The organism is Streptosporangium sp. NPDC023963 (assembly GCF_040639135.1).
GTDB lineage: Bacteria > Actinomycetota > Actinomycetes > Streptosporangiales > Streptosporangiaceae > Streptosporangium.
This window is the reverse complement of sequence record NZ_JBEZZK010000011.1, coordinates 81,443-196,785: the sequence shown is the minus strand read 5'-3', so window position 1 is coordinate 196,785 and position 115,343 is coordinate 81,443. Positions and strand designations below refer to the sequence as shown.

83 protein-coding genes and 1 pseudogene (1 of these 84 cut by a window edge) are annotated in these 115,343 nt (G+C 71.4%); 38 read left to right on the top strand and 46 right to left on the bottom strand.

The annotated features are described in order from the left end of the window. The 3 genes from AB0F88_RS29210 to AB0F88_RS29200 all read left to right on the top strand — a co-directional run. Positions 1-609, top strand: the 3' end of a protein-coding gene (locus AB0F88_RS29210) for an N-acetylmuramoyl-L-alanine amidase (RefSeq protein ID WP_362690939.1). Its footprint begins 921 nt before the window's first position; only the last 609 of its 1,530 coding nucleotides appear in the window; its start codon lies beyond the left edge, outside the window; the stop codon is at positions 607-609. A 613-nt stretch (positions 610-1,222) separates the two neighbouring features. Next, positions 1,223-9,589: a DNRLRE domain-containing protein gene (locus tag AB0F88_RS29205; RefSeq protein WP_362690936.1), complete on the top strand. Its 8,367-nt coding sequence runs from the start codon at positions 1,223-1,225 to the stop codon at positions 9,587-9,589. Next, on the top strand, positions 9,528-10,082 hold the full coding sequence (locus tag AB0F88_RS29200; protein ID WP_362690933.1) for an SMI1/KNR4 family protein: 555 nt from the start codon (positions 9,528-9,530) through the stop codon (positions 10,080-10,082). Before AB0F88_RS29205 ends, AB0F88_RS29200 begins: the two co-directional genes overlap by 62 nt. Before the next feature lie 257 nt (positions 10,083-10,339). On the opposite strand, the gene AB0F88_RS29195 is transcribed toward AB0F88_RS29200, so the two are convergent. The 5 genes from AB0F88_RS29195 to AB0F88_RS29175 form a co-directional block, all read right to left on the bottom strand. Continuing rightward, the gene (locus AB0F88_RS29195) at positions 10,340-10,825 is read right to left on the bottom strand and encodes a hypothetical protein (RefSeq protein WP_362690930.1); all 486 of its coding nucleotides are present in this window, start codon (positions 10,823-10,825) and stop codon (positions 10,340-10,342) included. A gap of 115 nt (positions 10,826-10,940) precedes the next feature. After that, a complete protein-coding gene (locus AB0F88_RS29190; RefSeq protein WP_362691208.1) occupies positions 10,941-11,558 on the bottom strand; it encodes a DUF2461 domain-containing protein in 618 nt (205 codons plus the stop codon). A 53-nt stretch (positions 11,559-11,611) separates the two neighbouring features. Continuing rightward, positions 11,612-12,805 (bottom strand): 3-deoxy-7-phosphoheptulonate synthase, encoded by a 1,194-nt coding sequence (locus tag AB0F88_RS29185; protein ID WP_362690927.1) that lies wholly within the window; start codon positions 12,803-12,805, stop codon positions 11,612-11,614. Continuing rightward, positions 12,802-14,676, bottom strand: a complete 1,875-nt coding sequence (locus AB0F88_RS29180; RefSeq protein ID WP_362690924.1) for an AMP-binding protein — start codon at positions 14,674-14,676, stop codon at positions 12,802-12,804. The genes AB0F88_RS29185 and AB0F88_RS29180 overlap by 4 nt, the downstream gene beginning before the upstream one ends. A 122-nt stretch (positions 14,677-14,798) precedes the next feature. After that, positions 14,799-15,443, bottom strand: coding sequence for a pyridoxal 5'-phosphate synthase (locus AB0F88_RS29175; RefSeq protein ID WP_362690921.1), 645 nt, complete (start codon positions 15,441-15,443; stop codon positions 14,799-14,801). A gap of 111 nt (positions 15,444-15,554) precedes the next feature. On the opposite strand from AB0F88_RS29175, the gene AB0F88_RS29170 reads away from it, so the two are divergent. Beyond that, the gene (locus tag AB0F88_RS29170) at positions 15,555-16,238 is read left to right on the top strand and encodes a methyltransferase domain-containing protein (protein ID WP_362690918.1); all 684 of its coding nucleotides are present in this window, start codon (positions 15,555-15,557) and stop codon (positions 16,236-16,238) included. A 108-nt stretch (positions 16,239-16,346) separates the two neighbouring features. On the opposite strand, the gene AB0F88_RS29165 is transcribed toward AB0F88_RS29170, so the two are convergent. The 9 genes from AB0F88_RS29165 to AB0F88_RS29125 form a co-directional block, all read right to left on the bottom strand. Continuing rightward, positions 16,347-17,102 carry an ABC transporter permease gene (locus tag AB0F88_RS29165; protein WP_362690915.1) on the bottom strand — a complete coding sequence of 252 codons (756 nt, stop codon included), beginning with the start codon at positions 17,100-17,102 and terminating at the stop codon, positions 16,347-16,349. Then, entirely contained in the window at positions 17,099-17,887 is a 789-nt protein-coding gene (locus AB0F88_RS29160; protein ID WP_362690912.1) for an ABC transporter permease, read from the bottom strand. The genes AB0F88_RS29165 and AB0F88_RS29160 overlap by 4 nt, the downstream gene beginning before the upstream one ends. Beyond that, positions 17,884-19,026 carry an ATP-binding cassette domain-containing protein gene (locus AB0F88_RS29155; protein ID WP_362690909.1) on the bottom strand — a complete coding sequence of 381 codons (1,143 nt, stop codon included), beginning with the start codon at positions 19,024-19,026 and terminating at the stop codon, positions 17,884-17,886. Before AB0F88_RS29155 ends, AB0F88_RS29160 begins: the two co-directional genes overlap by 4 nt. A 66-nt stretch (positions 19,027-19,092) precedes the next feature. Next, positions 19,093-19,491 (bottom strand): nuclear transport factor 2 family protein, encoded by a 399-nt coding sequence (locus tag AB0F88_RS29150; protein ID WP_362690906.1) that lies wholly within the window; start codon positions 19,489-19,491, stop codon positions 19,093-19,095. A 42-nt stretch (positions 19,492-19,533) separates the two neighbouring features. Beyond that, entirely contained in the window at positions 19,534-20,313 is a 780-nt protein-coding gene (locus AB0F88_RS29145; RefSeq protein WP_362690903.1) for an alpha/beta fold hydrolase, read from the bottom strand. Continuing rightward, the gene (locus AB0F88_RS29140; protein WP_362690900.1) at positions 20,310-21,437 is read right to left on the bottom strand and encodes a Gfo/Idh/MocA family oxidoreductase; all 1,128 of its coding nucleotides are present in this window, start codon (positions 21,435-21,437) and stop codon (positions 20,310-20,312) included. The genes AB0F88_RS29145 and AB0F88_RS29140 overlap by 4 nt, the downstream gene beginning before the upstream one ends. Then, positions 21,434-22,615: a saccharopine dehydrogenase NADP-binding domain-containing protein gene (locus AB0F88_RS29135; protein WP_362690897.1), complete on the bottom strand. Its 1,182-nt coding sequence runs from the start codon at positions 22,613-22,615 to the stop codon at positions 21,434-21,436. The genes AB0F88_RS29140 and AB0F88_RS29135 overlap by 4 nt, the downstream gene beginning before the upstream one ends. After that, the gene (locus tag AB0F88_RS29130) at positions 22,612-28,137 is read right to left on the bottom strand and encodes an amino acid adenylation domain-containing protein (protein WP_362690894.1); all 5,526 of its coding nucleotides are present in this window, start codon (positions 28,135-28,137) and stop codon (positions 22,612-22,614) included. Before AB0F88_RS29130 ends, AB0F88_RS29135 begins: the two co-directional genes overlap by 4 nt. Next, positions 28,134-35,267 carry an amino acid adenylation domain-containing protein gene (locus AB0F88_RS29125; RefSeq protein ID WP_362690891.1) on the bottom strand — a complete coding sequence of 2,378 codons (7,134 nt, stop codon included), beginning with the start codon at positions 35,265-35,267 and terminating at the stop codon, positions 28,134-28,136. The genes AB0F88_RS29130 and AB0F88_RS29125 overlap by 4 nt, the downstream gene beginning before the upstream one ends. 294 nt (positions 35,268-35,561) lie before the next feature. Here AB0F88_RS29125 and AB0F88_RS29120 point away from each other — a divergent pair, with 294 nt between their 5' ends. The 5 genes from AB0F88_RS29120 to AB0F88_RS29100 all read left to right on the top strand — a co-directional run bounded on the left by AB0F88_RS29120 (position 35,562) and on the right by AB0F88_RS29100 (position 40,876). After that, a complete protein-coding gene (locus AB0F88_RS29120) occupies positions 35,562-36,290 on the top strand; it encodes a Phenylacetic acid catabolic protein (RefSeq protein ID WP_362690888.1) in 729 nt (242 codons plus the stop codon). Then, a complete protein-coding gene (locus tag AB0F88_RS29115) occupies positions 36,269-36,907 on the top strand; it encodes a hypothetical protein (protein WP_362690885.1) in 639 nt (212 codons plus the stop codon). The genes AB0F88_RS29120 and AB0F88_RS29115 overlap by 22 nt, the downstream gene beginning before the upstream one ends. After that, positions 36,897-38,540, top strand: a complete 1,644-nt coding sequence (locus AB0F88_RS29110; RefSeq protein WP_362690882.1) for an AMP-binding protein — start codon at positions 36,897-36,899, stop codon at positions 38,538-38,540. Before AB0F88_RS29115 ends, AB0F88_RS29110 begins: the two co-directional genes overlap by 11 nt. A gap of 6 nt (positions 38,541-38,546) precedes the next feature. Then, positions 38,547-40,622 (top strand): aminodeoxychorismate synthase component I, encoded by a 2,076-nt coding sequence (gene pabB, locus AB0F88_RS29105; RefSeq protein ID WP_362690879.1) that lies wholly within the window; start codon positions 38,547-38,549, stop codon positions 40,620-40,622. A 128-nt stretch (positions 40,623-40,750) separates the two neighbouring features. Further along, on the top strand, positions 40,751-40,876 hold the full coding sequence (locus tag AB0F88_RS29100) for a hypothetical protein (RefSeq protein ID WP_362690876.1): 126 nt from the start codon (positions 40,751-40,753) through the stop codon (positions 40,874-40,876). 127 nt (positions 40,877-41,003) lie between these two features. On the opposite strand, the gene AB0F88_RS29095 is transcribed toward AB0F88_RS29100, so the two are convergent. Further along, positions 41,004-41,717 (bottom strand): response regulator transcription factor, encoded by a 714-nt coding sequence (locus tag AB0F88_RS29095; protein ID WP_362690873.1) that lies wholly within the window; start codon positions 41,715-41,717, stop codon positions 41,004-41,006. Between the two features lie 576 nt (positions 41,718-42,293). On the opposite strand from AB0F88_RS29095, the gene AB0F88_RS29090 reads away from it, so the two are divergent. Then, positions 42,294-43,238 carry an ornithine cyclodeaminase family protein gene (locus tag AB0F88_RS29090; protein WP_362690870.1) on the top strand — a complete coding sequence of 315 codons (945 nt, stop codon included), beginning with the start codon at positions 42,294-42,296 and terminating at the stop codon, positions 43,236-43,238. Positions 43,239-43,369: 131 nt separating this feature from the next. On the opposite strand, the gene AB0F88_RS29085 is transcribed toward AB0F88_RS29090, so the two are convergent. Together AB0F88_RS29085 and AB0F88_RS29080 are read right to left on the bottom strand one after the other, a co-directional pair. Further along, entirely contained in the window at positions 43,370-44,782 is a 1,413-nt protein-coding gene (locus AB0F88_RS29085; protein WP_362690867.1) for a hypothetical protein, read from the bottom strand. 241 nt (positions 44,783-45,023) lie between these two features. Further along, positions 45,024-46,400, bottom strand: a complete 1,377-nt coding sequence (locus tag AB0F88_RS29080) for a hypothetical protein (RefSeq protein ID WP_362690864.1) — start codon at positions 46,398-46,400, stop codon at positions 45,024-45,026. Positions 46,401-46,704: 304 nt separating this feature from the next. Here AB0F88_RS29080 and AB0F88_RS29075 point away from each other — a divergent pair, with 304 nt between their 5' ends. The 7 genes from AB0F88_RS29075 to AB0F88_RS29045 all read left to right on the top strand — a co-directional run bounded on the left by AB0F88_RS29075 (position 46,705) and on the right by AB0F88_RS29045 (position 56,204). Beyond that, on the top strand, positions 46,705-47,748 hold the full coding sequence (locus AB0F88_RS29075) for a polyprenyl synthetase family protein (RefSeq protein WP_362690861.1): 1,044 nt from the start codon (positions 46,705-46,707) through the stop codon (positions 47,746-47,748). A gap of 50 nt (positions 47,749-47,798) precedes the next feature. Then, positions 47,799-48,800 carry a 4-hydroxy-3-methylbut-2-enyl diphosphate reductase gene (locus AB0F88_RS29070; RefSeq protein ID WP_362690858.1) on the top strand — a complete coding sequence of 334 codons (1,002 nt, stop codon included), beginning with the start codon at positions 47,799-47,801 and terminating at the stop codon, positions 48,798-48,800. Continuing rightward, on the top strand, positions 48,797-50,953 hold the full coding sequence (dxs, locus tag AB0F88_RS29065) for a 1-deoxy-D-xylulose-5-phosphate synthase (RefSeq protein WP_362690855.1): 2,157 nt from the start codon (positions 48,797-48,799) through the stop codon (positions 50,951-50,953). Before AB0F88_RS29070 ends, dxs begins: the two co-directional genes overlap by 4 nt. Positions 50,954-50,973: 20 nt before the next feature. Next, positions 50,974-52,158, top strand: coding sequence for a flavodoxin-dependent (E)-4-hydroxy-3-methylbut-2-enyl-diphosphate synthase (gene ispG / locus AB0F88_RS29060; protein WP_362691205.1), 1,185 nt, complete (start codon positions 50,974-50,976; stop codon positions 52,156-52,158). Then, positions 52,155-53,771, top strand: coding sequence for a prenyltransferase/squalene oxidase repeat-containing protein (locus tag AB0F88_RS29055; protein ID WP_362690852.1), 1,617 nt, complete (start codon positions 52,155-52,157; stop codon positions 53,769-53,771). Before ispG ends, AB0F88_RS29055 begins: the two co-directional genes overlap by 4 nt. A gap of 133 nt (positions 53,772-53,904) precedes the next feature. Continuing rightward, on the top strand, positions 53,905-55,266 hold the full coding sequence (locus AB0F88_RS29050) for a cytochrome P450 (RefSeq protein ID WP_362690849.1): 1,362 nt from the start codon (positions 53,905-53,907) through the stop codon (positions 55,264-55,266). Then, positions 55,263-56,204: a UbiA family prenyltransferase gene (locus AB0F88_RS29045; protein ID WP_362690846.1), complete on the top strand. Its 942-nt coding sequence runs from the start codon at positions 55,263-55,265 to the stop codon at positions 56,202-56,204. The genes AB0F88_RS29050 and AB0F88_RS29045 overlap by 4 nt, the downstream gene beginning before the upstream one ends. 9 nt (positions 56,205-56,213) lie before the next feature. Here AB0F88_RS29045 and AB0F88_RS29040 read toward each other — a convergent pair whose 3' ends face one another. The 7 genes from AB0F88_RS29040 to AB0F88_RS29010 all read right to left on the bottom strand — a co-directional run bounded on the left by AB0F88_RS29040 (position 56,214) and on the right by AB0F88_RS29010 (position 65,159). Continuing rightward, positions 56,214-57,038: a carbohydrate ABC transporter permease gene (locus AB0F88_RS29040; protein WP_362690843.1), complete on the bottom strand. Its 825-nt coding sequence runs from the start codon at positions 57,036-57,038 to the stop codon at positions 56,214-56,216. Then, positions 57,035-58,009, bottom strand: a complete 975-nt coding sequence (locus AB0F88_RS29035) for a sugar ABC transporter permease (protein WP_362690840.1) — start codon at positions 58,007-58,009, stop codon at positions 57,035-57,037. The genes AB0F88_RS29040 and AB0F88_RS29035 overlap by 4 nt, the downstream gene beginning before the upstream one ends. Then, on the bottom strand, positions 58,006-59,412 hold the full coding sequence (locus AB0F88_RS29030) for an extracellular solute-binding protein (RefSeq protein WP_362690837.1): 1,407 nt from the start codon (positions 59,410-59,412) through the stop codon (positions 58,006-58,008). Before AB0F88_RS29030 ends, AB0F88_RS29035 begins: the two co-directional genes overlap by 4 nt. Before the next feature lie 274 nt (positions 59,413-59,686). Further along, positions 59,687-61,708 carry a substrate-binding domain-containing protein gene (locus AB0F88_RS29025; RefSeq protein WP_362690834.1) on the bottom strand — a complete coding sequence of 674 codons (2,022 nt, stop codon included), beginning with the start codon at positions 61,706-61,708 and terminating at the stop codon, positions 59,687-59,689. A 106-nt stretch (positions 61,709-61,814) separates the two neighbouring features. Continuing rightward, complete coding sequence (locus AB0F88_RS29020; RefSeq protein ID WP_362690831.1) at positions 61,815-63,080, bottom strand: enolase C-terminal domain-like protein; 1,266 nt, start codon at positions 63,078-63,080, stop codon at positions 61,815-61,817. 34 nt (positions 63,081-63,114) lie between these two features. Beyond that, entirely contained in the window at positions 63,115-63,990 is an 876-nt protein-coding gene (locus AB0F88_RS29015; RefSeq protein WP_362690828.1) for an NAD(P)-dependent oxidoreductase, read from the bottom strand. A 119-nt stretch (positions 63,991-64,109) separates the two neighbouring features. Further along, positions 64,110-65,159: an aldo/keto reductase gene (locus tag AB0F88_RS29010; RefSeq protein ID WP_362690825.1), complete on the bottom strand. Its 1,050-nt coding sequence runs from the start codon at positions 65,157-65,159 to the stop codon at positions 64,110-64,112. Positions 65,160-65,259: 100 nt separating this feature from the next. On the opposite strand from AB0F88_RS29010, the gene AB0F88_RS29005 reads away from it, so the two are divergent. Beyond that, positions 65,260-65,700 carry a MerR family transcriptional regulator gene (locus AB0F88_RS29005; protein WP_362690822.1) on the top strand — a complete coding sequence of 147 codons (441 nt, stop codon included), beginning with the start codon at positions 65,260-65,262 and terminating at the stop codon, positions 65,698-65,700. 430 nt (positions 65,701-66,130) lie between these two features. Here the strand turns inward: AB0F88_RS29005 and AB0F88_RS29000 are convergent, their stop codons facing one another. Continuing rightward, positions 66,131-66,943 carry a hypothetical protein gene (locus AB0F88_RS29000; protein WP_362690819.1) on the bottom strand — a complete coding sequence of 271 codons (813 nt, stop codon included), beginning with the start codon at positions 66,941-66,943 and terminating at the stop codon, positions 66,131-66,133. 185 nt (positions 66,944-67,128) lie between these two features. Next, the gene (locus tag AB0F88_RS28995) at positions 67,129-68,190 is read right to left on the bottom strand and encodes a hypothetical protein (protein WP_362690816.1); all 1,062 of its coding nucleotides are present in this window, start codon (positions 68,188-68,190) and stop codon (positions 67,129-67,131) included. A gap of 121 nt (positions 68,191-68,311) precedes the next feature. Between AB0F88_RS28995 and AB0F88_RS28990 the strand changes: the two genes are divergently transcribed. Beyond that, positions 68,312-68,755 (top strand): hypothetical protein, encoded by a 444-nt coding sequence (locus AB0F88_RS28990; RefSeq protein ID WP_362690813.1) that lies wholly within the window; start codon positions 68,312-68,314, stop codon positions 68,753-68,755. Positions 68,756-69,694: 939 nt separating this feature from the next. On the opposite strand, the gene AB0F88_RS28985 is transcribed toward AB0F88_RS28990, so the two are convergent. After that, complete coding sequence (locus AB0F88_RS28985) at positions 69,695-70,645, bottom strand: YafY family protein (RefSeq protein ID WP_362690810.1); 951 nt, start codon at positions 70,643-70,645, stop codon at positions 69,695-69,697. A 63-nt stretch (positions 70,646-70,708) separates the two neighbouring features. Here AB0F88_RS28985 and AB0F88_RS28980 point away from each other — a divergent pair, with 63 nt between their 5' ends. The 3 genes and pseudogenes from AB0F88_RS28980 (at position 70,709) to AB0F88_RS28970 (ending at position 73,709) form a co-directional block, all read left to right on the top strand. Next, complete coding sequence (locus AB0F88_RS28980; protein WP_362690807.1) at positions 70,709-71,863, top strand: epoxide hydrolase family protein; 1,155 nt, start codon at positions 70,709-70,711, stop codon at positions 71,861-71,863. Positions 71,864-72,047: 184 nt separating this feature from the next. Beyond that, a pseudogene (locus tag AB0F88_RS28975) lies at positions 72,048-72,235 on the top strand (hypothetical protein); the annotation flags it as partial. 235 nt (positions 72,236-72,470) lie between these two features. After that, entirely contained in the window at positions 72,471-73,709 is a 1,239-nt protein-coding gene (locus tag AB0F88_RS28970) for an alginate lyase family protein (RefSeq protein WP_362690804.1), read from the top strand. A gap of 154 nt (positions 73,710-73,863) precedes the next feature. On the opposite strand, the gene AB0F88_RS28965 is transcribed toward AB0F88_RS28970, so the two are convergent. Beyond that, positions 73,864-75,177 carry a hypothetical protein gene (locus AB0F88_RS28965; protein WP_362690801.1) on the bottom strand — a complete coding sequence of 438 codons (1,314 nt, stop codon included), beginning with the start codon at positions 75,175-75,177 and terminating at the stop codon, positions 73,864-73,866. Positions 75,178-75,626: 449 nt separating this feature from the next. On the opposite strand from AB0F88_RS28965, the gene AB0F88_RS28960 reads away from it, so the two are divergent. Further along, positions 75,627-76,595: an aldo/keto reductase gene (locus tag AB0F88_RS28960; RefSeq protein ID WP_362690798.1), complete on the top strand. Its 969-nt coding sequence runs from the start codon at positions 75,627-75,629 to the stop codon at positions 76,593-76,595. Positions 76,596-76,833: 238 nt separating this feature from the next. Here AB0F88_RS28960 and AB0F88_RS28955 read toward each other — a convergent pair whose 3' ends face one another. Beyond that, the gene (locus tag AB0F88_RS28955; RefSeq protein ID WP_362690795.1) at positions 76,834-77,493 is read right to left on the bottom strand and encodes an HAD family hydrolase; all 660 of its coding nucleotides are present in this window, start codon (positions 77,491-77,493) and stop codon (positions 76,834-76,836) included. A gap of 569 nt (positions 77,494-78,062) precedes the next feature. On the opposite strand from AB0F88_RS28955, the gene AB0F88_RS28950 reads away from it, so the two are divergent. Continuing rightward, positions 78,063-79,139, top strand: a complete 1,077-nt coding sequence (locus tag AB0F88_RS28950; RefSeq protein WP_362690792.1) for a methyltransferase domain-containing protein — start codon at positions 78,063-78,065, stop codon at positions 79,137-79,139. Between the two features lie 40 nt (positions 79,140-79,179). Here AB0F88_RS28950 and AB0F88_RS28945 read toward each other — a convergent pair whose 3' ends face one another. Continuing rightward, entirely contained in the window at positions 79,180-81,354 is a 2,175-nt protein-coding gene (locus AB0F88_RS28945) for a sigma-70 family RNA polymerase sigma factor (protein WP_362691202.1), read from the bottom strand. A 48-nt stretch (positions 81,355-81,402) separates the two neighbouring features. Beyond that, a complete protein-coding gene (locus AB0F88_RS28940) occupies positions 81,403-81,744 on the bottom strand; it encodes a YciI family protein (protein ID WP_362690789.1) in 342 nt (113 codons plus the stop codon). A 282-nt stretch (positions 81,745-82,026) separates the two neighbouring features. Here AB0F88_RS28940 and AB0F88_RS28935 point away from each other — a divergent pair, with 282 nt between their 5' ends. Continuing rightward, the gene (locus tag AB0F88_RS28935) at positions 82,027-82,716 is read left to right on the top strand and encodes a DUF998 domain-containing protein (RefSeq protein WP_362690786.1); all 690 of its coding nucleotides are present in this window, start codon (positions 82,027-82,029) and stop codon (positions 82,714-82,716) included. A 21-nt stretch (positions 82,717-82,737) separates the two neighbouring features. On the opposite strand, the gene AB0F88_RS28930 is transcribed toward AB0F88_RS28935, so the two are convergent. Next, on the bottom strand, positions 82,738-83,388 hold the full coding sequence (locus tag AB0F88_RS28930) for a DUF998 domain-containing protein (RefSeq protein WP_362690783.1): 651 nt from the start codon (positions 83,386-83,388) through the stop codon (positions 82,738-82,740). A 201-nt stretch (positions 83,389-83,589) separates the two neighbouring features. Between AB0F88_RS28930 and AB0F88_RS28925 the strand changes: the two genes are divergently transcribed. The 4 genes from AB0F88_RS28925 to AB0F88_RS28910 all read left to right on the top strand — a co-directional run bounded on the left by AB0F88_RS28925 (position 83,590) and on the right by AB0F88_RS28910 (position 88,776). Then, positions 83,590-84,885: an MFS transporter gene (locus AB0F88_RS28925; RefSeq protein WP_362690780.1), complete on the top strand. Its 1,296-nt coding sequence runs from the start codon at positions 83,590-83,592 to the stop codon at positions 84,883-84,885. Positions 84,886-85,485: 600 nt separating this feature from the next. After that, positions 85,486-86,301: an SAM-dependent methyltransferase gene (locus tag AB0F88_RS28920; protein WP_362690777.1), complete on the top strand. Its 816-nt coding sequence runs from the start codon at positions 85,486-85,488 to the stop codon at positions 86,299-86,301. A 478-nt stretch (positions 86,302-86,779) separates the two neighbouring features. Further along, on the top strand, positions 86,780-87,406 hold the full coding sequence (locus AB0F88_RS28915; RefSeq protein ID WP_362690774.1) for a gluconokinase: 627 nt from the start codon (positions 86,780-86,782) through the stop codon (positions 87,404-87,406). Next, entirely contained in the window at positions 87,403-88,776 is a 1,374-nt protein-coding gene (locus tag AB0F88_RS28910) for a gluconate:H+ symporter (RefSeq protein WP_362690771.1), read from the top strand. The genes AB0F88_RS28915 and AB0F88_RS28910 overlap by 4 nt, the downstream gene beginning before the upstream one ends. Positions 88,777-88,872: 96 nt before the next feature. Here AB0F88_RS28910 and AB0F88_RS28905 read toward each other — a convergent pair whose 3' ends face one another. From AB0F88_RS28905 to AB0F88_RS28885, 5 genes are all read right to left on the bottom strand, one after another. Then, positions 88,873-90,786: an FUSC family protein gene (locus AB0F88_RS28905; protein ID WP_362690768.1), complete on the bottom strand. Its 1,914-nt coding sequence runs from the start codon at positions 90,784-90,786 to the stop codon at positions 88,873-88,875. 10 nt (positions 90,787-90,796) lie between these two features. Beyond that, positions 90,797-91,591, bottom strand: coding sequence for an SDR family oxidoreductase (locus tag AB0F88_RS28900; protein WP_362690765.1), 795 nt, complete (start codon positions 91,589-91,591; stop codon positions 90,797-90,799). A gap of 184 nt (positions 91,592-91,775) precedes the next feature. Further along, on the bottom strand, positions 91,776-92,288 hold the full coding sequence (locus tag AB0F88_RS28895; RefSeq protein ID WP_362690762.1) for a DUF4396 domain-containing protein: 513 nt from the start codon (positions 92,286-92,288) through the stop codon (positions 91,776-91,778). A gap of 348 nt (positions 92,289-92,636) precedes the next feature. Continuing rightward, entirely contained in the window at positions 92,637-93,206 is a 570-nt protein-coding gene (locus AB0F88_RS28890) for a carboxymuconolactone decarboxylase family protein (protein WP_362690759.1), read from the bottom strand. Positions 93,207-93,343: 137 nt separating this feature from the next. Continuing rightward, on the bottom strand, positions 93,344-93,799 hold the full coding sequence (locus AB0F88_RS28885; RefSeq protein ID WP_362690756.1) for a helix-turn-helix domain-containing protein: 456 nt from the start codon (positions 93,797-93,799) through the stop codon (positions 93,344-93,346). A gap of 149 nt (positions 93,800-93,948) precedes the next feature. On the opposite strand from AB0F88_RS28885, the gene AB0F88_RS28880 reads away from it, so the two are divergent. Continuing rightward, on the top strand, positions 93,949-94,659 hold the full coding sequence (locus AB0F88_RS28880) for an SDR family oxidoreductase (protein ID WP_362690753.1): 711 nt from the start codon (positions 93,949-93,951) through the stop codon (positions 94,657-94,659). A gap of 94 nt (positions 94,660-94,753) precedes the next feature. Here the strand turns inward: AB0F88_RS28880 and AB0F88_RS28875 are convergent, their stop codons facing one another. From AB0F88_RS28875 to AB0F88_RS28840, 8 genes are all read right to left on the bottom strand, one after another. Continuing rightward, the gene (locus AB0F88_RS28875) at positions 94,754-95,344 is read right to left on the bottom strand and encodes a phosphoribosylanthranilate isomerase (RefSeq protein ID WP_362690750.1); all 591 of its coding nucleotides are present in this window, start codon (positions 95,342-95,344) and stop codon (positions 94,754-94,756) included. A gap of 67 nt (positions 95,345-95,411) precedes the next feature. After that, entirely contained in the window at positions 95,412-97,067 is a 1,656-nt protein-coding gene (locus tag AB0F88_RS28870; protein ID WP_362690747.1) for a penicillin-binding transpeptidase domain-containing protein, read from the bottom strand. Positions 97,068-97,253: 186 nt separating this feature from the next. Further along, positions 97,254-98,072: a PIG-L family deacetylase gene (locus AB0F88_RS28865; protein ID WP_362690744.1), complete on the bottom strand. Its 819-nt coding sequence runs from the start codon at positions 98,070-98,072 to the stop codon at positions 97,254-97,256. A 142-nt stretch (positions 98,073-98,214) separates the two neighbouring features. After that, positions 98,215-99,498, bottom strand: a complete 1,284-nt coding sequence (locus tag AB0F88_RS28860; protein ID WP_362690741.1) for a Gfo/Idh/MocA family oxidoreductase — start codon at positions 99,496-99,498, stop codon at positions 98,215-98,217. A gap of 102 nt (positions 99,499-99,600) precedes the next feature. After that, positions 99,601-100,866: an extracellular solute-binding protein gene (locus AB0F88_RS28855; RefSeq protein WP_362690738.1), complete on the bottom strand. Its 1,266-nt coding sequence runs from the start codon at positions 100,864-100,866 to the stop codon at positions 99,601-99,603. A 34-nt stretch (positions 100,867-100,900) separates the two neighbouring features. Then, on the bottom strand, positions 100,901-101,761 hold the full coding sequence (locus AB0F88_RS28850) for a carbohydrate ABC transporter permease (RefSeq protein WP_362690735.1): 861 nt from the start codon (positions 101,759-101,761) through the stop codon (positions 100,901-100,903). After that, entirely contained in the window at positions 101,745-102,686 is a 942-nt protein-coding gene (locus AB0F88_RS28845) for a sugar ABC transporter permease (protein WP_362690732.1), read from the bottom strand. Before AB0F88_RS28845 ends, AB0F88_RS28850 begins: the two co-directional genes overlap by 17 nt. Positions 102,687-103,222: 536 nt before the next feature. Next, on the bottom strand, positions 103,223-104,191 hold the full coding sequence (locus AB0F88_RS28840) for a LacI family DNA-binding transcriptional regulator (protein ID WP_362690729.1): 969 nt from the start codon (positions 104,189-104,191) through the stop codon (positions 103,223-103,225). A 147-nt stretch (positions 104,192-104,338) separates the two neighbouring features. Here AB0F88_RS28840 and AB0F88_RS28835 point away from each other — a divergent pair, with 147 nt between their 5' ends. From AB0F88_RS28835 to AB0F88_RS28800, 8 genes are all read left to right on the top strand, one after another. Beyond that, complete coding sequence (locus tag AB0F88_RS28835) at positions 104,339-105,226, top strand: NAD(P)-dependent oxidoreductase (protein ID WP_362690726.1); 888 nt, start codon at positions 104,339-104,341, stop codon at positions 105,224-105,226. Positions 105,227-105,252: 26 nt separating this feature from the next. Further along, the gene (locus tag AB0F88_RS28830; protein WP_362690724.1) at positions 105,253-106,119 is read left to right on the top strand and encodes a 5-dehydro-4-deoxyglucarate dehydratase; all 867 of its coding nucleotides are present in this window, start codon (positions 105,253-105,255) and stop codon (positions 106,117-106,119) included. Further along, a complete protein-coding gene (locus tag AB0F88_RS28825) occupies positions 106,116-107,159 on the top strand; it encodes a mandelate racemase/muconate lactonizing enzyme family protein (protein WP_362690722.1) in 1,044 nt (347 codons plus the stop codon). The genes AB0F88_RS28830 and AB0F88_RS28825 overlap by 4 nt, the downstream gene beginning before the upstream one ends. Further along, positions 107,156-109,057 (top strand): DUF6807 family protein, encoded by a 1,902-nt coding sequence (locus tag AB0F88_RS28820; RefSeq protein ID WP_362690719.1) that lies wholly within the window; start codon positions 107,156-107,158, stop codon positions 109,055-109,057. Before AB0F88_RS28825 ends, AB0F88_RS28820 begins: the two co-directional genes overlap by 4 nt. Positions 109,058-109,272: 215 nt before the next feature. Continuing rightward, the gene (locus AB0F88_RS28815; protein WP_362690716.1) at positions 109,273-109,497 is read left to right on the top strand and encodes a hypothetical protein; all 225 of its coding nucleotides are present in this window, start codon (positions 109,273-109,275) and stop codon (positions 109,495-109,497) included. Beyond that, complete coding sequence (locus AB0F88_RS28810) at positions 109,494-112,172, top strand: DUF6493 family protein (RefSeq protein WP_362690713.1); 2,679 nt, start codon at positions 109,494-109,496, stop codon at positions 112,170-112,172. The genes AB0F88_RS28815 and AB0F88_RS28810 overlap by 4 nt, the downstream gene beginning before the upstream one ends. 120 nt (positions 112,173-112,292) lie before the next feature. After that, a complete protein-coding gene (locus AB0F88_RS28805; RefSeq protein WP_362690710.1) occupies positions 112,293-112,901 on the top strand; it encodes a TetR/AcrR family transcriptional regulator in 609 nt (202 codons plus the stop codon). Beyond that, positions 112,898-113,824 carry an SDR family oxidoreductase gene (locus tag AB0F88_RS28800; RefSeq protein WP_362690707.1) on the top strand — a complete coding sequence of 309 codons (927 nt, stop codon included), beginning with the start codon at positions 112,898-112,900 and terminating at the stop codon, positions 113,822-113,824. Before AB0F88_RS28805 ends, AB0F88_RS28800 begins: the two co-directional genes overlap by 4 nt. Positions 113,825-113,884: 60 nt before the next feature. On the opposite strand, the gene AB0F88_RS28795 is transcribed toward AB0F88_RS28800, so the two are convergent. After that, a partial coding sequence (locus tag AB0F88_RS28795) for a WD40 repeat domain-containing protein (RefSeq protein ID WP_362690705.1) occupies positions 113,885-115,343 on the bottom strand: 1,459 nt, incomplete at its 5' end.

Here is a 115,343-nt window from a genome sequence, read left to right as displayed (position 1 = left end):
AACAAGGCCTCCTGGTTCACCGACGCGATGTACCGAGCCTCGGCGGCCCTGACCCGCGCCCTCTGCGACAAGTACGGCATCCCCAAGAACCGCTCGCACATCATCGGGCACAACCAGGTCCCCGGCGCCACGCACACCGACCCGGGCTCCCACTGGGACTGGGCCAAGTACATGCGCTACGTCACCGGGAACACCGCCCCCTGGTCGGCGACCGCCGACAACGCCACCTCCGGCGCGTTCACCGCGAGCGCGAACTGGACCGCCTCCACCGCCGCCGCCGGGCGCCACGGCCCCGACCACCGCCAGGCGAAGCCGGTGACCGCGAGCGATGTCGCCTGGTACCGGCTCGCCGTCCCCGCCGCGGCCACCTACCAGGTCGAGGTCTGGTACCCGGCCGCCCCCGGCCACAACAGCTCGGCCCCGTACATCGTCGCCACCTCCGCCGGGAGCAGGACGGTCTACGTCGACCAGCGCGCCGGCGGCGGCGCCTGGCGAAGTATCGGGACGTTCTCCCTGAAGGCCGGGACGTACAACGCCGTCGGCGTCAGCCGCTGGACCTCCGGCACGGGCCTCGTCATCGCCGACGCCGTCCGCCTCACCCGGCTCTGACGACCTCCACCCGGGACGCGGCACGCGCACCGAGCAAGGCGTTCCAGTTCGCCGGGGTGCTGGAGTGGGCAGTCGTCGGACGCCTTCGGCGAAGACGCCGCCCGCGTCCGGACCGGCACCGCGCCCCGGATCATGGCGAGCAGGCCCGCGATAGCGACGGGTTGTGCCGGGGATGGCGGCCGTCCGTAGAGAAGTCCGAGAGGTGACCGCAGGCTTCTCGCCAGGTTGGAACGCTCCAGGCTGTCGCCCGGACTGGCCTATATGCCCTAATTTGATCACGCTTGCGTCACAGAAAGCCGAGTTTGACCTGCACTCATTACCAACCGTCACATTTACGGGTTGTCAGAAAGTCCATTCACTGTGCGGGACCGGCGCAGGTGAAACCCGCTACCCGGTCACACGAACCCGCGCTCCCATCATCGGATGATCACGCTTTGGCGTATTGACCGCTTTCCTGCACTTATGTCTTGATTCAGAGGTTTTTGGTTTTTCCTTATTTCCCTGACCTCGTGAGTGGAGCCTCGTGCGCCTGTTTTCCCCCCACCGCCTCACCCCACCCGAAACCTCCGGGCCCGAGCCCTACCGACGGCGCAAACGGTTACGCCGACGACGTTTGATCGCTACCGCGGTCGCCGCCACCCTGCTGGCCTCCACCGCCCCGGCCGGCCCGGCACTGGCCCAGACCTCCGCGGTCTCGACCGAGCCGGGAATGCTGTCGCGGTTGACCTCCTGGGTCAGCGCCGGCCTCAGCGATCTGTTCGCCGAAACCCCGCACGGACAAATGCACGCCGGCACCGGTGCGGCCCCGTTGCCCGGCCGTTCCGGCACTTCGGCGTCGGGCAGGCCAAAGCCGCAGCCGCCGGGTAAGCGCGTCAAGGAGTTGATCGCCCAGCGCTCGGCGCGTGGCACGGTCTTCGAACTGGAGGACGGCCGGCTGCAGGCCGAGGTGTCCACGGTTCCCCAGCACTACCGTGACACCGACGGCAAATGGCAGAAGATCGACACTCGGATCGGTGCCGCCACCGACGACGGCTTCACCCACGGCAACGACACCAGCGGGTTTTCCTCCCGGTTCGGCGAGGCCACCGACAAGCTGGCCAAGATTCAGCTGGGCAAGCGGCAGCTGATGCTCGGCGTGGCCGGGCCCGCCAAGAAGCTCACCCCGAAGGTGGAAGGTTCCACGGTCCGCTACGGCGGCGTGTGGGACGGCACCGACCTGGTCTACAAGGTCACCCCCGAGGGGGTGAAGGAATACCTGGTGCTGTCCAAGCCGCCGGCCGCCGGTGCGTCGTTCGCCTTCACCGTCACAACCGGCGGGGTGCAAGCCGCGCAGAACCCCGACGGGTCGATCGCGTTCACCGCCGACGGCGCGGACGCGCCGACCTTCACCATCCCCGCCCCGTTCATGATCGACTCGACGGACGATCCGGCCTCGCCGTACGGCAAACGCCACAGCACGGCGGTGACGCAGACGCTGACCCAGCAGGGCGCCGAGGCGACCATCACGCTGACGCCGGACGCGGCCTGGCTGGCCGCCCCCGAGCGCACCTGGCCGGTGGTGATCGACCCCACGATCACGGTTCAGGCCAACGGGTTCGACGGCAGTGACACCTACGTCAACTCCGCGGCCAAGACCACCAACTACGACGGCTCGTGGAAGCTGCCGGTCGGCAAGATCTCCTCTACCGGGATCAACCGGGCGCTGCTGTACTTCAACATGCCCTCGGAGATCGAACTCGGTACCCGGGTCGATGACGCCCACCTGGAGACCTATTTCGACCAGGCGCTCGGCGAGCCGGGTCCGGTGACGGTGGCCGCGCACGAGATCACCAGCGAGTGGTCCGGTGGGGATGTCACCTGGAACACCCAGCCCACCATCGCCGCGACGGCGGCCGCGAGTGTGGTGCGTAACACCGGGGAGCTGTCGCGCCGGCATTCCTTCGACGTCACCGCGATGGTCAACGGCTGGTACTCCTCGTATGAGGCGCCGATGAACGGCATCATGCTCAAGGCCGCCGACGAGACCTCCACCGGGAAGATCGCCGGCCCGGTGTATGCGGCCGGCGAGGATCTCTACGGCGGCGACGGTATGACCGGGGAGACGGCCACCTTCCCCAAGCTGGTCGTCACCTACGGCAACCCGGGGGTGGTGCTGAAGCCGGTCACCACCGCGACCTCGGTGGGCGCGTCGCTGTCGTGGGCGCCGTATGCCGACCCCACCCCTGATGACGCCTCCGATGACCTGGCCGAGTACCGGCTGTATCGGTACTGCCCGTCGGGTTGTCAGCTCAGCGGCGGTCACAGCAGCGGCGGCGATGAGCTGGTGGCGGCGATCAACCCCACCGCCACCTCCTATGTCGACACCAGCAGCGGCGGCGATCCGGAGGCGGTCGCCGACCCGTCCTACACCCATGAGGCCACCTACTGGATCGAGGCGGTGCTGAAGAACGGCCAGGCCGTCGCCTCACCGGAGCAGACGGTGATCCTGCCCCGCCCGGGTCAGGTCTCCAAGATCCTCTACGCCGGCGCCGACGCCACCCTGGCCTCCGGCGAGCCGGCCGCCGCCCACGATCAGGTGAGCGGGCAAAAGTGGCTGCAGGTGGCCAACACCGCCACCACCCTGGCCACCACTCGCGCGGTGGTGCAGTTCGCCGACTACGCCACCGAGATTCCGGCTGATGCCCAGGTCACCGAGGCGACGTTGTCGCTGTGGGAGACCAACAGCACCGGCACCGGTGCGGCGTTCACCGCCCACAAACTCACCCGCGGCTTCGACGAGGCCGCCACCTGGGCCAAGGCCACTACCGCCACCTCCTGGAGCGCGGCGGGCGGCGACTTCGAGGCGGCCGCGCTCGCCACCGTGTCCGGGGTCAGCGCACAGCCGGGCTGGCGCAAATGGGCCGTCACCAATGCTGCCCAGGCGTGGAGTGCGACCCCGGCCGCCAACCACGGCCTGCTCGTCAAGGTCGCAGCCGAGGCCGGATCGGCCAAGCAGTCGGTACAGTTCCTGGCCTCTGAGGCCGACGAGCCGGTGCTGCGCCCCCGGCTGCGGGTCACGTATGTGGAGAAGACCTCCGGCTCGTCGGCGTTCTACGTGCCGGGCACCCCGGAGCGGATGGACGTCGGCGCCACCACCCAGATTCCGGTGGTCATCACCAACACCACCACCCAGACCTGGCCGGCGGCCTCCACGAAGGTGGGTTATTTCTGGAAGCTGCCCGACGGCACCGACATCTCCACCACCGCCAACCAGCTGAAGACCGCACTGCCGGCCACCCTGGCCCCGGGGCAGAGCGCCGTGGTCTACGCCGACGTCAAGGCGCCCACCCTGTCGGCCGAGGGCAACAAGGCCGAGGCCGTATCCCTGGTATGGGACGTCCAAGACACCCTCACCAACAACTGGAAGTCCGCCTCCCACCAGCTGCCGCAACTGCCGCAGCAGATCCGCCTCGACTCGCCCACCTCCGACCTGCTGGGGGCGGAGAAGTTCTACGCCTACACCGGTAAGAACACCGGCGCCGGCACCACCGCGCTGGTCAACCCTTACGCCGGCAACGTGGTGTGGGGCTACAACGCGTTTTCCAACCCCTCCCGCGGCATCTCCACCTTCGCCCGGATGACCTACAACAGCCTCGACACCAGTGCCTCGTCGATGGGTTACGGCTGGTCGTTGCAGGCCTCGACGTTGCAGCGGCTCGGCTCGCAGGTCTACTTCCACCCGCCGGGTCAGGACTGGCCCTCCCAGGTGCGCCTGACCGACGGCGACGGCACCACGCATGTGTGGACGCTGGACACCCACGGCCAGGATGTGGGCGACTGCGAGGTCGACACCTGCGACTACACCCACCCGCGCGGCATCCACCTGTATCTGCAGAAGACCGACCCCTCCTCGTTCGAGGATCGCGAGCTGGCGGCGCAGCGCACCTGGGTGTTCACCAAGCCTGATCGCACCCAGTTCTTCTACGACGAGGAGGGTTTTCAGTCGGCGATCGTCGACAAGAACGGCAACACCATGGCGTTCACCTACGAGCGCCGCAAGTCCAACAACAAGCCGACCAAGTTCCTGCAGCACATCACCGACGCCGCCGGGCGGCGTACCCTGAGCCTGACCTACTACGCCAAGGGCCAGGACTACACCTACATCAACGACGCCGGCGCCGAGGTGGAGGCCACCAAGCTGACCAACCCGCACATCATCGACACCGTGGAGTCGATGACCGACATCGCCGGGCGGAAGGTCGCCTTCACCTACAGCGACAAGGGCCTGATGGCCAAGATGGTCGACGGCGCCGGCGACCCCGAGGCCAAGACGTTCCGCTTCACCTACGACGCCACCCAGGGCAACAAGAACGTCAAGCTGGTGAAGGTCGAGGACCCGCGGGGCAACACCACCGCGTTGAAGTACTACGAGGCGCCGGTCGACCCCAAGGACAAATGGAAGGTCGAGACCCTCACCGACCGGCTCGGCGGGGTGACGACGTTCGACTACGTCGACCCCGACGGCCCGCAGGGCGGCGTGATCCACGCCACGGTCACCGACCCGCTGCAGCACGCCACGAAGTACGTGCTGGACGCCTACGGCCGGCCGGAATCGATCGTCAACGCCAAGAACGAGACCACCGCGCTGGCCTGGGACCCTGATCACAACGTGGTCAAGCTGACCGAGGCCAACGGCGCGTTCGCCACCTGGAAGTTCGATCAGAAGACCGGCTACCCGCTGGAGCTCAAGGACGCCGAGGCCAACCACAACAACACCGCCCCCACGGTGCTGGGCTATCAGAGCTTCCTGAACGGTTACGTCGCCGACCTGACCGACAAAACCAGCCCGGAGGGCCGTAAGTGGAGCTTCGGCTACGACGCCAAGGGCAACCTCAAGACGGTCACCGACCCGCTCGGCGTCGCCTCCCCGACAGCCGGGGACTACACCACCTCCTACGACTACGACCCGCTCGGCCAGCTGACCAAGAGCACCGACGCCAACGGCAACCCCACCACTTACGGCGACTACCACCCCTCCGGCTACCCGGAGAAGATCACTGACGCGTACGACAACGCCACGGTGACGTCATATGACGTACGCGGCAACGTGACCTCGGTGACCGACGCGCTGGGCAAGAAGACCACCCAGACCTACGACATCTTCACCCGGCCACTGGAGAGCAAGACTCCCAAGGACCAGGACGCCGGGAAGTTCATCACTACTCCGGCCCCGGTCTACGACCGCAACGACAACATCACCAAGGCGACCGCGCCCAACGGGGCGATCTCAACGGCGCTCTACGACAAGGCCGACCAGCTGCTGGAGTCGTTACTGCCGAAGGACGCCGCCGACGGGCCGGAACGCAAGGCGTCCTTCAGCTACGACCTGGCCGGCAACCTGAAGACGCAGACCGAGCCCAAGGGCAACCTCACCGCCGAGGCGGGCGACTTCACCACCACGTATGCCTACGACCCGATCTACCAGCTGACCGACGTGCTCAACGCCGCCCAGCACAAGATCACCTACGTTTACGACAACGTCGGCAACACGGTCAAGGTCATCGACCCGCGCAAGAACGCCACCGCCGACACGAACGACTACACCACCATCTCCACCTACGACCGCAACCACCGCCTCACCCACGTGAAGGACGCCGCCGGGCACGAGACCAGTAATGAAGTCGACCTGGACGGCCTGGTCAAGACCGCCACCGACGCCGAGGGCAACATCACCCTCATCACGCTGGACAAGCGCGGCGACATGGTCGAGACCAAGGTCCCGCACTCGGTCACGGACGGGACGATCAAGTACACGACCACGCAGTTCGTCTACGACCAGGTCGGCAACCGCACCAAGGTCATCACCCCGCGCGGGGTGGAGACCACCGACGATGCGGCCGACTTCATCGCCGAGACCACATACGACAAGCTCAACCGCCCGGCCGAGGAGATCTTCCCGTTCGACAAGGACGACCCGAAGTACAACACCCCCGACTCGGTGAAGTACGCCTACGACCAGGTGTCCCGGCTGAAGGAGATCTCCGCGCCGCCCTCGCACGGGCAGACCATCCGTAACATCACCACGATGACCTACTGGGACAACGGCTGGTCCAAGACCACCACCGACCCGTGGGACATCAAGACCACCTACGACTACAACACCCTCGGAGCGCAGACCAACCGCACCGTCACCAGCGCGGGCGGCTCCTCCCAGCGGGCGCTGGACTGGTCCTACTACCCCGACGGCAAGCTCAAGACCCACTCCGACGACGGCGCCCCGCTCGGCCTGGACGTGGTGCTCGACGACAACTCCGACACCGGTCAAGTCACCGTCACCGGCTCCTGGACCACCATCGGCACCAACAGCGTGGGCACCGGGCCGGCGGCCACGGTTGAGCCGGGCACCGGCTTCACCGGGTATGACTACGCCCTCGCCCCGGCCGGCACCGGCACCGGTTCCTTCACCTGGAACCTCACCACCCCCTCGGCCGGAAAGTACAAGGTCCACGTCAAGTACCCCACCGGGGCGACCGCGACGAACGCCAAGTACACGATCAAGCACGACGGCGGTCAGGCGACCGCCACCATCGACCAGACCGCTCGCGCGGGTGAGTGGGTCAGCCTGGGCGAGTTCACCTTCACCGAAGGCAACGCCCACTCGGTCACGCTGACCGATGAGGCCAACGGCATCGTCGCCGCGGACGCGGTCAAGCTGGTGCGTGACACCACCGGCACCACCGACACCGAAAAGAAGGACTTCGCCTACACCTACGACCCCAACACCAACCTGACGAGGATCGCCGACAACTCCCCCACCGCGAAAATCGACACCTGGGACATCGCCTACACCGGCCTCAACCAGATCGATCGGATCCTCGAAAAGGTCGGCGGCGCAGGTGGCACGGTCAAGAACACCACCACCTACGCCTACAACGAAAACAGCGCCGTCACCGAACGCACCCACGACAAGACGCTGGCCACCTACCGCTACGACGTCCGCGACCTGGTCGACCAGATCGTCAACAAGAAGTCGGCCACCGACACCGGTCCGAAGACCACCACCTACACCTATACGCCCAAGGCCGAACGCCTCACCGAGGCCAAGGCCAACGGCAACACCGTCACCTACGACTACTTCCTCGACAGCCTGCTGCGGCACAGCATCGAGAAGAAGCCGAACGCCACGGTGGTCTCCGAGCACACCATCGGTTATCAGGGCAACCTGCACCGCAACCGTGACCTGGCGAAAATCCAGAACGCCGACAACCCCGGCGCCTACCTGGAAAACGAGTTCACCCACACCTACGATCCGCGCGACCGAATCGCCAAGTCCGTCAAGACCCCCATCGGCGGCGGCGCCGCGACCAGCGACACCTACAGTCACGACGCCAACAGCAACGTCTACGACCAGACGGTCCAGGGCAAGCAGACCACCTTCACCTTCGACCGTAACCGGCTGATGACCTCCGCCACCGCCGGACAGACCTCGACCTTCAACTACGACCCCTACGGCCGGCTGCGCACCATCACCGGCGGCGGCAAAACCCAGGAGAAGTACACCTACGACGGCTTCGACCACGTCGTCAAACACGAAAAGCTCGGTGACGCCGGCAGCACCGTCACCACCTACACCTACGACCCGCTGGACCGCACCACCGCCAAAACCGAAAAGACCGGCACCGCGAACGCGAAGACCACCGCCTACTCCTACCTCGGCCTGTCGGCCGAAGTCCTGGACGAAGAGGTCGCCGGCAAACTCACCCGCTCCTTCCAATACAGCCCGTGGGGCGAGCGGCTGTCGCAGGTGAAGGTCAAGGCCGACGGCGGGGAGGAAAGCTCTTACTACGGCTACAACGCCCACACCGACGTCGAGACCCTCACCTCCGAAACCGGCGACACTCGCGCCACCTACGGCTACACCGCCTACGGCTCCAACGACGACAAACTCTTCACCGGCGTCGACAAGCCCGATCCGGTCGATCCCACCGCCAAGGAGGAGTACAACCCCTACCGCTTCAACGCCAAACGGTGGGACAACTCCACCGGCATGTACGACATGGGGTTCCGCGACTACAACCCCGGCCTCAACCGCTTCCTCAGCCTCGACTCCTACAACGGCGCCCTGGCCGACCTGTCCCTCGGCACCGACCCCTGGACCTCCAACCGCTACGCCTTCACCGGCGGCAACCCCATCACCAACATCGAAATCGACGGTCATTACAACGTCGCCAGTTCAGACGGCGGTGGCCTGCCCGCTGCCCCCACGTCACCGTCCCCCTCTCCTGGACCATCACCGTCACCTTCATCAGAAACTCCTGCCAAGTCACGTCCGGTTGCCGCTTCGACCCCCAAGCCGACTCCGGGCGTGGATCCAGCCGGGCACGGACTCATGTGCAAGCTCAGTCCTGGGTCTTGCAAAATGACCTGGCAGGAGGTTACGCATAATCTGTTTGGCCCGATGTCGCTCGTGCCGGTAATCGGGGCGCCTTTCGTGGTAGCGGATGCCGCGGTGAGTTCCTCCGAGGGCGACTATGCCCCAGCTGGCTGGGCGGCAGCTGGATTTTTGCCTTTTGGCCAACTGGCAAGACTTGCCGGTAGGGTAGTGGTGGGCGCCGAGGAAGTGGCGGCTGTGAGAACGGCGCTCGCGGCAAGTGGAAACACGATCAAGACAAAGAGAAACATCGCCGTTGCTGGATACGATATTGACGGAGAAATGGGCAACCTCGCCGCAGTGAGTGGGAAGAACTCGCCTCCTGGGACAGTCGGCCTTCCGGCCAACTCGCGTTTCAAGCCAAATTGCACTGGTGGCGTTGATTGCCATCATAGGCCAGCCGACTCCGAGTACAAGATCCTTGAGCATCTCGCCGAGAAGCTTACACCTTCCTCACGGGGAACTATTAACCTCTACAGCGAGTTGGAGGTATGTCCGTCCTGTAGCCATGTCATCGATCAATTCAAATCCATGTTCCCCGGAGTTAAGATTAATGTCACATACGGTTGACGAATCCGCTTCCTATCGGGAAATCGAGAGATTTGCCGATAGGCTAACGGAATTAGGGGTGTCCTGTCGGCATCAAATTCAGGGCTGCACAGACGAAGAGGTCGAAGGAGTCGTGCACCATGCAGGGGAATTGAAACTCCCCGCTCCTTACATCGGCTTCCTGAGGCGGATGGGCCGAGGAGCAGGTTCCCTATTTCGCGGAACATCCATCTACTACCCCGAACCCCTAGAAGTCAATGATTATGCTCGCAAATTCGCGGAAGAGGACGACCCCGGACTGAGCACCGAAGGCCGATTCTTCTTCGCCCATCATCAGGGGTACCAGTTATACTTCTTTGATTCCGAATCAGGGACAGTTTTCCTGCATACGGAAGGCGACAATGAGCCAGAGATACTTGCGAATGATTTCCTCGAATTCCTTTGGAAAGAAGTGCACCGTATAGAAAATTCATCATTCACTGGGTACGCCGCCCCAAAGTGTACTCAATGCTGAATCGGCCACTCTTTCTTTAAGCAGTACTTCCCATAGGTCGCGTAGGGCGTCAAAACCTCAGTCGCCCTACGCGACCTTTCGATGTCCGTCAAAGTGATCCAATTACTTTCACGCCAGGTAGCCGTTTTCGAAACAGGTGAGAACGAGTGCGGCTTTGACGGTGTTTCCGGTGGTGCCATTCACTGCTATTAGATCTCAAGCATTTCTCTACATTTCTCGGCCTCTATCTAAAGCCTGCAGACTTCGAAGAGAACCGTTCAGCGCTGCCATTCGTAAGCATCTGGCGACATCTTCAGCACCTCGCTCGGCCAATTCCGTACCCAGGGCCGAAGTGGCAATCCCCTGAAAGCGTGGAGACCGAGCAGCTGAAGGCCGTCTGCGGGATGGCTGCGGTAGTGGTCGATGGCGGCGGCGATGTTGGTCCAGCCGATCAGGCGGGCCAGGCCGATGGCCAGGTTGCGCAGGCTCGCCATGACCCGTGGGGCGGTGCCGGTCCGGACGCGTAGGGCGTCTTCGCGACAGGTGACGTCGCGGATGTGGTGCAGGGCCTCGATACTCCAGTGGCCGCGGATCAGCGCGGCGAGGTGAGCGTGGGTGATACGGCCGGGCGGCAGGCTGGTGATCGCGTAGATCGTGACGATGGTGGTCTTACCGGTGCGGTGGTCGGTACGGCGGCGTTTGACGTGGATGGCCTGGGCGGCGTGGGGGAAGGGCAGGCCAGGCCGGACGGTGCAGAGCTTCATGCGGCGGATCTCGCGGCGGCCGTGGCCGCGGGTATCGGTGCGGAAGTCCTCCCCCGCGAGAGAGGCGTGCTCCGGTCCCCCGGCCCCGGGACACCCCGCGGCCGGGGGTGACCGGTCAGCCGGTCGCCACGTGTTCCAGCAGCCAGTCGGCGAGGGGGCGGACCTTGCGCCAGCCGTCGCGTACCTCGGTGAGCGCCTTGCGGCCCTGGACCCTGGACTTCGCGACGGCCCGCTCGGCCCCCAGCGACTTGTGACGGATCAGCTCGATGCGCGGGTGGTCCGCGGAGTAGCCGCGCGGCTGGGTCTTGACGCGCTCGCCGACGAGCTCGAACCCGTCCCGCACCAGACGGTCGGTGATCTTGACGAGTTCCTTGCCCGGCCCGTCGGCGTCCACCGCGGACCGGTAGCGGGCGGTGTCGGCGGAGTCGAAGGAGTGGAAGCCCGCCCCCAGGAGCAGCCCGTCGGCCTGGAGCTGGAGGTAGTAGCCGACGGTGCCGCCCACGCCGACCGTCACCCCCTGGTAGGTCTTGTACGGCGACTTGTCATCGGTGAACCTGGTGTCGCGCTGCGGCCGGAACAGCTTGGCCTGCCCGAACTCGTCCTCCAGCTCCTCGAGCAGGGCGAGCAGCGGCTCGCGGACCTCGCTCTCGTAGGTCTCCTTGTTCCTGTGCCAGTGTTCGCGGGTGTTGTCGGCGGCGAGTTCCTCGTAGAAGGCGAACGCCTTCCTGCCGATCCCCTGGAAGCCGGTGATGTCGTCTCTCCTCTCCTGCGCTCACGCTCGTACGCTCACAGCATGCCCGCGAATCGCTCGACGACCTCGCAGGCCTGCTCGGCGTTCAACCTCGGGTCGCAGGCCGTCCGGTAGCGCGACAGGGGCGGCGGCGCCGAGAACGGGCGCGGGGCGGACACGCACTCCGTCACGTCCTGCGGCGTCATCTCCAGGTGCAACCCTCCGGGATGCTCGCGCAGGGAGCGCAGGATCCGGACGAACGCGGTGGTCTCCTCCAGGATCGCCTCCATCGGCCGGGTCTTGACCCCCGTGCCCATCCGCATCGTGTTGCCGTGCATGGGGTCGCACACCCACACCACGGGCGTGCCCCGCCTGGCGACCTCGCCCACCAGCTCGGGAAGCAGGCGCCGGATCCGCGCGCTGCCCATGCGCACGATGAAGGTGAGGTGGCCGGGGATCGCGCCGGGGTTGAGCAGGGTGCTGAGGTGGACCGCCTCGGCCGGGCCGATCGACGGGCCGATCTTGACGCCGACGGGGTTGGCGACCGAGGAGGCGAAGGCGACGTGCGGGCCGTCGACGGAGCGGGTCCTGTCGCCGATCCAGACCGAGTGCGCCGAGGAGGCGTAGCGGCCCGTGGCGCCGTCCCTGGCCAGGGGGTACTCGTAGTCCAGGAGCAGCGCCTCGTGCGAGACGTGTACCCGTTCGGCGGCCTCGCGCCCCTCCCAGGAGGCCCGTACGGCGGCCAGCACGCGCCCGGCGCAGTCGTAGGCCCGCAGCAGGCGGGTGGGGTCGGCGAACCGGGCGCCGGGCTCGGCCGCCGGGCCGTTGACCGCGTCGCCCCGGTAGGTGGGGATGACCCCGCCGCCGGGGGCGCTCTCCCACGACTCGGAGCGCGGCTTGCCGTACTGCCCGGCCATCCGGCCTATCGCCACGACGCCGGCGCCCGAGCCGGCGCGCAGGCGGCCGGAGAGGGAGTGGAGCTGGTCGACCTTCCTGCCCGTCTCCTCGGCGTTGGCCTCGCGGAAACGCTCGGCGCAGTCGCCGCCCTGGAGCACGAACGCCTCACCCCGCGCGACCCGCTCCAGCGACTCCGCCAGCGTCGCGCACTCTTCCTCGGTGACCAGCGGCGGCCGGGAGCGCAGCTCTCGCCTGACCTCCTCAAGGGCCTCCGGGTCGCTCCACTCCGGCTGCTGGGCGGCGGCTCCGGTGGCCCTGGTGGTCGTCGTGGTCGTCGTGGTCGTCGTCTTCACGATCCGTCACCGTCCTTGAGCCGGGCGCGGAGCTCGGCCTTGTCGACCTTCCCCACCGGGGTCAGCGGCAGGGCCGCGACCACCTCGATCCTGTCGGGCACCTTGTAGGCGGCGACCCCGCGTTCGTGCAGGAAGGCCGCGATGGACGGCAGGTCGAGGGCGGCGCCGGTGCCGGCGTTCGTGGCGGGGTCTGTGCCGGCGTTCGTGGCGGAGCCGGAGCCGGCGTTCGTGCCGGAGCCGGAGCCGGCGTTCGTGCCGGAGCCGGAGCCGGCGTTCGTGCCGGAGCCGGAGCCGGCGTTCGTGGCGGTGGCGACGAGGTAGGCGCACGAGCGCTCCCCCATGAACTCGTCCGGCATGGCGACCACCGCCGCGGCGCGGACGCCCGGGTGGGCCAGCAGGTGGTCCTCCACCTCGTCGGCGGGCACCTTGTCGCCACCCCGGTTGATCACGTCCTTGACCCGGCCGGAGATGACGAGATGGCCCGACGGGGTGAGGCGGGCCAGGTCGCCGCTGCGGAAGAAGCCGTCCGGGGTGAAGGCCGCGGCGTTGTGGTCGGCGGCCCGGTAGTAGCCGCGGATGGTGTAGGGACCGCGGGCGAGGAGCTCGCCGACCTCGCCGGGGGCCACCTCCTCGCCGTCCTCACCGACGATACGCACCTCGTCTGCCGGGGAGATCGGCTTGCCCTGCGTGGTCTCCAGCAGCTCGTCCGGGTCGTCGCCGCGGCTCTGGCTGAGCAGTCCCTCCGCCATGCCGAAGGACTGCTGGACCCGGCCCAGTTCCTTGCCCACCCGGCGGGCGAGGTCCGGGGAGACCGCCGCTCCGCCGACCTGGACCAGGCGGAGGCTGGACAGGTCCTGGGGCGACCAGCCGGCCGCCTCCACCCACAGCAGCGCGAGGGAGGGCACGAGGCCGGTGACGGTCACCCGCTCCCGCTCGATCAGGGGGAACGCCTCGTCGGGGCTGGGTGCCGGGGAGAGCACGACCGTGCCGCCCGCCTGCAACGTGCCCAGCACGCCGGGGCAGCCGAGCGCGTAGTTGTGCGCCACCGGCAGGGCCGCGAGGTAGACCGAGGTCTCGTCGAGACCGGCGTTCTCCGCACTGACCCTGATGTTGTACGCGTAGTCGTCGTGCGTGCGCGGGATGAGCTTGGAACGGCCGGTGGTGCCGCCCGACAGCAGGAACAGCGCGACGTCACCCGGCTCGGGCCCTCGCGGCGGGGAGTCGCCGGGTTCGGGGTCTGCTCCGGTGCCCGCCCGGGGGACGGTTTCGAGGTCCGCTCCGGGACCGGTTCCCGTGCCCGTCCCGAGACCGGCTCCCGTGCCCGCCCCGGGAGTGGTTTCGGGGACGGCCTCGGGGCCTGCTTCGAGGTCGGCGAGAGCGGTTAACTCCTGCGGGTCGCCGACGACGAGCACATGCGCGAGCGACGGCGCCTCCGCCCGCACCTGGCGGGCGAGCTCACGGTGGTCGAACCGCTGGAAGACGTCGGGGATCACGTACGCGACGGCGCCGGTGGCCTCGGCGAGGTGCCCGATCTCGCTGCCGCGGTGGGGCGGCAGCGCCAGCACCGGCGGCGCGCCGAGACGGAACAGCGCGAAGCACAAGACCACCAGCTCCGGAACGTTCGGCAGCTGCACCAGCACGCGGTCACCGCGACCGATGCCGAGGCGGCTCAGGCCCGCCGCCAGCCGGTCGGCCCGCTCGTCGAGCTCGCGGTAGGTCCAGCGGTCCTCCCCCGCCACCAGCGCGGTCCGGGAGCCGTGGGCGGCGGCGAGGCGGCGCAGCAGGTCGCCGAGCGTCTCGCCGCGCCAGTAGCCCTCCCTCCGGTAGGAGGCCGCGACCTCCGATGGCCATTCCACACATCCGGCAAGCATGGGTCTCCTTTCCCGGCGGCGCCCGCTCCCGGAGAGCCACCTCTCCCGGCGGCCCCCGCTTCCGGGGAGCCACCGGTTGCCCGGCGGCCCCCGCGGGGCCACCCGTTCCTCGGCGTCCGCCCTCAGGGGGCCACCTGGTCGATCCGCCAGCCGCCGCCCTCGCGGCTGTAGCGGAACCGGTCCTGGACCTCGTCGGCGCGGCGCTGCCAGAACTCCACCTCCCCCGGCATCAGGCGGTAGCCGCCCCAGTGGACGGGGCGCGGCACCTCCTGACCGGAGAAACGCTCGCCGACCTCGGCCAGGCTCTCCCGGACCTCCTGCCCGCCGTTCACGATCCGGCGCTGGTCGGTCGCCCACGCGAGCGACTGGATCCCCCTGGGCAGAGCGGCGAAGAAGGCGTCCGACTCCACGTCGGGGATCCTGGCCGCCTCGCCCTCGACGCGGACCTGGCGGCCCACCTCCAGCCAGCCGAAGCAGAGGGCCGCCCGCGGGTTGACGGCGAGGTCGGCGCCCTTGCGGCTGCCGTGGTCGGTGAAGAACACGAACCCGTGGTCCACGTACGCCACGTCCACCCAGCGGGCCGACGGACGGCCCGCGTCGTCCGCGGTCGCGAGGACGGCGGACGAGCTCGCCGGACGGGCGGCGGCGAGCCACTCGTCGTGCCAGCGGCGGAACTGCGCCAGCGGGTCGCTCTCCAGTTCCGAGGGCTCCACCCCCTCCCTCCGGTAGGAGGCGCCCAGCCGCGAGAGTTCTGCTGTCATCGACATCTTTATTCCCTCTGTTGAATGTCTTTCGGCACCATGCCACGGCTGGCATGCTTTAAACGCTAATGCCTATAATTGAGAGACGCAATGTCAACCGGAGATCGGAGAGAGCCCATGAATACTCGCGCGCAGGAGGCCGCGGGAAATCTGCTGGCCCGGCACAGGGAAATAACCGGGCCGCGGACGTTCCGCCTGCTCGGCCTCGAATGGGACCTGTTGCCCGGCGTCTACGCGCCCCACCTGGCCCAGTCGTCGGCGCTGTACGCCGAGTGGATCCCCTATCCCCTGTTCGGGAGCTTCTGCGAGGTGGGCAGCGGCACGGGCTACATCGCCGTGACCGCCGCCCTGCGCGGCTGCGCCGAGGTGGCCGCGATCGACATGAGCCGGGCGGCGGCCGACAACACGCGGCGCAACGCCGAGCGGCACGGCGTGGCCGATCGTGTCCGCGTGAGCTGCGGAGACATGTTCGAGCCGCTGGGCGAGGACGAGCGCTTCGACATGATCTACTGGAACTCCAACTTCGTCGAGGCGCCGGCGGGAGAGGCCTCGGCCGACGACCTCGACCGGGCGTTCTTCGACCCCGGATACGCCGCGCACGAGGCCTACCTCGCCGGCGCGGCGGCCCGCCTGCACCCGGGCGGCAGGCTGCTGCTCGGGTTCACCGACCTCGGGAACGCGTCGCTGATCGACGAGATCGCCACCAGGCACGGCTGGCGCCAGGTCACCCTGCGAGCCGCGGAGTGCCTCGCGCCGCAGGGCCGCATAAACTACCGGCTGATCGAATTCCTCCGAGCCTGAAAAGGCTCGGAGGAATTCTTCCTCCACATTTATCCGGCACCGTTCCCCGACAATTCCCATCGGTTCCCGTCGGAATGGTCACCGGCTCCCGACGATCGCCGCGGCGAATTACCGGCGCCGGTAGAGCCGAACGGAAAGTGGTGCCGATATCGCGGTCACCACCACCGTCCACGCCAGCGTGAAGAGCACCGGCGCCGCCACCGGGCCGCCCTGCGACAACCCCACGAGGGCGTCGCCGCCCAGGGAGAGCGGGTTGGCCCGCACGATCGGCTGCAGGAAACCGGGGAACTGCTCGAGCGGCACGAAGCCCGACGACAGGAACAGCAGAAGGGTCACCGGGGTGTTGAGCGCGCCGCTGACCGCCTGCTCGCTGGACGCGGTCAGCGCCACCACCATCGCCAGCCACAGGAACATCGAGGCGAACAGCAGGACGACCCCGAAGAAGGCCAGGGCGGCGAGCGGCCCCTGGGTGAAGCGGAAGCCGGCGAGATAGGCCACCGCGGTGGTGACCACCGCGACGATCAGAACCCGCACCAGGTCTCCGGCCAGCCTGCCCGTCAGGACGGAGAGCCTGCCGATGTCCATCGCGCGGAACCGGTCGACGAGGCCGGTCCTCAGGTCGGTGTGGAAGCCGATGCCGGTCCCGACCGCGCCGTAGGCGGCGCTGAACAGGATGATCACCGGTGCCAGGCGGTCGATGTAGGCGCCACGGGTGGCCGCGCCGACCAGCTCGCCGAAGACCAGCAGCATCAGGAACAGCAGGATGACCGGGAACATGACCGTGTCGGCGACCAGCTGCGGCGTCTTGAAGAACCTTCGCAGGTTGCGGCCGGCCAGCAGGCCGGTCTCGGTGAGAGTGTTCATGTCGCCCTCCTGAACGCCCGTACGGCCGCCAGGGAGAACAGGACCAGCAGCCCCGCCATCCACAGGAGCGCCCGCGTCACCGGGCCCGCGGTGGGGCCGCCCTCGGCCAGCGCCCGCAACGCTTCGATCACCGCGGTGACCGGCTGGAGGCTCACCACCGGCTCCAGCCAGGCCGGGAACGCGTCCGCGGGCACGAACGCCGAGGAGATCATCAGCAGCGGCATGTAGATGAGGTGCAGGGTGGAGGAGACCGTCTCCGGCTCCCTGGAGGCCAGCCCGAGCGCGCTCGTCCCGGCGGAGAGCGTGAGCGCGAACCCGACCGCCAGCGCCACGAACCCGAGCGCCGCGAGCGGCCCGGCCTCGAAGCGGAAGCCCGCGACGTATCCGGCGGCCACGATCACCGCGATCGCCAGCAGCGCGCGCAGCACGTCGGCGGCCATCCGGCCGACCACCACGGCGCCGCGGTTGATCGCGAGCGCGCGGTATCGCGCGAGGATGCCCGAGCGCCGGTCCGAGGCGAAGAAGAACGCGGTGGAGATGGCGACCGAGAACATCCACTGCACGACGAGTGCCGGTGGCAGGAACTGCGCGTACTCGATGCCCTTGACCTGCAACAGGTTGCCGAACAGGGCGAGGAAGCCGAACACGAAGATCACCGGGAAGACGATCATGGTGCTGATCGTGTCGGACACCGAGGTGAGCCGGATGTTGCGGCCCGCGAGCAGCATCCCCTGCCGCGCGAGGTTGCCGAGCCCGCGCTCGGTCCGCACCGGCACCGCGGTCACGGCCTGGCTCCCTGCCGCGCGGGCCCGCTCTCCCCGACCCTCGCCGGACCGCCGTCACCGGAGCGCGATCCGGCGTCCCGGTTCCCGGAACCGTCGGAGCCGCCCGGCCCGCTTCCCGCGTCACCGTCCGCCGCGCCGTCGTCCGCCGCGCCGTCGTTCACCGTGCCACCGTCCGCCGCGCCGCCGTCTCCGGTGCCGCCGGGCGCCGTCCCGGTCAGCGCGAAGAAGACGTCGTCGAGCGTCGGGCGGCGCAGTGCCACGTCGTCGGGCTCGACGCCCGCGTCATCGAGGATCCGCGCCACCTCCGCGACCGTGCGGACGGTGGCTCCGGGCACGGTGATGACGCCGTCGTGCTCGGCGATGCCGTCCATGGAGCCGTCCATGGCGCCGCGCAGGGCGCCGAGCGCCTTCTCGCGTTCGGTCGCGGACTCGATGTGGACGGCGCAGACGGTGCCGCCGACCTGGTCCTTCAGCTCCCGCGGGGTGCCCTCGGCGATGACCACGCCACCCTCGACGACGACGATGCGATCGGCGAGGCGGTCGGCCTCCTCCAGGTACTGGGTGGTCAGCAGGATGGTGGTGCCGCCGCTGCGCAGGCCGGAGACGACGTCCCACACCTCGCGCCGCCCGGCGGGGTCGAGCCCCGTCGTGGGCTCGTCCAGGAAGATCACCGGCCGTTCCACCACGAGGCTGGCCGCCAGGTCCAGCCTGCGGCGCATCCCTCCCGAGTAGGAGCCCACCGGGTCGTCGGCCGCCTCGGTCAGCCCGAATCCCGACAGGAGTTCCTCGGCGCGCGCGTGGGCCGCCTTCTTGCTCAGCTTCAGCAGGCGGCCGAAGAGCACCAGGTTCTGGCGCCCGGTGAGGACCTCGTCGACCGCGGCGAACTGCCCGGTGAGGGCGATGGACGCCCGCACGCCGACCGGGTCGCTCACCACGTCGTGGCCGGCGACCGTGGCGCGCCCGCCGTCCGGCGGGAGCAGCGTGCTGAGACAGTTGATCACCGTGGTCTTGCCGGCGCCGTTCCTGCCGAGCAGGCCGACCATGCTGCCGGGCTCGACCGAGAACGACACGTCGTCCAGGGCCACCTTCTTGCCGAAGGTCTTGCGGAGGTGGTCGACGTCGATGCCGCCTCCGTTCATGGTGGTGCCTCCCTAGTGTGAGAAGTGATCCCATCCATATGCCCGGGGGGAGAGCGGGAACCCGGATCAGCTCGCCTGGGCCTCCTGGTTTTCCTCCTTTACGGGCGTCTGCTGGTGAAAGATCAGCTTCCAGCCGCCGTCGTGCCGCACGTAGGCGCTGGTCATGTAGAGCTGGAAGGTGAAATCGGTCTGGCTGAGCCGCACGACCGCGCGGTAGGTGATGATCGCGCTGTCGCCGGTGAGCGGCAGGACCTTGACGTCCTCCAGTTTGTAGTCGTCGAACGGTGAGGGGTTGGCGTCGATGTCGTCGGCGAGCTCGGCGCCGGTCTGCAGGCCGTCGGGCTCGACGCACAGCGTCTCCTCCGTGACCAGCCGCCGGTAGAACTCCCCGTCGCCCTTCGAGATCGCGCTCCAGCCCTGTTCCTCCAGGAGGAGCAGTTCCTTCTCGATGGCACCGTTACCCATGATGGTTCCTCTCTTTGGCGATGTCGTGGAATTTCAGGAGTGTTAGGGGGTCGAAGGCCACGGATCGACCGGGCCGCAGGCGCGCACCACCTCCTCGACCACGTCGGCCTCGCCGGGGAGCAGATAGAAGTGGTCGCCGGGGAAGGTCCGCAGGGTGAACGCGCCGGAGGTGTGACGCGACCACGCGGCGGCCTCGTCCCCGTCGACCTCCGGGTCGGCGTCCCCGACGAAGACGTGGACGGGAGTCTCCACCGGCGGCGCGGGCCGCGTCTCGTACGTCTCGATCAGGTGGTAGTCGGCGCGCAGCGCGGGGAGCACGAGCTCGCGCAGGTCGGGGTCGGTGAGGACCTCCTCGTCGGTGCCGCCGAGCTTGCGCAGGTCGGCCAGGAGCGCCTCGTCACCGCCGAGGTGCACCTGCGTGCGCCGGGCGCGGTCGGGCGCCGGGCGCCCGGAGACGCACAGCCCGGCGAGCGGCCCGCTTCCGCCCTCCTCGAGCCGCATCGCCACCTCGTGGGCGACGGCCGCGCCCATGCTGTGGCCGAACAGCGCGAGCGGGCGGTCGCACAGGGGGCGAAGCGCCGCGGCGACGGGACCGGCGAGCGCGTCCATGTCGGGGGCGAAGTCGTCCTGGATGCGGTCCTGACGGCCGGGATACTGGACGGAGTAGAGCTCCACACCGTACGGCAGCCGCGCGGCCCACGTCCTGAAGAAGCCGGCCGCGCCCCCCGCGTGCGGGAAGCAGACCAGCCTCAGGCCGGGCACGGACACGTCCCGGTAGCGGCGCAGCCATCGCGCCAGCAGGTCGTCACCGGTGATCGTCATAGGGGCACCTCCTGGTGTTCTGCGCTCATCGCGGACATCAGATCACCGGCCGACAGCGGGCTGGGAGGCGGCCCGGCGAGCCGTTCCGGATAGCCGAGGACCGCCGCCACATCCTGCCACGCCTTGCTCACGGAGAGATGATATTGCCCCTCCTTCAAGGGGTCACGGTTATTCCGGACGGCCTCCCACGCGGCGTCGATCGCCCGCCCGGCCCCGGCCGGCCACATCTCGCCGAGGATCTCCCGGTAGCTGGGGGCGCGCGCCGGGCCGATGGGCACGCAGCTGGGGAAGTCGAGGTGCTCGTCCTCGGCGCCGTCGAGCGCGGTGAGCTCCCTGGCGCGGGCCGGCAGGTGCGGCCGGGGCGACCACAGCACGGGGCCGTGGGTGTTGACCAGCGTGAGCGTGCCGCCCTCGGTGCCGAGGGTGATCCGGTGCAGGAGGTGGGCGTGGTTGTCGGGGTCGGCGGGGTGCAGCTGGTTCTGCACCCGCAGGGTGAGCGGGACGCCCGCCAGCACGCCCTCGACGGTACGGAAGGGCGGCGCGCTCTCCGACAGCCGCCGCACCGCCTCGGGCAGGCCGCCCGGCTCGGCGAAGCCCCACGGCCGCAGCCCGCCGAGGGCCTGACCCAGGATGTCGAACATGGTGTAGGAGACCTGGACGCCGCAGGCGGCGTCGACGAACAGCGCGGGCCCGCGGGCGAGCAGCGTCCTGGCTGCGGCCACGAACCGCCGTACCGGATCGAGGTGGACGTAGTGCGTGTTGACCCGGAAGACGACCCGGTTGCGGCGGGCGGCGCGCAGCGAGGCGGCGAGCTCGTCGTGCAGCAGCGGCGCCTCCTGCAGCACGTGGACGCCGCGTTCCATCAGCCTGGCCGCCACCTGGCTGCCGGGGCCGCCGTTGACGTCGGCGAGGAGCACCACGCAGGCCAGGTCGACGTCGTCGGGTGTCTCGTCCACGTCGGTGAACAGCGGCACCCCCGCGCGCTCGGCGCACAGGCGCGAACGCTCGCCTCCCCTGGCCAGCACTCCGGCGAGCTCGAACGGCGTGCCCGGCCGTTCCAGCGCCGCCAGGTGCACCCGCCCGAAACCGGTGCCGCAGACGATGACGCGTGGCCGGTCGCTCACAGGACCCCCTCCTCCACCGGCGCGGCGTGCGCCGCCCCTTCGACGATCTCCAGGCGGGTGACCCGCGGGTCGTCGAGAAGCGCGGCGAAGACCCGGCCCGGGTCGAGCACGTCCGCCGCCTCACCCGGCCCCGGCGGGACCCGCCCGGCCTCCACCGCCTCCACCGCCGCGGCGGCGACCGCCGCGGTCAGCTCGTAGCCGTCGGCCGCGCGCGCGAGGAGCGTGCGGGTCACGGCCGCGCCACCGGACTCCCCGGACATCTCGAAGACCAGCTGGAAGTACGGGGAGCGCCCGAACGCCTCCAGCCGGGAGACCCGCACCAGTTCCGCGGCGGCCTCCTCTGCGTCCATGTCCTGGAGCCTGCCGAGCGCGGCGGCCGTGAGGTCGCCGTCGAACACGCTCGCCCACTCGACCTCGGCGAGGCCGAGTTCCCTGGCGAGCCGCTCGGTCTCGGCGGCGAGGTAGGGGTAGGTGTCGACCCTGCCGGGGAAGTGCGGCACCCGCACGCCCATGCCGGGGCGCAGCGCGCGCGGGATCACCTGGTGGCCGCGCCAGGCGGCCAGCGGCGTGGCGTACCCGCCCGACAGCGAGGCCACGTAGTCGAGCGCGGCCGCCGGCGTGAACAGGTCCAGGCCGCCGGTGTACGCCCGCAGCCGCTCGGGCCGGTCGAATCCGGCGGCGAGGTGGCGGGGCAGCAGCGCCGACAGTCCGGGCATCATGCCCGCCGACAGGAGCGCGACCGATCCCGGGCTGTCGCGGGCCGCGCGGGAGACACCGTCGAACGCGGCGGCGTCCCCGGCGACGTCGACGTAGTGGGCGCCCGCGGCCAGGGCCGCGCGGGCGGCCGTGTCGAGAATCACGCATGACGGCCCGGCGCAGTTGAGCACCAGGCGGCAGCCGTCGCAGAACGCGGCGAGCGAGGCGGCGTCGGCGATGTCCACGGCCACGGCCTCGTCGGCGGGGCCGCGGGCGGAGGCGAACCGCCCGGCCCCGTCGCCGGGGCCGAGGCCGGAGGCGGGGCCGGAGACGGAGGCGGGGCCGTCGCGCTCGGCCAGCTCCCTGACCCTGCCGAGATCCCTGCCGCCCAGCCGGAGCGGGCCGATGCCCGCCTCGCGGAGCCTGCGCACGGCGGAGCGGCCGACCGCCCCGTAGCAGCCGAGGATCCCGACGGCTCTCATCGCTCCCCCTGTATCCGGTCCAGCACGTCCGCCACCTGGTCGACGTTGGGCGGCTGCAGACAGGAGAAGTGGTCGCCGGGGATGTCGACCACGTCCAGGTCCCCCAGGCACAGGTCGCGCCAGAAGCCGGTCATGTCGTCGCGCAGCCACGGCAGGAACCTGGTGTCGCCGAGCTGCCGCAGGAAGGTGATGTCCCCCGCGTACGGCTGGGGAGTGTGTTTGCCGACGGCGTCCAGGCTGTGCTTGACCACCCGGAACAGGGAGTTCACGTGCCGCTCGACCTCCCGGTCGGAGTGGGCGGCGGTGGCGGCGCGGCCGATGGCGGCCAGCCTCTCCTCGGGGGCGACGGCGGCGAGTCGCCGGAAGTCGGCGGCGGCGGCCTCCACGGCCGGGTCGCCGGTGAGTTCCGCCACCCGGCCCCTGGGCACCCGCTCGGGGTTCTCGTCGAGCAGGAGCTCGAACACCCTGGACATGACGTCCTCGTCGCCGGGGTAGCCGGCGTCGGCGGGGTCGACGCCCATGACGCGGGCGAAGACGTACTCCGCGACCAGCTCGTCCTCGATGACGCGAGGCAGGGTGTAGCTGCTGATCACGGTGAGGGTCTCCACGTCGGCGCCCGCCTCGGTGAGGTGCCTGGCGACCTCGGTGGCCAGCAGCCCGCCCATGCAGTAGCCGACGACGTGGAAGCGGGTGGAGCCGCTGTCGAGCAGCGTCCTGGCGTAGCGGGCGGCGCGGCGCTCGATGAGCCCCTCCGGCTCCTCGGCGAGATAGGGCTCCACCTCCGTGACGGCCAGGCCCGCCAGCGGGCCTCCCTTGTCCGCCAGGCGCCGGGCGAGCGCGCGGTACGGGGCCAGCGTGCCGCCGCCCTCGTGGACCAGCACGCGCAGGGCCTCGCCGTTCTCGCCGCTCTCGCCGCCGTCGCCGAGGCGCACGAGCGGGGAGGCGGCCTGCCGGGTGCCCTGCTCCCCCTCGTCCTGCGAGCGGCGCAGGTGCTCGGCCAGCGCGGCCACGGTGGGCCGGTGCAGGATCTGCCGGACGAGGTCGTCCCAGAACACGTCGCGGGTGGCGGGGACCTCCTCGCGCAGGCGCGCGGCGAGCTTGGCGATGACGAGGGAGTCGCCGCCCAGCTCGAAGAAGTCGCCGTCCCTGGTGACCTCGGGCAGGCCGAGGACCTCGGCCCACACCGTGGCGAGCGCGCGTTCGAGGTCGTCGGCGGGAGGGCCTCCGGCCGCGGCCCGCCCGGCGACGGCGCGGGGCAGCCAGGAGCGCAGCGTGTCGTGGTCGATCTTCCCGTTGCCGGTGAGCGGGAGGGCGTCCACGATCTGGACGTGTCCGGGGATCATGTACTCGGGGAGCCGCTCGGCCAGGTGCCGGGTGAGGCCGGGCGCGTCCAGCCGCGCGCGGTCGTTCTTGAAACGGGCCGCGAAGACGCTCTGGCCGAGGGTGACGGTGGCGTCGCCGGGTCCCGGCAGGCAGAGGGTGGCGTCGGCGCCGGCCTCGGTGAGGAGTTCCAGCCACTGCTCGCGCTCCAGGAACGTCTGGTCGCGGCCCTTGCGGAGGTCCTCGTAGTCCCACTTGCGCGGGTCCTTCTCCGGCATCATGAACTCCATCGAGGTCATGATCTGGTAGCTGTCCTTGGTGGTGTCGATGAAGACCAGCCAGCCGCCGGGCGCCAGCATCTCCCTGAGCCTGGCCAGCACCCGGCCCGCGTGGCGGGCGTTGTGCAGCACGTTGGCGCAGAGGATGACGTCGAAGGAGCAGGCGGTGTAGCCCTGCTCGCGGTAGTCCTGGTTGATGTCGAACAGGCCGTAGCGCACCCAGGGACGGTCGCCGAAGCGCTCCCTGGCCTCGTTGAGGAAGAAGGGCGAGACGTCGCTGAACAGGTAGTCGACGTCGAAACCGGCGAGTGCGGGGATCATCTGCGCGCTGGTGCCGCCCACACCCGCCCCGACCTCCAGGACGTTCAGGCGTCCCTCGTGGCGCCCGGCGATGTCGGTGAGGATCGCGATGGCGGCGTGGTTGACGTAGCGGCTGATGATGTTCTCGCGGTAGGCGGCCTCGGATATCTCCAGGCGGCCCTCGGGGAACAGCAGCGGCAGCGGGTCCATCTCGTCGCGGACGAGCTCGGGCAGGTGCTCGGTGCTGGTCCTGAAGTAGTCGATGAGCTCGGCCTTGTAGCTGTCCTCGCGCTGCAGCTCGCCGACCTGCCGCCAGGCCTGTTCCAGGTCGTCGGCACCGACCGTGCGCAGCGCGCGGAAGCGGCCGGACTCGCGCTCCAGCAGCCCCTCGTCGACCAGGACCCGCAGCCACCTGCGGACCAGGCGGTGGTGGCGGGGCGCGGCCCCGGTGGCGGCCAGGATCTCCTCCAGGGTCGCCTCCTGCCCGGCCGTCTCGAACAGCCCCCGGCGGCGCAGCGCCCACATCATGCCGAGCACCGCGGCCCGGTCCAGGCGGCCGAAGAACTCCAGGAGCTCCGTGCGGTCGATGTGGCGGGTGTGCGCGTCGCCCGCCGCCGATCCCGCGGCGGCCATCTCCGGCACCGGGTCGCCGGCGTCCGGCGTCCGTTCGAGGCGGACCGGTTCCACGAACGCGGCCAGCCGCCGGTCCAGGCCGGCGCCCTCGACGAGCACGTCCGCCGCGGCGACCGCCGGATGGGCCTGGACGGCCGCCTCGACCTCGGCGAGCTCGATCCGGTGCCCGCGGATCTTGACCTGCCGGTCCTCGCGGCCGAGGAACTCGATGGTGCCGCCGGGGTGGTAGCGGCCCAGGTCGCCGGTGCGGTAGAGACGCTCACCGGTGACCGGGTGCGTGACGAACCTGTGGGCGGTCTTCTCCTCGTCGCCGAGGTAGCCCAGGGCCAGCCCCGCCCCGCCGATGTACAGCTCGCCGGGGACGTGGTCGGGGCACGGGCGCATGTCCTCGTCGAGGACGTGGAAGGTCTGGTTGGCCAGGGGCGTGCCGTACGGGATGCTCCGCCAGCCCTCGGGGACCTCGCCGATGGGGTGGTGGATCGACCAGATGGCGGCCTCGGTGGCCCCGCCGAGGCTGACCAGCTCCAGCCCCGGCAGGCGGCCCCGCACCCGGCCGGGGAGGTTGACCGGGATCCAGTCGCCGCTGAGCAGCGCCAGCCGCAGCGACGTCAGGCCGGGCTCCGGCTGGGAGCTGAGGTAGTGGTCGAGCATCTGGAGCTGCGCGGGGACGGAGTTCCAGAGCGTGACGCCGTGCTCGGCGATCAGCCGGGCCCAGTGCGCGGGGTCCCCGCGGCTGCCCGCGTCGGGAAGCACGAGGGTCCCGCCGAGGGCGAGCGGGCCGAAGATGTCGTAGACCGACAGGTCGAAACCCAGGCCGGCCAGGCCCAGGACCCGGTCCTCGGCCGTCACCGCGAAGCGCCGGTTGATGTCGGCGACGGTGTTGAGCGCGGCCCGGTGGGAGATCATCACACCCTTGGGGGCGCCGGTGGAGCCCGAGGTGTAGATCACGTACGCGAGGTCCCCCGGGTCCACGGCGGACGCGGCACCCGGGTCCACGGCGGACGCGGCACCCGGGTCCACGGCGGACGCGGCACCGTTCGGGCCGGACGCGCCGGGCAGGAGGTCGACGTCGATCGCGCCCTCCGGACGGTCGCCGATCCGCGACTGGGCGAGCACGTGGCGGACGCCCGCGTCGGTGAGGATCCTGTCCCGTCTGGCGGGTGGCTGCCCGGTGTCCACCGGCAGGTACGCGCCACCGGCCAGCAGCGTGCCGAGTACCGCGACGACCTGTTCCCACCCCTTCTCCATCATGACCGCGGCCAGGTCGCCCCGGCCGAAGCCGCGCGAGGCCAGAACCCGCGCCACGTCCTCCGCCCTGCCGAGCAACTCTCCGTAGGTGAGGGTCCGGCCGCCGGAGACGACGGCCGGCCGCTCGGGCGTGCGGCGCGCCTGGGCGACCACCGGCTCGTGCAGCAGCCCCGAGGGCATCGGCGCGGCGGTGTCGTTGACCTTCTCGCGCTCGCGCGCCTGCGCGGCGGGCAGCTCGACCGGGCAGGTGGCGTCCCAGGCCTCGTCCGTGTCGGCCAGCTCGCCGAGCAGGCCGGACAGGGCCTCGAAGGCGCCCTCCACGACCCCCTCGGGGAACACGCCGTCACGGACGTCCCACCTGACCTCCAGCGCGCCGCCCTCGACCACCGCCTGGCAGTCGATCCACACCTGCGGCGTCTGGCTCGCGCCGTACACGACCTCGGCGAGGCCGCTCATCCCCTCGTGCCCGGCGGCCTCGTCGCTGAGCCCGATCGTGCTGGTGAACACCACGGGCATCAGCGCGGCGCCCCGGCCCCGGCGGCGGGCGATCTCCCGCATGAGCTCCACCCCGGAGTAGAGGCGGTGGTCGAGGTCCTCCCAGAGCCGGTCCTGGATCGCGCGGGCCCGGTCGCGGAACGCGGTGCCCCGCCCGCCCTCGACGGCGAGCAGGCTGACGGTGGTGAAGTCACCGACCAGCTCTCCCACCTGCGGGTGCAGCGGCTGCCGGTTGAGCAGCGTCAAGTTCAGCGAGAAGCGGGGACGGCGGCTCCAGCGTCCGACGACCTCGGCGAAGGCGGCCAGCACCGCCGTGGAGGGGGTCACGCCGTGCGCGCCCGCCCGGGTGCGAAGGCGCGCCCACCGCTGCGGGTCGAAGGTGACCTGGTGGCGGGTGAAGCGACGGCCGGCCTCGGTGGCGGCGTTCTCCCGTACGGGCAGCTCGGGCGGGCCCGGCAGGTCGTCGGCGCGCCCCTCCCAGTAGTCGCGGTCGCGCTCGTAGGCGGCTCCGTCGCGCTGCCGCCGGGCGGCGAGCAGGTAGTCGCGGAAGCCGATCTCCAGGGCGGGCAGGTCGTGGCCCGGATCGAGGTAGAGCCGCTTGAGCTGGGTCAGCAGCAGCTGGATGCTGAGGTAGTCGGCGATCAGGAAGTCGATGGACACGTGCAGCACGGCCCGGTCGCCCGCCTGGGTGACGCGCAGCTCGAACAGCGGCCACGTGCCGGTGTCGTAGACCCGGTGGTCCATCTCGGCCCTGACGGCCTCCAGGTGGGCCTCCACCTCCCGGTCCGGGCGCCCGCGCAGGTCGGTCACGCGCACCCGGTAGCCGGGGACGTCGGCCTGGATCCGCTGGTAGCCGTCGACGTGGACGACCGCGCGGAGCATGTCGTGGTGGTCGATCAGCCGCTGCCAGGCGGCCTCGAGGCGGGGCGGGTCGAGCTCGGCGAAGGCCAGCTCGGCGTAGACCTGGCAGGCGGTGCCGCCGAAGTCGAAGGCCTCCCTGCGTCCCAGCATGTAGGCGGCCTGGACGTCGGTCAGCGGGAACGGCTCGTGCCGGTCCGCCGGTTCCGGGGTCAGTGCCGCGGCGGGCTCGCGCAGGCACTCCAGGAGGTCGTCCCGGTACGCGGAGAGCTGTGCCCTCCGCTCCTCGGTCATCACGCCCTGCGGCGCCCGGAAGCGCAGCCGCCCTGATTCCTCCCACAGGCGTACGCCCAGGTTCTCTAGTTCCGCGATGAGCTGACCGGCTGTCATACGACGCCCTCCTCGAAGACTCCTGTCTCCTGCTGTTCGATCAGGACCGCGTGCTCGGCGACGGTCGGACCGGCGAATATCCGCCTCAGAGCGAGCTCCACGCCGAAGGCGCGGCGGATCTCCTCGGCGAGGCGGGCGGCCAGGATGCTGTCGCCGCCCAGGGTCACGAAGTTCTGGTGGCGGCCGACCCGCTCCATGCCGAGCAGCTCGCACCAGATGCGGCCGAGCCTCTCCTCGACGGGGCCGGACGGCGGCTCGTCCTCGGCCGCCGCGGGGACGTCCCGCTCGGCGAGCCTGGCCAGCGCGGCGCGGTCGACCTTGCCGTTGGCGCTGAGCGGGAACCGCTCCAGCAAGGTGACGGTGGCCGGTACGGCGTAGGCGGGCACGCGCTCGGCCAGCCATTCGGTGAGCGCCCGGGGATCGGCGTCGGCGACGACGAGGGCGGCCAGGCGGCGGGCGGGCCGGCCGACGGTGGTGACCACGGCGTGGCGTACGGCCGGGTGGGCGTGCAGGGCGGTTTCGATCTCGCCGAGTTCGATGCGGTGCCCGCGGACCTTGACCTGATGATCCAGGCGGCCCAGGAACTCCAGGGTGCCGTCGGGCCAGTACCGGCCCATGTCACCGGTGCGATACCAGCGCACCCCACCCACCTCGACGAACTTCGCCGCCGTGGTCTCGGCATCGCCCCGATAGCCCTCGGCCACCCCCGCGCCACCGATCCACAACTCTCCCGGCACCCAGTCGGGGCAATCCCGCCCCCGCCCGTCCACCACCCGGAAACACTGGTTCGCCAACGGCGTCCCATAGGGCACCGACCGCCACGACACCGGCACCGACGCCGGCACCTCGAAGAAGTTCGACCAGATCGCCGCCTCCGTCGCACCCCCCAACGCCACCAACCGGCACCCCGGCGCCGCCTCCGCCAACCGGCCCGGCAGATCCAGCCCCACCCAGTCACCCGACAACAACGCCAGCCGCAACCCGCCCGGCAACCGCTCCGGCTCGGCCACCAGCAACATGTCCAGCAACGCCGGGACGGTGTTCCACACCGTCACCCCGTGCGCCTCCATGAGCTTCAGCCAGTGGTGGGCCTCGCGCCGGGAGTCCTCCTCGACGAGGACCAGCGCGCCGCCCACGCCGAGCAGGCCGAACAGGTCCCAGACCGACAGGTCGAAGTCCAGCGCCGACAACGCCAGCACCCGATCCGACTCCCCCACCCCGAACCGGCCGTTGACGTCCACCACCGTGTTCAACGCCGCCCGATGCGAGACCTCCACACCCTTCGGCTCCCCCGTCGACCCCGACGTGAAGATCACATACGCCGACGACCCCGCGTCCACCACCACCGGCGCCTCCAACGGCACCGCACCCACCGCCACCGCCACACCCACCCGCTCGACACCCACCCGCTCGACACCACCGTCCGAACCATCGTCGGAACCGAAGGACGAACCGGCGGACGGACCACCTTCCGAGCCGAAGGACGAACCGGCGTCCGAACCGGCGGACGAATCACCGTCGCCGGTCAGCACCAGCCGCACCCCGGCCCGGCGGTAGATCCGCTCCCGGCGCTTCGCGGGCTGCTCGACCCCCACCGGGACGTACGTCGCACCGGCCGCCAGCGTGCCCAGGACCGCGGCCAGCTGGTCGGGGCCCCGCGGCACCGTCACCGCGACCGCGTCGCCCGGCGTGACGCCGTGACCGCGCAACCACCCGGCCACCCCCAGCGCCCGCCCCGCCAGCTCACCGTAGGAAAGCTCACCGCCGTCCCACACCAACGCCGTACGACCCGGCTCCCGGGCCGCCCACCCGAAGAACCCCGAATGCAGCAGACCCTCCGGCACCGCACCCGCCGTCGCGTTCACCCCCGCCCGCACCAGCAACTGGTCGGCGGGCACCGGGCACGGCGCCGTGGAGTCCCAGCTTCCGGCCGACAGCCATTCGAGCATCCCGGCGAAGGCGCCGAACATGGCGTCGAGCACGCCGGGCGGGAAGAGCTCCTCGACCGCGTCCCAGTTGAAGAACAGGCCGCCGCCGATCTCCATCACCTGGTGGTCCAGCCACACCTGCGGCGTCTGGGACACGCCCCAGACGGGTTCGGCGAAGATCTGGGAGTCCGCGTCCCAGAGGTCGCCGTCGCCGGTCACGCCGAGGGTGCTGGTGAACACCACCGGCATGGAGACCTCGGCGGAGCCGGTGCGCCTGGCCAGCTCGCGCATCACCCAGATGGCGGAGACGTCGCTGTGTTCCAGGTCTCGTACCACCTGCCGTTGCAGGCGCCGGGCGCCGTCGAGCCAGGTCTCCCCGGCGGCGGGCTCGTAGGCGACGAGCAGCAGCGAGGTGAAGTCGCCCAGGACGCGGTTGATGTCGGGGTGGACCTCCCTGCGGTCGAAGAGGGTGAGGTTGATCGTGAGGTCCTGCCGGGCGCTCCAGGCACCGAGGACCTCGGCGAAGGCGGTGGCCAGCACCGTGGAGGGGGTGAGCCCGTGCTCCTTGGCCGTGGCCTTGACGGCCCGCCACTGCTCGGGGGACAGGCGGCCCTCCCTGCGCGTGAAGCGGGGACGGCCGATCTGGGCGGGGTCGGCGGCGAGCGGCAGCTGCGGTCCCGGGGGCAGCTCGGCGACCCGCTCCGACCAGTACCGCTGCGAGCGCTCCAGCGCGGCGGGTTCCGGGTGGACGCCGAGGACGTAGTCGCGGAAGGACAGCTCCACCGGGGGCAGCTCCGCGCCGGGGTCGGCGTAGAGGGTCTCCAGTTCCCGCAGGACGATCATCGAGCTGAGCGCGTCCAGGACGATGTTGTCGAAGCTGACGCCGACGCGCGTGCGTCCGGCGCCGTAGCGCACGGCGCGCACGTCGAACAGCGGCCAGCGGGTCGCGTCGATGAGCTGGTGCGACATGTCCTCGCGCAGCCGGGCCAGCGCGGCGTCCGCGTCGTCGGCGCCGGCGTCGACGACGGGGATCGTGAAGCGCGGCACCTCGGGCAGGATGCGCTGCCTGCCGTCGGGCAGGAACTCCGCGCGCAGCATCTCGTGCCGGTGGATGAGCGCGTTCCACGCCTCCTCCAGCCGGGGGATGTCGGTGCCGACCGTGTCGTACTCGGTGTAGAAGTGGCAGCCCACGCCGCCGAGCGCGAAGTCGTCGGTCCGCCCGACCCAGTAGGCGCGCTGCACGTCGGTCGGCGGGAAGGGGTCGTGGCGGTGTTCGAGGTCGGGGACCAGGGTGGGCAGGGGACGCTCGGGGTCGCCGGGTTCGAGGGTCGCCGCGAACTCGGCGAGGACCGGCGTCTCGAAGAGCGTGCCGAGCTCGGCCCCGGCGATCCCGGCGGCGCGCAGCCGGGTCACCAGGCGGGTCGCGAGGAGGCTGTCGCCGCCGAGCGTGAAGAAGCTCTGGTCGCGGCCGACGGCGGGCAGCCCGAGCAGCTCGGACCAGATCTCCGCCACGGCCGTCTCCATGCCCTCCTCGGGCGGGTCGAGCCGCTCGACGCGACCGGCGAGCCGGTCGGCGAGAAGGGTCCGCACCGCGCTCCTGTCGACCTTGCCGTTGGCGCTCAGCGGCAGGCTCTCCGCGACGGTGAGCTGCTCGGGAACCATGTAGGCGGGCAGGCGTCCGGCCAGCCAGTCGTGCAGAGCCGTCTCGCCGGTCCCGTCGCGGGTGACGGCCAGCGCGGCCAGGCGCCGGGTCGGCTCCCCGACCGTGACGGCGACGGCGCTCTCCACGGCGGGGTGGGTACGCAGGGCGGTTTCGATCTCGCCGAGTTCGATGCGGTGCCCGCGGACCTTGACCTGATGATCCAGGCGGCCCAGGAACTCCAACGTGCCGTCGGGCCAGTACCGGCCCATGTCACCGGTGCGATACCAGCGCACCCCACCCACCTCGACGAACTTCGCCGCCGTGGTCTCGGCATCGCCCCGATAGCCCTCGGCCACCCCCGCACCACCGATCCACAACTCCCCCGGCACCCAGTCGGGGCAATCCCGCCCCCGCCCGTCCACCACCCGGAAACACTGGTTCGCCAACGGCGTCCCATAGGGCACCGACCGCCACGACACCGGCACCGACGCCGGCACCTCGAAGAAGTTCGACCAGATCGCCGCCTCCGTCGCACCCCCCAACGCCACCAACCGGCACCCCGGCGCCGCCTCCGCCAACCGGCCCGGCAGATCCAGCCCCACCCAGTCACCCGACAACAACGCCAGCCGCAACCCGCCCGGCAACCGCTCCGGCTCGGCCACCAGCAACATGTCCAGCAACGCCGGGACGGTGTTCCACACCGTCACCCCGTGCGCCTCCATCAGGACGACCCAGCGATCCGGGTCGCGTCGCTCGCCCTCGGCGGGCAGGACGACGGAGCCTCCGGCTCCCAGCAGGCCGAACAGGTCCCAGACCGACAGGTCGAAGTCCAGCGCCGACAACGCCAGCACCCGATCCGACTCCCCCACCCCGAACCGGCCGTTGACGTCCACCACCGTGTTCAACGCCGCCCGATGCGAGACCTCCACACCCTTCGGCTCCCCCGTCGACCCCGACGTGAAGATCACATACGCCGACGACCCCGCGTCCACCACCACCGGCGCCTCCAACGGCACCGCGCCCACCGCCACCGCCACACCCACCCGCTCGACACCCACCCGCTCGACACCACCGTCCGAACCATCGTCGGAACCGAAGGACGAACCGGCGGACGGACCACCTTCCGAGCCGAAGGACGAACCGGCGTCCGAACCGGCGGACGAATCACCGTCGCCGGTCAGCACCAGCCGCACCCCGGCCCGGCGGTAGATCCGCTCCTTGCGGGTCTCCGGCTGGTCCACCCCCACCGGGACGTACACGCCCCCGGCGGCCAGCACGCCGAGCACGGCCACGGCCTGCTCCGGGCCCTTGGGCAGGGAGACGGCGACCGCGTCGCCCGGCGTGACGCCGTGACCGCGCAACCACCCGGCCACCCCCAGCGCCCGCCCCGCCAGCTCACCGTAGGAAAGCTCACCGCCGTCCCACACCAACGCCGTACGACCCGGCTCCCGGGCCGCCCACCCGAAGAACCCCGAATGCAGCAGACCCTCCGGCACCACATCCGCCGTCGCGTTCACCTCCGCCCGTACCAGCAGCTGGCCGGAGGGGGTGAGCGCGGGGAGCGGGCGGTCCCAGTCGCCCTCGGCGAGCCAGTCGAGCAGGCCGGCGAAGGCGCCGGACATCGCGTCCAGCATCCCGGCGGGGAAGAGTTCGTCGACCGCGTCCCAGTTGAACAGCAGCCCTCCGTCCACCTCGACCACCTGGTGGTCCAGCCACACCTGCGGCGTCTGGGAGAGCATCCAGCCGAGCTTGCCGAGGCTCCGCTGGACGTCCTGGCCCACGAGGTCGCCCATCCCGGCGGCGCTGGTGAGCACCACCGGGGCCGTGACCTGCCCGCCGCGGCGGCCCCGGTTGAGGTCGCGGAGGACCTCGACGCCCGAGTAGGCCGAGTGGGCGACGTCGGCGATGAAGCGGCTCTGCAGGCCCGCGACCCGGTCCTGGAAGGTCTCCTCCCGCGTCAGGTCGACATCGAGGAGGATCAGGTTCGTGAAGTCGGCGACCATCAGGGGCACGTCGGGGTGGAGCGTCTGCCGGTCGAACAGCGGGAGGTTGAGCAGGAAGCGCGGCTGGGCGCTCCAGGCGCCGATGACCTCGGCGAAGGCCGCCGCCAGCACCATGGGCAGGGTCACCCCGCGCGTGCGGGCGTGGTCGGCGAGCAGGTGGCGCCCCTCGGGCGGCAGCCAGTGGCCGCGGCGGACGACGCGAGGCCGCTCGACGCGCTCGGGCTCGACCGCGAGCGGAAGCTGGGGTCCCTCGGGCAGGTCGGCGAGCCGCTCCCGCCAGTAGGCCCGGTCCTTCTCTCGCGCCTCGCGGCCGCGCAGCTCGTGCTCGGCGAGGTAGGTGGGGAAGCCGTACCGCAGGGGCGGCAGCGACTCGCCCCGCCCGGAGTAGAGCGCGGCCAGGTCCTCCAGGATGATCTGGATGCTGCGCACGTCGGCCACGAGCAGGTCGAAGTTGACGTGCAGCCGGTGGGTACCGCCGGGCAACAGCGAGAGCCGGATGTCGAACACCTCCCCGCGCTCGACCTCCAGGCGCCGGTGCGAGAAGGTCTCGCGCAGCTCGTCGAGACGTTCGCCGTCGTCCAGGCGCAGGTCGTGCACCACGAGGCCCGGCCAGGGGCTGCGGTCCAGGATCTGCTGGGTGCCGTCGTCGAGGAACCTGGCGCGCAGCAGCGCGTGCCGCTCGAACAGGGCGCGCACGGCGCCCTCGAGGGCCTCCGCGTCGACGCCCGCGCCGTCGAACTCGGCGTAGAAGTGGCAGCCGACGCCGCCGAGCACCTGCCGGTCCTGCCGGCCGATCCAGTAGGCGTGCTGGACGGGGGTGAGCGCGAAGGGCGCGCTCTCGTCCACCTCCGGCGCCCGGGGCCCGGCCACCGTCGCTCCGGCCGTGTCCTGGCCGGCGGACAGCAGCTCCCACCAGTCGTCGAGCCTGGGGGACTCGAACAGGTCGGCGAACTTGACCTCCACGCCGCCGCGCCGCCACTCGTTGGCCAGCTGCATGACCCGCATGGAGTCGAGGCCGTGGCGGATCAGGTCGTCCTCGCCGTTCAGCCGGGACGCGTCCAGGCCGAGCACGGTCGCGGTGGCCTGCCGGACCGCCTCGTACGTCAGCTGCTCGGCGGGCCGCGCCGGCCGCGCGGCTCCGCCGGCCGCGTCCGCGGTGCCCGTCGCGTCCGCCGAGGACGCCGAGGATTCCGAGGAGGCCGGGTCCGGCGACGGGGAGGCCGGACCCGGAGACAGGGAGTGGCTGTGGCGCACGTCGAGCTCGCCGCGGCGGTACCCGGTGAGGACCGCGAGCCGGTCGTCACCGAGCCGCCGGAGCTCGCCGGGGGCCAGGAGCGTGACGACGTCGGCCACCAGCCCGTGCTCCCGGATCACGGCGGCACGCATCCGCCGGACGAGTTCGGCCAGCCCGGTCTCCGAGAGCTCCCCGGAGGTCTCGGCCAGCAGCAGCAGGCCGCCGTCGAAGGGCGCCTGGAACGCGCGGCACTCCTGCCCCGTGGCCTCGGCCACGGTGCTCTCCAGCGGCTCTGGGCGGCGGATGCGACCGCGAATCGACATGTCCCACATAGCGATTCACGTTGTCACGGGCCGCGAAATGCGGCAATTCACATAATCGTCTTCCACCGGCGAAATGCTCGACGATGTAGCCGGACAGCGATTAAGTATGCCTTACCTAACTGCCCATCAGGGCGGCCGTGCTCCTGCGAAGACACCGTGAAGGCGTTTACCAATTGCCCGTCCGGACGTTCGGGAAAATATTCAGGCACCTATTTCGAGGTGCCCGATCGGCTACTTGCCGCCCTCTGTGCCCCGACCTAGCGTCGGCAGGGTCCATGGGAGAGGAGACCGCAAGTGGCCAGCACACTGGAGGTTTCGCCGGACCGTGTGATAGCGGGGCCGGAGGAGGCCCGCGCGCTCGGGGACGAGTACGTCACGGCGGTAGGCAAAATCCTCAACAGTCACGTCCGCAACGAGGCCGTCGGGGCGGCCGTCTTCGACGAACCCTCCATCGCGCTCGCGCCCACTCCACGCGATAAGTGGCTGGCCTGCAGAATGGCGATGGAGGAATACGGACACCATTTAAAGTTCAACAAACTCGCCGCCGAACTCGGCCTTGAGGACGCGAACGCCAGGGGACCTCTCTCGATATTCGAGTACGAGGTGCGGAACTGGACCGAGTACGTGATGACCAAGGCGATCGTCGACCTCGCCGAGGTCGTGCTGATGGAGGACCTCTGCGACTGCTCCTACCTGCCCCTGCGTAAGCTCTGCCGGTCGCTGATGCCCGAGGAGCGCTTCCACGTGGGGTTCGGTGCGACGAGCGCGCGCCGGCTGGTGGCCGACCCCGCCCAGCGCGACGAGGTGCGGCGGGCCGGGCACGAGCTGCTCGCGATGACGATGCCGTTCTTCGGCCGCAGCGACTCCAAGAACAACGAGGTGTTCCGCCGCCTGGGCATCAAACGGATGACCAACGACGAGTGCCGCGCGGAGTTCATCCGGCGCACGCGGGAGCTCTTCGAGTCCGACCTCGGCCTCGACTACCCGGAAGTGGATGCGCGATGGTACGGCACTTCGAGCTGACCGAACCGCCCGAGGGGCTGGCCGCCGAGCTGGGGCCCGGCGGCGACAGGGTGGAGCGTCTCCTGCGCGGCATCTGCGCCGCCGACCGGCCGGAGCGCGCCCCGGACTCCCCTCTCACCGCCCCGGGTTCCCCTCTCACCGCCCCGGACTCCCCTCTCACCGTCGTGCGCGATCCGGCCGTCGCCGCCGCGGCGATGGACCGGGTCGACCCCGCTTGGCTGGAGGCGCTCGACCGGCGGCGCGGCGAGGCCCGCGAGCGGCTCGTGGCGGCCGGGCGCGAGAAGCAGCTGGACACGGCCGAGCATGTGGCCATGCTCGTCGCGACCCCCCGCCTCGACCCCGCCGACCAGACCGACCCCGACGCGCGCGCCGTGTCAGGCGCCCTGCTGTGGCTGATCGGCACGGTCGTCGCGGACGCGCTCGCGGACCCCGGCGGCGCCCTCGCCGCGAACGGCGACGGCCCGGGCCGCGACCACGACCACGACCACGACCACGACGATCCGCTGTCCGGGCTCGCCGAGCTGCTGGCCTCCGGCTGGTGGCCCATCGGCCCCGTGAACGGCGACTTCCTGATCTCCCCCTACGCGGCCGACGGAGGTGAACCGCATGCCCGATGACTCTTTCGGCACGCGCCAAGGAACCACTACGGCGCCTTCCGCGCCGGTGGCGCCCGGCGTCCCGGCTCAGAGAGCACGGATTCCCAAGACCGGCGGCGCCGGAGCGCTCCCGATCACCGGTGTGGGCCAGGCCCCCGCCCCCTCGCCAGGCACGGAGGGCCCGGGGACGGGGAACGTCGCCGGCGAGCTCGCCCGCCTCGCCTCGGACCGCGGCTGGAACGCGTCGCCCGCCTTCTACGAGGGCGACCGCGTCTGGACCCACGGGGAGGTGCACGACCTGGCCGCGAGGGTCACGATGGTCCTGGTCGACCTGGGCGTGCGGCCGGGCGAGCGCATCCTGATCGCGCTCGAGGACTGCGTCGCGTGGGTCGCGGCCTTCCTCGGCGCCGCCCGGCTCGGCGTCACGGCGGTGCCCGTCAACCCCGAGCTGACGGAGGCCGACCACGCCCTCGTCCTCGCCGACTGCGACGCCAGGCTCGTGGTCGCCACCAGGGAGATCGCACCCCGTTTCGACGGTGTGCCGCACCTCACGGGCGAGCAGTTGCTCTGCCTGGCCGGCCGCGTCCCGCCGGGACCCGTCGCCCAGGTCGGCCCCTCGGCCCCCCTCTACGCGCAGTACACCTCGGGCACGACCGGGCGGCCCAAGGGCGCGCTGCACCGCCACGGCGACCTCGCGCTCTACCATCGCGCGGCCGGCGAGGGCGTGGTCGGCATCCGCGAGGACGACGTGACCCTGTCGGTCTCGAAGCTGTTCTTCGCCTACGGCCTGGGCAACACGCTGGTGTTCCCGCTGTTCTCCGGCTCGTCCGCCGTCCTGCTCGCGGGCCGGCCGACCCCGGCGCTGATCGCCGAGGCGGTCGTCCGCCACGGCGTCACCGCGCTGTACGCGGTGCCCTCCGCCTACGCCAACCTCGTCGCCGAGTGCGAGCCGGCCGCCTTCTCCTCCGTACGGGTCGCCGTGTCGGCGGGCGAGACGCTCAACGAGACCCTGGGCGCCCGCACCCGGGAACTGCTCGGGGCCCCCGTCCTCGACCAGCTGGGCTCGACCGAGGCCGGCCACGCCTTCTGCTCCAGCACCCTGGCCCGTGACGAGCCGGGCACGATCGGCCGCGCCCTGCCCGGATACGAGCTGCAGGTGCGCGACGAGCATGGGGAACCGGCCACCGAGGGAGAGCTCTGGGTACGAGGCGAGTCACTGCTCCTGGAGTACCTCAACCAGCCCGACCAGACGGCGCACGCCCTGGTGGACGGGTGGCTGCGCACCGGCGACCGCGTCGAGCGCCTGCCCGGCGGCGCCTACGTCCACCGCGGCCGCTGTGACGACATGGAGATGGTCGGCGGCATCACGATGTCGCCGATCGAGGTCGAGAAGGTCCTGTCGGAGCACCCGGCCGTGGCCGAGGTGGCCGTCGCCGTCATCGCCGACGAGCGCGGAGCGCGCAAGCTGCGGGCCTTCGTGGTGCCCGCCGCCCCCGGCCAGGATCCGGCGCGGGTCGAGGAGGAGCTGATCGAGCTGGCCCGCGGGAGGCTGGCACCCTTCAAGGTCCCGCGGAGCGTGAAACTGTGCCAGGCCCTGCCGCGGACGCATACCGGCAAGCTGCGCCGCTTCGCCGTCCGCGACGGAGACTGGTGATCACTGGTGCGTACGCTGCTCGTCGACAACTACGACTCCTACACCTACAACCTGTTCCAGCTGGTCGCGGAGACCTACGGCGTGGAACCGGTCGTGATGAGCAATGACGACGAGGCCTGGCACGACCTGCCCCTGCACCGGTTCGACGCGCTGATCATCTCCCCCGGCCCCGGCCGGCCCCAGGTGGAGCGGGACGTCGGCGTCTCCCTCGACCTCATCCGCGCCTCCGGCCTGCCCGTGCTTGGCGTGTGCCTGGGACACCAGGCACTGGGCTGGCTGTCCGGCGCCGACGTGGTGCCGGCGCCCGCGCCGATCCACGGGCAGGTCGAGCAGATCCGGCACTGCGGGCGGGACCTGTTCCGGGGCCTGCCACAGGGTTTCCAGGCGGTCCGCTACCACTCGCTCTGCGTGGCCACCCCGCCACCCGACGAGCTGGAGATCACGGCGTGGACGGGCGACTCGGTCGTGATGGGCCTGCGGCACCGCACGATGCCGTGGTGGGGCGTGCAGTTCCATCCCGAGTCGATCTCCACCGAGCACGGCCCCGCGCTGCTGCGCAACTTCCGTGACCTCGCCCTGGCTGCGGGGCCGGTGCCCGGTGCGGTGCCGCCCGTCGCGCACGCCCCCTCGTGGTCGCTGGAGACGGAGCGGATCGACGGCGCCGCCGACGCCGAGGCGGTGTTCACCGGCCTCTTCCGTTCCCAGCGGTACGCCTACTGGCTGGACAGCAGCCGCGCCGAGCCGGGCGGGGCGCGTTTCTCCTTCCTCGGCGACGCGGGCGGCCCGCACGGCGAGGTGCTCTCCTGCCGTCCCGGCGCGGGCAGCGTGCGGATCCAGGACGCCTCGGGCGCCGGCATGGCGATCCATGTCCCGATCTTCGACCTGCTCGACGAGCGGGTGAGCGCCCGCGCGATGGAACCGGATCCCGCACTCCCTTTCGACCTGGACGGTGGCTACGTCGGCTACTTCGGCTACGAGCTCAAGCGCGACTGCGGGGCACGGGCCGAACACCTGTCGCCGATGCCCGACGCGGTCTGGATGTCGGCGACGCGGTTCGTCGCGATCGACCACGAGACGGACCAGACGTGGGCGGTGGCGCTCACCGACGGCGGCTCCGGCAGCCGCAAGCAGGCCAGGCGCTGGGTCGAGGAGACGGCCGCGGCGTGCCGGGGGATGGTCTCCGGGCGTGACCTCCCGGTGGAGGAGGTGGAGGGGGAGGAGTTCGATCCCGAGCCCTGGCTGGTACGGCCCCGCGAGCGCTACCTGGCCGACATCGAGGAGTGCCTGCGCCTGCTGCGCGCCGGGGAGAGCTACGAGATCTGCCTCACCAACACCGTCGAGGTCCCCTTCCACGGGTCGGCCGAGGACCTCTACCTGCGCCAGCGGCGGCTGAACCCGGCGCCGTACGCGGCCTATCTGCGGCTGGAGGAGGATCACGTCCTGTGCTCCTCCCCCGAGCGCTTCCTCAAGGTCGGCAGGGACGGGACCGCGGAGTCCAAACCGATCAAGGGCACCGCGCCGCGCGACCCCGAGCCGCGCCACGACGACGAGCTGAGGAGGGAGCTCGCGTCGTCCGGCAAGACCCGCGCGGAGAACCTCATGATCGTCGATCTGCTCCGCAACGACCTCGGCCGGATCTGCGACGTCGGCACGATCGACGTGCCGCGTTTCATGGCCGTGGAGTCCTACGCCACCGTCCACCAGCTCGTCTCCACCGTCCGCGGGCACCTGCAGGACGGCGTGAGCGCCGTGCGGGCCGCGCGCAGCTGCTTTCCCGGCGGGTCGATGACCGGCGCGCCCAAGCTGCGCACGATGGAGATCATCGACAGGCTCGAAGGCCGGGCGCGCGGCGTCTACTCCGGCACGATCGGATTCTTCGGGCTCAGCGGCACCGCGGACCTCAACATCGTGATCCGGACCGCGGTCGTCAGGCCGGGCGGGCTGACGGTCGGCGCGGGCGGGGCGATCGTACTCGGCTCCGACCCGGTCGAGGAGTACGAGGAGATGCTGCTCAAGGCCCGCGCCCCGCTGCGGGGCCTCGGCGGGATGTCCGGCGCGCCCGCCCCCCGGCCTCTCACCTGAGAAGGCACCGAATCACCTGAGAAGGCATCGAACCCGGCCACCGGGCCGAGCCGGCGGCCCGGCCCGGCCCGGTGGCCGTCTCAAAGCGATCAACGGCGTGTCGTGGCCCGGTAAGCGAAGAGCCCCTGATGCCGGAAAAACTTCCTTGCGGCGGCGAGGTCGAGGACATCGCCCGGGCGTTCGTGTTCCTGATGACCGAGCCGTTCGCCACGGGAACCGTCCTCACCGTGGACGGCGGGAACGTACTCGTCTGATCCGGTCGATCCGAAACCGCTCTCGGGCGACCCGTTCCCCCTCGTCGGTTCGGAGCCCTGGGCGGGAAGGGACCGCCTGCTCCCTTCGGCGTCGTGGCCACCTTGGCAGCCGCAGGGGCTTTCGCCCCTAACGGCCGGGTTCGGGGAGCAGCCCGCGGTTGAGCGCCACCGCGGTGGCGAGCGTCCGGTTGGAGCAGTTGAGTTTGGCGAGGATGTTGGCGACGTGCCGTTTGGCCCCGTGCTCGGAGATGCCGAGGCGGCGGGCGATCTGCTTGTTGCTGAGCCCCGCCGCCATCAGGGCGAGGGCCTGCTGTTCGCGCGAGCTCAGCGGCGAGTCGATGGGGTCGCTCTCCGGGCAGGGATCGTCATCGGGGACGGGCGTCTCCTCGAGGTCCTCCTCGTCGCGGATGCGGTCCAGGAGCCGCCGGGCCAGCGGGCCGGGCATCGGCATGAGGCCGCTGCCGAGGTCGGCCAGAGCGCTCCTGAGCGAGGTCTGGGTCAGGTCCGTCTCCAGCAGCAGGCCGTCGACCGGCAGGGCCGCGGCCTCCGCGAGCGAGGCGTCGCACACGCCGCGCAGGACCAGCAGGACGTGCGCGTCGTGCTCGGCCGCGACCGTGGCCAGCTTCTCGGCCGCGTGCGCCTTGCCGGACGAGGCGAGCAGCAGGACGTCCGGTCTCTGTGACTGCAGCAGTTCGAGAGCATGGTCGAGGTCGCCCGCCTCGTACGTTTTCTCCACCGTGTTGACGGTCGCCAGCATGGTGCACAGCCCGCAGCGGAGCACCTCACTGCCCATGGCGACCAGAACGGCCCGGCCTAAAGGTTCGAGTCGTTGTGTGCTCATTTTCATCCCGCCGTCGCGTTGGACAACCGCAGTTCCCCTACCTGGAGAGGGCTCCAATACCCTGAAAAACGCGGTATCCACCTATATTTTAGGAAGTTTATATTTCAAGAAAGTTCGCTGTAAACGATCACAGCTGTCCTGGCCGGAGGAATCTCCGGCCGGCCGCCGAGCGGATCCCCTCCAGGTCGCAGCCGGCCAGGGGACTCGCGATCGCCGGTGGACGGCGTGCTCGCACTTCGGTGCCGCTCCCATTGGCCGTCTCCGTACCGGCTTCTTACCGGCCCCGTGACGACCCGTTCCGCCGGACCGTTTGTCGCTTTCCTGTCGCCCCGCAAATTGCTCAGGCCGCCCGGATCGCGCGGATCCCCTATTACCTGCCTACCTTGCTTTTCCCGTATCTTCAACGTCGGAAATGTCCGTTTATACGCGTCTTCGCAGATCACGGGGCCATTTCGGCGCGCCACGTTTTGCAAGTTAGGGTACCCTTGCCTAATCAGATTTCCTGGTCTACCGTCGGAACCGGACTCCGGAACCCACAGCCCAGATGATCACCGTGACGCGAAGGCGGCGAACCACGTGAGAATCCTGACCCGGAGCGACCTGGCCCGGGTCGAGCTCGTCCCCTCCGAGGTGATCTCGGTCGTGGAGGAGTCGTACCGGGCCCTGGCCTCCGGGCTGTCGGTCAATCCGAGCAGGCAGACGGTCAAGCCACCCGACGGGCACTCGGTGGGCCACGCCCTGGTGGGACGCGACGGCACCCGCGAGGTCGTCGCCTTCGAGACCTCCTACCGGTTCTATCCGCGGCGCGAGCGCCAGTACACGACCTTGTCGCTGTACGACGACGAGAGCGGGCTCCCCGTCGCGCTGATGGACTGCGCCAGGATCGCGACCATGCGGGCCCCGGCGGCGTCCGCGCTCATCGCCCGCGAGTGCGCCGCCCCCGGCAGCCGCAACGCCCTGGTGATCGGTACGGGCGTCCAGGGGCGGCAGGCCCTGCCCTATCTGATGGCCACCATGCCCGGCCTGGAACGGCTCATGGTCTACGGCACCCACCCCGACGGGCTGCGCGCGGTGCGGGGGGCCGTGCCCGGCGAGGAGGTGGAGATCGTCGAGGATCTGCGGGCCGCGGCCGGCGAGGCCGACGTGGTGCTCGCCGCCGCCGGGCCCAAGACCCCCGCGGCGATCGAGGCCGGCTGGCTGCGGCCGGGGGCGCTGTGCGTGCTGGTCGGCTACGGGCTGGCCTCCTCGACCCTGCACCGGGCCGACCGGGTGCTCGCCACCAGCGCCGCCCGGATGGCGGTCACCGGCACCGACCTCGCCGACGCGCGCGGCAGGCTTCGCCCGGTGGACGTCGAGCTGCCCGAGGTGCTCGCCGGATCGGCCTGGGCACGGCTCGACGCCGACGAGCGGATCTTCGCGTACAACAGCGGGCTCGCCGCCACCGACATCGCGCTCGGCCACCACCTCGCCCAGAAGGCGACGGCGCGCGAGCTGGGGCAGGTGATCGACCTGTGGCGTTGAGGACGCCGCCGGCCTCCCGCGCGCCCGAGATGCCGACCGGCCGCGCGCCCGCGTCACCCGGCCCCGGGCGGGGGTCGCCCCGGCTCCCTCCCGCGCCCGCCCCATCCCCTCCGGCCCGTCCCGCGCCGGGGTCACACCCTCTCGCGCTCCCTTCCGGTGACGACGCGTTCCCTTCCGGTGACGACCTCGCCGGTGACGACCTCGCTGGTGACCCGGCGGTCGACGACGTTCAGGGGACCGAGGCCCGACAGGACCGTGAGGATCTCGTCCACCAGCCCGGGGGGAGCCGACCTCGCGCCGGTGAGGGCGACGGTGCCGGCCTCCCGCAGCAGGCTCGGGCAGAGGTCGGCGACGCCGGTGACGACCCGCGAAAGGACGCCGGAGTCGCCGGCGAGCCCGATGACGTGACGGGCGTCGGGACAGCCGGGTCCCGCGGCGACCAGCAGGAGATCCCCGGCGGCGGCGACGGAGGCGACGGAGGTCGCCCGGTCGGAGGCGTGGTAGCAGAAGTCGTCGGGGTCGGGGCCGCGCAGGCCGGGGAAGCGGGCGCGCAGGGCCGCGACGACGGGGAGGGCGTGCTCGACGGGGATGCCGGGCTGGATGAGGTAGGAGACCGCCATGGGGTCGGCGGGCCGCAGCCGCGCCACGTCGGCCGCCGTCTCCACCAGAACGGTCGTCTCCGGGGCCTGTCCGAGGATGCCGGGGACGACGGCGTCCCCCGGCCTGCCGATCACGACGGTGAGGTCCCCGCGCTCGGTGAACCGCGCCACCTCGGCGTGGGCGGCGGACACCAGGGGGCAGGTGGCGTCGACGACGGCCAGGCCCCTGGCCGCGGCCTCGGCCCGCAAGACCGGCGGCACACCGTGGGCGGGGAAGACGACGGCGGCGTGCTCGGGGAGCGTGTCGAGTCCGGTGACCGTACCGATGCCCGCGCGGGCCAGTTCCTCCGCGTGATGGGGGACGTCGGTGACGGGGCCGTAGGCGAAAACGGGCCCGCCGCCGGCCCCGCCCCGGGTGACGCCCAAAGCGGTCTCCAGGGCGCCGAGGGCACCGGGGCAGACCGGCCGGGTACCGGCCAGCAGCATGCGGCGGCTGCGCATGACGTCACTCCATCGCCACACCTCCTGACCGGCCGCCTCCACCGCGGCGCGGTCGTCGGGGTGGGCGGCGGCCGCGAGCCCGGTGGCGCGGCCGTGACGGTCGAGCCAGGAGACGGCGAACAGGTGGCCGTCGTCGGGAAGGGCGCCGTCGGCCCGCCCGGTCACCGGCGCGTACCGCCGGTCGTCCCGCCGGGTGTCCGAACGGGGCTCGGGGCGAATGTCCGGAGGGACGTCCTGCCGGACGGCCGGACGGGTCTCCGGGCGGGCGGTCAGCGGCGCGTAGCGCACGCGCAGCCCCCTGCGGGTGAGCGCCGCCCCCAGGACCGGCGCGGCGGGACACCCGACGGATCCCCTGTCGGGGTGGTCGAAGGCGGAAGCGACGACCACTTCCCCACCGGCGACGCCCTGGCAGGCGAAACGCTCCCGGATCTTACTCCTGTTCATATCCTCGTCCCCGATCGTCAAGGAAACCGAGCCCACGGCGGCGGATTCGGAGCGGGTTTCCGAGACCCGCCAGATCTCGTTTCCCTGCCCGCAAATGGATACACGGCCCGGTGTGCGAAAATATCAGGGAATTGCCACTCACACCTCTTTTATGACAATACTTTATAGGTGATTGGGGCCGCCGATCCGGCGGATATCCCTCCGTCACCGCGCACCGGGCCCGGCCCGTCGGATGTTTCCCTCAGATGGCCATGGCCCGCTGCAGCACCGCCCTGGCGAGGGCGTTGCGCTGGTAGGGGCGCAGCCGCGCCTTGAGCGTGGACAGGGCGGCGCGGGTCCGACCGCTGCGAAGGTGGGGATAGTCGTCGAGGAAGGCGTGCCAGGTGAGCGCGGCCTGTTCCAGATGTCCCTGGTCGAGGTGCAGCGCGGCCAGGGTCGCGGAGGTGAGCGCGCGGGCACGGCGCTCGGTGGCCGGCCGGTGCCGTATGGAGGCGGCCAGGGCGTCGGCGGCGGCGGGCCTGTCGTCCAGCGCGGTCAGCACCGCGGCGTGCTGGTGGGCGAAGGACGCCTGGTGGTAGGCGCCCACCGTGTCGGCGGGGGTGCCCGTCGTGGCGACGGCGTGGTTGAGGTGGTGCTCGGCCGCCCGGAGGTGGCGGAGGGCGGTGCGCCGGCCGCCCTTCACCGCCGCCGCGGCGACGGCGGCCTGTCCCCGCAGGAAGGCGTGGGTGCCCGGCTCGATCGCCACGGGAGCGCTGGTCAGGGCCGCCTCGGCCAGGTCGAGAGCCTGGCCGTGGTGTCCCAGGGTGTGGGCCTGCACCGACAGTGCCCGCAGGGTGACCGCGTACCCGGCCGCGTCGCCGTTCTCGGCGGCGAGCTTCAGCGCCGCCCGGTAGTAGCTCTGGGCGACACCGTGGAGCTGCTCGTCGAAGCACATGAAGCCGCACAGGTACGTCAGCTCCGTGGCGATCGACAGCATCCTGCGGCGCGTCCCGGGGTTCATCCGGGACCGCAGCCACGGTACGACGTCCACGGCGAGGTACCCCGACAGCGCCCGCCGCGCCTGGCCGCCGCCGAAGGCCGTGTCCGTCTGCGAGAACACCTGGGCCATCGCCTCCGCCGCCTCCACCTGCGGCGTTCCCACCTCCGGCGCCCGCCTGCGGCCCGAGCCCGCGGTGGCCGCAGCCGCGGCGGCGTCGGCCCAGCCGGGCACGGACAGCGCGGCCAGGCTGTAGACGCAGTCCTCCAGCATCCGCCGCCTGCCCAGGCACACCCCGGTGTGCAACTCCACCAGCCGGGCCACGGGATCCTCGTCCCGCCAGTCCTCGCCCGCGGCCCCCTGAGCGTCGCGGGGGGCCCGGCCCGGGTCCGCCAGGCCGACCGCGGCGATCTCCAGCGGGCGTCCGAGACGGCGCGACAGCGCCTCGGCCACCAGATGCGGCACGGGCGGGCGCGGGCGCATGCCCGCCAGCCAGTGGGCGACCGCCGCCCGCCCGTAGCGCAGCGCCACTCCCGCCTCGGCGCCGAGCCCGTTGACCTCGTCGGCCAGTTGCTGCCCGGTCCACCGGGCCTCTGTCAGCAGCGCCCGTAATCGGATGTTGGGCCGGTGTCCTGTCCCCATCCGTTTTCTCTCACCCGACTCGTCGGCGATATTCCTCCATCCCCCGCTTTTTCAAATTTAAATTTCACCTATCGGCGGCCTCGCCGTTATCACGAAGACGGGCGATCGCGTCACGGGCGCCGCCATGAAACACCTTCTGCAAATGAAACCGATCGCCCGGCGCCGGGGGGTTCCGGGATATCGCGGCGGCGGTCGTACTGGAAGTAGGGGGAAGCGGACTGCTTTCATCCCGACGCACGGCGGCGGCGTAAGACCTTTCGCGACCGCTCGGCAACAAGGAGAACCGGAAGAGAGGTGAAGTGTGGTGACGACAGCACCGGTGCTCGGCTCCCTCGCCGGCACCACGCGATCGGCGGACCGGGTCCTGACCGCCGCACGGGAACTGGTCGAGCCGGCCCACCGTGCCGCGGTGGACCGGCTGCCGCAGGAGATCCGCCACGTCGCCGGCTACCACGCGGGCTGGTGGGACGCCGACGGCCGCCCCTGCGACAGTGGCGGCAAGTCGGTCAGGCCCGCCTTGGTGCTCGCGTCGGCGTGGGCGGCCGGCGGCGAGAACCCGCGGGTCTCCGAGATGTCGATCCCCGCGGCGGTCGCGGTGGAGCTGGTCCACGATTTCTCGCTGCTGCACGACGACATCATGGACGGCGACCTCACCCGAAGGCACCGGCCGGCCGCGTGGTCCGTCTTCGGGACCGGCGAGGCCATCCTGGTCGGGGACGTGCTGCTGGCACTCTCCCTGGACCTGCTCGCCACCAGCCCCGGCCTGAAGGTGATGACCGGCTCGCTGCTGCGGTTGTGCTCGGGGCAGAGCGCCGACCTGGCGTTCGAGACGCGGACCGACGTCACCCTCTCCCAGTGCGTTCAGATGGCGATGGGCAAGACCGGGGCGCTGCTGGGCTGCGCCTGCGAGCTCGGCGCACTGGCCGGCGGCGCCGGTCACGCCCGCGCCCGGCTGTTCGGGCAGTTCGGGCGCCACCTCGGCCTGGCCTTCCAGCTGACGGACGACCTCCTGGGGATCTGGGGAGATCCCAAGGTCACCGGCAAGCCCGTCTTCTCCGACCTGGCCAACCGCAAGAAATCCCTGCCGGTGGTCGCCGCCCTCACCTCCGGCACCGCCGCGGGCGAGCGGCTGGCCTCGCTCTACCACCGCGACCGCGAACTGGACGAGCGGGACCTGGCCCGCGCCGCCGACCTGGTCGAGGCCGCCGGCGCCCGCGCCTGGGCCCACCAGGAGGCCGGGGCCAACCTCGACGCCGCGCTGGACCGCCTGCGCGAGGCCGCCCCCGCCCCCGGCCCGGCCGAGGACCTCCGCCTCCTGGCTCACATGATCACTCGGCGGGACCACTGACGCGCTCACCTCCCGGGCTCGGCCCGGGTTCTCCACGCTGGAGGTATTCGATGACGACACGGACCACAGGCGACCCGTCCGCGGGCCCGCCCGCGAGGGCGGGCGAAACCGGCGGCGAGGAGGCGCGAAAGGTACTGCTGGCCTCCCCCCGGTCGCTGTGCGCGGGTGTCGAGCGGGCGATCGAGACCGTGGAACGTGTGCTGGCCGACCGCGGCGCCCCTGTCTACGTACGCAAGCAGATCGTGCACAACGTCCACGTGGTCGACGACCTGCGGCGGCGCGGCGCGGTCTTCGTCGAGGAACTCGACGAGGTCCCGCCGGGGGCGACGGTGGTGTTCTCCGCCCACGGCGTCTCACCGGCCGTGCGGGAGCAGGCCGCCGCCAGGGAGCTGCGGGTGATCGACGCGACCTGCCCGCTGGTCACCAAGGTGCACGTCGAGGCGCGCCGCTTCGCCGCCCGCGGCGACACCGTCGTGCTGATCGGGCACGCCGGGCACGAGGAGGTGGAGGGCACCATGGGCGAGGCGCCGGAGCGGACCGTGCTGGTCCAGACTCCCGCCGAGGCCGCCGCGCTGGAGGTCGAGGACCCCGGCCGGGTGTCCTACCTGACCCAGACCACCCTGGCCGTCGACGAGACCGCCGAGGTGGTCGAGGCGTTACGCGCCCGGTTCCCCGCGCTGACCGGACCGGGCAGCGACGACATCTGCTACGCCACGACCAACCGGCAGCGGGCGGTCTCCGAGGTCGCCGCCGACGCCGACCTGGTCCTCGTCATCGGCTCCGCCAACTCCTCGAACTCGGTACGGCTGGTCGAACTCGCCCGGCGCCGGGGCGTCGCGGCGCACCTGATCGACGACGTCGGCGACATCAGGCCCGAATGGCTCCGCGACGCCCGCGCCGTCGGCGTGAGCGCGGGCGCCTCGGCCCCGCACCACCTGGTGGAGGAGGTCGTCGCCTTCCTGCGCGAGCTGGGGCCGATCCAGGTCACCGAGCACCGCCACACCATCGAGACCGTCCGTTTCGCCGCTCCGAAGGAAGTACGCACGCCATGAGCGCTGACACCGTCACAACCGGCCTCCACCCCGCCGCGGTCACCGTCCCCGATCCCCGCGGGCCCTCGCCGGCCGATGCCGCCCCCGGTGGCGCGGCGGCCGCGGAGAGCCTGCTGGAAAGGATCGAGGATCCCGGTGACCTGCGGCGCCTGCCGTCCGCCCGGCTGCCCGCGCTGGCCGGTGAGATCCGCCGTTTCCTGGTGGACAAGGTCAGCGCGACGGGCGGCCACCTGGGCTCCAACCTGGGGGCGGTGGAACTGAGCATCGCGCTGCACCGGGTCTTCGCCTCTCCCCGGGACACGATCGTGTTCGACACCGGCCACCAGGCCTACGTTCACAAGATCCTCACCGGCCGCCGGGACGACTTCGACGGGCTGCGCCAGCCGGAGGGCCTGTCGGGGTATCCGAGCCGGGCCGAGTCGGTCCACGACGTCGTCGAGAACTCGCACGCCTCGACCGCCCTGTCCTACGCCGACGGGCTGGCGAAGGCCGTCCGGCTCAGCGGCCGCGCCGACCGGCACGTGGTGGCGGTGATCGGGGACGGCGCGATGACCGGAGGGCTCGCGCTCGAGGCGGTCAACAACCTGGGCGCCGCGCCGGGCCTGCCGGTCATCGTCGTGATCAACGACAACGGCCGCTCCTACGCCAGGACCGTCGGCGGGCTCGCCGCCCACCTCGCCGCCCTGCGCCGCTCCCGCCCGGACCTCCCGGACCCGGAGTCGCGCGGCGGCGAGGTGGGCGACGAGGAATCCCGCCGTACTCACGGAAAGCCCGGGGAGACCCGGGACACCGGGGAAGACCGGGACGCCCCGCGGCCGGCCGGGACCAACGTCTTCGAGGCCCTGGGGTTCTCCTACCTCGGCCCCGTCGACGGCCACGACATCGACGCCCTGGAGGAAGCACTGCTGCGGGCCCGCGCCCTGGGCCGCCCCGTGGTGGTGCACGCGGTCACGGTCAAGGGGAAGGGGTACGGTCCCGCGGAGGACGACGAGGCCGACCGGATGCACGGCATCGGGGTGCTGGACCCGGCCACCGGCCGCCCGCCCGGCACGGCCGCCGCGACGCCGCCCTCGTGGACGTCGGTGTTCGCCAAGGAGATCACCGCGATAGGCGCCGAGCGACCGGCCGTGGTCGCGATCACGGCGGCGATGCCCGGCCCGACCGGGCTGGCGGCGTTCGCGGCCAAATTCCCCGACCGCTTCGTGGACGTCGGCATCGCCGAGCAGCACGCGGTCACGTGCGCCGCCGGGCTCGCCATGAAAGGCATGCACCCCGTCGTGGCGATGTACGCGACCTTCTGCAACCGGGCCTTCGACCAGGCGCTGATGGACGTCGCCCTGCACCGGTTGCCCGTCACGCTGGTCCTGGACCGGGCGGGGATAACCGGCCCCGACGGGCCGAGCCACCACGGCATGTGGGACCTGGTGCTGCTCGGGATGATCCCGGGGCTGCGGATCGCCGCGCCCCGCGACGCGACCCGGTTGCGCGAGGCGCTCCACGAGGCCGTCGGCTTCGACGGCGGGCCGACCGCGATCCGCTATCCGAAGGCCAGCGTCGGCCCCGACATCGTGGCGCTGCGGCGGCTCGGCGGAACGGGCGGGATCGACGTGCTGGCGGAGAACGGCGACCGCGTGCTGCTCGTGGCCGTCGGGTCGCTGGCGGGCCCGTGCGTGGCGGCCGCCGCGCAGCTGCGCCACCACGGCGTCGGCGCCACGGTCGTGGACCCGCGGTGGGTGGACCCGGTCCATCCGGCGCTGGTGGAGCTGGCCGCCTCGCACGGCCTGGTGGTCACCGTCGAGGACGGCCTGCGCACCGGTGGCGTCGGCGCGGCGGTCGCCACCGCGTGCGCCGACGCCGACCTGGACACGCCGGTCCGCGCCCTCGGCCTGCCGAGGGAGTTCATCGGGCACGGAGACCGCGCCCACCTGCTGGCCGCCGCCGGGCTGGACCACGGCTCCATCACCGCCTCGGTGCTCCGCGCCGTCCACGCCCCCACCCGCCCCGCCACCGCCGGGCCGGGCACGGCGGCACCCGGCGCGGCCTCCCAGCCGAGGTCACCGTCGAGGTCACAGCCCGTGTCCCAGCCGAAGTCCCAGCCGAAGTCCCAGCCGAAGTCCCAGCGGAGGTCACAGCCGATCGGAGGCCGTCGATGAGCGCTCCCGTACTCGTGGGCATGCCCGGCGTCGGCGCCCCCGCCGAGACTCCGCCGCCGCCGGCCCCGGCGGAGCCCGCCGTCCTGGCGCCGCGCCGGGCCACCCGCCGCCTGCGGGTGGGCGACGTCGAGGTGGGCGGGGACGCACCGGTGTCGGTGCAGTCGATGACCACCACCGTCACCGCCGACGTCGGCGCGACGCTCCAGCAGATCGCCGAGCTGACCGCCGCGGGCTGCCAGATCGTCCGCGTAGCCGTCCCCTCCCAGGACGACGCCGACGCGCTGCCGGCCATCGCCAGGCAGTCCACCATCCCAGTGGTCGCCGACATCCACTTCCAGCCCAAGTACGTCTTCAGCGCCATCGACGCGGGATGCGCCGCCGTGCGGGTCAACCCCGGCAACATCAGGGCGTTCGACGACAAGGTCCGCGAGATCGCCCGCGCCGCCTCCGGCGCGGGCATCCCGATCAGGATCGGGGTGAACGCCGGCTCGCTCGACGGGCGGCTGCTGGCCAAGTACGGCAGGGCCACCCCCGAGGCGCTCGTGGAGTCCGCCCTGTGGGAGTGCTCGCTGTTCGAGGAGCACGGTTTCGGCGACATCAAGATCTCCGTCAAGCACCACGACCCGCTCACGATGATCGCCGCGTACCGGCTGCTGGCGGCTTCCTGCGACTACCCGCTGCACCTCGGCGTCACCGAGGCGGGTCCCGCCCTCCAGGGCACCGTCAAGTCCGCCGTCGCCTTCGGCGTCCTGCTCTCCGAGGGCATCGGGGACACCGTCCGCGTCTCCCTGTCGGCCCCTCCGGTGGAGGAGGTCAAGGCGGGACTCCAGATCCTGCAGTCCCTCGGCCTGCGACCCCGGCGGCTGGAGATCGTCTCCTGCCCGTCCTGCGGCCGCGCCCAGGTCGACGTGTACCGGCTCACCGAACGGGTCAACGCCGCCTTCGACGGCTTCCCCCTCCCCCTGCGGGTGGCCGTGATGGGCTGCGTGGTCAACGGCCCCGGCGAGGCCCGCGAGGCCGACCTCGGCGTGGCGAGCGGCAACGGCAAGGGCCAGATCTTCGTACGCGGCGCCGTCGTCGCCACCGTCCCCGAGTCGCAGATCGTGGAGGCCCTCCTGGAGGAGGCGATGCGCATGGCCGAGGAGGCCGAGCAGGACGGGAAGGGCGACGACCCCGAGCACACCACCCCCGGGAGGAACGGATGAGCACCACCGGCACGATACCCACCGTCGACGCCGCCCCTCGCGCCCTGCTCGCCGAGACGGCCCTGGACTCGATGGGCCAGGTCACCGCGTCGGTCTACGAGACCGCCCGGCTGGTGGCCTCGGCGCCGTGGCTGGCGGGCCACCGGCAGCGGGTCGAGTTCCTCGTCCGGGGCCAGAACCCGGACGGAACCTGGGGAGGGCCCGGCGCGTACGTGCTGGTCCCTACACTCAGCGCGGTGGAGGCCCTGCTCACCGTGATGGGCGCGGATCCGCCCGGCGGGCCGCCCGCCCGGCTCGACGGCGGCGTCGTGAACGCGACGCGGCGCGGCCTGGACGCGCTGTTCGCCCGGCTCGGCCCCGGGGCCGAAGAGAGCGCCCTGCCCGACACCATCGGCGCGGAGTTCCTCATTCCCTGGCTGGTCGGCGAGGTCAACCGGCATCTGGACGCGCTGGCGGAACGTCCCCTCACCGGGCTGGACGCCTGGCGGGGATCGGGCCGCCTGGGCACGCCCGACGGGTGGAGCCCGGCACCCCTCGACCTGCTGCGCCATCTCGCCGAGCGGGGCGAGGCACTGCCCGCGAAGGTCTGGCACTCGCTGGAGGCGCTGGGGCCGGCCGCCGTGCTGGCCCCGCAGGTGCGGGTCGTCGGCGGGGCCGTGGGGTGCTCGCCGGCCGCCACCGCGGCCTGGCTGGGACCGAAGGACGACGGCGAGCCGGCCTCGGACCGGCGTTCCGCGGTCCTCTACCTGCGCGCCGTGCAGGACAGGCACGGCGGCCCCGTCCCCGGCGTGACGCCGATCGACGTCTTCGAGCGGGCCTGGGTGCTCGCGGCGCTGGCCGAGGCCTTCCCCTCCCTGACGCCGCCGCCCGAGCTGGGCGACAGCCTGGAGGCCGTCCTCGGTGACCTCGGGGCACCCGCGGGCGCCGGTCTGCCCCCCGACTCCGACGACACCGCCGGGGTGCTCCACGCCCTGCGGCTCATCGACCGCCCGCGCTCTCCCGAATGCCTGTGGACCTACGAGAGCGACACCTACTTCCGCTGCTTCGCGGGCGAGCGCACCCCCTCCACCAGCACCAACGCCCACATCCTGACGGCCTTCGGAGACCAGGCCGGCGACGGCGACGGCGCCGCCTCACCGGGACAGGCCCGCCTCCGGCAGGCGATCACCAAGATCTCCCGCTGGCTGTGCGGGGAGCAACGCCCCGACGGCAGCTGGATCGACAAGTGGCACGCCTCCCCCTACTACGCCACCGTGTGCTGCGTCTCGGCGCTCGCACGGCACGGGGACGCCGAATGCGCCCCGGCGCTGCGCGCGGCCGTGGGATGGGTGCTCGACACCCAGCGGCCCGACGGGTCGTGGGGGCTGTGGTCCGGGACGTGCGAGGAGACGGCGTACGCCATGCAGACCCTGCTGAGGTCCTCGCGCCACGACGACGCGGTGAGCCGCGCGGTGCTGCGCGGCGACGCCTTCCTGGCCGGGCAAGGCGACCACCGGGAGCACCCGCCCCTGTGGCACGACAAGGACCTCTACGCCCCCGTCGCGGTCGTGCGGGCCGAGGCGCTGGCCGCGCGGGCCCTGGCCCGCACCCGCTTCCCCGGGGGGTGGCGATGAGTGCCGTGCCCGCTTCCCGGATGACAACGGCGAGCTTCGCTTCCCGGAAAGCGGCGGCCCTTCGAGGAACGGCGGCGGGCCCCGCCGGGATCGGCGGTCCCGGCACCTCGCCGGCCGGTTCGGAGGTGGCGCCGTGAGCCTGAACAAGTACCGTTTCGCCCTGCGCACCCGATCGTTCCTGGACGCCCACGCCGCGGACCGCACCGGCATGGTCGAGCTCAGCCCGGCGCCGGACCGGCAGCTGCTGGTGTGGAACCCGGAGGCGGTCGGGGAGATCTTCCGCTCCGAGCAGCGAATGGTCCTGGAGGGCAGCGACACGCTGGGACCGCTGGTCGGGGAGCACTCCATGCTGTTCGCCAACGGGCAGCGGCACGCGGCGTACCGCAAGGTGGTCGGCCCGGCGCTGCGCGGGCGCCGGCTGGCCGCCTACCGTGGCGTCATCACCGAGGCGACCGACGCCGCCCTCGGCTCGCTGACCCCGGGCACGACGTTCTCCCTGCCCGAGTGGACCCGCGCGCTGACCCTCCGGATCATCGGCAGGATCGTCCTCGGCCACGCCGAGGACGAGACGCTCGGCCCGTTCACGAAGTGGGTGGAGTACGCGCTCGGATCACGGGCCCGCACCCTGGCCTACCGGCACCTGCGCGGCCTCGGCCCCCTGCCCTCGCCGTGGCGGACCTTCCGGCGGGACAGGGCCGAGATCGTCCGCGACCTCCTGCGGGCCTCGCGGCCCGAGGAGTCCCCAAAGCCCCGGGAGCCCGGCGGGAAGGCCGCCGGGAGGGCCGGCGGACCGCCGACGATCGCCGGCCTGCTGACCTCGGGGGAGGAACCCCTCGGCCCGATGGGCGACGAGGAACTCTCCGACCAGCTGATCTCCCTGCTGTTCGCGGGCCACGAGACGACCGCGTCCGCGATCGCCTGGACCCTGTTCTGGCTGCACCGCGACGAGCGCGTCCGCCACGACGTGCTGGCGGAGCTGGAGGCGACGACCGACGACGGCTCCACCACCGAGGCCGTGCCCCTGCTGAACGCGGTGTGCCAGGAGGCGCTGCGGATCTCCCCTCCCGCCACGGTCGCCGGCAACCGGATGCTCACCTCGGACTGGCGGCTGCTCGACCGGCCCGAGCCCGCGGGCACCCGCCTCACGCCGTGCATCGCCCTCGCTCACCGCAGCCCCGAGATCTACCCGGATCCGGGACGCTTCGACCCCGGCCGGTTCCTGGGCGCTCCCCGGCACGCCCAGGAGTACCTTCCCTTCGGCGGCGGGACCCGCCGCTGCCTCGGCGCGAACCTGGCCATGCTGGAGATGCGGATGGTCGTCGCGGCGGTGCTGCGCCGGCACGACCTGCGCTGCCTCAACCCCGAAGCCGCCGTGCCGCACCTGCGCGGGCCCGCCATGGGGCCGGGACCGCTCAGGATGGCGGTCGGCGGCTGCCCGATGCGGGCGGGACGGCCCCCCGCACCACCGTCCGGTGAGGGCGAGGTGCGGACATGACCGGGACGACCACGCAGGCCCGGCCGATGACCCGGGGGCGGGCGGCGCTCCGCATCCACCGGCTCGAATATCCCTTCCCCGCCGTGTACGCCTGCCACGTGCTGTGGGGCGCCTGCTTCGCGATGACCTCCCCCGGGCAGCTGCTCGCCGTTCCGGTGCTGGTCACGCTTGTGGCCAACCTGCTCGGCATCATCTCGCAGAACCCGCTGAACGCGGCGCTGGACGTCCGCGCGGACACCAGCACGGAGGGCAAGGGCGGCATCGCCGACGCGACGCGGCTGCTCGGCCCGCGCGCCGCCTTCCGGTGGGCCGCCGCGGAGATGGCCCTCGCGCTGGGGCTGTCGGCCGCGGTCTCGGTGTGGCTCGCCCGCCCCGCCGTGGTGATCGGCGTGGCACTGGCGATCGTCCTGCACCTGCTCTACAACCTCGAACCCGTCCGGTTGAAGAGCAGGGGCTACGCCAACCCGGCCTACTTCGGCCTGACCTTCGCCCTGCTGCCCTGCGTGTCGACGTACTCGGCGATCCGCCCGGACATCCCGGTGCCGGTCTGGCTGGTGTTCGCCGGGCTGGCGGTGCTGCTCTTCGGGCGCTCGCTGTGGTGGTCGATCCCCGACAAGACCGGGGACGCCCTCGCGGGCGACCGCCCGCCGGCCGTGCGGCACGGTGCCCGCGTCGCGCTGCTGGTGGCCTGCGCGGGCACGGCGACGGCGCTGGCGCTGATCGGCTGGGGGCTGCTGTGGCTCTACGGCCCCGCCTGGGCGCTGCTGGGCGTCGCCGCCTGCGGCGCCTTCCTCGTCGACAAGCTGGGTCTGCTGCGCGGCATCTCCGACGAGAACCTCCCCAACGAGACGTCGATGCGAAGGCGCAGCCTGTCGCTGGTCCTCGCGGCCGACCTGCTGCTGGTGGTGATCCCCGTCATCCTCGTCGTCGCCCGATGAGACCCTCCCTCACCCCTTGACCGCGCCCACGAGCCCGTTGACGAAGTAGCGCTGCAGAAGGAGGAAGAGCGCGATGACCGGGATGACGATGATCAGCGACGCGGCCATGACCTCGTTGTAGTGCGGCACGTCGCCCGACAGCAGGCTCTCCAGGCCGAGCGGCAGGGTGTAGAGGGAGGGGTCGTTGAGGGACACCCGCGTGAGGACGTACTCGTTCCAGGTCGGCACCGCGGTCAGCACGGCGACCGTGATGAGGGTGGGCCGGGCGAGCGGCAGGTAGACCGACCAGAAGATCCGGAACTCCCGCGCCCCGTCCGCGCGGGCGGCCTCGCGCAGTTCCCGGGGGATCCCGCTGAAACCGTTGGTGAGCAGCAGCACCGTCAGCGGGGCGGTGCCGTTGACGAACGGCAGGACCAGGCCCAGGTGCGAGCCCAGGATGCCGAGGTTCTTCTCCAGGATCACCACGGGGAGCAGCACCGTGATGCCCGGCACGAACAGCAGCGAGACGAAGAACCAGAAGAGCACCTTCCTGCCGGGGAAGTCCAGCACCGCGAAGGCGTACGAGGCGAGGCTGTAGACCACCAGCACCCCGGCGACGGTCATCGCGGTGACCTGGAGGCTGTTGAGGAAGTAGTCGAAGAAGCGCAGGCGGCTCCACGTGGCCACCAGGGTGTCCAGGGTGGGATTGGCCGGGATGAGGTTGCCGCCCCGCAGGATCTCCTCCCTGGTCTTGAAGGCGCCGGACAGCATCCACAGGAACGGGTACAGGCTGATGAGCGCGTACGCCGCCAGGGCGGTGCGGGCGACGGTCCTCACGATGCGTGACCCGATCATCGGATCCTCCTGAGCAGGCGCGCGTTGACCAGGGTGAGCAGCAGGGCACCGGCGAAGAGCAGCCAGCCCAGCGCGCTGGCCATCCCCAGGGTCTGGGCGAGGCCCTTCATGAACGAGAGCCGGTAGACCTGCAGGCCGAGCACGTCGGTGTGCCCGCCGGGCCCGCCGTTCGTCATGATCAGGAAGATCTGGAAGCCGTGCAGCGCGTCCCGCACGCCGAGCAGCACGATGGCCGCGGTGAGGGGCGTCAGCAGCGGCCAGACGATGCGGCGCATCACCTGGCGCGGCGCGGCCCCGTCGATGTGGGCGGCCTCGATCACGTTGGGGTCGATGGCCTGCAGGCCGCTGAGGTAGAGCAGGGTGGCGACGGGAACGCTCGACCAGACCAGGATCAGGATCAGCGTGGGGAGCGCAGTGTCCGGGTTGCCGAGGAAGCCCTGCGGCTGCGACAGGCTGCCCAGGCCGACCGACCGCAGGAGCACGTTGATCGCCCCGTCGGGCTCCAGCACGTAGCGCCAGGCGTAGTAGACCGCGATGCCGGTGGTGACGTAGGGCAGGAAGTACACCGAGCGGAGCACCCCGCGCAGCCGCTTGACGGAGTTCAGCGCGACCGCGAGCGGGAGCGAGATGGCCACCGTGAGCGCAGGGACGGCCACCATGACCTGGAAGGTGTTCCAGGCCGCCCGGCGCAGCTCGGGGGCGAGCGCCGGGTCGGCGTACAGCAGGTCGAGGTAGTTCTGGAAGCCGGTCCACTTCCACTCGGGGGTGAACCCGTTCCACTTGGCGAAGCTCAGCGCGAAGCCGGTGCCGATGGTGTAGACGCCCATCAGCAGGAACAGCGCCACCGCGGGCAGGACGAAGGCCCACCCGGTCAGCCACCGCCCCCACCGGCTCCGGCTCCGGCCGCGGTCACGGCGGGGCGCCTCCTCAGGGAGCCGCCCCGCGCGATCCTCGGTGGTGAGGGTGCTCACTTCGTGGACTTCCACATGGAGCCCATGATCTTGTCCATCTCCGGCCCGGCCTGCTGCGGGGTGACCTCCTTGAGCGGCGTCAGCCTGACCATCAGGTTCCCGGGCTTGACCTGGTCGTAGTCGGAGGGGAAGAAGGTGGTGTCACCGGCCTCGTAGGTGGCCTCCGGGGCGCCGGTGAAGTACTTCTGCAGCGACGCGAGGTCGGGACCGAGCAGGGTCTCGGCCTCCGTGCCGAGGTCGGTCGCCGGCAGGTCGAGCGAGGTCTTGGCGACGATGCCCGCGCCCTTGGGCGAGGTCACGAAGTCCAGCCACTTGACCGCCGCCTCCCGGTTCTTGCTGGTGGCGGTGACGCCGAGGGAGGTCAGCGCCAGGGGCGCCATCACGATCTCCTTGTTGAGCCCTTCCGAGGACGGCGGGATCGGGAAGGCGAGCACCTTGTCGGGGGTCATCCCGTTCTGCGCGAGGAACGCCAGGGTGAAGGTGCCGCCGATGTTGAAGGCGGACTTGCCCTGCGCGAAGGCGATGTCCGCCTCGTCGATGCCGAGCGACGTCGTCCCGGGCATCCAGTACGGGGTGAGCTTGCCGTACAGCTCCAGCGTCTTGACCCCGTCGGGCGAGCCGAAGCCCTGCGTGGTGCCCTTGGCGAACAGCGCGTGGAACCTCTCCTTGCCCAGGTAGGAGTGGGCCAGCGGCTGGTAGGCCCAGTTGAAGCCGGTCTGGGTGACCTTCAGGCCGAGGGAGAGCCCGCCCTGCTTGGGGTCCTCGTCCGTGGTCGCCTTGAGCGCGGCCAGGAAGTCCTCCCACGTCTTCGGCGGCGTGTCGGGGTCGAGCCCGGCGGCCTTCAGCTTCTCCTTGTTCGCGTAGACGATGCCGAACGCGCCGGCCGTGAACGGCACGCTGAACAGGGTGTTCGCCTTGACCTGCTTGAACGGCGAGTCGTTGGCCGCGAGGTCGATCCTCTTCTGGGTCATCAGCCCGGCCTCGCGGGTGGTCGGCAGCAGCCGCTGCTTCCAGGCGTCGGAGACGTCGGCGGTCAGGTCGGCCAGGAGCCCCGAGGAGCCCATCTCGAGGTCCTCTCCGCCCGCGTGCATCTCCAGCACGTCCGGCAGGTCGCCGGTCTGCGCGGAGCTCTGCACCTTGCTGACGAACACGTCGTCGGGGGTGATCGCCTCGATGGTGACGGCGATGCCCGTCTCGCTCTTGAACTGCTCGGCGGCCTTGGTCAGGGCGTCGGCGTGGGTCCGCTTGAACGTCCACATCTTCAGCGTCCGGCCGGCGGCCGCCTGCCCGCCACCCTGATCACCGCTCTGGCCACCGCCCTGCCCCCCGCCCGCGCAGGCGGCCGCGGTGAGACCCACCGCGAGCGCCAGACCGGCGGCGAGAACCCGCTTGCCTGCCTTCATGTCGCTTCCTTCCCCACTACTGCGGTGCGTGCGGCACGGTCCGCACATGACGGTCCGGTGCTCCCGCGTCTGGCGGGCTCCGGCACCCGGCGGGCGCGGTCAGGTGATCGGTGTGGGCCGGTTGGCATCGGCATCGTCACTTCCTCGGGGGGTCGCGGAGGATGAGTCCGGGCTCTCGTCCGTGCCCCGGGGGGATCCGGATCACGGAACGACATCCGCGCAAATCGTTAAGATTGGTTCCGAAACTTACACGCAACACAGCGAGTGTCAAGGGTCACGCCGACCGGCGGCGGACCAGCCGGGCCGGGATGACCGTCTCGGCGGAGGATTGCGCCGTCCCGCCCCTCAGCCGTTCCAGCAGGCGGCGGGCACACGCCTGGCCGATCTCCCTGGCCGGGTTGGCCATGGTGGTCAGTCCCGGCGAGACGAGGCTCGCCGCCTCGATGTCGTCGAACCCCATGACGGCCAGGTCCGCGGGAACGCGCAGCCCCCGCTCCTCGGCCGTGTCGAGCGCGCCGATGGCCATGATGTCGTTGGCGCACAGCACGGCGTCCGGAGGTTCGGGCAGGTCGAGCAGGCGGGCGGTGCCCGAGGACCCGCCCGCCCGGCTGAAGTGCGTGTGCGCCACGAGCCGGGGGTCGGCGTCCGCGCCGGCAGCCAGCAGCGCGGAACGGTAGCCCGCGACGCGCTCGGCCGCGGGTCCCTCCGCGTGCGGACCGCAGACGAAGCCGATCCTGCGGTAGCCGCGTTCCAGCAGGTAGCGGGTGGCCTCGGCGGCCCCGCCCTCGTCGTCGCTGTGCACGACGTCGACACCGGCCTGGACCAGGCGGCCCCCGAGCCGCACGACGGGGATGCCCGCCCCGATGACGGGCAGCAGGTCCTCGGCGTGCGTGTGGAAGACCGCGAAGGCGAGGCCGTCCACCTGCCGGGCGATCATCTGGTCGATGGCCGCGCGCTCCAGCTCCCGGTCGCCGTCGGTGTTGCTGATGATCTCGTCGTAGCCCGCCGGTCCCAGCACGTCCTGGAGCCCGCGCGCCAGCGCCGGGTAGAAGGGGTTGGTGATGTCCGGGATGATCAGCCCGATCGTCTGGCTCCTGCTCGTGCGCAGCCCGCGGGCGAGGACGTTGGGCCGGTATCCCAGCTGGTCGATCGCGGCCAGCACGCGCCGCCGCGTCTCGTCGGCCACCGGGCGGCGCCCGTTCAGCGCGTGCGACACCGTGGTCGCGCTCACCCCCGCGAGCTGCGCCACCCTGGTGATGCTGGGACGGTCGGCGCGGACCGGCCCGCGGACGTCCAGGCCCGCGGCGCCGGCCTCCCCGCCCCCGGCCTTCCCGCTTCCGGCCTTCCCGCCCCCGGCCTCCTCGCTTCCGGCCTTCCCGCCCCCGGCCTCCTCGCTTCCGGCCCGAGCGCGCTCCCTCGCCCCCTGACCTTCCCGCGCCTCCCGTGCCTGCCGCGCTCCCCGCGCGGGCTCGTCCGCCGGGAGCCGCGCCGCCCCGGCGGGCGGGGCCTTCCGCGAACCGCCACGCGCGAGGTCCCGCGGGTCCCGGTCCGGCAGGTTCCGGTTTCGAGGACCGTGGTCCGGCAGGCCCCGGTCCGGCGGGTCCAGGTCGAGCGGATCACGGTCGGACGGGTCACGACCGGACGGATCACGGTCGGACGGATCACGGGAGAGGAGGTCGAGTGCCGCGTCCAGCTCGCGGCGCCCGAGGTCCGCGGCGTCCTCGAAGGCGGCACCGGCGGCGATCCTGAGCAGAGTGGACTCCCAGACCTCGCGGACGGCGGCCAGGACGAGCGCGGCCACCACCCCGGCCCCGAGCCCTCCGTGCGCGCCGGGGCCTCCCGCGCCCGGGCCGTCCGCCCCCACGCCGGACTCGATCGCCTCGCGCAGCGCGTGCTCCTGTCCCGCGAACATCTCCCGGGAGTACGACCGCAGCGCCGGGCTGTCCCGGTAGATCCGCGCGTGGACGGCGACCGTCCCGGCGTCGGCTGCGTCGGCTGCGTCGGCTGCGTCGCCGGTGTCGTCCGTGCCCTTTCCCGCGTCGGCCGGGGGCCGGGCCATGACGCGGCGGATCGCGTCGACGGGCCGCTCCCCCGCCGCCCGCTCCCGCAGGGCCAGCTCGGGAGCGGGCCACCCGAGCGGATCCGCCTCGAAGAAGATCTGCTCCTTGACCGGGAAGTGGTTGAAGACCGTCTTGGTCGAGACGTCGGCCACCGCCGCTATCTCGGCCACCGTCACGGTCTCGAAGCCGCGCTCGGCGAACAGGCGGCGTGCCGTGCCCGCGATGGCACGCCGCATCTCCCCTTTCCTCCGCTCACGCCGCGTGGGGGGTCGCTCCTCGGAGGGTGCCGGGACCATGGGCAGATCTTACATCGACACACTCCTTACACCCACTATAAGTTTCTCAGGGCGGCTCGATGCCGCCGTCAGGCCGGCGCACCCGGGCCGACCAGCGCTCGTGGAGGTGCTCCAGCGGCGGATACTTCGCCGCCAGCGCCTCGTCCAGGTCGATCCCCCAGCCGGGCGCGTCGTTCGGGTAGAGGTATCCGTTGACGGGGCCGATCGTGCCGGGGAAGACCTCGTGGACGGCCTCGGGATAGAGGTGCCCCTCCTGGATCTGGAAGGCGGGGGTGGTCACGTCGAGCGCCACGTTGGCGGCGGCGCCCACCGGCGAGACGTCCGCGGGCGAGTGCCAGGCGGTGCCCACGCCGGCCAGCTCGCAGAGCGCGACCAGCTTGCGCGCGGGGGTGAGCCCGCCCACCGACGAGACGTGCAGCCGCAGCAGGTCCACGCCGCCCTCGCGGACGATCCTGGCCGCGTCGGCGACGGAGCTGAGCTGCTCGCCCGCCGCGATGGGCATCGGGGCCGCCTCGCGGACCTCCGGCAGGCGGTCGTAGAACTCCGGCGCTATCGGATCCTCCAGGAAGAAGAGCCGGTACGGTTCGAGCGCCCGCGCGAGGGCGATCGCCTGCTTGGGAGTGAGCCGGGAGTGCACGTCGTGCATCAGGCCCGGCTCCTCCCCCAGTTCCCGGCGGGCGCGCTCGAACAGCTTCGGGGTGTCGCGCAGGTAGCGCTGCACGTCCCACCCGTCGGGGTACGGGGAGCCGGGGTAACCTCCCGGCGAGCCCGGCGAGCCGTAGTGGCCGAGCCCGGGAGCGCCCGTCTGGAGCCGCACGTGGCGGTACCCGGACGCCAGGATCGCCTGGGCCTCCTCGATCGTCTCCTCCACGGTGGCCGCGCCCGCGTGCAGGTAGGTGTCGGCCGCGGCGCGCACCCGGCCGCCGAGGAGCTCGTACACGGGCATGCCCGCGCGCTTGCCCGCGATGTCCCAGAGCGCCTGGTCCACCCCCGACAGGGCGCTGTTCAGGACCGGGCCGCCCCTCCAGTAGGAGGAGAAGTGCACCATCCGGGTGATGTCCTCGATGTCGGCGGGGTGGCGGCCGATCAGGAGGGGACCGACGTGGTGCTCCACCGCGGCGGCCACGGCGTGGAAGCGCTGGGTGAAAGTCGCGCAGCCCAGGCCGTACAGGCCGGGGTCGCTGGTGTCGACCCGGACCACCACGAGGGGCACGCCCTCGGGGGCGGTGACGATCGGCCGCACCCCCGTGACGCGGAGGGCGTCCCTGGCGGGCCAGGGGGCCTGGGTCTCGGGCATGGGAAGGGATGTCACGCGGCCTCCGCGGCGTCCGGTACGGGAAGGGTGGTCACGCGGTCTCCGCCGCGTCCGGCGCGGGGAAGGGGTATCGGACGGTGAGGCCGAGCAGGCGCCGGGCCTCCCCCAGGTCGATCGGGACGGCCCTGCCCGGCAGCGGGGCCCGGCGCTCGACTCCGGGGTGGAAGCGGTCGAGCAGTTCCTCGGTGGGCTGCGGGGCCAGGGTGTCCTCGGCCGTCACGAAGATCGCGCGGTAGCCCTCGATCGGCCGGGTGAGCGCCTGCCAGGTGGCGAGGGCGGCGTCCCTGCCGTCGAGGTAGGTCCACAGCTCGGCGGCGCCGGAGCCGGGGTCCTCCGCGTACTCCTCCGCGCGCTTGTCGAGCTTGTCGCCCGGCCCGCCGAGCAGGGGGAAGCGCAGCGCGACGACCGTCATGCCGTAGCGGCGCGCCATCATCGCCGCGGTCGCCTCGTCGGCCTGCTTCGACAGCCCGTACGGGTCCTCGACCTGCAGGGGCAGCGACTCGTCGATCGGGAGGTAGGCGGGGTGCAGCGGGCGCGAGGCCCAGGGGAAGCCGAGCACGGAGTAACTGCTCGCGATGGCGGCCCGGCGCACCCCCGCCTGGCCCGCCTCCTCCAGGACCACGAAGGTCGCCCGGGTGTTGCCGCAGAAGACCTCCTCGGGCGTGCCGAGGACCGGGGCCGGGATCGCGGCGAAGTGCGCGACGGCGTCCACGCCGTCGAGCGCGTCGCGCACCGTCGCCGGGTCTCCCACGTCCCCGACGACCACCCGGCCCGCCACCGGCCCGCCCGGTTCGTGGAGGTCGAGGGCGGTGACGGCCACGCCCCGGTGCGCGAGCAGGTCGAGCATGAGCCGCCCCAGCCTGCCCGCGGCCCCGGTCACCAGGACCCGCCGGGGGACCTCACTCATGCGTCACCACCTGCGGCGGGATGGACTCGTCCGTGTCGCAAATCGATTTGTACATATGAGATCAGCTTGCTACCCCGCCATTGCCGTGTCAATAGCGGTGCCCCCCGGCGCGTCCGGGGCTAACCCGCGGCGCGTTCCGCGAGCGGGCGCCGCCGCCGCGCGGAGTCGGTCAGCGAGGGCGGGCGCCAGGCTCCGTCGGGGCGATACAGGTCGGTCCCCGGCGGCACGATCTCGTCGATCCGGTCGAGGGTCGCGTCGTCGAGGGTGAGCGAGGCACCCTTCAGCAACCCCTCCAGCTGCTCCATGGTCCGCGGCCCGGTGATCACCGAGGTGACGCCGGGATGCGCCGCGGCGAAGGCCACGGCGAGTTCGGGGAGCGAGCAGCCGATGTCCGTCGCGAGCTCGACGAGCTTCTCGACGACGTCGAGCTTGGCGGCGTTCTCGGGAATCGAGGGGTCGAAACGCGCGGGCGTGAGCGAGGCGCGCCCGGTGGAGAGGTCGATGGGCCGCCCCTTCCTGTGCTTGCCGGTGAGGAACCCCGAGGCGAGCGGGCTCCAGGTCAGCACCCCCATCCCGTAACGTTCGCAGACCGGGAGCACCCCGGCCTCGATCCCCCTGGCGATCAGCGAGTAGGGCGGCTGCTCGGTCCTGAAGCGCTGGAGACCGCGGCGCTCGGCGACGTTGTGCGCCTCGACGATCTCCTCGGCCGGGAAGGCCGAGCAGCCGAAGGCGCGGATCTTCCCCTGCCGTACGAGGTCGCTCAGCACGGAGAGCGTCTCCTCGATGTCGGTCGAGTGGTCGGGGCGGTGGATCTGGTAGAGGTCGATCCAGTCGGTCCCCAGGCGCCTGAGGCTCTCCTCGACCTCCTTGAGGATCCAGCGCCGCGAGTTGCCGCTGCGGTTGGGGCCCTCCCCCATCCGGAAGTGCACCTTGGTGGCGAGCACGACGTCGTCACGGCGCCCCTTGAGCGCCTTCCCCACGATCTCCTCCGACTCTCCGGCGGAGTACATGTCCGCGGTGTCGACGAAGTTGACACCCCGGTCGAGGGCGGCGTGGATGATGCGGACGCAGTCGTCATGGTCGGGGTTGCCGACGGCACCGAACATCATGGCCCCGAGGCAGTGGACGCTCACCTCGATGCCGGTGCCGCCGAGGACTCTGTAACGCATGAACCGTGCTCCCTTGATGGTCGTTGCGGACATGGTGTCGCGACGCCCCGCATCGTAGGAGCTAGAGCCGACTCTAGATCAAATCCGTACTCTGGACGGCATGGGCACAACGGATTTGAGCATCGGGCAGGTCTCCGAGCGCACGGGGTTGAGCGTTCACGCGCTGCGCTTCTACGAGCGCGAGGGCATCCTGGCCAATCCCGTACGGCGTGACCTGGGCGGACGCCGCGTCTACGGCGAGGACGACGTGGAGTGGCTGGCCCTCTGCATCATCCTCCGCGCCTCCGGCATGCCGCTGCCCGCGATCCGCCGGTACACGGAGATGGTGAGGCAGGGCGACGGCAACGAGGAGGAGCGGCTCGCCCTCATGCGCCTGCACCGGGAGCGGGTGACCGCCCAGATCGGCGAGCTCACCCGCTGCCTGGACCTGATCAACCACAAGGTCGGGGTGTACGAGGACATCCTCGACCGGGGAGCCGCCGGCCACGAGTGCGTCGCACCGCCGTCACCGGAGAACAGGCCGGAACACGCGGGACGGTAACTGCGACTTCGGCACCGACCAGGTCGACGAACGCGTCCGCATGCTCTGCCGCCCGCGTCACCTACACCGCCCGAACGCCGCTCCCCGGCGGGCTGACGATCCACCAGGCCGCCGGAGAGCCTGAAGGTGGAGACCTTCACCCTCAGGGCGTGGCTGAGGAAAGCCGGCATCCAGATCAGCCCGGCCGCGGCCGCGCCGGTGACGACAGGGCCGCCGGGATCACCGGGTGGGGTCGGGTGAGCGTCATCCGATGAGCGTGTTGAACGAGCTGACCCGGCAGGGCCGTATCGAGGCGGTCACCTGGGAGGTGGAATCGACCGGCCCGTCACACGCGCCGGCCTTCACCGCCACCGCTGCCACCCGCCTGCTCGCCACGAACACGCCCGTGCGCGACCAGGGGAGCAGGGCCAGTATGGCGGCCGCCCTCCCTTCAGCGATTTGGAGCCTTGGGCAGGAAGGGGCCGTCGGCTCCCTTCAGCTTCGTGGTCACCGTGGCGGCCGCAGGGGCTTTGATGGAGACATCGCGCCCCCAGCCCGTGTAGCGGATCTCCGCACGCTTCTTTTTGTCAAAGGAGCTGTAGGTGGTCAGCCGGTGGGGCAGGCCTGAGGCGCTCACGACCAGCTTCCAGCGCACGACCGCCTTGTCGTTGACGCCCCACCATATGGTGGTGCGCGCCCAGGGCGAGAGCTTGATGAGCTCCTTGAGAGTGATCTCTCCAGCGTAGGTGTTGCCGCTGCGCTTGGATTTGACGAGCATCATCTTCAGGGTGCCCGGGTCGGCGGCGTTGATGAGCTCACCCAGCATGGCCGAGCGGCCGGAGGTCCATCCGGGTGACTGCTTCCACCAGACCTTGCCCTTCGGCATGAGGGTTTCGACGATGAACCCCCGGACGTAGGAGGTCCTGCCGATCCTGATGGTCTGCTCGGGATCCTCCATGAAGGAAAGGTCCGCTTTGTCATCGGTATCAAAGGAGTCTTTGGGAGGTTCGTCCTCAACGTTGAGCCTCGCCGTGATGTCGGAGGCAACGATCCCGCCCTTGCCGTACTGCAGCAGGCCCTTGCGTTCGAAGAACGATTTGTTACCGGCTCGCACGGCGGATCGTTCGGTGTAAGAGACGCCCCGGCCCTGTGCGAGTTGCTTGGCCAGCGCCTTGACCGGATCCGCGGGGGCGGCCTGGGCGGGGGTGGCGGTCATGACGGTAGCGAGCAACGTGGTGAATGCCACCGCAAGCGTTTTCTTCATGTGACGAGATCTTGGTCTACGCCGATCACGCCCGTGTTTCGATTCCACACGGTGATCAGCCAGAGTCCGGTCGCCGGTTGGCCTTTGGCGAGGATCCCGGAGGGTGAGTGACAACGAAACAGCCAGTGGCGTTAAGGAGCCCGGCAGGCGCCCCTTATCGTGACCGGTCATTTTGATACGGGTGGTCATGGGAGGGCCGGCACCACGGTTCGGCAGTAGATATCGGCTGGCCCGTTCCGTGATGAACCTGGACAATCGCCTATCGTGATGGGAATCTCTGGTTTCGAGCCGACCTTTCTTGTCGGGCTTGAAGCCGTCCGTGAGGAACACGGGGCAGGTCTGGCCGCGCTTGGTGGTCGACGTCTGACGGGGTTCGCGATCGTGCGTTTCCTCGAGGACGGCGACTGGTTCGCTGACTGCCCCGTGGTCTTGAACTTCGACGGCGTCCAAGCGGAGATCTGCCACTGGAAGTTCGATGAGCTGTCGATCGGCTGGAACACCATCGACACGATGACCGGTATCAGTGGCTGGGAACGGGTCGAGCCGACTCCGGCGTGGGCGGCCTCGTGGGCAGTCCAGCGGTCGAGGGCTTGGGCCAGCAGCCGTAGCGCCGGAACGTGGGCGATGGCGTGCGGGCCGAGGTCACCGAGGCGGCGGGAGACATGGGCATCCTCGCCGAGGCGGGGGCCAAGGATCCGCAGGGCGGGTTCGGGGTCGCCGCTCACCCGAAAATGCGCCCAGGCGATCTCGATGAGCGTCCGCCGCTCACCCGTGCCGAGCAGCCGTTCCAGTTCGGGGGCGGCTTGCGCTGCTTGGGGGCCGATCTCGCCCAGTACCTCAGCGACCCAACCCCACTCATCGCGCTCAAGGAGCGCGATCAACTCCGGGACGACGGACGCGACCTCGGCGGTCTGCGTGGCGGCCCACCGCGCGAGGGTCTTCAGCACAGACCGCCGTAGGTCATCGGCGCGGTCCGGGCACAGGTGCGGGGAGATCGCAGGGGTCAGGGAGTGCGCCCAGGGCGCGCACGGCGTCAGCAGCTCCGCGAGCGAGGGCACATTTGGCCAGAAGCTGAGCTTCCCGGTGCGCTGTTCGTAGAGCGTGAAGCCTGTCTTTCGCCGGGTGAGCAGGTCCAGGAGGCCGGGGACGGCGCGGTCGTCGCCGGACCAGGCCAGGCCCCATAGCGCGATGTCCGCCGAGGGCCCGTCCAGGTGGGCGGCCATTTCCGGTCGCGTGGTCGGGGTCACGCGAGGCGAGGTTGCTGTGCGGCAGTGCGACGGGCTCGGCGGTGAGCCCCGCGATGATCGGGGCGGTGGGGATCGGGCGGCCGGGGAGCGCCTTGGCCAACGCGAGCGTCGCATACATCGCGTGGTGGGCATCAGCGCCCTCCCCCTGGTCGCGGAGGAAGACGAGGACCTCGGGCAGGACGGCGGCCGAGAGGCGCTTCGCGAGACTGCCGAGGGCGAGCAGCATGTCGGTCCGAACCGAGACGTCGGGGTCGGGCCACCCGGCGACGAGCGCCCGGGCGACCTCGCCGGGGTCCTCGGTGTCTTTGCTGAGAGCCCAGATGGCCCCTGCCCGAACGGCCGGGTCCTGATCACCGAGCAGGGCGAGCAGGCCGGGGCGCGCCCGCACCCACGCCCCGGGCCAGTCGGCGGCCACGAAGCGGGCATCGGCCACCGCGGCCGTCCCCGCCAGACGCGCGAGGACCTGCAGAACCTCCGGACGACACGGGACGCGCGGCGACCCGGCGCCTCCACGAGGAACGGCAGGATCGCCGGGGCGGCCGTGCAGACGAAGCCTCCCTGGTGATGGAGCTCGTTGAGGAGCTCACCAGCTGCCTCGAATGCCTCGTCGCCGACGAGAAGGGAGCGCAGGAGAGCGGGCACGTCGCAGTGACCCCAGTAGGCGTAGGTGAGCTCACCCCACGCGATGTCGTCAACGCCCTCAAAGATCACATAACGACGATATCGCCTGGCTGGATCGGAAAAACGGTATGCCCCGGCTACCAGTACGATCTGCGGCCCGTTTCTCCCGTGTTCCGGTCAGCGCGGTCGGACAGTGGGAACTAGGCGTTGTTCCCGGTTCGTTCCACCACCATGAAAAGGCGTGGACGCCCGAGAAGCGGTGAATCAGTGAACCCTTTTCATCCTGATGCCGCAGTTCGCCAAACGGCCGGAGCGGGAAACGGAACACCGCCGAGTTTGCTGTTGAACAGCCTCGCCCAGTCCGCCCCCAACTCGGGCGCGCTCACGACGCCCGGCGCGTGAGCCTGAAGCCCCATTCCGCGTGTTGCCAGCACCGGCACCGCGTAAGGCTCCGTAGCCGCCCTGGACTACGGATGTCGCGGGCCGGCACACCTCCGCTCGCAACCAACGCGGGTTTCCGTCGGGCCTGTATGCCAGGATTCCCGTGATCTGCCCCTGAACAGAGCGGGATTGCCGTGAGCGTCTACAGCTGGCTCGATGACGATGCGTTCTGCGCGACACATGTCAGAGGCCTCACCCCGCATGAGGCACTGGCCCGCCTCGGTATCGAGGTGTTCGAGGGTGACGACGAGTGTCCGTTCCGCGTGAAGGTTGCGAAGCCTCGTCGTCGTGAGCTGCGGTTTGCGAGGTAGGTCCGGACGAAGGTAGCCGATCTTGTTCGGACTTACTTTGCGTTTTCGGTTGATCTTGTCGGCAGTGACCGCCCTCGTGAGGAGCCCGGAGATCACGAGAGGCTGGATCACGGTGTTCTGGGATGGGCGGACTAATCCGTCGCGCTGGCGAGCCGGGCTGCCAGCGTCTTGACGTGCTCGACGAGCTCCGGGGGTTCGTGCACCTGGAAGTCGAACCCTTTGGTTGTCACGTAGATGGCCAGCTCGTCCAGCGAGTTGGACCCGGCCCGCAGGGTGCAGCTGTGCTCGTCGATCGGCTCCAGCGCTCCGGTGGTGGGGGCGATCCGCTCCGCCGCGGTCTCGGCGCTGACGTGCAGGGTGAACCGGGCCTGGTAGCGGTAGGCCGAGGTGGAGATCGCTCGCGAGGTGTAGCCGCTGATATCGGGGTCTGGCGGGGTTCGCGGGGTGAACCGGGGGCCGGTGGGCGTGCGCGGGTCGAGGCGGTCCACGCGGTAGGTGCGCCAGTCCTGGCGGTCGACGTCCCAGCCGATGAGGTACCAGCGCCGGCCCGTGTGCACCAGCCGGTGCGGCTCGGTCGTGCGGATGGCGCCGGTTCCGTCGTGGGTGCGGTAGTCGAAGCGCAGGCGCAGCGAGTCGCGGCAGGCGGCGGCGATGGCGGTGAGGGTGCTCGGGTCGACGGTGGGGCCGGTGTTGGCCATTGGCACCGTCACCGACTGCAGGGCGTTGATCCGGTGGCGCAGCCGGGACGGCAGTACCTGTTCGAGTTTGGCCAGGGCCCGCACCGAGGTCTCCTCGATGCCGGTGATCGAACCGCCGGCGGCCGTGCGCAGGCCCATCGCGACCGCGACGGCCTCGTCGTCGTCGAGCAGCAGCGGTGGCAGGTCCGCGCCCGCCCCCATCCGGTAGCCGGCGGTGCCTGCGGTGGCCAGCACGGGGTAGCCGAGGCCGCGCAACCGGTCGATGTCGCGGCGCACGGTGCGTGGAGTGATTTCCAGTCGCTCGGCCAGTTCGGCGCCGGACCAGTCGCGTCGGGTCTGCAGGAGCGAGAGCAGTCGCAGCAGCCGTGCCGAGGTTTCCCACATGGTTTGAAGTCTGCCATTGACCTAGGACCGGACTTGACCTAACCGGTTCCTAGAGTCATCGGCATGGAGAACAACAACGAGATCCGGTCCTTCACCGTCGACATTTCCCAGGCTGACCTGGACGACCTGCGGGACCGGCTCGTCAGGACCCGGTGGGCCGCGGACCTGCCCGATGTCGGCTGGAGCCGCGGGGTGCCGGTGAGCTACCTCAAGGGGCTGGCCGAGTACTGGCGCGATGTCTACGACTGGCGCGTCTACGAGCGGGAGCTGAACAAGTACCCGCAGTTCACCACCGAGATCGACGGGCAGAACATCCACTTCCTGCACGTGCGCTCGCCCGAGCCGGACGCGCTGCCGCTGATCCTGACCCACGGCTGGCCCGGCTCGATCGTGGAGTTTCTGAACGTCATCGGCCCGCTGACCGACCCCAAGGCGCATGGCGGCAACCCGGCGGACGCGTTCCACCTGGTGATCCCGTCGATCCCCGGCAGCGGGTTCTCCGGGCCGACCGGTGAGGCCGGCTGGGACACCAACCGGGTGACCAGGGCGTTCGCTGAGCTGATGAACCGGCTCGGCTACGACCGCTACGGCGCGCAGGGCGGCGACACCGGCGCGGTCATCTCCCCGGGGCTCGGCCGGCTCAACCCCGACAAGGTCGTCGGCGTACACGCGAACGGGCTCTCGGCGTTCACCGAGGTTAACCCGGACGAGGTGGGGGAGCTGACCGAGGCCGAGCGGGCACGGCTGGAGCACCTGCAGTACCTGAAGACCGAGCAGTCCGGTTACGCGATGATCCAGATCACCCGGCCGCAGACCCTGGCGCACGGGTTGCACGACTCCCCGGTCGGGCAGTTGGCCTGGATCGTGGAGAAGTTCAAGGAGTGGACCGATCCGGCCGCCGAACTGCCCGAGGACGCGGTGGACCGGGATCTGCTGCTCACCAACGTGATGCTGTATTGGCTGACCGGCACCGCCGGATCCTCGGCCAACAGCTACTACGAGACCGCGCATGCCGGAGCCTGGGGCGCGAGTGAGCGTTCCACGGTGCCGACCGGGATCGCGGTGTTCCCCATGGACGTGTCGATCCGGCGCACTGTCGAGCTCGAACACACCGTCGTGCACTGGTCCGAATTCGGCCGCGGTGGCCATTTCGCCGCCATGGAGGCCCCCGACCTGCTCGTCGGTGACGTCCGGGAGTTCTTCAGCAAGCTGCGCTGAAACCACCGCGGCGCCGACCTCGGTCAAGTCGGCGCCGCGGTGGTGTTCGGTGCTCGGGCTCAGCGAACGGCCGGAACTCGCAAGGTAAGTGCGGAACTCGCAAGGTTCACACGGACGAGACAACCGGCGATGTGCCGCGACGCCAGGGTGAAAAAAGGCTCGATCCAAGCAAGATCACGATTGGGTGCCTGATCGAGTTCGCCGGCGAGCGGATGCCGGGCGACGGCGGTGTGGCCGTTAGCGGTGCCCGGCCGGCCGGCGATCAACCGGCCGAAGAACTTCCGGGCCGTGGCCACCCGCCACGACGAACGCGCCTCCATCCGCCTCGGGACCGTCACGACCGCCACCCCGGCGATCCGGCGCCGCACCTGATCCGGGAACCAGGACCTCACGACACCGGCCCGGCGGCCACCGGCGTCCCGCGGGGCTCGGGCGCGTCCGGAGCGGAACGCCATAAGGGTCACCGATAAGAGCTTTAAATGTTAGGAAACTTTCCTAAAGATATTGACGGATCGCTGTCGAGGTCGGTTGGATGGGCGGTCATCAAGGCCCCCGGCCGAGACCTCTCGCCACCCCCTTGGCCTGTCAGGCCAGCGAGGAGCTCCACATGCTCAGACGCATCCGAACGACGGCAGCCGCGATCCTGGGTGCCACGGCTCTCACCGTCACCACTCTCTCCGCCCCCGCCGCAGGTGCCGCGCCGCTGCCGAACCTCCCGGCCGCGCAGGTGAAGGCCGCGCAGGTGAAGGCCGCGCCGGTGACCTTCACGCACCCAGGAGTCCTGGTCAGCAGGCCGCAACTCGACTTCATCCGAGCGAAGGTCAACGCCGGCGCCCATCCGTGGAAGGGCGCCTTCGACCAGATGATGGGGCATTCGCTGGCGTCGCTGTCGCGGACTCCCAAGCCGCGCGCGATCGTGGAGTGCGGCTCCTACTCCAACCCCAACAACGGCTGCACCGACGAGCGCCAGGACGCGCTCGCCGCGTACACCATGGCGCTGGCCTGGTACGTCACCCAGGACAGCAGGTACGCCCAGAAGGCCATTCAGATCATGGACGCCTGGTCCGCGGTGATCAGGGACCACACCAACAGCAACGCCCCGCTGCAGACCGGATGGGCCGGGTCCTCGTGGCCCAGGGCCGCCGAGATCATCCGCTACACCTACACCGGCTGGTCCGCAGCCTCCGTCAGCCGCTTCTCCACCATGCTGCGCACCGTCTACCTGCCGAAGATCATCAATGGTTCCAACAGCAACGGCAACTGGGAACTGAGCATGATGGAGGCCGCGCTCGGCATCTCCGTCTTCCTCGAGGACCGGGCGAGCTACGACAAGGCCGTGGCCAAGTTCCGCGGGCGGGTGCCGGCGTTCATCTACATCTCGTCCGACGGCGCGCTCCCCAAGGCGCCTCCGGGGAGCGGCATCGACACCCGCGCCGAGATCATCAACTACTGGCAGGGCCAGTCCACCTTCATGGACGGCCTCACCCAGGAGACCTGCCGCGACTTCACCCACACCGGGTACGGGCTGTCGGCCATCTCGCACTTCGCCGAGACCACCCGGATCCAGGGGCAGGACCTCTACCCGGAGATCAGCGAGCGGCTGCGCCACGCGCTGGGCATGCAGGCGAAGTACCAGCTCGGCGCCGCCGTGCCGTCCTCGCTGTGCGGGGGCAGCCTCCACCTCGGGCTGGGCCCGATCACCGAGGTCGGCTTCAACGCCCTGAACACCCGGATGGGCATCGCGATGACGAACACGCAGCGTCTCACCGAGCAGCAGCGCCCGGCCGGGACGAACGTCCTCTTCGTCGCCTGGGAGACCCTGACCCACGCCGCCAACCCCAGCTGACACCGACTCCCCGAGGGGCCGGCCCGGTGGACCGGGCCGGCCCCTCCAGCGTGGGGGGAGCTCGCGCCGGGCGTACGTCCCCGGGTCCCCGGCCCTCCGGGAGCGTCCTCCCGAGCCGTCCGGCGGACCGGGCCGGGGAACCCGTGCGGTCCGGTCAGTCCGTACGCCGCACGCGGATGCCGTGGGCGTCGGCCCGCTGGACACCGCCGGCGTCCACGTTGGAGATCCGGATCAGGCCCTCGACCGTGCCCTTCTTGCCGTTGCCGGTCAGCTTGAGGATCAGCATCCCCGGGTCGCTCCCGTGGGAGGAGTGCGGGTCGCCGGAGAGCGGGTTCGGGCCCCGCGTCGAGGCGAAGGCCCACTTGTGGTCGGGAGAGACCGCGAAGAGGTCGACCGTCGGGTCCGCGCTGAACGGGGAGACGAGGTCGACGGTGTCGACGTGGGCGCCGCTCGCCCCGTCGAAGATCTCGGCGACGTTGGCGTCACGGTCACCGGCCCACACGTAACGTTCCCCGGCGGACGCGAGGACGCCGTGGGCGTCGCGCTCGGGCGAGTCGTCGTTGAAGAGCAGCTGGACCGCCGGGGTGTTGGGCGGGTTCGCGGGCGAGTAGCCGCCCATCGGCAGCCTGAAGACGCTGAACTGGTCGAGGTTGCTGTGCGTGCCACCGCCCCCGTTGCCGAAGACGGTGCCGTTCGCCTCGATGAACCCGCACCCGTTCGCCGGGATCCTGGTCGTGTCGTACTCCGCCACGATCGACATCGGCGTCGTGTGCCAGTCGACCACGAGCATCCCGCCGCCCCGCAGGCTGACGAAGACCGGGCCGTTGTCCGAGGCGATGAACGGGCAGATCGGCGCGTTGTCCGGCCGGAGCGCGGGCGACTGGCAGGGCGCGCCGTTCGGGGTGGCGCAACCGGCCAGGTCGATCGTCGCGGCCGGCTGCTGGACGAAGGTGTTCGAGGCGTAGTCGGTGCTGACGCGCTCCAGTTTCTTGCCGTTCTGGTTGGCGATGATCAGGTACCTGTCGTCCTCGGTGGGCCAGAGGGCGTGAGCCTGCCGCACGCCTCCCGCTCCGGCCTCGGTGAGGAGGCAGGTGAGCGGCTGCCGGGTGCGGGCGTCGAAGACGACCACGTGGCCGCTGGCGACGAAGGCGAGCGCGGCGTGGGTCTCGGCCTTGTTGAAAACGATCATGTGCGGGCGTACGGGCACGCTGCCGGTCCTCGCCAGGCAGAGGGACGAGGTCGCACCGCCCAGGTCCATGACGTGGACGGGCCGCGCCGACGACAGCTGTTTGGTGACGTCCCGTCCGGAGTACACGCTGACGGTGCCGCCGTGGGCGAGCCCGTCGGTGTTGGACTGGTCGACCAGCCACACCTCGTACGAGTCCTCGGCCGCCACGTGAAACGGCGTCCCCGCCCCCAGAACGAACAGCGCCAGCACCGCGACGACCACGGCCCGCCACTTCCCCATGAGCCCTCCAGAACCGCTCCGGCCGGAGCATCTCCCCGCGTCCCCGTGGAGCCGGCTGTTTTCTACCTTTTAGCCCCACATCCTGATAAGTCCAGCAATTGTGCGATTTGAGAGGAAAACAAGTCAAGACTCCCCCGCCCCGAGGAGCGAGCGGCTTTTCGGGAAGCGGTTAAACCTCCATTGGAGAAAAAATAAAATATAAAACCATTTCGATATACAAAGCCCCGAGAGGTCCCGGCGATGGTAGCCACCGGCGGCACGGCGTGGTGCGGCAGGGCGGCGCCGATCGGTGACACGGCGCGGCGCGACACGCGAGGCGAAGATCATGAATCCTCTCGGTCGAAAGCCCAGGAAAGCCCGGGAACGTACGGGAACATCCGGGACCGTCCGCGACCGTCCGGGAACGGTCCCGGACGTTCCCGGACGCCGTGATCGCTATATTTGGCGCCATGAACGCGCTGGTCCGACGCCCGCTGGGCCAGACCGCCCTGTCCGTGACACCGCTCGGCCTGGGGCTGGCGGCCCTCGGCCGTCCCGCCTACATCACGCTCGGCCGTGCCGAGGACCTCGGCGACGACCGGGACGTCGCCGCGATGCGGTCGCGCACCTGGGCCGTGCTCGACGCGGCGTGGGCGGCGGGTGTCCGCTACCTCGACACGGCGCGCTCGTACGGGCGGGCGGAGGAGTTCCTCGCCGGGTGGCTGCGCGAGCGCGGGATCGCCCCGGGGGCCGTCACGGTCGGCTCGAAGTGGGGATACGCCTACGTCGGTGACTGGCGGCTGGACGCCGAGCGGCACGAGGTGAAGGAGCTCACCGCCGACCGGTTCCGCGTCCAGCTGGAACAGACACGCGCGCTGCTCGGCGAGCATCTGTCGCTCTACCAGATCCACTCGGCGACGGCCGAGAGCGGCGTGCTCGACGACGAGGACGTGCTCGACGGGCTGCGCGCGTTGCGGGCCGAGGGGGTCGCGATCGGGCTGTCGACGAGCGGGCCGCGCCAGGCGGACACCATCGGGCGGGCGATCGAGGCCGGACTGTTCGACACGGTGCAGTCGACGTGGAACCTGCTGGAGCGCTCGGCAGGTGAGGCGCTCGGGCGAGCGCACGAGGCGGGGATGGGCGTGATCGTCAAGGAGGGGGTGGCGAACGGCCGGTTGACCGTTCGCGCGGCCCCCGCCGCGCTCGTGGCCGCCGCGCGCGAGCGGGACACCACGCCGGACGCGCTCGCCCTCGCGGCCGTACTGGCCAGGCCGTGGGCGGGAGTGGTGCTGAGCGGGGCGGTCTCGGCCGGGCAGCTGCGCGACAACCTCGCCGCGGCCGGGACCGGTTGGGACGCGGAGCTCGACGAGCGGCTCGCCGGGCTGGCGGAAGACCCCGAAGCCTACTGGGCGAAGCGCGGCACGCTGCCCTGGAGCTGACCGCGCCAGGCCGGGGGCCGCACCGAACACCGTCCTGGAACCGGCCGCGCCGTGCCCGGGACCGCACAGCCCGGGACCGCACAGCCCGGGACCGCACAGCCCGGGACCGCACAGCCCGGGACCACACAGCCCGGGACCACACAGCCCGGGACCTCACCAGGCCCGGATCGCACCAGGCCGGGACCTCACCAGGCCGGAATCGCGCCGAGCCCGGGACCACTGCCCGGAATCCCCCTTCTCAGGGAGGTGCGCGCAGCGGGGTGCGGCCGAGATTGCCGATCAGCTCGGGAAGGGAGTCGAAGACGTGGTCGGCCCCGGCCTCGTGAAGCTCCTCGGGTGAGAAGCCTCCGGTGCGGACCCCGATACCGGGGATACCCGCCCTGCGGGCGGCGAGGAAGTCCCAGGTGGAGTCTCCCACCGCGACGCCCGACGCGCCCTCGACCTTGGCGAGTGCCACCTGGAGCAGGTCGGGCGCGGGCTTGGTCGCCCCGACGTCCTCCGACGTGGTCCACGCCCGGCAGCGTGACCAGCCGTCGATGAGGTCGAGGAAGTGCTCGACGTGCTGCGGTTTGCCCGACGAGGCCAGTACGACGGTGAACCCGCGCCCGCCGAGCTCGTCCAGGAGTTCCGTGGCCCCCTCCACAGGCCGGATGTCGTCGAGGAACACGTCGAACTCCTCCACCCACGCGTCGCGCAGCGCGTCGCCGTGCCGCCGCTCGACGTCGTCACCGGCGAGGGCGGCCACCAGCTGATCCCCGCCCATGCCGATGTGGCGGTGAATCCGCCATACCGGCAGCCACACGTCGTAGCGCCCGAACGCCCGGAACCAGGCGAGCGCGTGCTGGTAGTTGGTGTCGACCAGGGTGCCGTCGATGTCGAGGATGGCGGTGTCTGCCATGTGGGGGATGTGCCCTCACCCGTACGGCGCCATTCGGAGCGGTGTTCCCGGGATTGGGGAAAGAACCTGCCTGCCGCGCTTTGCGAAGAAAGTGGCGCGGGCGTCTTCCGCGGCCCGGACGGCATCACCCTCACCGCCGCGACCATCCACCCCGGCGGCTCACCCTCTTAATCACTGAAACCGGAAAGGCCATAAAACAACGAGATAGCGGATTCTCCATCCGGCACCGGTGTCCGGCCCTCGGCGGGTCTTTCCGTACCGCACGGGACGGTCCTGAAGAGTGCTCGGGGACTCGAAGCGTGCTCGGGGATCGGGACGGGGCTCGGCGGGGCGGACCCGCCTCCGCCTCCGGTCGCGTACGCCACCCCGATGCTAGGATTCCCGGTTATGACGTACTCGTTCTTCTTCAACCTGCGTTAAGCCCCCGTCGGCGAAGCGAGGCACATCCCCGTCGTCGACGACGCGGGGCGGCGTGGCGCCGTCCCGGGCTGACGTGGGAGAAGAACGATCACTATGCGCATTCGCGCGAGTTTTCTCACCGCACCGCGTCCCAGCGCCCTCGCCGTCTCGTGACGGCGGCGCGCCTGGTGGCGCGGTGCGTTCACGGGCTGGAGTCAACGGTCGCGGCCGAGATCCTCCAGCTCGGACTCGGAACGGTCACCCATCTGGGACATCGCGAGGTCCGCTTCCTCGCGTCCCGGCCGGGACCGGGAGTGCTCGGGCTGAGCACGGCGGACGACGTGTTCCTGCTCGCCGCGCAGCGGCCCGACATCGGCACGGCCAAGCGTGAGCTCACCGTGCTCGCCCAGCTCGCCGGCGCCGCCGACATCGGCACGCTGATGCGGCTGCGGGAGGAGTGGGGAGGTTCCCGCGCGGTCACCGGGGTCGAGGTGTCGGCGTCGTTCCTGGGCCGGCGCACCTTCAACCGGTACGACGCCGAGGACGCCGTCGGTCAGGTCCTGGCGCGGCGGCTGGGGATCGGCTACCACTCGCGGCGGGCGGGCCTCGCTCCCCCGCCCGCGCACAGCGGGTGGCGGCTCACCCTCGACGGCACGCGGGCCACCCTCATGCTGAGGATCACCGACCGGCCGCTGCACCGACGGGCCTACAAGCAGCGCTCCATCCCGGGGACGCTGCATCCTCCGCTGGCCGCCGCGATGGCGCGGATGGCCGACATCCATCCCGGACACACGGTCCTCGACCCCTGCTGCGGCGCCGGAACCCTGCTGATCGAGGCCGGGCTCCACCAGCCGCGGGCCCGCTTCCGCGGCTTCGACCTGGCTTCGGAGTCGTTGCGGGCGGCGAAGGAGAACGCGGCGGGGCTGCCGATCTCCATCGACCAGGCCGATGCCGGTCACCTGCCGCTGCCGGGCGGCGGCATCGACCGCGTCCTGTGCAACCCCCCCTGGAACGGTCAGGTCGCCGCGCGGGGCCGGCTCTCCGGTTCCTCCTCGCACTGGTGGGCGGAGCTGCGCCGGGTCCTGGCGCCCGGCGGCATGGCCGTGGTCCTGCTTCCCGACGCCGGTGACATCGCGGCCGGGATCCGGCGACGGTTCGTCCCGTTGCGCGTCCAGCGTGTCCGGATCTCCGGCGCGCAGCCCTTCCTCGTCCAGTTCGCGGCGCCCGGCGGGGGGAGGGGGTCGTAACGCCGTGGACTCCGTCCGGCGAAAAGCGCCGGACGGAGTCCTACCGGGTCCTGAGCTGGTCGAGGGTGTGGCCGGTGGCCCGCTTGAACAGGTACTCGGCCCGTTCGTAGGAGAGCCTGCGGCGGCCGGTCTCCGGGCACAGGTCGGCCGGTGCCGGGGGCCGGCCGGGACCGGGCCTGCGATCGGACAGGAAAAGAGGGCCCCGGCGACGGCCCGCGACGAGCCGCGGAAGGAGTTCGGCGGTACCGGAGCGCCAGTGGACCCAGCCGGATCCGGTGGCCACCTTCCCGCGCCTCCCGGCCAGGTCGAGATCCTCGACGTTGAGCGAGAGCACCGGGCCCGCTCCGGCCGCGCTCTCGTGGAGCAGCAGCCACAGGGCGCGCTCGCGCGGGGCGATGTCCGGGCGCTCCCAGAGCGCCTCGACCCGCGGCCAGTCCATGGGGCGGGTGCGCCCCCGGGGCTCGGGCCTGCGCCCGAGCCCCGCGGCCAGGTCGCGGGGCACTCCACCGCCCGGACCGCCGTCCGCCGGACCCCGGTCGCCGGCCGGCGGACTCTGGCCGGCGGCCCAGGCGCAGAAGGAGCGGACGGCCCCGCGGTGGCGGTTCCACGTGGCGGGGGCCGCGTCTCCCCACGCGGCGCCGAAGATCTCCGCGACCCGTGCGGCGCTCACGTCCGGCAGAGGGATGTCGTCGCCGAGGTCGCGGCGCAGCCGGTTCATGGTCTGGCGGTAGGAGCGGACGGTCGAGGCGTCCAGGTCGTCACGGGCGAGGAAGGCGGTCGCGGCCTCGGCCAGGGTGAGGACCGTCCTCGGCGTGGCCCTTCCCGGGACGGCCCCTTCCGGAGTGGCCGCCCCCGGCGCGGCCGTACCGGATCCGGCCGTCCCCGGCCCGGTCGTTACCGATCCGGCCGCCCCCGGTACGGCCTCTTTCCGCGCGGCCATGTCGGCGCAGGCCGCGGCGCGTCCCGCGAGGACGGCGCGTTCCGGCCCGTTGAGGGTGAGGGCGGCGGCCCGTTCGAACTCCCGCCGGGCCTCCTCGTGGCGGCCGAGCCTGGCCAGCAGATCACCGCGCACGCTGGGCAGGCGGTGGTAGCCCTTGAACACCGGCTCGCCGACCAGCGTGTCGACGAGCGCCAGACCCACTTCCGGGCCGCCGGCCATGGCCAGCGCCACCGCGCGGTTGAGCTGCACGACGGGAGTGGGCAGCACCCGGGCGAGCGCCTCGTAGAGGGCGTTGATCTGCGTCCAGTCGGTCTCCTCCGCCGTACGGGCCCGCGCGTGGCACGCGGCGATGGCGGCCTGCAGCACGTACGGGCCGAACGGCGCGGCGCACTGCCTGGCGCGCAGCAGGGCCGCGAACCCCCGGCGGATGAGCAGCTGGTCCCAGCGACCGCGGTTCTGCTCGTGCAGCGCGACGGGCTCCCCCGACGGCCCCGTCCTGGCGGCCGCCCGGGACGCCTGGAGCTCCATCAGCGCGACCAGGCCGTGCACCTCGGCCTCGCCGGGCGCGAGTCCGGCCAGCAGGCGGCCCAGGCGCAGCGCCTCCTGGCAGAGGTCCTGGCGCATCCAGTCGTCGCCGGCACTCGCCGCGTACCCCTCGTTGAACACCAGGTAGACGACCCCGAGGACCGACGACAGGCGCGCCGCCCGGTCCGGGCCCTCCGGGACCTCGAAGGGGAGCCGGAGGGTGGCGATGGTGCGCTTGGCCCGGACGACGCGCTGCGCGACGGTCGGCTCGGGGACGAGGAACGCGCGCGCGATCTCCTCGGTGCGCAGGCCGCCGAGCAGCCGCAGCGTCAGGGCCACCCGGGACTCGGCGGGCAGCGCCGGGTGGCACGAGACGAACATCAGGCGCAGGACGTCGTCGCCCACCTCGTCGTCGAGGGCCGCGTCGATGCCGGCCTCGGCGGCTCCCGCGGTCCCGGCGGTGTCCTGCCGGACGGCGAGGTCGTGGGCGAGCTGCTCGTGCCTGAGGCCGAGCCGCTCCTCGCGGCGCAGGTGGTCGATGGCGCGGCGCTTGGCGACGGCCATGAGCCAGGCGCCCGGGTTGTCCGGGACGCCTGCCCCCGGCCACTGTTCGAGGGCGGCCAGGAGCGCGTCCTGCGCGAGCTCCTCGGCCAGCCCCACATCGCCCACCGTCCGGACGAGCCCGGCGACGATCCTCGCCGACTCCATCTTCCAGACCGCGTCGACCGCGCGGTGGGCGTCCCCCGACATCACGTGCTCGATCAGAACACCCTCCGGACCGGGTACGCAAGCGTACGGTCAGCTCTCCGGGCCGAAGACCTGCTGGATGTCCCCCTCTCCGTCGCCGACGATCCTCCAGAAGCGCCGGGCCAGCTCGACGGCCTCCTCCTTCGAGCGCGCCTCGATGAGCGCGAAGCTGACGATCGCCTCCTTCGCCTCGGTGAACGGCCCGTCGGTGACGGTGATCTCGCCGCCGGAGGACGAGATGTGGGTGCCGGCCGGGTCCAGGCCGCCGGTCGCCAGCAGCACCCCCGCCTTGGTCATCTCCTCGACGAAGGCGGCCATCTCGGCGTACATCGCCTCGCTCGGGGGTGCCATGTCGTCGCCGCCCTTGGTCGTCATCAGGAACCGCATCGTCATATCTCCTTCGGGTGTCCGGGTGACCGATCCTCGCCGGTCGTCGGCTACGCGTCGAACGGGCCTGCCGGAAATCGACACGCACCGCCCGACCTGGGCGGCGGCGCGATGTGACAGGGAATGCGATGTGGCAGGGAATGCGCACTCGATCCACACAGTCGCAGCTCAGGGGCGTGATGGAAGGAGGCGTCGATTCCCGCCTCGCCCGTTCGACGCGTCAGCGAGGCCGGGCGAACCGGCGGACCGAGAACGGCGACGGCCACCGTCGCACCGAGAGGAAACGACATGACCGCCATCCAGCCCGGCAACGCCACCGTCCCCGTCGACGGCCCCGCCGCCACCCCCGCCGCCCCCGCGACGCGCGTCCTGCTCGCCTGCTCCGTCGCCGCCGCGCCCCTCTTCGCGGTCGTGTCGCTGGCGCAGGCCTTCACCCGCGAGGGTTTCGACCTGACGCGCCACCCCCTGAGCATGCTCGCCACCGGGGGCCTCGGCTGGATCCAGATCGCCAACTTCCTGCTCAGCGGCGCCCTGACGGTCGCCGGGGCGGCCGGCCTGCGCCGCGTCATGCGCGGCACGCCCGGCGGTACGTGGGCGCCCCGGCTGATCCTGGTCAACGGCCTCATGACGGCCGCCGCCGGTGTCTTCGTGATGGACCCGGGCGACGGGTTCCCCGCGGGCACCCCCCTGGGCCAGACGGGCACGTTGAGCTGGCACGCGTTCATGCACCTGGTCGCCGGGTCCATCGCGTTCACCGCCCTCATCGCCGCCTGCTTCGTCCTGGGCCGCCACTTCTCCCGCGCCGGTCGTCCCGGTTTCGCCGCGGCCTCGCGGTTCAGCGGCCTGGTCTTCGCCCTCGGCGACGGCTGGGCGATGTCGGGCGGGCGGGCCGGTTCCCTGACCCTGGCCGTCGGCGCGATCACCGCGATGGTGTGGATCGCCGTGGTGGCGGCGGACATGCGGGCCGTGCTCCGCTAGGCCGCACTTCACCAGACCGCCTCAGCGAGCCGCGGCTCCCTCGCGACGCGAGGGAGCCGCGTCCGGAAGACCGCGCATCACGCGGACCGCCAGGGCCGCCACGAACGCGAACAGCACCGCCGACGCGAGCAGCAGCCGCACGCTGAGGCCCTCCGGATCGGGCCACGCGGTGAGCACCAGGGCCGCCACGGCGGTCGCGACGCATGCCGCGACCCAGCCCCACCGCCCGAGCGCGGCGAACCGGCGCGCGAACACCAGGCATCCCACCGTCATCCCGCCGACCGCCAGCATGGGCCCGAGGCCGTGCAGGGCACCGTGCCAGCTGATCTCGGGTGCCCCGGCCGGCGCGCCCGGCGGGTACCCGGCGCCCGCGTCGGTGACGAAGATCCCGCCCACGATCAGCCCGGCGCCGAGAAGACCGACCAGCAACGGGCCCCAGGTGCCGCCGCGGCCGGGACGCAGCGCCCGCCACATGCCGACGGCGCAGGCCGTGTACAGCACGCCGGTCACGGTGAAGTTGGCGATCTGGATCCACCCGAGATCCCCGAGACTCAGCAGGCTGATCGGGTGGCGGCTCAGGTCGTACCCCTCGCGGGTGAACGCCTGGATCAGCACCACCGCGACGAACAGCGGGCCCGCGACGACGCCGCACATCAGCAGCTTGTGTTTCACGGCTCTGTCTCCTCTCCGGGCACCCCTGCGGTGCCACTCGGCGGAGACGTCGGAGCCACCGACCCCGTTCCGGACATCCACCCGCCGCCACATCGCGGGAAGCGGACATCCGCCGTACGCGCCCAGCCGGGTCCGAGGAGGGCGGCGGCGACTCCCGCGATCCGGTTTGCCACTTTCCTGAAGGTTGTGAAGGATGCACGGATGATCTCCCCCGGCCCGCCGCGGCGCCGTTCGCCGTCGTTCCTGCCCGGTGGCCTGAGCCAGCAGCTCGGCATGTGCGTCCAGGCCGGCATGATCGCCTTCTCCGTCATGAGCCTGCTGGACATCGGTTACGGCGAGATCGGCCTGCTGCAGGTGGCCGCGCTCCTGATGCCGCTACTGCTGGCCCTCCCCCTCGGCGTGCTGGTCGACCGGGTACGGCGCAGGTCGGTCCTGGTGGTGGCGGGCCTGCTGAGCGCGGGATCGCTCGCCTCCCTCGCGGTCGTCTCCTGGCTGGGGGTGGCCGGGATCCCGCACTTCGCGGCGGCCATCGTGGTACTGGCGATCGTGTGGACCGCGGGAGAGATCGCCAGGAACGCCTACGTCCCGTCCGTCGTCGGCCGTGACCGGCTGGTCCCGGTCAACGCCGCGCTGTTCTGCGTGGCGTCGATCGGCTCCCTCGCCGTTCCGCCGATGCTCGGCGACCATGCCGGCGCCGTCGTGCCGGCCGTCTTGGCGGTCATGGCCGTGGCGTCCGCCGCCTCGGTGCCGCTGTTTCGCCGCCTCGACGTGCCTGAGGAGTCACCGGGGCCCCGGTCGGGCTGGTGGCGCGAGGCCACCGCGGGGGTGCGCTTCACCCTGACCCAGCCGGTGCTCCGGGCGATGACCGTGTACCTGGTGGGGTCGGCGCTGCTGGAACCGCTGGTCGACGAGATGGGCCGGCGTCCGCCGCGCGGGGAGGACGTCCACGAGAACCTCGTCGCGGTCCTGTCCCTTGTGATCAAAGCCGCGCCGGCGGCCGGAGCCCTGGTGGCGGTGCTGCTGCACCGGCGCGTCGGTGCTCTCCGGCTGGCCTGGCTGGCGGTTGCGGTGACCCAGCCGTTCGTGCTCCTGCTCGCCCTGACCGGCACGGCGGGAGGTCCGCTCTGGTATCTGCTCGGCGAGTTCGTTCCCTGGGCCGGGTGGACGGTCACCGCGCTGGCACTGCTCAGCCACCGGCAGGTGATCACACCCGGCCGGCTGCTGGGCCGTACGGGCGCCACGCTGATCCTGTTCACCGGTTTGGCGGCGATCGCCGGAACGTTCGTGCAGGTGCTCGTCCTCCACCTGATCCGTGCCATCCCCTTCCTCGGCGAGGCCTTCCCCACCGAGGCCGGGCCCCTGGCCGGGGCGCCGGTTCTCGTACTCTGCGTCCTCGGCGCCCTCGCCGCGGCGATCCCGCTGCGGAGGGTCGCCCGGACCGCCGGGCCCGCGCCTGCGGTGAGCGCGACGCCGGCGACGTCCCCGCGCGAGGACTGACGACGAGCCCCGTGTTCTCGCCCGGAGAATCGGCGTCCCGCGGGAACGGGACGGCGGGACGGGCTCGCGGCTCGGCCGGTGAACGGGACGGCGGCCATGACCGTCACCGGTGACCTCACCGTCATGGCCGCCGGCACGGCACGCGCTCGGCGATAAGGGCTCCCGGCCCGTAAAGCGCGCATTCGTTCCAGCGAAATCTCGCCCTGCGAGAATAATTTCCGGATGCCTGCGACGTCGTATGTTCCGTTCCAATATCCCGCCGCCTTCACCGCGAGAAGAACGGGTCGCGAAGCGGGCTCGCGCAGAGCGTTCCCCGAAGGAGGGCGGACGCCGGGAAGAGGCGGGCGCGGAGAGCGGAACGCGGAGATGAGAGGCGAGCGTGTCCGTGCCACGGCGACAGGACCCCCTCCTGGATCGCCGCCTTTCCCGCGCCCCGGAGAGTATCGGGACCCGCCGCTCCTCACCATGTGAAATGGCAGCCGCACAGGGGTTTCGCGATGACCGTGGATGCGCAGTTGATTTGCTCCGAACATCACGTTTGTGATCAACTACCTCCCATCCCATTCGATGCGAATAACCTCATGAACGGATCCCACCCCCATGAGTACCTCTCGCGAATCTGACTGGCAGCCGGTGGAACTCGACACCGACCGGCCGCATTCGGCGCGCATCTGGAACTACTGGCTGGGTGGGAAGGACAACTACCCCGCCGACCGCGAGGCCGGGGACATGGTCGAGGGGCTCATCCCCGGCATCGTCGACTCGGCCCGCGCCGACCGGGCGTTCCTCGGCCGCTGCATCAAGCACCTCGTCGCCGACGCCGGGATCCGCCAGTTCCTCGACATCGGCACGGGCCTGCCCACCGCCGACAACACGCACGAGGTGACGCAGCGGATCGCCCCGGAGTCCCGGGTCGTCTACGTCGACAACGACCCGCTGGTTTTGACCCACGCCCGCGCCCTGCTCGTCAGCAGCCCCGAGGGCGCCACCACCTACATCGACGCCGACCTGCGCGACCCCCACCACATCCTGCGGGTGGCGGCGGAGACCCTCGACTTCACCAGGCCCGTCGCGCTGATGCTGCTGGGGATCCTGCACCACATCACCGACGACGACGAGGCCAGGAAGGTCGTGCGGGAGCTGGTCGACGCCGTCGCGCCGGGCAGCTACCTGGTGATCGCGCACGCCACCGCCGAGGTGCACGGCGACGCCATGCACGAGGCGATGCGGCAGTTCATGGAGCGGGGCGGCACCCCGATCGTGGCCCGCGACCGTGTCCACCTCGCCTCGTTCTTCGACGGCCTGGAACTCCTGGAGCCCGGCGTGGTCTCCTGCTCGAGGTGGCGCCCGGAACACTCCCCGTGGGGCGAGCCCGCGGAGGTGTCCCAGTTCTGCGGCGTCGCCCGCAAACCCTGACGTCGCCTCTCCCGAGGGCCGCCCTCCGCTCCCCCGCCGAAGGCTCCGCCGGGCCCGGCGGATGGTCCCGGGCCCGGCGGATAATCCCGGGGACCGGGGACCGGGAGCGTTTCCACCCATCGCGTACGGCCACGATCCCTCACGCGCGGCCACGGTCGCCGACCGGTCCGGCGGTCGCGGGGCGCGGATCGCCGTCCCGGACGCCCTCGCACGCCCCCGGCCAGGTGATCGGTCCTCCCCGATCCCGGCACCCGACCGGCGACGAGGTCACCCGACGCGACCGGCGTGCCGAGTTTGTTCGGGGTTTATTCAGGGCGCTCCGGTGCAGTCTCATAGTCGTCCGTCGTCGTTCCCCGGCGACTGAACACCCAAAACATGGATATAACAGCACAAAACATGATTTATCACTGTTAATCCTGGGTCGCAGATCGCCGATCCAGTCAGGCCGTCGCGAAGATCGACATGGGAGGCCGTCTCCATGAACCCCGCTCAGGATCCCGTCGCACCGTCCTCCGGCGCCGCGCTGCTCGTCGTCATGGGAGTGACCGGTTCCGGCAAGACCACCGTGGGGGCCGCCCTCAGCCAGCGGTTACGAGTGCCGTTCGCCGACGCCGACGACTTCCACAGCGAGGCCAACATCGCCAAGATGTCGGACGGGATCCCCCTCGACGACGAGGACCGGCTGCCCTGGCTGCGCGCGGTCGGCGCCTGGCTCGCCGGCCACGCCGCCACCGGCGGCGTGGTCGGCTGCTCGGCGCTCAAACGGGGCTACCGTGACATCCTGCGCGAGGCCGCGCCGACGGTGACCTTCGTCCATCTCCACGGCGACATGGACGCCGTACGCCGGAGAGTGGCCGGCCGCCCGGGGCACTTCATGCCCGCCTCGCTGGTCGAGTCGCAGTTCAAGACCCTGGAGCCCCTGGAGCCCGACGAGCGGGGGATCGTCCTCGACTTCGCCATGCCCGTCGACGAGCTCGTGGACGCCTACCTCGCCACGACGGCCCAGGCACGGCCGAACCCGTCCCTCGCCGGCTCCGCCGCTCCGGCCGCGCCCGAGAACCGTGACACGGGCAAGGACGCCGGCGAGGCCGGGAGCACGAGGTGAGCCCCCTCCTGACCGCGCTCGCCGAGCCCGCAGCCACCTCCCCCGGCAGGCTCGTCCCGGCCGCGCTCGTCGGCATCGCGCTGATCGTCGTACTGATCACGTACTTCAAGCTGCACCCCTTCCTGAGCCTGACCCTCGGCTCGCTGGCGGTCGGGGCCGTCGCGGGCCTGGCGATGACCGACACCATCGCCGCCTTCACCGACGGGTTCGGCAGCACCGCGGCCGGTGTCGGCACGCTCATCGCGCTCGGCGCGATGTTCGGCAAGCTGCTCGCCGACTCCGGCGGGGCCGACGAGATCGTGGACACGATCGTCGGCCGGTCCAGCCCCCGCTCCCTGCCCTGGGCGATGGCCGCGGTGGGCGCGCTGATCGGCCTGCCGATGTTCTTCGAGATCGGCCTCGTCCTGCTGATGCCGGTCATCTTCCTGGTCTCGCGCCGCTCCGGCGTCTCCCTGATCCGGGTGGGCATCCCCGCGCTCGCGGGGCTTTCCGTGATGCACGGGCTCGTCCCTCCCCACCCGGGTCCGCTGGTCGCCATCGACGCGCTCAAGGCCGATCTCGGCATCACGCTGGGCCTGGGCGTGCTCGTCGCCATCCCGACGGTCGCCATCGCCGGACCGCTGTTCTCCAAGTACGCGGCCCGCTGGGTGGACGTGCCGGCACCGGAGCTCTACGAGACCCGGCCCCCGGCGGAGGACACCCGGCGGCCGTCGTTCGGCGTCACCCTCGTCACCGTGCTGCTGCCGGTCGTGCTGATGATGGGCAAGGCCCTCGCCGACATCCTTCTCGCCGAGGGCAACGTCCTGCGCACCGTGCTCGACTTCCTCGGTACGCCGCTGGTGGCGCTGCTCATCGCGGTCATCGTGGCGATGTTCACCCTGGGCCTCGGCGCCGGCATGGACAGGAAGGGGATCGCGAAGTCCCTGGAGCAGTCGCTGCCGCCGATCGCGGGCATCCTGCTGATCGTGGCCGCCGGCGGCGGTTTCAAGCAGACTCTGATCGACACCGGGATCGGCGACCTCATCGCCACGTGGGTGGAGAACAGCGGCCTGTCGGTGCTGCTGCTCGCCTGGCTGGTCGCCGTGCTCATCCGGCTGGCCACCGGCTCGGCGACCGTCGCGACCGTCACGGCCTCGGGGATCCTGGCCCCGCTGGTCGCCAACCTCGGCGTCGGGGAGACCTCGCTGCTCGTGCTCGCCATCGGCGCGGGCTCGCTGTTCTTCTCCCACGTCAACGACGCGGGCTTCTGGCTGGTCAAGGAGTACTTCGGGCTCACCGTGGGCCAGAACATCAAGACCTGGTCGGTGATGGAGACGATCATCTCGGTGACCGGCCTGGTGTTCGTCCTGATCCTGAGCCTGTTCCTGTGATCCCGCGGCCCTCGCTCCTGTGATCCCGCGGCCGGTTCTCGCGAACCTCGTGATCCCGCGGCCGGTTCTCGCGAACCTCGCGCGACACGGTGCCGGTCAGCCCGGACGGTCACCCGACACCGTGTCCCGCAGTCCTCGGACGGCGGAGTGGGCCGGCTCCAGCGACTCCTCGACGCAGATCCCGGGATCGCCGGGGTCGCGTCCCTCGCGGATGTCCCCGGCGATGTCCTCCAGGCTGCCCGCCAGCGCCCGTACGGCCGCCTCCGACGGCGGCGGCACGCCGCGCTCGGCGCACGCGACGATGACGACGATCGCGTCGGCCACCTGCTCCAGCGCGGCCATCGCCGGCATCCAGGTGGTGACGCGCCGGCTGATCACGGAGGGTTCTGCCATGGCCCGCTGGAAGACCGTCCGCAGGTCACCCAGGGCGTCGTACACCCCGCGGCGCAGCCGCGCCCTGCCGGTGTGTTCCGTGTCGAAGGCGTGCCGCAGGTAGTTCGCGGTGGCCGCCACCGCGTCGGCGAGCCTCGGCCCGACCGGCGCCTCCCAGCTCGCCGGCCACGGCAGGTATCCCAGCACCAGGACGATCACGCATCCGATCAGCGTGTCCAGCATCCGGACCCTGCCCAGGTCGGGGCCTCCCCGGGTCAGCAGGTCCACCAGGAGCAGGACCAGCGGCGCCTGGAAGGTCGACATCAGCCCCCAGTTGCGTTGCAGGCCGTACGGCATGAGCGCCGCGCACACGGCGATGGGAACCAGGAGCAGCGGGCCGTACGGCACCAGGACGAGCATGAGCGTGCCGATCAGCGCGCCCACGAAGGTGCCGAGCGCGCGTTGCACGGCACGCGCGAACACCGACCCGAAGTCGGGCTTGAGCACCAGCGCGACGGTCAGCATCATCCAGTAGGACCGTTCGAACCAGCCGGACGCGCTGAACGCGGCGGCGACGCCCATGCAGAGGGCGAGCCGGACCGTGTAGACGCGGACGAGATGGCCCCGCCACATCTGCTCCACGACGGCCAGGATCCGGGAGCGGTAGCCGACCGGTTCGTAGGGCAGCTGGTCCGCCGCGACGTCGCCGCCGGACACCAGCTCGGCGGCCCCCCGCACGGCGAAGTAGAGAGCACGCGCGGCGGGCGAGCCGGGTTCGCAGGGCGGCATCCGGGGCGCGGGCCCACCGGTGAGCGACCCGGCGACGGCCCTGACGGCGGACACGGCCTCGGCGAGCGGCTCGCGTCCCTCGTAGCGCAGCGAGAGCAGCGCGTTGCGGATCAGGGAGGCCTGGTTCAGCAGGGCGACCAGGCGGGTGCGGCCGGGATCCAGCCCCGCCGCCGGGGAGCGGGCGCCGAGCACGACGTCGTAGCCGCGCTTGATGGTGGTGTTGAACTCCGCCAGCGCGGAGGCGTCGCGATCGGAGAACAGCCGGTCGAGGGCCTGGTAGACCTCGATCACGGCGGCCCGCTCCGGTGCCCGGGGATGGAACGGCCAGTCGGCGGCCACCAGCACGATCACCCACAGCACGCCCAGCAGGAACGCGAGCGCGTTCGCCTCCGACGCCCCCGGCAGCCCGATGCCGCTGGCGATCCCCGTCATCACCAGCAGCTGCAGCCCGGCGGCCGAGCCCGTGGCCCCGCTCGTGCTGATGAGCGCGGACACCACCGAGACGGCTACCACGACCGGCACGATCCACCAGCCGTGGCCGTGGACCGCGGACCCGACGAGATACCCCAGCGCCCCGGCGACACCGGCCGCGCCCATCAGGACGATCCTGGCCCGGTACGGGCCGCCCCGGTCGGCCATGCCGGCGTTCATCGCGCCCAGGGCCGGCAGCAGACCGGCCGTGACGTCACCGGTGGCGAGCCCCAGCAGGAGCGGAAAGGTCACCGCCACGGCCATGCGCAGCATCGGCCACCACTGGAGCGGCGCGGGCGCGAGCCTGACCGTCTCGACCAGCCAGCCGGGCGCGGCGTCGGTCAGCCGGTCGGCGGCCCGCCGGAAGAGCGGCGGCATCGCTCGCCGCTCAGGGGACGATGGCGTCGACGTATCCCCCGTCGACGCGCAGGGCGCCGCCCGTGGTGGCGGAGGCCTGCGGCGAGCTGAGGTAGACGACCATGTTGGCGATCTCCTCCGGCTCGATCAGCCGCTGCAGGAGCGACTGCGGGCGGTGCTCCCGCATGAAGGCGCGCTGGGCCTCCTCCCAGGGCAGATCCCGGTTGACGAGCCCGTAGACGAAGTCCTCCACGCCGCCGGTGTGGGTGGGCCCGGCGATGACGGAGTTGACGGTGACCCCGCTGCCCGCGGCCTTCTTGGCGAAGCCGCGCGAGACGGCCAGCAGGGCGGTCTTGGACATGCCGTACTGGATCATCTCGATGGGGGTGACGATCGCGGAGTCGCTGGCGATGTACTGGACGCGGCCCCAGGAGCGCGCCGTCATCCCCGGCAGGTAGGCGCGGGTGAGACGGACCGCCGCCAGGACGTTCACCTCGAAGTAGCGGCGCCACTCGTCGTCGGTGATCTCCAGGGCGTCCTTCGACTCGAAGATCCCGAGGTTGTTGACCAGGATGTCGACGTCCGGCAGGAGGTCCACGGCGCGATCCGCGCCCTCCTCGGTGGCGAGGTCGGCGGCGAGCGGGACGACCTGCGCGCCGGGGACCTGCGCGCGCAGCGCGTCGGCGGCGGCCTCGACCTTGTCGGGTTTGCGGCCGTTGACGGCGACCGTCGCGCCCGCCCGCGCGAGGCCGGTGGCGATGGCCGCCCCGATGCCCTGGGTGGATCCGGAGACCAGCGCCGTCCTGCCGGTGAGATCGATATGCATGCGTCACGTCCTTGGAGCCCGGCGTGCGGCCGCCCGCCGGTGCGGGCGGGCACTGCACGACCTGGCGATATGTCGTCCAGCCGATCCGGTGTTCGTTCCCGTGTCCGCCGGGGCGGAACATGCGGACGGTGATCGTTTTCGCGAAACAGCTACGAACAACACTGATTTTTCCTGATGCGGCCTTTCAGTGATGGTAGGCGTGGACGACGGCGTGCCCCCTGCCCCGGCCGATGATCCACTTGTTGACGGGCGTGGTGACCAGGAAGGCCACCAGGAGGGCGAAGGCGAGGGCGCCCCAGAACAGGCCGGACGTCAGTCCGGCGTCCATGGCGCCGGGGACGGCGATCATCACCCCGTTGTCGACGATCTCCATGACGAGGATGGACAGGGTGTCGGCCGCCAGCGCCAGCCGCAGGGCCTTGCGCCAGTCGACGCCGGCCCTGCGCAACCCGACCAGGGTGAGCGCGTAGCCGAAGAAGAAGGCCAGCGCGACGGCCAGGACGATGGTGGGCGCGTCCGGCCATCCCAGAGCCGTGCCGACCACCATGCCGAGCACCTCACCGATGGCGCACCCGGTGAGGCAGTGCAGGGTCGCCGACGCGGCCACCCGCCAGGTCGCCTTCCGGGGGTGGTGGCCGGATCCGTGGTGATCCTCGCCATCCGGACGGCTCGCGTGCCGCACCGGTTCGGACGTCATGGTCTCCTCCTTCACCTGTCGATACCTGTCGATACCTGTCGATCTCCGGCAGACGCCTCAATCTATACCCATAGGGGGTATCTGACAACGGTCGGAGGCCCTGGAGGAAAAACCCGTGACGGGATCCGGCCCGGCTCCGCCGGGCACGGCGCCCCCCGGCGAGCATGACCGCCGGGCGCCCGGAAACAACCGGCGGGCTTTTCCGGATTCGCGAGCCACGGGAACACCGGGATGCCGAGACGCCGGAATGCCGGGACACCGGAATGCCGGAATGCCGGGGCGCCGGGGCGCCGGACGAACGGTCAGCCGGCCGGAGACCCCGGAGCGTGGAACGACGGCGCGAACCGGTCAGGCCCCGCCCGTCTCACCGTCCCAGGCGAAGGCGTGGAACGGCGGGTCGAGGGGGGCGTCGATCAGGCGGTTGGCGAAGGTCGAGATCGTGTACGCGCCGATCCCGAGGACGACCTCCAGGGCGTTGCGCGCGCTGTGGCCCGCGTCGAGGAACGCCCGCGTCTCCTCGTCGCCGACCGCGCCGCGGTGGTCCATGACGGCGAGGGTGAACGACCGCAGCGCCTCCGACCGGGCGTCCGGGAGGGGCGTGCCGGCCCGGAGCGCCTCGACGAGCTCGGACGGGGCCTCCAGCCGGGCCAGTGCGGCGGTGTGTATCGCCACGCTGACATGACAGCCGTTGCGGGTGGAGACCGTCATCGCGACGATCTCGCGGTCGACCGGATCGAGGCTGCTCTGCTCGAAGGCGGCGCTCGCCGCCAGGAACCCACTGAGCAACTGCGGGGAGGTGGCCATCCGGCCGACCGCCGTGGGGACGTGGCCGAACTTCCGCAGCACACCCTCGATGGTGGGGCGGGCGTCGGGCGGAGCGCTCTCGGCGGTGTGCGTGACGAAGACGGCATGGGACATGGGGAGCCTTCTCTCTTGTTCTCCGGGTCCGCGGAACGCGGGCTCCGCGATCGCGCGTCGAGGCAATATCGTCAACGAGGTTGTCTATATAGTAAACATGATTGACGACTTCGGCAACGCCGGGCCCGGAGGGCCGCTCAGGTGCCGAGGAAGACCAGGTCGACGTCCTCCCGGGGGACAGGCGTGCCCTCGTCGTCGACGAACGTGACGCGCACGGTACGCCCGGTGGACCGGCTGCGGCTCCACATCGAGGGGCCCTCCTCATGAGGCCGGTTGACGTCGCCCCACTGCTGGAGCGAGGCGAGCACCGTCACCAGCTCCTGGCCGGCCGGGGTCAGGTGGTAGCTGTGACGAACCCTGGCCCCCGGCTCCCGATAGGGGCGGCGCTCCATGACGCCGGCCTCGACCAGCGCGTTCAGCCGGCTGGTGAGCAGGTCGGAGGCGATGCCCAGGGAGTCGCGGAAGTCGGCGAACCGGGTCAGGCCGGCGAGGGCGTCCCGGACGATCAGCAGCGTCCACCGCTCACCAAGCACCTGCAAACTCCGGGCGACGGAGCAGCGCGGTTCGGGTACGCGATCTGTCTTCGTGGGCATGATTGCAGTCTACGCGAGGTTGGGTTTTCCAATTCAGGGTGCTAGATTGGATAAACCAACTCAGACGTCGGAGAATCCTCCCGGTGACCCCGTGGCGTGGAAACCGTCTCGCGGCGTCCTCACCCAATACATCCACGGCAAGGAACATCATGCAGATCAACGGCTCTGTGGCCCTCGTCACCGGCGGCAATCGCGGACTCGGCGAGCGGTTCGTCCAGGCGCTGCTCGAACGCGGCGCGTCGAAGGTCTACGCCGCCGCGCGCAATCCCGCCACGATCACCACGCCCGGCGTGGTGCCCATCGCGCTGGACGTCACCGACCCGGCGGCCGTACGCGCGGCGGCCGACCTGGCACCGGACGTCACCCTGCTCGTCAACAACGCCGGAAGTTCCACCAAGGCGGGGCTCCTCGACGGGGAGCTCGACTCCTTCCGGCTCGAGATGGAGACCCACTACTTCGGCACGCTCGCCATGAGCCGGGCCTTCGCCCCCGCCCTCGCCCGCAACGGCGGCGGGGCCATCCTCAACGTCCTGTCCGTGCTGTCCTGGATCGCCCTCCCCAGCAGCGCGGCCTACTCCGCGGCCAAGTCGGCGGCCTGGTCCCTGACCAACGCGCTGCGCCTGCAGCTCGCCGAGCAGAAGACCCTGGTCACCGCCCTGCACGTCGGATACATGGAAACCGCCATGGCCGCGCACGTCGACGGGCCCAAGATCGACCCCTCGGTCGTCGCCCGCGCCGCCCTCGACGGCGTGGAGGCCGGGCGGTACGAGGTCCTCGCCGACGAGGCCAGCACGCGCGTCAAGGCCGCGCTCTCCGGCGACCTCACCGCGCTCTACCCGAAGCTGACCGGGACCCGCTGAACAGCGCCGGCTCCCCCGGACGGCTCCGGGACCCGGCCGGCGGACGTCCGGGCCGCCGCCCCCGTGGACATGGTGACGAGACCGGCCGCGGCGCTCAGCCGCCGCGGGCTGCGGTGACGAAGTCCCTGATGAGACCGGGGTCCTTCACTCCGGGCGCGACCTCCACCCCGCTCGACACGTCGACCCCCCAGGGCCGGGCGGCGGCGATCGCCCGGGACACGTTCGACGGGTCCAGCCCACCGGCCAGCATCCAGCGGCCCTCCGGGCGCCCGCGCACGGCCGCCCAGTCCCACGGCTCCCCCGAGCCCGGCCTGGGCGCGTCGACGATGAGCAGGTCCTCGTCGAGGGCGCCGCAGCGCAGGTCGGTGCTCGCGGCCCCGGCGCGGACCAGCGTGACCCCGAGGTCCTTCAGCGCGGTGAAGTCCTCGTGCGGATGGTCGCCGTGCAGCTGGACGGCACGCAGCCCCGCCTCCAGCGTGGCCGCCCTGACCTCCTCGGACGGCTCACCGGCGAACACCCCCACGGTCAGCACGTGCGGGGGGATCGCCAAGGCCAGCTCCCGCGCCCGCGCGGGGGTGACCCTCCGCGAGCTCCTGGTGAGGACGAACCCGATGGCGTCGGCTCCCGCCTCGACGGCGGCCGTCACATGTCCGGGCTCGCGCAGCCCGCAGATCTTCACGTACACCCTGTGTACGGTAGCCCGTTCCCCGTACCCGGAACGCCGGGAGCGCGGCAGAGGGCGGCAGAGTGCGTCAGAGGGCGTTCAGGAACCTCGCGGCGATCGGCGCCGCGACCTTGCCCCCGGCGCCGCCGTGCCGGACGAACACCGCGAAGGCCAGGGAACCCCGGTAGCCGATGAACCAGGCGTGGTCCCCGCCGCCCTCGACCTCGGCGGTGCCGGTCTTGCCGGCGGTGTCCGGCGGGAGCCCGGCCTGGGAGGCCGTTCCCTGGGTGACCACGGCGCCCATCATCGTCCGCAGGCTCGCGGCCACCCCCTCGTCCAGCGGCACCGGGGCGGGCGAGTCCGCGGGAGGCTCCTCGGTCATGATGGCGGGTTTCCAGACGCCGCTCGCGACCGCGGCGGCGACCTCGGCCATGCAGAGCGGGCTGGCCTGCACCGAGTTCTGGCCGATGGCGTCCGACCCCAGCTGGTCCGGGTTTCCGTACGGCTGGATCCGGCAGGAGCTCAGCCCCGGCTTCTCCCGGAAGCCGAACCGGTCGGCCGCCTCGGCGCGCAGCCGGTCGTCGCGCAGCCGCTCGTACGTCTGCTGGGCGAAGGTGGTGTTGCAGGAGAGCGCGAAGGCCGTGGTGAAGGACACGTTGCCGTGGTCGATGCCGTCGGAGTCGCTGAAGCTCCTGCCGTTCGGGATGGTGTAGCCGGCCGGGCAGGCGACCTGCGACTCCGGGGTCAGGCCGCCGCGGAGCAGCGCGGCGGCGGTCACGACCTTGAACGTCGAGCCGGGCGGGTAGAGGCCGTTGAACGCCTCCTTGCCGTCCAGCGTGTCCGCCACCGCGCGCACCTGGGCCGTCTGGACGTCCACGGCCACGATCGCGGCGGGCTGCCCGACACCGTCCAGGGCGCGGGCCGCGGCGGCCTGCACGGGCCGGGAGATCGTGGTCCTCGTCCCCGAGGCCTGCCGGGGCGGGGAGGCCAGCAGCACCCGGCCGGAGGGCTCCTCCTCCAGCTTCAGGTCGACCGCCGTGTCGCTCAGCCCGCTGAAGTAGTGGCCCGCCCTGCTGTCGCGGGGGAACGGCGTCCCCTCGCGGGTCAGCGTGGCCGGGCTCCGGACCTCGGTCTCCTTCAGCCGCAGGCTCCCGCCGTTCTTGAGCGAGGGGTGCATCGTCTCGGGGGTCCAGCGCACCTTCCACACCCCGAACCGCAACTCCAGGCGCAGGAAGGAGTCGAACGGCCAGTCGCCCAGCCCGGTGACCTTCCGTACCCCCCTGAAGGGCATCTCGGCCAACTCCTCCCCGCGGTGGCGCAGCGCGCCGGGGGTGAGCGAGAGCGAGGAGACCCGCAGGTCGGCGTCGAACCCGCGGTGCCGGACGCCGAAGTCGGCCGGGGGGTCGACGACCATACCCGTCATGCCGGCGAAGTCGCCGTTCTGCCAGGCGGTCAGGTAGTTCGTCGCGGTCGCCTCGGGACCGGCCTGCGGGGTCGGCGTGACCGGGGTCAGCGTGACCAGGTTCGGCGGCGGCGAGACGGGCACGGGGCTGGGCGCCTCCCCGGCTCTCGTCACGGTCGCCCTGGCCGTCGGGACACCGGAGTCGTCGGAGTCACCGGCCGGCGTGGGGCGCGGCGAGGGCGAGGCCACCACCTCCCCCGGGGCGGCCACCACCCCGTACACGCCGAAGACGACGATCGCGGTCGCGGAGAAGATCAGCGCGAGGAGCCTTCGATCACGCATAACCGTTTACTCCCCCGGGTTTGCAGAGTTGCATACCAGAGAAAAGATCGTAAAGGCGGCGAGAAGCGTTGAACCAGGTTTTTCCCGACTTCGGTATGACACCGTAGCCCTCGGCGGGCCCCGCCCCGCGGAGACCGCCCTTCCCGGGAGCCGTCCCCGCCGGAGGCGGCCCCCGGGCGCGTCTTTCTAGCGGAGACCGTCGAAGAGGTCGTCCTCGCGGTCGGCCGCGGCGGGAACGCGGTTGACGTGGCGGACGAAGGTCTCCTGCTCGAACACCCGGTGCTGGGCCTCGGCGGGCATGCGCAGGAAGAAGATGCTGTCTCCCTGGCTCGCGTGCGCCTCCAGCGCCTTGATCTTGCGCTCCACCTGGGAGGACACGTCGACCACGGCGGTGATCTGCTCCTCGGGGACGCCGAAGTCGTCGGGGAACTCGAAGCCCTCCGGGGCGTCACCGGTCGAGCGGAGATACTCGAACAGCTCGGCCATCCGCTCGCGGGGCACGGCCGTGTAGTAGAGCTTGTCGGGAATGCCGCTCGCCTCGGCCGCGGCCACCGCGATCCGGTGGGCCTGGATGTGGTCGGGGTGGCCGTAGCCGCCGTTCTCGTCGTAGGTCACGACGACCTGGGGGCGGTAGCGCTCCATCAGCGCGACGAGCCGGCCGACGGCCTGCTCGAAGGGGACGTTGGCGAAGGAGTCGGGCTCCTCGTTGGCGGCCCAGCCGACCATGCCCGAGTCGCGGTAGCCGAGCAGCTCCACGTGGGAGATCCCCAGGTGGGTCGCCGACTCGCGGAGCTCCTCCAGCCGCAGCGCTCTCACCGCCGCCTCGTCGTGGCCGGGCTCCCCCGGCTTCACCCCGCCGGGACCGTCGCCCTGCTCGCCGTTCGTGCAGGTGACCAGGACGGTCCGGACGCCCTCGTCCGCGTACCTGGCGAGGATCCCGCCGGTGCTGATCACCTCGTCGTCGGGATGGGCGTGAACGGCCATCAACGTCAGTTCTCTATCCATAGATTTCCACCCGTTTTCGAAAAAAGTCCTGCGGACCGGCCCACTCTACGGCGACCGCCGAAGCGCCGAGAGCGGCAGGTCGGCCGCCGCATCGGGCGGGACGTCCTCGTCGAAAAGGCCGGGTCCCCGTCGGGCGCCGGGGTCAGCCCGCGTACCGGGTGCCGTCCTCCTCCAGGAGGACGGGCATGCCGCTCGCGGCGGACAGGTTGGCCGAGACCCCGACCATCACGCTCGCGACACCCGCGCGGTGCCCCGCCTGGCGGCCCAGGGGGTCCTCGCCCGCGCCGCGGAAGACGTCGTCCAGCATGAGGGCGTCGCCGCCGCCGTGGCCGCCCGCGCCGGAGGAGACGGCGATCTCCTCGGGCTCGCTCCAGTGCCGGTGCAGGACGAGCCGCTCGGAGGCGCCGGGAGCGTGCGCCTTGTCGGCGGCGGTCGGGTCGATCGCCGCCCGCGGCGGGGTCCAGGCGCGTTCGACGACCTCCAGCTCCAGCCGTCCGGCGGTGCCGTTCACGGCCACCCGGTAGCCCTCGAAGGGGCCGTGGGCGTTGAGGGAGTAGGTGAGCATCGCCCCGCGGGAGTATCCGACGAGGACGGCCATGTTGTCCTCGATGGTCACGCCGTCGTCGAACACGTCCTGGTCGCGGAGGTAGCCGTCCTCGTGCTCGGCGTCCAGGTAGAGGCGCTTGAGCCGGGGGTCGGCGGAGATGTCGAGGAGGTAGGGGTCGGTGCCGAGTCCCGGCGCGCCGTGGGCGCGTCCCGGCCGGTCGCGCAGGCCGCGGGCGCGGGCGTTGTCGGCTCCGTAGAACCGCAGCGCCGACCGGGCGTAGACGGAGCGGGCGGTGTCGGCCAGCCACCAGTTGACCAGGTCGAAGTGGTGGGTGGACTTGTGCACCAGCAGGCCGCCGGAGTTGGCCTTGTCGCGGTGCCAGCGGCGGAAGTAGTCGGCTCCGTGGATGGTGTCCAGCACCCACTCGAAGTGGACGGAGGTGACGTCGCCGATCGCCCTGTCGGCGAGCAGCCGGCGGACGGCGCTGTTGCGCGGCGAGTAGCGGTAGTTGAAGGTGACGACGAGCCGGCCGGTGCTCCGCTCGGCGGCCTCGGTGATGGCCGCGCAGTCCTCGGCGGTGGTGCACAGCGGCTTCTCCACGATGACGTCCTTACCCGCCTCCAGCGCGGCGACGACGTAACGGGCGTGGGTGGCGTCGACGGTGGCGACCACGACGGCGTCCGCGAGCTGGAGCATCTTGTCGAACTCGTGCGGCGCGAAGCACGGGACGTCGCGTCCGATCCGGTCGAGGTAGTAGCCGATCCGGGTGCGGTTGACGTCGCAGAGGGCGACGATCTCGCCGGTGTCGCCCCACTCGCCGAGCAGCGCGTCGATGTACAGCTGTACCCGGTGGCCGAGCCCGACGAAGGCGTATCGCATCAAGGACTCCATCAAGAGAGTGGTGAGAGCGGGAGTGCCGTACGGCTCGGCGCGAGCCGTACGGCACGTCAGCGGATCCCGGCTACCGCCGGCTACCGTCGGCTACTTGGTGATGGCGGCGTTGGCCTCGGTGAGGAAGGCCCTCGCCGCGTCGTCCGCGGAGGCCTTGCCGAACAGCACCGAGTCGGTGGCGCGCTTGAGGATGTCCTCCATCTCCATGGCGCCCTTCGGCGGGATCGAGATCGGGCTCAGCTCGCTCCTGATCGAGTCGATGAAGGCCAGCACCTTCTGGTCGGTCGGGGTCAGCTTGTCCTTGATGGCGGCGACGACCTTGGCGTTGGTCGGCAGGCCGCGGTCACTGAGCAGGATGGCGCCGGCCTCGGGGTCGTTGACGAGGAAGTCGACGAACTTCTGGGCGGCGTCGGCCTTCTCGGTCTTGGACGAGATCGTGTAGTACATCGCCGGCTGCAGGAACATGCCGGCGGTGGTCGCGCCCTCGGCCTTCGGCATCCGCAGCAGGTCGAGCTCCTGGCCGGAGCCCTTGCTCAGCGCGGTGAGCTGGTTGCTCCACCAGCTGCCGAACGCGCTGGCGTTCGTGGCGAGCAGGGCCTGGTCGACCTTGGTCCCGGTCTCCAGCATCAGGGCGGCGTCCGGGCCGGCCTTGGTGGAGACGATCTTCTGCAGGAGGGCCCACCAGTCCTTGATGACCTGCTCCGACAGGCCGATCCTGCCGTCCTTGTAGAACTGCTCCCCGCGCTGGGCGGCGAACAGCTGCAGGAAGGCGGGATTCTCGTTGTACTCGGTGCCCCAGACCTTGCCGTCGCTCTTCGCGGTCACCCTCTGGGAGAGCGCGATGTACTCGTCCCAGGTCCAGGTCGTGTCGTCCGGGACCTTCTCGCCGACCTTCTCCACGGCCGCCTTGTTGACGATCATCGGGAAGGTGTTGACGCCGGTGGGGATGGCGTACTGCTTGCCGTCGACCTGGCCGGCCTTGAGCACCTCCTGGTCGAGGTCGGCGGTGTTGACCTTGCCGTTGAGGTCGGCGAGGGTGGCGCGGCCGGAGTACTCGGCGAGACCGCGGATCTCGATGGACATGACGTCCGGCGCGTCGCCGGCCGCGGTCTTGGTGGCCAGCTTCTCGTAGTAGCTGTCCCAGTCGGAGAAGTCACCTTCGATATCGATCGTCGGGTTCTTCTTCTCGAACGCGGCGATGGCCGACTCCGTCAGCTTCTGCCGGGCATCGCTGCCCCAGTACGAGAAGACGACCTTCGTCTTCCCGTCCGACTCGCCACCGCCGCCGTCGCTGCCACATGCTGTGGCCGAGACGGCGAGCAGGGTGATGGCGGTGGCCGCCAGGATTCGCTTCATCGAGATACCTCCGGGGGGATGGGGGTGGGAGGGGTTATTTGAGACCGGTGGTCGCCATGCCGCGAACAAGATACTTCTGGCCCGCGAGAAAGAACCCGAAGATCGGGCCAAGAGAGATGATCGACATCGCGAACAGCGGTCCCCAGGAGGATTCGCCGCTGGAGTCCATGAACTGCCGCAGCGCGACGGGGACGGTGAGATTGTCGGAGTTGGTCAGGTAGAGGTTCTGGGTGAAGAAGTCGTTCCACGTCCAGATGAAGGTGAAGATCGCGGTGGTCGCCAGCGCCGGAACGCACAGCGGCAGGATCACCTGGACGAACGTGCGCCAGTAGCCGGCGCCGTCGATCGCCGCCGCCTCGTCCAGCTCCCGGGGAAGGGTGCGGATGAACTGCACCATCAGGAAGATGAAGAACGCGTCGGTCGCGAGGAACTTCGGCGCGACGATCGGCCAGATCGTGTTGATCCAGTCGATCTTGGCGAACACGATGTACTGAGGGACGACCGTGACGTGGTGCGGCAGCATGATCGAGCCGAGCATGATCGCGAACCACATCTTCTTCAGCGGGAACTCCAGCCGGGCGAAGGCGTAGGCCGCGAGCGAGCAGGCGATCAGGTTGCCGACCACCGCCAGCGCGGTGAGGACCGCCGAGTTCCACAGGTAGTAGCCGAAGGAGTGCTTGAGGGCGTCCCAGCCCTCGGTGTAGTTCTCCGCCGTCACCGCGGTCGGCATCAACCCCGGCTCCCGGAAGATCAGCTCCTCGGGTTTGAACGAGCTGGAGACCATCCAGAGCAGCGGGTAGAGCATGAACAGCCCGGCGCCGATGAGCAGCAGGTGCCTGAGCAGGCGCGGGGCGGGCCGGAACAGGACCGGCACGCGCTTACTTGTCGTCGCCATAGAAAACCCAGAATCGAGACATGAGGAAGTTGACACCGGTCAGCGCGGCGATGATGAGCAGCAGCACCCAGGCCATTCCGGCCGCGTAACCCATTTCGTAATTCTTGAAGCCCTTGATGTAGAGGTAGAGCGTGTAGAAGAGCGTCGAGTCGACCGGTCCGCCGTTGCCACCGCTGACGATGAACGACTGGGTGAAGGACTGGAACGACTTGATCACCTCCAGCACCAAATTGAAGAAGATGATCGGGGTGAGCAGCGGCAGGGTGATCGAGCGGAAGTTGCGCCACCTGCCGGCGCCGTCGACCGAGGCCGCCTCGTACAGGCTCTGCGGGATCTGGCGGAGCCCGGCCAGGAAGATGACCATCGGGGCTCCGAACGTCCAGATGTGCAGGACGATCAGTGTCCACAGCGCGGTGTCGGGACTGGTCACCCAGCCCTGGCCCTCGTAGCCGAACAGGCCCAGGAACGAGTTGACGATGCCGTCGGTCCCGAAGATCTTCCGCCAGAGGATCGAGATCGCCACGCTGCCTCCGAGCAGCGACGGCAGATAGAAGATCGAGCGGTAGAACGGCAGGCCGCGCAGGCCCTTGTCCAGCACGAGCGCCAGCGCGAGGGCGAAGGCCAGCTGCAGCGGGACGGACACCAGCACGTAGGTGGTCGTCACCTGCAGCGACGCCATGAACCGGTCGTCCTGGGTGAACATCTTCACGTAGTTGTCGAACCCGACCCACTTGGCCTCGGTCAGCAGGCTGTAGTCGGTGAACGACAGGTAGAGCGAGGCGATCATCGGGCCGAGCGTGATCGCGAACAGGCCGATGAACCAAGGGGCCAGGAACAGATAGGCCGCCCGCGCCTGCGTTCGGCTTCGGTGGCTCTTGAGACGCCCTGGCTGGGGGGCCCCCGCCGGTGCGGGACTCAGCGTCATCACTGGCCCTTCGGGGAGTTGGTGAATGGGATGCGCTTTTCCTATAGCTTCACAAACTAAGACGTCAACCCTTTGCAGTGAGCTGGCTCACGAATCGTAACCTTCGGTTTTATTGTTATCGCAGCTCAGAAGGGATATCCCTCGTCAGAGGCCGAACGGAAAAAACTCGCTCGAACACGAGTTAGTACAACCGATTGCAGTAGCGGACCGTGATCCGCCCCCGGCGTGACGAGCAAGAAGTGCCTGGTGGCCGCCCTCCGGGCGAGGCACCTGCTCCGGACGCGTCGCCCCCGCGGGCGCGGAGGGCTCCAAGAGGCGCGGTGAACTCCAAGGGGCGCGATGGACCTCAGCAGGCACGGTGAACCCCAAAATGCGCGGTGAACTCCAAGGGACGCGATGGACCTCAGCAGGCACGGTGAACCCCAAAATGCGCGGTGAACTCCAAGGGACGCGATGGACCTCAGGAGGCGCGGTGAACTCCAAAGGACGCGGCGGACCCCAGGAGGCGCGACGGATCCCGAGGGGCGTGATGGCCCCTAAGCGGCGCGATGGCCCTTGGGAGGCGCGGTGGACTCCCGGACCACCAGATGGGTCTCCAGGACGGTCGCGGCGCTCATCGACTGGATGAGCAGGTCCACCGCCATCCGGCCGGCGTCGCTCGCGGGCATCGCGACCGTGGTGAGTTTGGGACGGTGCAGCCGTCCGGTGATGCTGTCGTCGAAACCGATCACGCTGACGTCGCCCGGCACGTCGACGCCGAGGACCTCCAGTCCCTCGATGAGGCCGATGGCGACGAGGTCGTTGTAGGCGAGCACCCCGGTCACCCCCGCCTCGGCGATCATGGGTGCGGCGGCGATCCCGCCCTCCTCGGTGGGAGAGTTGGGGCCGATGACCACCGTGTCGAGACCGGGGGTCTCCGAGACGGCCTTGCGGATCTCGCCACTGGTCCACGAACCGGCGGGGCCCGCCACCAGGGCGACGCGCCGGTGACCGAGACTCACGAGGTGCTCCATGGCGGCGCGGGCGCCGTTCGCGACGTCCATCACGACCGTGGTCAGCCCGCGGATACGCCGGTTGACCAGCACGAACGAGACCTGCTCCGAGAGCTTCTCGAGGGCCTTGTTGGACAGTCGCGGGCTGCACAGCACGATGCCGTCGACCTGCTTGGAGAAGGCCAGTACGAGATTCTCCTCCTCGACGGGGTCCTCGCCGGTGTCGGCCACGAACAGGTGGTAGTCCTGGCGGCGGGCCGCGGCCTGCGCGGCCTTGATCAGCGGAGGGAAGAACGGGTTGGCCAGATCGGCCACGATCAGCCCGATGTTGTTGGTGCGGCCCGTCTTGAGCGAGCGGGCCGCCCGGTTGGGCCGGTAGTCGAGCTGTTCGGCCGCCGCCAGCACCCGGGTCCGGGTCTCGGCGTTCACCAGATGGGGTGCCGAGAAGGTCCGGGAAACCGTCGACACATGGACGCCTGACGCCTGGGCGACGTCCCGGATGGTCACTGACATGCCGCACACCTTAACGCAATCGTTTGCAGATAGGTCAACCATCCTGAGACCGGTTGCCGGTGATTGACGCCGCTCACTTGACGTATTGTCCTGCCTGACGCGATTGTTTACTGCAACTGATTGCAGTCTTCAAAAGGAGTCCACACGGTGAGCAGAGTGCTCGTCACCGGCAGCGCAGGCCGGCTCGGCCGCAGCGTGGTCACCTCGCTCGCGGCGGCCGGACACGAGGTGATCGGCGTGGACAGCGCGCCGGGAACCCCTCGCGAGGCCGCCTCGACCCTTCCGGCGGATCTCACCGACCTGGGTGAGGCCCACGCGGTGATCGCGCGGTTCCGGCCGGAGGCGGTGGTCCATCTGGCGGCCATCGCGGTGCCGTTCAGCCGTTCCGAGCCCACCACGTTCCGTGTCAACACCCAGCTCGCCTTCAACATCTGCGCGGCCTCGGTCGCCCTCGGCGTGGAGAAGCTCATCGTGGCGAGCAGCCCCACGGTGATCGGATACGGCGCGCCCGGCGGCTGGACCCCCGCCTACCTGCCCCTTGACGAGGACCACCCGACGGAGCCCTGGAACGCCTACAACCTGTCGAAGGTCGTGGCCGAGCAGACCATGCGGACGTTCGCCCGGACCGGCGAGGCCACCCGGATGGCCGCGTTCCGCCCCTGCTTCGTCGTCGCGCCCGAGGAGTGGGAGGGCGCGCCCACCCAGTCCGGGCACACGATCACCGAGCGGCTGGACCGGCCCGAGATCGGCGGGGTCTCCCTGTTCAACTACCTCGACGCCCGCGACGCCGGCGACTTCGTCGACGCGCTGCTCACCGGGCTCCCCCTGCTGGAGACGAACGGCGAGGTCTTCTTCGCGGGCGCCGGCGACGCCCTGGCGCGCGAGCCGCTGGCCGAGCTGCTGCCGGCCGTCATGCCGGAGACGAAGGCGTTCGCCACCCACCTGACCGGCACCGCCCCCGCCTTCTCCTCCGCCAAGGCGGAACGGCTGCTCGGCTGGACCGCCAAGCGCAGCTGGCGCACCGAACTCTCCTGAACTCTCCCGAAAGAGAGACCCCGATCATGAACCTCGAAGGTGTCCTTTTCTTCCCCGTGACCCCCTTCGGCCCGGACGGCGGGCTCGCGCCCGGCGTGCTGGCCGACCACGTCCGGCGGGGGCTCGAGCACCGGCCGGGCGGCGTGTTCGCCGCCTGCGGGACCGGCGAGTTCACCGCGCTGTCGGAGGCCGAGCACGCCGAGGTCGTCCGGGTGGCGGTGGAGACGGCGGGCGGGGCCGTCCCGGTGTTCGCCGGGGCGGGCGGGCCGATCGGCGCGGCGCTCGCCCAGGCGCGGGCCGCCCGCGAAGCGGGTGCCGACGGGCTGCTGCTCATGCCGCCCTATCTCGTCCAGGGCCCCGGTTTCCCCGAGTACGTACGGGCGATCGCCGCCGAGCTCCCGGTGATCGTTTACCAGCGTGGGCCGATCGCGCTCGAGCCGGAGACGGCGGTCGAGCTGGCCGCGATCCCCGGTGTCATCGGGCTGAAGGACGGCCTCGGCGACATCGACCGGATGCAGCGGATCGTGCTGGCCGTCAGGGAGACGCACCCGGACTTCCTGTTCTTCAACGGGCTGCCGACCGCCGAGCTGACCCAGCCCGCCTACCGGGCCCTGGGCGTCGGCCTGTACTCAAGCGCGGTGTTCTGCTTCGCGCCCGAGATCGCCAACGCCTACCTGCACGGCGACGAGCGGCTGATCACCGAGTTCTACGCGCCACTGGTGCGGCTGCGTTCCAAGGTCCCGGGCTACGCCGTGTCGCTCGTCAAGGCGGGGGTACGGCTGCGCGGGCTGGACGCCGGCGCGGTCCGGCCGCCGCTGGTCCCGGTGGCGCCCGAGCACGAGGCCGAGCTCGAGGCGCTGATCAAGTCGGGACTCGCCCTGGTAGCGTCATGATCAAGGATTTGACGGTCACGCTGCGGTCGGTGCCCCTGACCCGGCCCTGGGGCGCGGACGTGCCCTTCAACCACGTGCTGCTCGTCACGATCACGCTGGACGACGGGCGGCACGGCACCGGGCCGGCATGGACGCCGCAGATCGGGGCCCAGGCGGTCAAGGCCCTGCTGGAGCACGACGTCCGCGACGCGGTGATCGGCCTGCCGCCACATCCGGAGCTCGTGTGGGACCGGCTGTCGGCCCGCCTCGGCGAGGCGGGGCGGTCCGGGATCGTGCCGATCGCCCTGGCCGGGGTGGACCTCGCCCTGTGGGATCTGCGCTGCGGCGAGCGACCGCTGGTCGAGGTCCTCGGCGCGCGGCGCGAGAGCGTCCCCGTCTACGGCAGCGGGGTCAACCTCCACTATTCGCTGGAGGAGCTCCGGGCGCAGGCCGGACGGTGGGTCGCCGCCGGACACACCGCGGTCAAGATCAAGGTCGGGCGCCCCTCGCTCGCCGAGGACGTCGAGCGGGTGGCGGCGGTCCGCGAGGTGATCGGCCCCGACCGGCTGCTGATGATCGACGCCAACCAGCGCTGGGACCTGCACCGGGCCCGGACCGCCCTGCGGGCCCTGGAGAGCTACGACCTGTTCTGGATCGAGGAGCCGCTGCCCGCCGACGACCTGGCCGCCCAGGTGGAGCTGCGGCGCAGCATCGCCACCCCGATCGCGGTCGGCGAGAACGTCGCCACCGTCCACGGGTTCCGCGACCTGCTGACCGGGGGCGCCTGCGACGTCGTCCAGCCGAACCTGGTACGGGTCGGCGGGATCACGCCGTTCCTGCGGATCGCCGAACTCGCCCGCGCCTTCAGCGTCCCGGTCTATCCGCATCTGCTCACCGAGTTGTCGGGCCAGCTCGCCCTCGCGCTGCACCATCCCGCGATGGTGGAGCGGGTGGAGGACGCCACGCTCACCGATCTCGGGTTGCTCGCCGAGCCCTTCCCCGTGGAGATCACCGGGCCGGAGCTGCGGGCGACCGGGGCACCGACGAGGTGGGCGCCGTGAAGCCGGTTCGAGTGGTGGTCGCCGGGATCCACGGCCACGGGAAAAACCATGTGGAGAACGTCCGGCGGCTGGCCGCGGCCGGCCGGGCCGAACTCGCCGGGGTCTGCGACACCCGCCCGGCGCCCGGCCTCGACGTGCCGTGGTCGGCGGACCTGCCGTCGCTGATCGCCGAGACCGGGGCGGAGGTGGCGGTGATCGCGACGCCGATCCACACCCACGCGCCACTGGCGGTCGCGGCCCTGCGGGCCGGGGCGCACGTACTGCTGGAGAAACCCCCCGCGCCGTCGGTGGAGGAGTTCGAGCGCATCTCCGCCGCCGTGGCCGAGACGGGGCTGGCCTGCCAGGTCGGCTTCCAGTCGCTCGGCTCGGCCGCCGTCCCCGCGGCGGCCGGACTGCTGGGCGAGCCGATCCACGCCATCGGCGTCGCCGGAGCCTGGACGCGCCCGTTCACCTACTACACGCGCGCCCCCTGGGCCGGGCACCGGCGGCTGGACGGCGTGGACGTCATGGACGGCGCGCTGACCAATCCGTTCGCGCACGCGGTGGCCACCGCGCTGGCCGTCGCCGGGGCCGACGCGGTCTCCTCGGTCGAGGGGATCGAGCTGGAGCTGTACCGGGCCAACGCGATCTCCTCAGACGACACCTCCAGCGCCCGGCTGCGCCTCGCCGACGGAACCGTCATCGCGGCCACCGTGAGCCTCTGCGGCGACCGCCGGACCGAGCCCTACCTGCATCTGCACGGCGAGACACGCTCCGCCCTGCTCTTCTACACCCTCGACGAGATCGAGGTGGACGGCGTCCGTACCGGCTTCGACCGGGTCGACCTCCTCGGCAATCTCCTGGCGCACATCAGGGAGGGCGAGGAACTGCTGGTGCCGCTGGAGCGGACCGGCGGCTTCACCCGGCTGCTCGACGAGATCCGGCGCGCGCCCGACCCGCTGCCCGTCGACGGCTCCCGCCCGGAGCCGTCCCGGCTGGTGCTGCCGGGCATCGACGTCCTGGCCGTACGCGCGGCGGCGGAGCTGAAGACCCTGTCGGAGGTCGGTTTTCCCGGCAGCCTCGCCTCCCGGCCGAGCACCTGGCCCGAATCGTCGCTGCGCGTCGGTTCGCGGGAGGTCGCGACCTACACCCGGCGGGGCGACCTCCAGCCGACGGACGCGCCGCGGCCCTACCTACATCCGGTGCGGACCCTTGGCGGGACGCTCGTGACCGAGACCCAGCCCGCGGACCACGTGCACCACTTCGGGGCGAGCGTGGCGATCTCGGATGTCAACGGGGTCAACTTCTGGGGCGGCTCCACCTACGTGCCCGGCACCGGCCCGAGGATCCTCCCCAACCACGGGCGGCAGCGACGGCGCTCGCTGCGCCCCGTGGACGGCGGCTTCGCCGAGCACCTCGACTGGGTAGGACCGGACGGCGCCGTCCTGGCCGCCGAGGAGCGGACCCTCACCGCCCGCGCCCTGCCCGGCGCCTGGGCGCTGGACGTCGCCTTCACCCTGCACAACCGGACCGGCGAGCCGCTGTCGATCCAGAGCTCGGCCTGCAAGGGCCGGGCCGGCGCCGGCTACGGCGGGTTCTTCTGGCGCGCGCCCAAGGACTCCCCCGGGCTGGACGTCTTCGCCGCCGGCGCCTCCGGCGAGCGGGCCGTGCACGGCGGCCTCTCGCCCTGGCTCGCGCTCACCTCCGACGACTGGAGCCTGCTGTTCGTGCAGACCCTCGGTCTCGACCCGTGGTTCGTCCGCGTCGCCGAGTACCCGGGCGTCGGACCGGCCCTGGCCTGGGACGCGCCGCTGACCGTCCCCGACCGGCTGGAACGCGCGATCACCGTCGTGGTCGCCGACGGGCGGCTCACCACCGAACGGGCCGCCGCCCTCGCCGCGGAGCTCGTCGGCTCATAAGGACCTCTCACAAGGACCTCCGCCGCGGGGCGCCTCGACGGGGCAGCGCTCCGCGGCGGACCGTGACAGCGGGAAACCGGCGCGGCCGGCTCCCCACGCCTGGCGGCTCCCCACGCCTGGCGGGTCGCCGGCATCGGCAGGACGCCTTCGTCCGGCTGCCGTACCGGTCCGCCGCCGCGCTCACTTTGTCGGTGATGATCTCTACTCTCCGGCACATGACAAGTGCGACGCGGGCGTACGGCTACGCCGCGCCCTCCCCCCTGGTAGAAGACGGGCCCCTGGTAGGAGACGGGCGTCCGGGGTCACCGGCAGCCGGTGACGAGACCCTGGACGGCGAGGTGTCCGGCGGGGAGACACCCTGCGCCGGCCACGACGGACCGCCGCGCGAGGAGTGGGCCACCCGGATCACCTCCCGTACCGCCGTGGAGGTGACCTCGTGACCGCCTGGCAGGAGGTGCGCGATCTCATCACCCGGCGCGAGGCCGGACCGCTGGCCGACCGCGTGGTCGCGCTGACCGAGGCCGAGCGCGCCGAGGTGGCGGGGCGGCTGCCGGGGTTCCTCAAGGAACTGCGCGAGACCACCACGCGGATGGCCTGGGAGAGCGGGTCGGCCGACCTCGACTTCGACTTCGACCTCGCCTCCGACGAGGAGAGAGACGACCTGCTCCCCTGGGAGGAGGAGGTGCGTCAGGCCATCGCCCGCTCGAGTGCGGACGACGTGCTGGCCGAGTTCGGGACGGCGCTGCGGATCGCGGGCGCGGGCACGATCTCGGGTCCCGCCGCGGTGGCCACCTGGCTGGCCCGCCGCGAGCTCAACCCCCGGTGGGCGCCACGGGCGGATCCGGCCGGGGTGGTCCGGGTGCTGGCCGCCCGCCCCGCCGGCTGGCAGGCCGACGTGGCGGGCAGGCTCTCCAGGAGGATCCGCGCGGCGGGCGATCGCATCGTCCCGCTCGCGCTGGCGCTGCTGCGGGCCTCCGGCTGCGAGCCGCCCGAGCACGACCCCCTCGTGCTCGCCTGGCTCTCCGCCGAGACGGTGGACGACGACCCGCTGACCGGTCCGCTGCTCGCGAGGATCTTCGAGGTGGAGGGGGCGGGCCGCGTCCTGCGGGAGGAACGGCTGACGCCCGTGCCCACCCGGTGGCTCTCCCTGCTCGAACGGCTCCTCGCGGCCGGAAAGGTGTCGCGCGAGGAGCTCCTGGACGGCTGCGTGAGCCGCTTCCTGCGCGGAGGTGACGCCATCGACCTGCGCTTCTTCGTACGGCTGCACGACCTGATCGACCCGATGCGGGAGGAGGCGGCCGCGCGGGCGCGTGACTACCTGCGGCTACTCCCCGCCGCCCCCGGCACGGTCGCCGAGCTGGCGCTCGCCCAGGTACGCCGTACCGGCCCCCACGACGCCGCCGACGTCGTCGAGGCGATCGGCGCGCTGACCTTCCGTCCCGAGGTCAAGATGGCCCGGGCCGGCCTGAGCTGGCTCGACGAGGAGGTGCGGCGCTCGCCCGCGTGCGCCGACGAGCTGGCGCACGCGCTCGTCACGGCGTTCGCGCACACCTCCTACGAGGTTCAGGGGCGCGCGGCCCAGCTCGCCCTCAAGCACGCGACCGCCTTCGGCCCGGGCGCGGACCTGATCGTCGAGGCCGTTCGCACGCTGCCCGCGGCCCTGGGGGCGCGGGTGGCCGCGAGGTTCGGAGGCGAGACCGCGCCGGAGGAGGCGCCGGAGCCGTTCGTCCCCGCGGCGCTGCCCGTCCTCGCGGAGCCCGGCCGGTTCCCCGCCCCCACCCTGGACCTGGACCCGTGGGACCTGCACGGGTGGGTGACGTGCGAGCGGTGGCTCGCCGGCTTCGTCGAGCGGGCGGGAGCCGACCGGACGGCCCTGCGCGAGAAGCTGGCCCCCGTTTTCGACGGCGCCTTTTCCCACCTGTCCGAGATGGAGCGCTGGTTCGACCTCACCTTCTGGGCGGCCGCCCTCGCCAAGGAGGTGATCACTCCTGGAACCGATCCCGTGGCGGAGGTCCGCCGCCGGCGGCGGTTGCCGAATCCCGGCTGGGTGTCGCCACCGCACATGTTCCTGCTGCACCGCTTCAGCGAGCTCCACGTCGCGCTGCGGGAGGGGACGCTGCCCCCCGTCCTGCTGGCGACGCCCACGGTGATGACCGGGCACCTCGACCCCGGCGTGCTGGTGGACCGGCTGGAGGCGTGCGCGGCCGCGGGTGCCGAACCGCCGGCCGCCGACCTGCAGCAGGCGCTGCTGCGGCTGCCGAGAGGAACACACTCCGACGCCGCCGAGCGCGCCGCGCGAGTGGGCTCGCAGGCAGCCGCGTCGGCCGCCGCCTGGCTGGCCGGAGGCGGCATGCCCGACCCGCAGGCGGGCCTGAAGTGGGGTTACGTCGAGGACGCCAGTGAGTATCTCTTCGAGGAGCGCGAGCCTCGGCACGTCGGCCAGATCCGGCTGGTGCCGGTGCTCCGGGCGGAGCCGACCGGGCACGACCTCATCGACGAGCTGCTGGGCGAGCCGTCGAAGTGGCGCTGGGAGGAACACGGTGGCGTCATGGACTGGTGGCCCGCGGTCCTGCCGTCGCACCGCGAGGTCGTCTCCGTCAACTACCTGCCCCACCTGCTCTACCAGTGGAACCAGCCGGGGGTCTATCCGCCCTATCTGGCGGCCCTGTCCGAGGCGGACGGCCCGACGGGTGACGCGACCGCGCTCATCCTCTCCTACTTCCTGGCCGAACGGCGCCCGGAGGCGATACCTCCGCTGCTGCGGATGGCGGCCAGGGGCGACCTGCCCGCCGAGGCGGTCGGCCGCCAGCTCGCGCTGCTGATCCGTCACACCTGGTTCGAGATCCGGCCGGTGCTGGCCTCCCTCACCGACGCCGCCCGCCAGGGGGCACACGAGCAGGTCTGGGAGATCCTCAGGAACATGCTGCCGGTCCTGCTGCCCGGCGAGGGCGAGCGTCCCACCGTGGTCCACTCCGAGGCGGTGGCCCTCGCCGCCGACGTGGCGGCCTGGGCGGGGGCCCGCGGCGAGATCCCGATCGTGTCGGCCCACGCGGCGAGCGGCCGCGGCAGCCGCTTCGCCCGCGAGTGCGCACGCCTGCGCGACCGGCTCCGCTGACCCCGGTCCGGCCGTTCATCCCGGTGAACGGCCGGACCGGTCGCTTCCGGATGCTTCGCTCGAGGAGGTCGTCGCCGTGTGTTATAAATAATGAAGGTTCATTATTTAATGGGAGGGGTCATGGCGGGACGGCCGCGCACGATCAGCGAGGAGCGCATCATGGTCGCGCTCGCCACGGCGGTCGGACGGGTGGGACCGGGCCGGCTGACACTGGCCGACGTCGCCCGGGAGGCCGGGGTGTCGACGGGCGTGCTCGTCGGGCGGTACGGCAGCAAGCGCGACCTGCTGCTCGGATTCGTCCGGTGGGGTCTGGCCGAGAAGACGTTCGTCCAGCCGATGCGGGCCGCGTTCGAGTCCGCCGCCGACCCGGTGGAGGGGCTGATCCGCGCGGTGGTGCGCAGCGCCGGACCCGACGTCGAACCGGAGGAGTTCGCCAACCACCTGGCGTTCCTCCACCTGGAGCTGGCCGACCCCGAGTTCCGCGAGCTGCTGGGCGAGCACGACGCGGCGGTCCGCGCCGAGCTCGCCGCCTGCCTGCGGTCGGCGGTGGCGAGCGGGCACGTGGCGGCGGGCACCGACGTGGACGCGCTCGCCGCCGCCGTCGACTCCATCCGCAACGGCACCCAGCTCACCTGGGCGATGACCAGGTCGGAGCCGCTGGCCGAGGCGCTCCGCCGTGACCTGAGCACGCTGCTCGACCCCTACCGGCGCGACAAGGAGGACCGGTGACAGAAGAACCGGTGACGAACAGACCGCTGACCGGACAGGTCGCCCTCGTGAGCGGAGCCACCCGTGGCGGAGGCCGGGGAACGGCCGTCCAGCTCGGCGCGGCCGGCGCGACCGTCTACGTCACGGGTCGCAGCACGGCGGCGGCGAGATCGCCGATGAACCGTCCCGAGACCATCGAGGAGACCGCCGACCTGGTGACCGCCGCCGGCGGCCACGGCATCGCCGTCCCCACCGATCATCTGGACGTCGCCCAGGTCCGTGAGCTGGTGGCGCGGATCGACCGCGAGCAGGACGGCAGGCTCGACATCCTGGTCAACAACGTCTGGGGCGGGGACCCGATGACGGTGTGGGACAAACCGCTGTGGGAGCAGCCTCTCGAGGACGGCCTGCTGCTGCAGCGGCAGGCGGTGCACACGCACATCATCACCAGCTGGCACGCGCTGCCGCTGATGGTGGCCCGCCGCCGCGGCCTGGTCGTGGAGGTCACCGACGGCACCGCCGACCAGGACTACCGGGGCACCTTCTTCTACGACCTGGCCAAGGCGGGCGTCATCCGGGCGGCCCTGGCGCAGGCGGGCGACCTGCGGCCGCACGGCGTCACCGCCCTCGCGCTCACGCCCGGCTTCCTCCGGTCGGAGGCGATGCTCGACCACTTCGGCGTCACCGAGGCCACCTGGCGCGACGGCATCGCAAAGGACTCCTACTTCGCGATGTCGGAGACACCCGCCTACCTCGGCCGTGCGGTGGCCGCGCTCGCCGCCGACCCGGAGGTGAGCCGCTGGAGCGGGCGTTCGCTGTCGACCTGGCGGCTGGCCAAGGAGTACGGCTTCACCGACGCCGACGGCTCCCGGCCGGACTGGGGCGGCTACTTCGGCGCGACCCAGCGCCAGAGCGGCGCTGTCGCCCCGGAGGACTACCGATGACACCCGGATAGCACCGACCGCGCCGGCCACGCCGGCCGCTGTCCGGGCGCTATTCAGGCGCTATTCGGGCGGAGGGTAGAGGTCGAACCCGTACAGGCCCTGGTCGCCGCCCGCGGCCAGGGCGAAGCCGCTGGGGAACCAGGCCAGGCAGTTGAGGCCCGCCTCGACCCGGGCTCCGGCGGCGGAGGACTCGCCGTACCTGTCCCACACCCGGATGGTGCCGTCGTCGGAGCAGGTGGCGAGCAGGTTGCTGTCCGGGGAGATGGCCACGCCGCGGATCCTTCCCTCGCCGCCTGACAGCCTCGCCCGTTCCGTGCCGCCCGCCGACCAGACACGGGCGCCGCCGTCGTCGAAGCAGGCGGCGAGCCAGGTGCCGTCGGGGGCGATCGTCACTCCCCGGGCCGGTCCCGGGCATCCCTTGAGCGAGGCCCGCGACTTCCCGTCGGCTCCCCACAGACCGGCCGTCCCGTTGGCGGAGAAGATGGCGAACCATCTGCCGTTCGGCGCCACGGTGATCTCGCCGATGTCCTCCACCCTGTTCCTCAGGGTGGCGTACCTGCGGCCGTCCGGTTTCCAGAGCTGGATCTTCCCGTAGATGGACAGGGTCGCGAGCCAGCCGCCGTCCGGGGAGATGAGGAGGTGGGCCGTCGCCCTGACGTTCGCGACCAGGACGGCGCGTTCGGTGCCGTCGGCCCACCACACGCGGGCGGTGCCGTCCTCGGAGCAGGTGGCCAGCCAGGTGCTGTCGGGAGCGATCACCACCTCGCGCACCGGCCCGGTGTGACCGGCCAGCACCGCCCTCCTGCTGCCGCCCGCGCCCCACAGCCGTACGGTCCGGTCGGCCGACCAGGTGGCCAGCCAGGTGCTGTCGGGAGCGATCGCCACTCCGCGCAGGCGTCCCGCGTGCCCCGTCGGGATGGCCCGCCTGCGGCCGCCGGCGCCGCGTATCCGGACGACGTGATCGGCCGACCACACGGCCAGCCACGTCTTGTCCGGCGAGACCGCGCCGTGGTGACTGTTCTCGAGGGGAACGGTGAGGGTCGCCCCTTCTATCCTGTCCTCGTTCCAGAGTTTCACCGACCCGTCACCGGAGTGCGTGGCGATCCAGCTCCCCTCGGGGGAGATCGTCACCTGGCGCACCGTCCCGGTCCGGCCCCTGCGGTTCTGCCGCGCGGGGCGTTCCGACTGCCAGATCCGGATCGTCCCCTCGTCGGAGCAGGCGGCCAGCCAGCTGCTGTCGGGCGCGATCACCACCTGACGGACCGTCCCCGCGTGACCCGTCAGAGCGGCCCGCTCGGCACCGTCGGCCTCCCACAGCCGCACACTCCGATCACCGGAGAGAACCGCCAGCCACCCACCGTCCGGCGCGATCACCACCTGACGAACCGTCCCCGCGTGACCCGTCAGAGCGGCCCGCTGCCTGCCGTCGGCCTCCCACAGCCGCACACTCCGATCACCGGAGAGAACCGCCAGCCACCCACCGTCCGGCGCGATCACCACCTGACGAACCGTCCCCGCG

Coding starts and splice junctions, on each gene's coding strand:
- AB0F88_RS29200 (WP_362690933.1), top strand. CDS start 9,528: ATGTCATCGATCAATTCAAATCCATGTTCCCCGGAGTTAAGATTAATG.
- AB0F88_RS29195 (WP_362690930.1), bottom strand. CDS start 10,825: ATGAAGCTCTGCACCGTCCGGCCTGGCCTGCCCTTCCCCCACGCCGCC.
- AB0F88_RS29180 (WP_362690924.1), bottom strand. CDS start 14,676: ATGCTTGCCGGATGTGTGGAATGGCCATCGGAGGTCGCGGCCTCCTAC.
- AB0F88_RS29175 (WP_362690921.1), bottom strand. CDS start 15,443: ATGTCGATGACAGCAGAACTCTCGCGGCTGGGCGCCTCCTACCGGAGG.
- AB0F88_RS29170 (WP_362690918.1), top strand. CDS start 15,555: ATGAATACTCGCGCGCAGGAGGCCGCGGGAAATCTGCTGGCCCGGCAC.
- AB0F88_RS29165 (WP_362690915.1), bottom strand. CDS start 17,102: ATGAACACTCTCACCGAGACCGGCCTGCTGGCCGGCCGCAACCTGCGA.
- AB0F88_RS29155 (WP_362690909.1), bottom strand. CDS start 19,026: ATGAACGGAGGCGGCATCGACGTCGACCACCTCCGCAAGACCTTCGGC.
- AB0F88_RS29150 (WP_362690906.1), bottom strand. CDS start 19,491: ATGGGTAACGGTGCCATCGAGAAGGAACTGCTCCTCCTGGAGGAACAG.
- AB0F88_RS29145 (WP_362690903.1), bottom strand. CDS start 20,313: ATGACGATCACCGGTGACGACCTGCTGGCGCGATGGCTGCGCCGCTAC.
- AB0F88_RS29135 (WP_362690897.1), bottom strand. CDS start 22,615: ATGAGAGCCGTCGGGATCCTCGGCTGCTACGGGGCGGTCGGCCGCTCC.
- AB0F88_RS29130 (WP_362690894.1), bottom strand. CDS start 28,137: ATGACAGCCGGTCAGCTCATCGCGGAACTAGAGAACCTGGGCGTACGC.
- AB0F88_RS29125 (WP_362690891.1), bottom strand. CDS start 35,267: ATGTCGATTCGCGGTCGCATCCGCCGCCCAGAGCCGCTGGAGAGCACC.
- AB0F88_RS29115 (WP_362690885.1), top strand. CDS start 36,269: ATGGTACGGCACTTCGAGCTGACCGAACCGCCCGAGGGGCTGGCCGCC.
- AB0F88_RS29110 (WP_362690882.1), top strand. CDS start 36,897: ATGCCCGATGACTCTTTCGGCACGCGCCAAGGAACCACTACGGCGCCT.
- AB0F88_RS29100 (WP_362690876.1), top strand. CDS start 40,751: ATGCCGGAAAAACTTCCTTGCGGCGGCGAGGTCGAGGACATCGCCCGG.
- AB0F88_RS29095 (WP_362690873.1), bottom strand. CDS start 41,717: ATGAGCACACAACGACTCGAACCTTTAGGCCGGGCCGTTCTGGTCGCC.
- AB0F88_RS29085 (WP_362690867.1), bottom strand. CDS start 44,782: ATGAACAGGAGTAAGATCCGGGAGCGTTTCGCCTGCCAGGGCGTCGCC.
- AB0F88_RS29080 (WP_362690864.1), bottom strand. CDS start 46,400: ATGGGGACAGGACACCGGCCCAACATCCGATTACGGGCGCTGCTGACA.
- AB0F88_RS29070 (WP_362690858.1), top strand. CDS start 47,799: ATGACGACACGGACCACAGGCGACCCGTCCGCGGGCCCGCCCGCGAGG.
- dxs (WP_362690855.1), top strand. CDS start 48,797: ATGAGCGCTGACACCGTCACAACCGGCCTCCACCCCGCCGCGGTCACC.
- ispG (WP_362691205.1), top strand. CDS start 50,974: ATGCCCGGCGTCGGCGCCCCCGCCGAGACTCCGCCGCCGCCGGCCCCG.
- AB0F88_RS29055 (WP_362690852.1), top strand. CDS start 52,155: ATGAGCACCACCGGCACGATACCCACCGTCGACGCCGCCCCTCGCGCC.
- AB0F88_RS29045 (WP_362690846.1), top strand. CDS start 55,263: ATGACCGGGACGACCACGCAGGCCCGGCCGATGACCCGGGGGCGGGCG.
- AB0F88_RS29040 (WP_362690843.1), bottom strand. CDS start 57,038: ATGATCGGGTCACGCATCGTGAGGACCGTCGCCCGCACCGCCCTGGCG.
- AB0F88_RS29030 (WP_362690837.1), bottom strand. CDS start 59,412: ATGAAGGCAGGCAAGCGGGTTCTCGCCGCCGGTCTGGCGCTCGCGGTG.
- AB0F88_RS29025 (WP_362690834.1), bottom strand. CDS start 61,708: ATGCGGCGTGCCATCGCGGGCACGGCACGCCGCCTGTTCGCCGAGCGC.
- AB0F88_RS29015 (WP_362690828.1), bottom strand. CDS start 63,990: ATGAGTGAGGTCCCCCGGCGGGTCCTGGTGACCGGGGCCGCGGGCAGG.
- AB0F88_RS29010 (WP_362690825.1), bottom strand. CDS start 65,159: ATGCGTTACAGAGTCCTCGGCGGCACCGGCATCGAGGTGAGCGTCCAC.
- AB0F88_RS29005 (WP_362690822.1), top strand. CDS start 65,260: ATGGGCACAACGGATTTGAGCATCGGGCAGGTCTCCGAGCGCACGGGG.
- AB0F88_RS29000 (WP_362690819.1), bottom strand. CDS start 66,943: ATGAAGAAAACGCTTGCGGTGGCATTCACCACGTTGCTCGCTACCGTC.
- AB0F88_RS28985 (WP_362690810.1), bottom strand. CDS start 70,645: ATGTGGGAAACCTCGGCACGGCTGCTGCGACTGCTCTCGCTCCTGCAG.
- AB0F88_RS28980 (WP_362690807.1), top strand. CDS start 70,709: ATGGAGAACAACAACGAGATCCGGTCCTTCACCGTCGACATTTCCCAG.
- AB0F88_RS28970 (WP_362690804.1), top strand. CDS start 72,471: ATGCTCAGACGCATCCGAACGACGGCAGCCGCGATCCTGGGTGCCACG.
- AB0F88_RS28965 (WP_362690801.1), bottom strand. CDS start 75,177: ATGGGGAAGTGGCGGGCCGTGGTCGTCGCGGTGCTGGCGCTGTTCGTT.
- AB0F88_RS28960 (WP_362690798.1), top strand. CDS start 75,627: ATGAACGCGCTGGTCCGACGCCCGCTGGGCCAGACCGCCCTGTCCGTG.
- AB0F88_RS28955 (WP_362690795.1), bottom strand. CDS start 77,493: ATGGCAGACACCGCCATCCTCGACATCGACGGCACCCTGGTCGACACC.
- AB0F88_RS28945 (WP_362691202.1), bottom strand. CDS start 81,354: ATGTCGGGGGACGCCCACCGCGCGGTCGACGCGGTCTGGAAGATGGAG.
- AB0F88_RS28940 (WP_362690789.1), bottom strand. CDS start 81,744: ATGACGATGCGGTTCCTGATGACGACCAAGGGCGGCGACGACATGGCA.
- AB0F88_RS28935 (WP_362690786.1), top strand. CDS start 82,027: ATGACCGCCATCCAGCCCGGCAACGCCACCGTCCCCGTCGACGGCCCC.
- AB0F88_RS28925 (WP_362690780.1), top strand. CDS start 83,590: ATGATCTCCCCCGGCCCGCCGCGGCGCCGTTCGCCGTCGTTCCTGCCC.
- AB0F88_RS28920 (WP_362690777.1), top strand. CDS start 85,486: ATGAGTACCTCTCGCGAATCTGACTGGCAGCCGGTGGAACTCGACACC.
- AB0F88_RS28915 (WP_362690774.1), top strand. CDS start 86,780: ATGAACCCCGCTCAGGATCCCGTCGCACCGTCCTCCGGCGCCGCGCTG.
- AB0F88_RS28905 (WP_362690768.1), bottom strand. CDS start 90,786: ATGCCGCCGCTCTTCCGGCGGGCCGCCGACCGGCTGACCGACGCCGCG.
- AB0F88_RS28900 (WP_362690765.1), bottom strand. CDS start 91,591: ATGCATATCGATCTCACCGGCAGGACGGCGCTGGTCTCCGGATCCACC.
- AB0F88_RS28895 (WP_362690762.1), bottom strand. CDS start 92,288: ATGACGTCCGAACCGGTGCGGCACGCGAGCCGTCCGGATGGCGAGGAT.
- AB0F88_RS28890 (WP_362690759.1), bottom strand. CDS start 93,206: ATGTCCCATGCCGTCTTCGTCACGCACACCGCCGAGAGCGCTCCGCCC.
- AB0F88_RS28885 (WP_362690756.1), bottom strand. CDS start 93,799: ATGCCCACGAAGACAGATCGCGTACCCGAACCGCGCTGCTCCGTCGCC.
- AB0F88_RS28880 (WP_362690753.1), top strand. CDS start 93,949: ATGCAGATCAACGGCTCTGTGGCCCTCGTCACCGGCGGCAATCGCGGA.
- AB0F88_RS28870 (WP_362690747.1), bottom strand. CDS start 97,067: ATGCGTGATCGAAGGCTCCTCGCGCTGATCTTCTCCGCGACCGCGATC.
- AB0F88_RS28865 (WP_362690744.1), bottom strand. CDS start 98,072: ATGGATAGAGAACTGACGTTGATGGCCGTTCACGCCCATCCCGACGAC.
- AB0F88_RS28860 (WP_362690741.1), bottom strand. CDS start 99,498: ATGCGATACGCCTTCGTCGGGCTCGGCCACCGGGTACAGCTGTACATC.
- AB0F88_RS28855 (WP_362690738.1), bottom strand. CDS start 100,866: ATGAAGCGAATCCTGGCGGCCACCGCCATCACCCTGCTCGCCGTCTCG.
- AB0F88_RS28850 (WP_362690735.1), bottom strand. CDS start 101,761: ATGGCGACGACAAGTAAGCGCGTGCCGGTCCTGTTCCGGCCCGCCCCG.
- AB0F88_RS28845 (WP_362690732.1), bottom strand. CDS start 102,686: ATGACGCTGAGTCCCGCACCGGCGGGGGCCCCCCAGCCAGGGCGTCTC.
- AB0F88_RS28840 (WP_362690729.1), bottom strand. CDS start 104,191: ATGTCAGTGACCATCCGGGACGTCGCCCAGGCGTCAGGCGTCCATGTG.
- AB0F88_RS28830 (WP_362690724.1), top strand. CDS start 105,253: ATGAACCTCGAAGGTGTCCTTTTCTTCCCCGTGACCCCCTTCGGCCCG.
- AB0F88_RS28825 (WP_362690722.1), top strand. CDS start 106,116: ATGATCAAGGATTTGACGGTCACGCTGCGGTCGGTGCCCCTGACCCGG.
- AB0F88_RS28815 (WP_362690716.1), top strand. CDS start 109,273: ATGACAAGTGCGACGCGGGCGTACGGCTACGCCGCGCCCTCCCCCCTG.
- AB0F88_RS28805 (WP_362690710.1), top strand. CDS start 112,293: ATGGCGGGACGGCCGCGCACGATCAGCGAGGAGCGCATCATGGTCGCG.